The following is a 115,343-nucleotide window of genomic DNA, read 5'->3' on the forward strand; positions in this document are numbered from 1 at the left end:
TCTCTTGAACTGATGAGAATATCTTCAATTTTACGAATAATACGATATGCTGTTGACTCGTTCACTCCCCAAGATTGGCCAATATGAAAGTATGTACGGTACTCCCTCCAATATTCCAATGTCATCAATAATTGGTTTTCCAGACTCAGTTTCCCAGGTCGTCCTGTTTTCAGCTTGATTTTTGAGCGCGGTAAGCGAAGCTATGCCGTTAGGCTTATCGCACTACCTCTGTCATCTGGCTAAAAGTCTCCGGATGCACACCACACAGGCGTTTGAATTCTTCTGGTTTCAGGTTCTTTACCTTTTCGTAGCTCATAGATTTCAAGAAAGCTCTAAGCTACTTTTCCCACGGTCATGGGACTTTTGCAAGAGGTCTACTCTAGTGTAGGTTGGGTTGAGGAACGAAACCCAATATTTTGTGAGGTTTATTGGGTTTTGCAAAGCCTTAACGGGACTTAAACAAAAATTAAGCCCAAATGTAACCCAAACTAGCTTTATAAGCAGCAAACAGGTCACGATTGAGGGTCAACCAATCGAAAAATCGATAAGACATAGCTGTTCTAAACGCCTCTAAAGCTTCGGTAAAAGTGTTTAGAAGCTTGTTAGCCCACCTTCGCCTTAAACCCCCAGTCAACTGATGCCAAAGAATAAAAGTGTAAGTACAAAAAACTAAAATAAAATGTCGAAGTAAACTTCTTTGCTCTCGAACTTGATATTCTTTTAACCCTAACCAACCTTTGGCTTCCCTATAGAAAACTTCGACCCAATTTCTTTTCAAAATTTGGGTCTTGTTTCCCGGATGCTAAAGAATCAGCGTGTTGATATAACTCTATATCTAACGGTAAGCTTTTTCTGCCATCATATAAATGCGTTGTTACCACTACTATTCCTAAATCTATTTTTTGAGCTTTATGAGTAAACACATCATCAAATCTTTCACACCATCTTTCAAAGCACGGGGGCATCGCTGCGGGGGTGGTTTCTTTCATCAGCCATTTTCAACGTGAAAGCTCTGCTGAATAACCATCATAGCCTTTTTTACTCTTCCTTTTGTTTAAGTCCCGTTAACAAACCTACAAATATTCTTAACCGAGCAGTAGTATTGGATCGCATTTATAGTAACTATCACTTACAAAAAACCCCCTTTCCAAGGCAGGGCTAATTCATTGTGATGAGAGAAATTAGGGTAACCAGAAGTTAGCATACACTAAATCTTTTAGCGGCTGATTTGATTGTCCACTTTCGCATTGCCAAGTCTCATTTCCAAGTCGTGTTTGTTTTGCTCGACAGGACGAAAGTGGAACTTGTTGTTTGCGAACACTGTGATTTTTCGGTCTACTGAGTTAAGTAACTTAAGCTTCGCTTGCTAGCTTGCCGATCAGCAGAAAAATCTGCTCAAGGTTATGACCAATCATCCTCACCGCTGTGGTGATCGAAGAATAACCGTTGTAGCGCAAAATAGCGATCGCGCTTACTACGGATAAACGAATCAAAGGTAAAGATAACTCCTTGTAGCTTTAAAGCAGCCAAGAGTGACTGGACAACGGCAATTTCACTACTTTGTTTATTGTGGAACTGTTGCAGGGCGATCGCGACTCCACAACGAGTATTGAAAACGGAAACCACATTGATAAAATCTTGGGTTACCTGGTCATAATTGCTGACAGTAGCTTTGATGCTTTTGCCATCAACTCCTAACCAGTCTTGCTCTTGGGTTGGCATCCAATCATTTGCCCTAGTTTCAGAACACCTTGGCTAAATCAGTAAAATCAATACCCATCATTACCCGTCGAAACGTCGAGTTTGATGGGAAACGAGTTGGAGGTAATTGTAAACTGACAAACTTTGGCTTCATGATGCCGACGAGCAAAATCTTTATTCGGCTCGATAACCCAGACAACCACTCATAGTCCCCATAATCACCACCAGCAGCAGCAACCACAATGGATAACGCTGTCCTCTTGCAGCGCGAAAATCTTGCACTTCGGTTAAGGCTTCCAAGAGATTGGCTTTCATGGGGGAGAGTGGAAAAATCAAATCAGCCGCTAAAAGATTTAGTGTACCCTAATTTCTGACTGCCCTAATTTTCTCTCATCACAATAAATTAGCCCTGCCTACAGGAGGGATGGCAGAGGACGAAGCCTTTTATTCATTGAAGGGTTAGGGGGCGAAGTGCAGTATGCAAGAGGTCGAGCGAGAGATGTGTATACACCGTACCCTTAACAGGGGGGAATTGAGTGTGGTAAGCAGGGGTATTTTTTCTTGCATGGGGATGCACAGTTTAAATCTTCTCAGAAAACAGGTAAATCTAAAACAAATCCTGGCAAGACATCTTCTCCTGAGAAACTCGCAGGTAACTGCACAATCTCAACGGTTTGATTCAGACGATAGATTTCTACTTCTTGTGCTTGGGGATTAATCAACCAACCTAATCGCAAGCCACTGTTAAGATATTCCTGCATTTTTTCTTGAAGCTGTGGCAGAGAATCGGTTCGAGAACGCAATTCGATGACAAAATCAGGACATATTGGGGGAAACTTTTCTTGTTCTTCTGGTGTTAGAGATTCCCAGCGTTCGTTGGCGACCCAAGCGACATCGGGCGAACGATCGCCACCATTGGGTAAACGAAATATGGTAGAAGAACTAAAGACTCTTCCCAGTTGAGTTTGACGATTCCATAGCCAAAGTGGGCCGTTTAAATCGGCTTCTCGATTTCCACTGACTCCACCAACAGGAGGCATAATTACTAATTCTCCTTTGGCAGTTCGTTCGAGTTGCCAATTTTCATTGACTTGGCAGAGTTGGTAAAATTGCTCGTCGCTTAAGTCTACATTTTTTAAATTTAAAATTACCGAAGTGGAAGTCATCATTGCTGAAGATTCCTCATGCCAAGAAAACGCCGTAATTTAAAAACTGGATACTCTCACCATATCACCACCCGTTGCAATAATCACGAGTTTAAGTTAGCTAGGCACGAGTGTCGGGAAGTGTTTCTTTATGCAGTTAAAAAGGTGTTGGATAAATACAAGTTCAAACTCTACGCCATTTGTATCATGTCCAATCACGTTCATTATCTGATCGAACCTGCCCAAGCAAATGAGCTACTCTCTATATTTATCATTAACACTTATCATATTTTACCCTTCAAGATTGTTATCGTTCTCGCAATATTTCTCGATTTTGCGATCGCTAATCTATTCTTTACCTAGTTGTTGCACAAAATCTTGATGCGCTGGACTTGCTAATCCCTGCTGCAATACTTCTAAAACTTTCGCTAAATTTCCTGTTAACAAAGCATCTTTATCTAACCACAATCCTGGAAAAATTTGAGAGCATATTACCCTATCAGTATTGGGTTCCAGTTTAATATATTCCCCAGCGTTTAATCTCAACCAATCAAATTCTCCGTCCAAAACTCGCCACACCAAATACTCTTGTACTTCGTGGCGACAATAAACGTTTAATTTTTGGTGTAGATCGTAAGAAGCACTAGAAGCAGCAATTTCTACAATTAGTTCTGGCGCACCTTCGACATAGCCATCCTGACTAATAGTAGATTGTCCTCCTACTTCAATTCTTAGCAGTGCATCCGGTTGCGGTTCGTTATCTAGATCGAGTCGTACTGTACAATTATCTCCTAATTGTAGGTTGGGGGTAAACGCTTTGTAAAAACTTAACCATCCGATAATGTCTGCATGGGGTTCGCCGTGTTGGGTAATTCTTAGAGCAGATGCTATATAAACTATTCCTTCAATTAATTCTGCCTTCTTCAAATTAGGCATAGCTTCATAGCGACGCTCAAATTCAGCACGGGTGAGTTTGTCGCCATTTTCTAAGGGCAGAATTGTTGCAGGAGTAGAAAAGCTCGTGGAGGTAGTCATGGTTTTTGGATGTTGCCTTGCGAATTGCTAGATGGAGTTGCCGCTCTGGTTCAGTTTCTTCTAATATATTTTGGGAGAAAAGAAAAAGCGAAAAAATGATCTAAAAACGGCGATAGACCTTGCTGATACCAAGGTTTTTCTTCTTGTCCTTGCTGAAGTTGTTGCTTTTCTTCCTCAGTCAACTCTTGCCAAGGGAAAATAACAAGACCCAAGGAATTTCCGGTATCCTTTCTGCAAAATCTCTTGATCCGTTAACAAATGCAACAATTAGTTTTAGATCAGACATAATTTACCTTGTTGACTGCTTGAGCGATCGCCAAGGCAATTCCCAGTCATAGACTGGGAATAAGGGAGACTGGAAACGAGATAACTGACTGTACTTTTAATCTTTTGCAGAATTAATTGGTTTTTGAGCAAAGGGGATATTCTTTTTACCTTCAGGAGAAGCACCTCCAAGGCTACGGAAATACAGTCCTCCAATGGTGAGTAAAAATGCCACATATCCTACTGCTTGCACAAGATAGAGATTGTCTCTGTAACCAAATAAAGATTTGAGGATAATCCCAGGAAACTGTTCGTCAGGCAAGATTGTGGAAGTATTGGAAACCATTGGCCCCAAAATACAGGAGTGGACTTTAGTAAAACGTTCGTAATAGAAACAAAGGCTTTCTGTAGCACGACTGCTAAGAGCAAGGTTGGCCACAGCGTCGTCAAAATGTTTTAAGGCTGAAACTACTAACCCAGCGACAATCAACACTAATAAAACGCCCATTACCTGGAAAAACTGGCGGATGTTAATTTTGACACCCCATTTAAATAGCAGTACTCCAATGGCAGTTGCCCCTACCAAACCACCAATAGCACCTAACGCTGGCATTAATCCCTGTTGAAAATTAGCTGCAACGAAGAGAACAGTTTCAAAGCCTTCGCGGACAACGGCAACTAAAATTAAAGTAAAAACACCCCAGCCAGCATTCGAGTTTTGTGTCAGCGCTTCTGTTACTGCTCCCTCAACTGTAGCTTTCATGAATCTGGCTTGTTTAGTCATCCAGATTAGCATCCAACTGAGCATTGCGATCGCTAATACACTAAATACACCTTCTAGCCCTGGCTCAACTACAGAGGTGTATTGAGGATTAAGTGCTCCCAGTACTTGAATTATCCAACTGAATAGCACACCGATTAAGGCACTGACGACAATGCCAACGCCGACACCAGCATATACCCAAGAGTTGAGCCGGGATTGTTTAGCTTTTTTTAGTAAAGCTAGCACAATACCAACAACAAGAGCAGCTTCCACTCCTTCTCGGAGTGTTATTACAAAAGTAGGTAGAGCAGTACTAAAATCCATCTTTTATCCTTTGTTTTTTGTCCTTAGTCATTTGAATTTGTTTTTGACTAATGACTAAGGACTAATAACTATTAACCAAAATCGCGTAGCATTTTTTTCAGTTCGAGATTATGCATCTCTTCTTGCCCAATCATGCCACGAGCGAATTCTTCAAGGTAAATGCTGGCATCGGTAACAGTGTCGAGCAATTTTTTATACAGATCCAATGCCTTTTTTTCATGGGATAAGCTTTCTGCCAAGATATCCTTGACTTTATGCTGGTAAGTTTCTTCCATTGGGGCGATTTTCAGGGAGGGATGTCCATCTAAACCAGTGAGAATTTCTCCCACTTGTTCGGCATGAAGTAAAGATTCACTTGCCTGTGCTTTGAAAAAAGCCACAATTGGAATGCGGTTAGGGCCAGTTACCATCAAAGAATAATGTGTGTAGCGCACTACCCCTGCTAGTTCAAATTCCATGATGGCATTCAGCAGGTCAATAGTCTTTTTCTGGTCAAGTTCTTGCATCAGTTGTTAGTAAAAGTAACGAATGGAGTGTAATTAGTTAGGAGTTAGAAGTTCGTAATTCGTAATTCGTAACTTCTAATGATTTCCTCATTTTAAACTCCTTAACCTGTACTTCCCATTAAATTAAAGTGTTATCGCAGTGCTTGAGTATTGGATTTGTCAACCACTTTTTGAGAGTTTTCCTCAATGGTTTTCACCAGTTTGGTAACATCATTAGGAACTTTTACTGCTTTTGCTGGTGGGATGGCGGCGGGCCAAACTTTTATTAGTTCGGCAAAACTAGTGTCGATCGCTTTGTGTGCTTCAGCATCTGTTTGAGCTACTTGACTAGAAATTCCTTTGTATAATTCATTGGCGTAAAAGACAAAACCACGGGAGTCCTGATACTCAATTGGCGCGGTTACTTTACCATTTGCGATCGCCGCGCCATATTCGGAGTTAGCTGAATCTAGTAGTTCGTTAATTACCTGTAGCGCAAATCCTGGTTTTGAGCGTTGATCTGCTGGCAAAGCTGCGATCGCGGAATCTACTGCTTGCATTGAAGAAGTAAAATTAGTTTTAACTTTGCTATCTTTCGGACTAGATTTTACTAAATCTTGCAAACTTACCAAAGTTGTCTTAAATTCTTTGACTTTTCGTTCGTTCAATTGATCTTCCACATCAACGTAAATCTCCTCAACTGGATGTCCAATATGAGGTTCTGCCTGTTTCGGCTGATTCTGATCCAGCAGTTCTTGTGCTACCAAAAGATGCCCTTTCATTAAGCCTAATTTAGACATATAGTCAACATCTTTTGCCTCACCTGTGAGTACCACTTCTTGAACACCAACCTGGTCTTTAATTTGGTCGAACTGTTCTTGAGTAATTACTTTTTTAGTAACTAAATCTTCTGGTCTGCCATAGGGACGATTCGCCTGAATTTTGTTGGATAATGCCGGAACCCCTAGCTTGGCTTCAAATTTATCCAATTCTGATAATATAGCAGAGTTGATGTTAATTTTTTCTTTGCCACCGTGACCACTATGACTGTTACTACTTACTGCCTCTGTAGCTTGAGGGCTAGTAACTGGTGCTGAGGGATTTTCTGCGGTTGGTGTACTGCTACAGGAACTTAAGGTAACTATTGCCGCAGCTGCCACTGTTAAACAGATATAGCGAAATTTTATCATTTCTGTTCCTCGCACAATTTAAAAGGTATTGGTTCAAATGCTTCAAACTATTACTCAAAAATAGTTTGTTTGACAAATTGTCATAGATTTTACTTTCGCATATAATGATATTTTTTATCAACTATTTCATTTAAAATTTTATTAATTACCAATTAAGTACCTTGTACTTAGCCTGAATAGAAATTACTATTGATTTTGTCATGAATTGTTAACAGTCTTTTGAGAGCTGCTCTGGGCAAGTACTTCAAATTGACCCATGCAACCGTTTTCGGCGATCGCATCCTGATGGGGATGGAACATATACTTACCTGGATAGCGAAAAGAAAATTCTAATATGTGCCTTTCTGCGATACCCATCGTAATCACATCTGTTTTTTCGCTCTTCTTCATACTCATGCCATAGCGATAGACATCAAAGAAGTTGGCATGGAGATGAAACGTTACTGCCGGATCGTATTCAATGATGTTGAGGATATACAGCCGAATCAACTGATCTTTGTAAATTTGAATGGGATGATGCATGTAATAGTGGGGCGAACCGTTGAAGGCATAATAATCATTATGGCTATCATCATTCACATCATACCCAGCCATCACTAGCACCATCTCATCAGCTGGGGGACGGGGCGTAGGTGGATCGATGATAAACATCCCGTACAGTCCCTTGGCGATGTGACGGGTAACTGGTTCAATATGGCAGTGGTACAAGTGAACGCCATAGGGTTCAGCATCAAATTCATAAATTGTGGCTTTGCCATTGCTGATTGGGCGAACACCATCCATTTCCGCCGGATGAACGCCATGAAAATGCAAGGAGTGAGAATGTCCCGCATTGTTGAGAAAAAGCACTCGCACGCGATCGCCCTGTTTAGCCCGTAGCGTTGGCCCTGGTATGCGACCGTTTAAATCCCAGATGTTGTAAGAGACTGCACTATTAAGTTTTATGATGGAAGTACCCGCAGTTAATTGAAATTCCCGGATAGTCCGCCCATTTTCTTGCTTCACCGTCCCATAATCAAAATCCCTTAACATCTTTATCGGATTAGTACCGTCGTCTGGTGCTTCCATATCGAGTGGTGGCACTTTGACGATTGATTGACTTTGTAGATTTAGCATCTGCCAAAGTCCAGCTGCACCAGTTATGCCAGCACCTGCTAGTCCTAGCTTCAATAATTGACGGCGGCTCCAAGGTTTGACGTTACTACCTAGAGCGAAGTTGTTGGGCATGACATTTAGTTACGGTTAGCGCTAAATAATTGCAAATATTTTGCAATTACTCTTAATATTTTAAATGAATTAGTAATTATTGTCAATAATTTTGAAGTGCTTCAAAACTGCTACTAAAATTATTAGATTTAGGTCAAGCTATAATCTGTCTTGAAAATAGGAAGTGGGGAGTAGGGTATTCCTTTTTCGTTCTTGGTTATGGGATTTTAGCGTGATTAGCTGTCTTGCAAAACTGTAGGCAATTTTTCTTATTTTCATAGTATTTTTACTTAAATTAAAGTATAAAAAGGCTAAAAATGAAATAGTTTTTTGTCTCTATTCCCGATCTGACTAATGCCTTAACAGCAATTTGATTGCAAACAATGCATATCATATTACTTAGGAAATAAATGCCAGCAATAAACTATTAGTAAGGTGTAAAATATTTAATTAGCTTAGAGATAAAATACATTGCATTTCAAGAAAATTTTGATGCTTAACAATATAACTATTTTTAACTTTTAATTAATTTTGTCTATAAGAAATTAAGTTAAAGTCTATAGCAATTTTGTGTTGTCTTTTTCTGATGCGATCTGGCAATCGATTTAAAATGCTTTATTTAAATCCAACTCCAAAGAATTCAACTTCTCATATTTTTCTAAATAGTAATGAACGTCATTACTCATGAAAGCAACAAGTACTGACATAAGTGTTTAGGGAACTGAGGAAAATGTCTATTGACACGGGGGCAGAGGTGGAATCCGGGCGATCGCTCCGGCTCTGAGTAGTTCTGGGCGCTTGGCGTATGGAAGCAAACCATCCGGCTTGGCATGATACTGACTAGCACAGTCAAGTACAGCTGTTGCTGTCTTTTCTACACGTTCAGTATCAGCAGGCAGATCGCCGAATAAGTAGGTGTGTTTGTCAGAACAGACGAAAGCAATTGCACAAGCCTGATCGCAAACACCCATACATTCAACGGGTTGAATTAAGAACTCGTCTTGCAACATCCAATCATGATATAGGCTTTGTAATTTTTCTAGCAGTCGTTCGCCATCGCTTTTAGCAACATGCTGTTTTGTGCGATCGCTACTTCCACAGTTCGTGCAAATGAATATAACGTGTTGATGATTCATAGATAAATTGCTCCCGTTCAATTTCTGATGCTGTGTTTATAAAAATCCATGTCGAATACTTAATGGTATCCGACATGGATTTTGGGCAATTAGTCTGTTTAATTATCGGGCGAACAAACTAAGAGCAAATGTATTTACAACTTTTTGACACTGACTTACGAAACACTACGATTCCAAGTCAACCCGGTACGCGAAGTCCGCCGATGTCGCAGCCACAGTCCCAGCAGTAAACCAATTATCACAATTCCGGTGAAGTAAGTTAGCGAAATCAACCGGACAGACATCGGCGGAGCGACACCTTCGACTGGAATATTCTCTGCAACTTGGAATGGCTGAAATTGCCGGGTTGCATTTGCTTGCGGCCCAACCTCTACAACAATGCTATGCGGGGCACCATCAAAGAACTCTTGCTCCCACGTTAATTTTCCGTTGCTGTCTGGAGTACCCTCATAAGCAAACGCCACCCAATTATTTTCTAGTTGGGTGGTTGTTACCTTCAACACGACATCTGTGACGGGTTGGCTGGTTTTGGCATCGCTGACGCTGACCTGCAATTTGGCAGGTTGACCCACCGTTGCACCCTCGTCACCCGATAGTTGCATATAAAGTCCTTGAGACTGTAATTTAGCGGGCTTACTAGAGGGGGGAACTTCTTCTCCCATGCCTGGCATCGACATCGCATGGTGTGATTCGGCAAGTTCAGCGCTGATGTTGACCCAGAGGAGTGCAGCGATCGCTACTACAATCAATCCACTTAACAACAATCGCACCTGTTGCGGGGCAATTTCTCCCGGTTGAATTGGTTGTCTGCCCCCAATCACCCAACCTCCTAATAGCCCAACAAAGAGCAAAATCACAACCAGGATGCCAAAGTAGCGGAACTTTAAAGAATTTTCAGGCAGCGTCAGCGTCAGCGTTTGCTGAATCGGCTGAAACGCATTGGCAACGAGCGGAGTAACTGCTACTTGGAGTTGATACGTTCCCCGGATCGGCAGGGTTTGTTGTACCTGTAACTGACCTGTTGGTGCATTGCCCTCAATATCCAACAACTTTGTCCCTTCAACGATCGGAAAATCTGTTGTGAACCAGGGGTTCTTAGGACGGGTGAACAATTGCAAGTGGATTTTGGCATCCTTTAAAGATTGCCCTTGAGCATCCACGGCTTGCAGCATCAGCTGCACTGGCGGATTGTAGTGTCCCGAACCCAACACTGTAGTGGCTTCAGCCTCAAGGGGTTGAACCTGATTAATCGGTGGATTGGTTGTTAGGCGCACCGATGGTTGAGGGGATTGTGCAAGTCCGATCAAAGCATACAGAACAATTCCGAGCGTGCAAATTACACCGATCAGCTTAGACCACTTAAATAAAGTCATTTATTTGTGAACTCCTGCTAATCATTGACTCAATCAATTAATGGCAACTCACCATCAGTGTGTGGTGACGCAGAGTATGAGTTGTGTCATGAATAGCAGGGTATGTACTGAAATAAATTGTCCAGAGAGTCAAAGAACACAGTGCAACATAGAGCGCTGATTGTACAGGTACTGATAGTACTTGACGGGTGATTTGTTGCTGAATCGAACTAGAAGATTGAACTGTCATTTTTGTACCTCGTAGATAAAACGATATTGATGATTGATTCGGTGGGTATTCTGACTTCTACAGTTAGCAGTGAACAGTAAATCACTGAAAACAGATGAATTAGACTCTGTATGAGCCGTACCAGCATACTGAGTCAGCTATTTGGTTTTCATTCATGAAGATTACCTATATTAACACTGACGTAAGGTTTAGTAAAACCTATCTAAATGACAGAAGCATTGCAATCTTATGTCCTAAGTGTGACTATTCGTGTCGCTTCCTATTCACAGATAGTGGAGAGCTACCTTATACCTTCTTGGCTATTTTATTAGTTTTACTTATCTTGAATTTCTCAACAAATTTCTAAAAAATGTATTTTTAAATACGGTTTTTTGGACAATAAGTGGGTTGATATAGCAATCCTAAATGAGTTACAAACAAAAAGATCCCCAACCTTTTGAACAAGTCAGATATCTGAGCCTCTCGGTGTCTGCAAATCAAATAGGATTACTATATCTTGGGGAAGATGCATCTAATGGTATTATAATGTGCAATATTGCTTGCAAAAACTTTGCAATTAGAGAGTTATAACTATGGTAGAGTTAACACAATTAAAATTATTAAATAAGGAAAAATTAAAAGTACAGATTGTTGAAAACCTTGAAGAACTCAAGCTCCATGCAGACAGTTGGAATCAGCTTGCTTTTGAATCTACTCAACAGTTACCAATGACATCCTATGCATGGGTATCATCATATTTTGAACATTATGTTGAAGTTGACGAATCATGGTTTTGTGTATTTGCTTATAAAGATTCTGAGTTAGTAGGTGTTCTGCCGCTAATTGTAACTTCACAACGGTTCTTTGGATTCAATTTTTTGTTCTTAGTTACACGTAGAGCTTCGCAATCATGTGCGCTTGATATTGTAGTCGCATTGGGACTTGAAAATATAGTTATTCCAGTCCTTATTGATGCTGCGAGACAATTTTGCCCCCATCATCTGGGAATAGTATTTAACCGTTTACCGGAGAATTCACCTACTATTACTGCTTTAGAAGGGATGTCAGATACTATCCTCATTAAAGAGCTTGATTGGATGATGGGAGCTCACTTAAAAATAACTAGTAGTTTTGATGAATATCGAAAAACCCTCAGTGGTAATTTAAAAAGTACTATCAAAAGGTCGGGAAAGAAACTCTATCAACTAGAAGGGGTAAAAACTATTTTCCTCAAAGGAAGCGATGCCACTGAAAAAGATTTACCTCAATTAATAGAAGTGGAAGCTGCCAGTTGGAAAAGAACTAGAGGAAAATTAATTGCAAGTTCATCCAAAGATGTATCATTTTACACAAATCTGACACGCCGACTATCAGAAGCTGGTTGGCTTGAATGGCAATTACTTGAAGCTGAAGGTAAGACAATTGCGATCAATTTAGCGATTAAGTTGAAGCGTTCAACCATTATTTGGAAGCTGGCTTACGATGAAAGTTATTCTAAATTTTCTCCTGGCAGTATACTTTTTGAACAAGTAGTTAAGTCAGCTTACGAGGATAAAGTTGACGAGATTAATCTAATTAGTGATTTTCCTTGGTACGATAATTGGAAGATGGATAAACGCCCACACTATACTATAAAAGTATATTCGTATCAACCTATTTCTTTGATGTTTGGATTGCTGCCTGCATATATCCTTAAAAAGCTTAAAGTGCTTAAAAGACAATTTACAAAGCGGTATCAAATTTTTAGTAATTAAGAATAATAGAGGTCTTCAATCAGTCGCTACTTTGAATCCCCGACTGATTGATTCTGACGCCTTGGCGGAGCTTTCCTTGCTCCGCTCCTGAATTCTGACGAATGTATTCTTCTTCAAGGTTTAACCACACTATTTTTTATTAATGGGTTATATAAACTATAAAAAGGTAGTGTAATCAGACAAGGTAAGCGATTGCAATAGCTTTCAAGGTAAAACTTATGTTTGAGCTTGGTATTTTCGAGAAATTGGTATATTTATTAAGTAAAATTTGATTATTTACAAGCTCATAAAATTAAGATTTACCGAGAACTTAAGAAAGTAATGCTGACAAAAATTACGTTTGAAACAATTCTGGAACGTGCTTTGATGGGATACGACTTATCTCCCGAAGAGGGAGTGGTATTGTTACAACAAACAGAGCCAGAGGCGATCGCCGCAATACGTACTACATCCGATACACTCCGCCACACTCAAGCAGGCGATACTGTCACCTACATAATTAACCGTAATATCAACTTTACTAACATTTGTGAGCAGCACTGTAGTTTTTGTGCTTTCCGTCGAGATGATGGTAATGCCGATGCATACTGGTTAGATTCGGCGCAAATTTTGGAAAAAGCCACAGATGCAGTACAACGGGGTGCGACAGAAATCTGTATGCAGGGGGGGTTAAATCCACAAGCACAGATAAATGGTAAATCTTTGCCCTACTACCTCAAGGTTATAGAAACCATTAAACAGGAATTTCCCCACATACATTTACACGCTTTCTCCCCCCAAGAAGTGCAATTTATCGCCAGACTTGACGGACTGCAATATGCTGAGGTGATTACTGCTTTGCGCGATGCTGGTGTTGGCTCAATGCCGGGAACAGCAGCAGAAATATTAGACGATGAAGTAAGACGGATATTGTGTCCAGAGAAGATTGACACAGCCACTTGGCTAGAAATTGTCAGCACCGCTCACAAATTAGGCTTGCATACCACTAGCACCATGTTATCTGGGCATATTGAAACCCACGAACAGCAAATCGGGCATTTAGAAAAATTGCGATCGCTCCAAAAAACCGCCATCAATCAGGAATATCCAGCAAGAATTACAGAGTTTATTTTATTACCATTCGTTGGCCAAGAAGCACCCAAATCCTTACGTCGCCGTGTTGGACGCGATCAACCAGTTTTAACCGATGCACTGTTATTAGGGGCTGTAGCGCGGATTTACTTAGGTAATTGGATTTTCAACCATCAGCAGAGTTGGGTAAAACTGGGGCTTGCAGGTGCAACAGAAGCCTTAGCTTGGGGTTGCAACGATATCGGCGGCACCTTGATGGAGGAGCATATTACCACAATGGCAGGTGCTTTAGGCGGTACGTGTATGGAAGTGGAAACCTTACAAACTGCGATCGCTTCTTTAGGAAGACCTTACCAACAACGGGATACTCTTTATCAAAAAGTTATTAATCGTTAGGCATTGGACACTTGTACTGAGTGAACGCGAGTGCTCTCTTAGAGAAGCCGTTGGCGTAGCCTCTCCTAAAGTTGTATTGGGCATTGGGCAAGGTTATTTTCATTGTCCCCCTTCGGGTTCGCCAGTCCCCCAGACGCTCGTTCGCTCTTAGCGTCTCCCCTTGGGAGAAGACTCGCTAACGCTGCGCTATCGTGACGGAGACCGCCAAGACAGGGGCTGGTCTCACCTTGTCCCCCTTGTCCCCCTTGTCCCCCTTGTCCCCACTTCCCATTCCCTACTTACTCAATTGCTCCCCAAGTTACCAATCCAAGATAGGATGGACGTTGATTTAGTATTCTTTTACTTAATGCATATGAAGCGCTATTGGTCGCGTTTGCTTGCGCTGGTTTTGGTTGTAGCTATCGGCTTAATGGGTTGTTCTGGCAGTCCAGATAGTTTGACTGGGGATTATCGTCAAGACACCTTGGCTGTGGTCAATATTATGAGACAAGCTCTGGATCTTTCACAAGATTCACCAGACAAAGCAGCAATTCAAGCACAAGCGCGTCAAAAAATTAATGACTTTTCAGCTCGCTACCAGCGAGTTAACTCTGTTTCTGGTCTTGGTTCGTTTACAACCATACGAACAGCCCTCAATTCCCTAGCTGGACACTACAGCTCTTATCCAAATCGTCCCGTACCTGAAAAACTCAAAAATCGTCTAGAGAAAGAGTTGCAGCAGGTCGAGGCGGCGTTGAAACGTGGCGGTTAGCTATTAACTATTGCTTACTCCATCATCAATAGTCAGGTGTCAAAAGTTTTGACTCCTGACTATTTTGTTTGTCAAGGCAGGAGGCAGGAGGTAGGAAGTAGAAACTTTTTATGTCTGATGCCTAAGTTCTGGATTTTGTAGCTCATCTACTTGAAAACTGCTGTAACAATGCGATCAATGCATTAAGAATGTGAGTTGATGCATTAAGAATGCAAGCCGATGCGTTAACAATGCAAGCCAATGCATTAAGAATGCAAGCCGATGCGTTAACAATGCGGGTGAAGTTTTAATATCTACTTCATGCACTGGAAACCGCTATAAAACAATACGGCAACAGAAATAGACCTTTGAGAGTCTTGAAAAAATAGGTTTTAAAACCCTTGGTATTTAACTATATAATTCGATACACGTTGCCCACAATTATTTGAGTTGGGATCGATTATTATCGCAAATTAAAGGCTTTAAGATCGAACGTCAACACGTAGCTCAGAGTTAGAGCCACTTCGCCTTTGCTCAGTTACCCTGTGGTAAGCAAGTTACAGTCGGAGTTTAAATCTTTGTCTGAAACTTTTTTGAATTTTGAATTTGTTCATCTACTGGTAGGTATGTCTAACTGTCCCTTGAACGTTGCAAGATCAACATTATTTTGGCGGCGCTTATGCGCTGTTGTTTTTACTAGTAGTTTGTTGCTTCCAAACTTGAGAAGCGAACCAGCAAGGGCGCAAGTAACTGAGTATTGTCAGTTATCATCAGCTGCGGCGCAACAAAAAGAAAACTTGCGTTTGTCAGCCCTCAAAGGCAAACAAGATGCTCAAACGCTCTACCAAAGCATAATACAAGAACAGGCACAGAAATTAAAGGAATGTCGCTCTCGAACTTGGCCGCAAACCCAAGCCATTTGGTTACGCTTGTATCCCTGCGACATTCAGCCAGGAATAGTCGATCAGATTATGGATCGGATTGTTAATCGTGGCTATAACCAAGTTTATTTAGAAGTATTTTACGATGGGCAGGTACTTTTACCAGCAAAAGCTAACCCGACGGTTTGGCCTGCTGTGATTCGCACTCCAGGGGCAGAAAATATCGATATACTCGCTACGGCAATTAAAAAAGGTCGGCAACGTGGTTTAAAGGTCTATGCCTGGATGTTTACCACAAATTTCGGCTATACTTACGCCCAGCGCCGAGATAGAGAAAGTGCGATCGCTCGTAATGGCAAAGGTCAAACCAGCCTATATGTGGTAGATAATGGCTCTCAACTATTTATCGACCCCTACAACCTGCAAGCAAAACGCGATTATTACCAATTAGTACAACAAGTTGTGCGCCGTCGTCCAGATGGCTTGCTATTGGATTACGTGCGTTATCCTCGCCAAGCTGGAACTGATTCTATCGCCACCAAAGTTTCAGATTTATGGCTATATACTCCCGCAACCCAAGAAGCTTTATTTAAACGGGCACAGAATTACAAAGGGCTGGACTTAATTCGCCGCTTTTTGAGTAGGGGATTCGTCAGCGTCGGAGATGTAGCGGAAGTTGATAAACTTTATCCCCAGGAAGGGGAACCCCTTTGGCAAGGACGCACTCTCCCACTAGCGCAAAAGTCAATCCTATCTGCAACCGATAGACAACCAATTTTACAATGGGAGTTGTGGCAGCTAGCCGTTGCTCACGCCATGCAAGGAATTCTAGATTTTGTCACCATCGCTAGTTACCCAGCAAAGCAGCAAGGTATTTCCACAGGAGTGGTGTTTTTTCCTTATGGCAACCAAACTGTCGGACAAGGGTATGATTCCCGTTTGCAACCTTGGGATCGGTTCCCCAATACATTAGAGTGGCATCCTATGGCTTATGGGAATTGCGGTAATACCAGTTGTATTGTGGCGCAAGTGCAACGGGTTTTGAGTATGGCAAAACCGGGTACGCAGATAATCCCGGCTTTAGCTGGTCAGTGGGGAAAATCTGTTAGTAATCGTCCATCCCTAGAAGTGCAAATGCAGGCACTCCACCAATTTGCCCCCCAACTGAAGGGAGTTAGCCACTTTGCCTATTCTTGGCAATATCCTCAGAGTGATAGCGATCGCAAATTCTGTCGAGTTAAGTAAACTTCTTACAGAATTAGTGAAAAGGGATTGAATTTCCCTTTCAATTTATAGAATCACACACTTTACAAATTCATACCAAATATAGCGATCGCAGTCATAACTACAGCTTAAGTATAGTGTGCAGCGAGTCGTTGGAATGCCGACGGTGCTGGACTATCTGTGAGGTGCTGGCGTATCACCTCGGCACACGCACCTGGGCTTAACAATGAGGTATCCACTTCAAGGTCATAGATGCCAGGGATGTGAACTTCACGCTGCCATAACTGAACCGGATGTGGTATTGGGGAGTCGGCTGTACTTCCCATGTTCCACCCTGTGTTTTGTCGCCGTTCCATAACGATCTTGATGGGGCAGTGAACGCCTACGAACAAAACCGGCAATCCTTTCAAACGTCGGGCACTATCAGCCAGAATGCCCCGCTCAATTGTATAGGCGTCATGGTGTCCGACATCAACCACGACATTAAGACCCAAGCGGCTGTGGGCGGCGATAGACTCATACATGGCGCTGTACAGAATGGGAACAAAGGGTTCGATGTCCTGGCGTTCTCCCCCTGGCCGCAGACCAATCCCAGGCAGGTATCGTGCGGGAGTCATTTGCATAAACCTATCAACACCCAAGTTCATCCACAGACCATCAAATGTCTCCTGAATCACTGCGACAATGCTCGACTTCCCCGATCGCGGCACACCATTTAGGATGATAATCTGTCCTAGCTTCTGTGTCTGCCCCATGATTCCTCCTCGCATCCTAAAGGAACTCCAAAAAATAAATTATCCCAATTTATGGACTCAACACGACTGTTCTTCCCCCTGCTCCCTGCCCTAAATGCGTTCGCGTAGCGTCCCGTAGGGATGGGATATTTTTTTAGTTGGAAGTTCCTTATATCTGTACTTTAAACTAAGAAGCACAAAATAACTTACGGAAGCTGAATTGAGAAGAAACAATGCAAAAAATGTCAAAGATGAGAAATCAAGCAGATTTCTGCGCTGATTTAGCTGAAGTGGAAGTATGCTTTTTAACAAAAAGATAGCAAATTCTACACATTAAAACAAAAAGCGCTCTCCTTTTACGGAGAGCGCTTTTCGATTTAGCTAAACTTCAGAATTAACCGTTGATAGCAGGAGCAGTTAGAGCTACAGGAGCAAGCTCACCAGCAGCCAAATCGAGAGGGAAGTTGTGAGCGTTACGCTCGTGCATTACTTCCATACCCAGGTTAGCGCGGTTGATTACATCTGCCCAAGTGCTGATGACGCGACCTTCAGAATCGATGATTGATTGGTTGAAGTTGAAACCGTTCAAGTTGAACGCCATTGTGCTCACACCCAAGGCGGTGAACCAGATGCCAACTACAGGCCATGCTGCTAACAAGAAGTGCAAGCTACGGCTGTTGTTAAAGGAAGCGTATTGGAAGATTAGACGACCGAAGTAGCCGTGGGCTGCAACGATGTTGTAGGTTTCTTCTTCTTGACCGAATTTGTAACCGTAGTTAAGGGACTCGGTTTCGGTGGTTTCACGAACTAAGGAAGAAGTTACTAGGCTTCCGTGCATTGCAGAAAACAGCGAACCGCCGAATACACCTGCTACACCTAACTGGTGGAAGGGGTGCATCAAGATGTTGTGTTCTGCTTGGAAGACGATCATGAAGTTGAATGTTCCGCTTATTCCCAAGGGCATACCATCACTGAAGGAACCTTGTCCGATCGGGTATACCAAGAATACTGCACTTGCTGCTGCTACTGGGGCTGAGTATGCTATCGCAATCCAAGGACGCATTCCTAAACGGTAGGATAGTTCCCATTCACGACCCATGTAGCAGAATACGCCAATTAAAAAGTGGAAGATTACCAGTTGGTAAGGACCGCCGTTGTACAACCACTCATCTAGAGATGCTGCTTCCCAAATTGGGTAGAAGTGCAAGCCGATGGCGTTGGAGGAAGGTACTACTGCACCTGAGATGATGTTGTTTCCATAAATCAAGGAACCTGCTACTGGTTCGCGGATACCATCAATGTCTACTGGAGGTGCGGCGATGAAGGCGATTACGAAGCAAGCGGTTGCCGCTAGCAGGGTGGGGATCATTACGACGCCGAACCAACCGATATATATGCGGTTATTGGTGCTGGTGATCCATTCGCAGAATCGATCCCAGACGTTGGCGCTTGAGCGCTGTTGTAAGGTTGCTGTCATGGTTTTATGATTGCGATTATTTATGAATCAGGCGGTTTTGTTTTCGCCTGTGAAATTACTTTACACTGCTTTACAATTTTTAATCAAGTTTTATTACTTCAGTAAACCTGATACTAGTTATCAGGTTTGCTTATTTAAAAGCAAACAACGAGGCAGAAATACGCCGAAACTCTCTTTTCCCGGATTTCTTACTACAATTCTCAAAGCCTTATAAAATCTAGATTCCGGTTTTTCACACAGGATTAAAAAATAACCTGTAAAAAATGCCCGAAACATATTCTGGGTAATGATTATGAAGAGTGCGTAGGCGTAGCCCGTCGCAGACATCGCAGAACTTGTGAGAAATGCGGGTTTTATATGACATCATATATCTGGTTATATGGCTCTTTAGAATCGGTGTCTGATTTACAGCCCAATTCAGGAGTAAAACACGCTTTATATCTGGGTAACAGACGAATCGTTGTTTACCTCACTTTCCTTGAAATCTACTGTATGTCTACGATTGCTCAACGGGAGTAACTCTCTATTCGCGCAGCCTTTTGTAGAAAAAGGAAGAAGAAGTTCTGATTGCAAAGACTGACCCTGTATTACACCAAATTAAAAAGGGCTACAAGTATTATTTGCTTACTTATCTGGGAATAATAGCTTTGTATATTACCGCTATTTGAAAAAATTAACCCTCAGCTTACCACTGAGGGCTTTTTTGTTTGGCAAAATGGCATATCTGTAAACTAAAGGGTTGCTATGGTATTGGAGTAGGATACATTCCATGCGAAAGTACTGACTTGCATTACCCCTGGTAGCTAGCCAGGGGTTTTTATTTAAACTCAGAAACTGAGAGCGATCGCTCTTAAAGATTCTGCTGAAAAATTTATTTTTAGCGATTTTGATATAAGTGATTTTAGAATTCCCTGCTTTTGGGAATTAATTAGCGATCGCGATTTTAATTCAACCAGGAAATTGACAATAAATATAAGCTTATATTAAGTGGAAAAATCAAGTACAACGAATTAACAATGACAGACGCTAAAAATGTAATTGATGGAAACCTAGAGGTTTGCTGTACTTCTCCTATGACTGGGTTTTACCGCGACGGTTTTTGTCGTACGGGTGGTCAAGATTTCGGATCGCACGTTGTATGTGCCCAAGTGACATCAGAATTCCTAGAGTTCACCAAATCGCGGGGAAACGACCTCAGCACAGCTGCTCCTGATTCTAATTTTCCTGGATTGAAGCCTGGCGATCGCTGGTGTTTGTGTGCTTCTCGCTGGCAAGAAGCTTTAGAAGCTGGCGTTGCTCCACCCGTAATACTTTCAGCAACCCATGCTAGAGCTTTGGAAGTGGTTTCTCTAGACGAACTGAAAAAACATGCTCTAACTTCGTCTTGATTGGGAATTGGGGATTGGGCATGGGGCATTGAGAAGAGACAAGGTAGATAAGGAAGAGGGGAAGATAAGGAGAGAAGTCTGAGCGCCGGCTTCCGGCGTTGGCGTAGCCCGCCGTAGGCATCAGAACTTCGGAGAGAAACTTGTTCATTAATTCACCCTTGTCCGCCTTGTCTCCCCTGCTCCTCTGCTTTCCCTACTACCCACTCTCGATTCCAAATCAACTCACTGGAACTTGCAGAGGCAGTTCTAATATGTTGGCAACCGCAGCAATCAATTTATTAGGGTCAATTGGCTTAGATAAATGCTGCTGAAACCCTGCTGAAACAGCTTTCAAACGGTCTTCCTCTCGCGTATATGCTGTTAAAGCGATCGCGGGGATGCGTCCGCCTTTTTCTGGTTTTAAAGAGCGCAGTTTCCTAATCAGTGTGTAACCATCTTGCTCTGACATACCGATGTCGCTAATCAGAATATCTGGTTTTGCTTGTTCAAGTACTACTAGCGCTTCATCAACTGATGCTACCGCAGTGGCAAAAGCCCCATACTCCTCAAACATAAAACTGAGAAAGTTACGGGTATCTGCTTCATCATCTACAACTAAAACTCTTAATCCAGCAAGGGGCGTCGATGCCACAGGGGAAGAAATTTCTCCTGTAGCTTCTCTACTCACCCTACTACCTTTATTGTCTTGTAGAAGTGGTAGTCTAACAGTAAAGGTTGCTCCTTGTCCAGTACCTAAACTTTCGGCAAAGATTGCACCTTTGTGCAGTTCCACTAGATGACGGACGATCGCTAACCCTAGTCCTAATCCATTGTGCGATCGCGTTGTGGTACTGTCTGCTTGCCGGAACCGCTCAAATACTTTGGGTAAAAACTCGGAACTGATACCAATACCTGTATCAATAACTTGAATTTGGGCGTACTGGGATTTTGAATTTTGGATTTTGGATTTGAGATTATTGCTTTCATCAGTATTTGCAGAGTCTAAATTTTCACTATCAGATTCAAATCTCAAATTGTTCGACTGGCTTGTACTGATGGTTGTGGAAGTAGCGCCCACACCAAAATCTGAAATCGAAAATCCAAAATACTTTGACAGTCTGACTTCTACCGTACCACCTTTAGGGGTAAATTTTATTGCATTAGTTAGTAGGTTCCAGACAATTTGCTGTAAACGGGCTGGATCGCCATAGACTGACCCTATCGAAGTATCCAGCAGAGTATTTAATTGAATTTCTTTTGGCTCTGCTAGGGGACGTACTGCCTCTAAAGCTGCCTCCATCACCGAGATTAAATTCACTGCCGATACGTTTAACCGCAACTGACCACGGATAATCCGGGATACATCCAAAATATCCTCAATTAGTTGCATCTGAGATATAGCGTTGCGTTCGATCGCCTCCAAGGCGCGGGAAGTGGCTTTTTCGTCAAGTTTCTTGGTGCGGAGAATTTTTGACCAGCCGAGCATCGAGGTTAGAGGTGTGCGGAGTTCGTGGGAGAGAACAGCTAGAAACTCATCTTTCATTCGATTCGCGGCTTCTGCTTCCTGTCTTGCCGTTTGTTCGCGAATCACTTGAGCGCGGACTTCCTCTGCTTGCTTGCGTTCGGTAATATCTTCAAGAGTGCCTACATAACCCAACAAGTCTCCTTGACTGGAAAGCATCGGTGATGAACGAACTTGAACCCAACGAATGTTACCGTGAGCAGCTTGAAAGCGAAATTCTTCTGAGTATTCCCGACCTTCACAAATGTAAGCAGACCAACTAGCGATCGCTCGTTCTTTGTCTTCTGGATGAACAGATTCCAGCCATCTCTTTTCTAAACTCTCTGACGCTTTCAAGCCACAAATTGCCTGATAGCGGGGATTAGTATATTTACAGTTACCTTCAGTATCAGTTTCAAAAATGCCAACGGGTGAGCAGGTACTTAGCGATCGGAATCGTTCTTCACTTTGCCTGAGTTCGGTATTCACAGCGACTAGTTGTGCTGTTTGTTGCTTGATGGCTTCTGTTTTCTTAAATAGTTCTACAAATACTGTGACTTTAGAAGTCAAGATATTAGGGTCTAGTGGTTTGAGCAGATAATCAACAGCACCCAAGGCATAACCTTTAAACAGCATTTGGTCGCTGGTGCTAAAGGCGGTGAGAAAGATAATTGGAGTATGACGCGATCGCCCCCGATTACGAATTAAGGTAGCAGTTTCAAAACCGTCCATCCCTGGCATTTGCACATCCAGCAAAATCACCGCAAAATCTTGATGCAGCAGACACCTCAAAGCTTCTTCCCCAGAAGTAGCTCTCACAAGATTTTCCCCTAATTTTTCTAGGATTGCCTCTAGTGCCAGCAAATTTTCTAGTTTATCATCTACTAGGAGGATGTTGACTTTGGGTTCCATCTGCATCGGTTTATTTCTGTGATGATTGACAAAGCTTGACCATTTGGGAAGCAATGTTTGAGAGTGTCAAAATCCAGTCTACTGTAATGGCAGAAATTGCTGCCTCTGGCATAATGTCGCTTTCAGCTGTGGCAGGTTCTTGTACAATGGTAATTCCTCCCCGCGCTTTTATTTTTTTAAGACCTTGCACACCATCTTGGTTTGCTCCTGTCAATATTACACCAATAACTTGCTCTGTGTAGACATCGGCTGCCGACTCAAACAGCACATCAATAGATGGTCTAGCATAAGAAACAGGCTCATCAGTCGAAAGGGCAAAGTGACCTGGTTCAACCAGTAAATGATAATCTGCTGGGGCTATGTAAATATGCCCCGGTAGTATTTCCTCCTTGTCTTCAACTTCGCGAATTTTCAACAAACTGGATTCTTGTAATAAATCCTGGAGTGTGTTGCTAGACTCTTTGTGACGGTGTTGCACGATCGCGATCGGTACAGGGAAGTCTGCTGGTAAACTACCCAGGACAATTTTCAATGCTGATAATCCGCCTAAAGAAGTACCAATTACCACAATTTTAAACGACACTTGTTTCGCCCTCACACCAGCGGAATGTGGGTTATGTAAATAGCAAAGGCTATTTCATCCTGAACTAGTCAGTGTTTTCTTGCTTCTTTGCTCTTACCAGTAACCCATGTTTAGGTGCAAAAATCATTGCTATGACAAACAACAAGGTTTGCAACACAACTATGCAACCCCCTGTTGCACCATCGATATGATAGCTGATGTAAGTCCCCATAACACTAGAAAATACTCCAGATGCCATTGCAATTAGTATCATGTGGTCGAAACGGTCTGTTAATAAATAAGCCGTTGCTCCTGGAGTAACTAACATCGCTACAACCAAAATAATTCCCACTGTCTGAAGTCCGGCAACAGCAGTTAACGAGAGTAATGATAGTAAAATATAGTGCAGCGCTCCTGTGTTCAAGCCGATGGAACGTGCATGAGTGGGGTCAAAACAAAATAATAGTAGGTCTTTGCGTAAAATAGCTATTGTTACTAAAGTAATTACGCTAATAATCACCGTTTGGATAATGTCTTCATTAGAAATACCCAAGACATTACCAAATAAAATGTGCGTTAAGTCTATGGTGCTTGGAGTTTTGGAAACTAGTACCAAACCCAGAGCGAAAAATCCTGTAAATACAAGTCCGATGACAGTATCTTCCTTAATTCTCGTTTTCGCTTTAATATAACCGATCGCAATAACTGAACCCACTCCAAAAACAAAAGCGCCCACAGCAAAAGGAATATTTAAAACATAAGCAATTACTACCCCAGGCATTACCGCATGGGAAACAGCATCTCCCATCAATGCCCAACCTTTGAGGGTCATAAAACAAGATAAAACAGAACAGACTACCCCAACTAAGGCACTTACATAAATTGCCTTCACCATGAATTCATGCTGTAGGGGTGTGGTTAACCAATCTAGGAATGCGAGAGTATTCATATTTTTAACAATATTAATTAGTAATTAATCAGATTCATTTTTATTTCCACGGATTATCTGACTTTTGCTGAGAGATAAATCTCCAAGAGAACCGCCAAAAGTGCGTGATAGATTTTCTTCTGTGAAAACTTCTGATGTATTTCCATAAGCTAAAATAGTACGATTGATAAGTACTACTTGGTCGCAGAAAGTAGTGATAGAAGCTAAATCATGAGTAGAAATTAAAATTGTATGACCTTCTTCTCGCAATTCTAGCAATAAGTCAATCATCGCTTTTTCTGTTTTGATATCTACCCCGGTGAAAGGTTCATCTAATAGCAAAACTGTTCCCTGTTGTGCTAAAGCACGGGCAAGAAACGCACGTTTTTTCTGTCCACCAGAGAGTTCTCCTATTTGGCGATCGCGCATTGACCACATTTGCACTCTTTCCAAACTCTCTCTCACCACACTTCGATCTTTCGCCGATGGAATTCGTAATATATTCATGTATCCATAGCGTCCCATCATCACCACATCATGGACACTTACTGGAAAATTCCAGTCCACCTCTTCTGACTGTGGTACATAAGCGACCAAGCTTTTTTTCTGTACAGTTTTTATCGGTAAGCCATTAATCAAAACCCGTCCTGTTACTGGCTTCAAAAAACCCATAATCGCCTTAAATAGGGTTGATTTACCACTACCATTCATCCCCACTAAACCACTAATTGAACCTGCTTGGATTTGCAAATAAGCACCATGTAAAGCAATTTTGCCGTGGTAAGCAACTGTCAAATTTTCGACATCAATACTAATAGATTTCACTAAAAATCACCTCTAAAATTAATCATTATTTTGTAGTGAGTAACTCCAGCCTTTTTTACAAACACGTAACGTTTTCCATAGAATAAAATAGGATTAAAAGTCTTCCCTATAAGCAATTTTAAATAATTAAATTTATTCTTACATACTTGCTTATTTTTCCTCTAATCCCTGAGTTAGAGTATTAATATTACCTTCTAGCAACTTGAGATAAGTTGGTGCTGGGCCATTTGCTGGAGACAAGGAATCAACGTAAAATACTCCACCAAACCTTGCTCCTGATTCTCTAGCTACCTGACGTTGCGCTCCATCGTTTACTGTACTTTCACAGAAAACTACAGGTATTTTATTTTTTTTAACTATATCAATGACTTTTTCTAGCTGTTTAGGAGTAGCTTGCTGTTCAGAGTTGACTGCCCAGAGATAAGCTTCTTTCAAGCCATAATCGCGGGTGAGGTATGAAAAAGCGCCTTCACAGCTTACCATGTAGCGCTTATCTGTTGGAACTACTGACACGGTTTTTCGCAGTTTTTCATCAACTTCTTTAATTTTTTGGCTGTATGCTTTGGCATTGGTATTATAAGTCTCTGCATTCGCTGAGTCTAAATTAACTAATGCCTTGCGAATATTCTCTACGTAAATCAAGGCGTTTTGTGGTGACATCCAAGCATGAGGATTAGGTTTTCCTTTATAAGCATCCTCCGTAATTTCTACAGGCTTAATTCCCTCTGTTAGGGTAACATGAGGTACATTAGGGACGCTGTTATACAATTTCTGTGCCCAACGCTCTAAATTCAGACCATTATTCAAAATTAGGTCTGCTTTTTGCGCCCTCACTAAATCGCTAGGAGTTGGTTCGTAACCATGAATTTCCGCCCCTAGTTTGGTAAGGGATTCAACAATCACCTTATCTCCCGCCACGTTTTGCGCCATATCTGCAATGACTGTAAAGGTGGTAAGAACTACTTTTTTGCCTTTTTTATCTAGATTTGTGGTGGTAGTTGTGGCTGAGTTTGGACTTAACTGTGGTTGAGAATTAGAGGCTGACAGGCTACACCCAGCTAAACATAGCCCCAATAGCAGCCCAGATGCTATAGCCAATTTTTGTCCGTACCGCGGTAGTTGTATCTGAAAGTTATTGATATTATATCTCATTATACTAATTTCATAATCTTCTCACTTTTGTCTCACTTTAGCAGAAGTAAGGTAAAAATGAAAGAATTATGAAAATAATCTTGGAGAAAAAAAGGGAACCTGTTGCAATAAACAGTATTTCTGGGTTCTGACTTAACTTGATTCCTTGCTTTTCTTATTTTAAGGGGCTTTTTGAGTGGTTCAAATATTTTTGTTATTTGCATTACAAACAAATATTTAATTATTGTGAAAAACCTCACAGATAAATTTTGTACTTGAAGTTTTTTAAGTTTAAAATAATGCCAGAGTAAATACATTATGCAAACATTTTTTTGTTAGATAACGAACTTTTAAAAGTTTAATTTGAATTGTTTTGACAATTCATAAAAATTTACTTAAACTAAGAGATAGGTTAAGCAAATCAACAAAAGACAGCGATTTGATTTAGCTACATCAAGAATTGCTGTTGCAGACTATTGATATAAGGAAATGAATCAAAACCAAAATTATTTCATGTAGGCAATTTAACCAAATTTTGCTACAAAAAGCTAAGACATGATTAAGCGTATTGCACCACGCAGATATTGAACAGATTTCGGTCAATTATGGATGGATACTTGTGGTGATGTTAGTGAGTGTCCATCAATTATTGAAGTTTGGCTAGCGATTTTAGATTTTTGATTAGGTCTTCTAGTTTATATCTCGTCTGGGACGAAATAAATCTAAAAGACGCTCGCTAAGACTGTGTGATCGCCAATCCAAAATCCAAAATTTATTGACCAAAGTGCAGTAGATATGTTCAGGAGAAGACGATGCTTGAGTATTTGACATCTTTGAACGACCACAATTTGCCCTATCCAGATACGATTCATCCCATCGTTGTCCACTTCGTAATTGCGATGGTATTGTTTTCCTTCTTCTGTGATGTAATTGGCTATTTTACTGGTAAATCCGGTCTTTTTGAGGTGAGTTGGTGGAATATGTTAGTTGCCACGATCGCCATCTTCGTGGCGATTATTTTTGGTCAGTTTGAAGCGGGATTAGCACAGCCTTACAGCCTCGCTAAATCGGTGCTGAATTTACATACGCTAATTGGTTGGTCGCTTTCAGGAATTATCACAGCGATTACAGCTTGGCGCTATGTAATTCGTGCCCGTAATCCGCAAAAAGTATCGATTTATTATTTGGGAGCTGGACTAGTTTTAACCTTGATAGTTGGCTTGCAGGTATATCTCGGAGATGAACTTGTTTGGGTGTATGGATTGCATACCGTGCCAGTTGTAGAAGCAGTAAAGGATGGTGTGTTGCGATGAACTCAGAATTGATTAACCAATTAACTGACTCTCTAGGCGCAAACGGATTACCTTACACCATTCCCGTTCATCCCAACTTAGTCCATCTGACAATAGGTTTGTTCATCATTGGGATGACCTTTGATATTGTTGGTGTTCTCTTTCCCTTCCAAAAATGGGTCTTCAAATTTTTGGCAATTACCGTGGAACGTCAGAACTTCTTTGATGTTGGCTGGTACAACATATTAGCTGCTAGCATCATCACATTTTTCACAGTGGGAGCAGGCTTTTACGAAATGCTATTGGCAGCACCACCAGCTGATATGAAGAGTGCCTGGGGATTACAGGCGATGGAAACTATGCTTTGGCATGGTGTGGGTGGTGTGTTCTTATTAGCGCTGATTGTTAGCATGACCGTCTGGAGAGGATGGCAGCGCTTCGTTTGGGGCAGACAAGAATATAAACATACAGATAGAGAAGTGCAATGGATCTATCTGTTTGCAGGCATAGCAATCATGTTCATTATGTACATCCACGGCACACTAGGAGCGCAACTAGCCACCGAATTTGGCGTACACAATACAGCAGATAATTTGCTGCGATTAGGTCAAGACCTCAATACAACACTCAAATAGAGTCCTTTGTCATTTGTCATTTGTTATTTATTTAAAGTTAATAACCAATGACCAATGCCCCATGCCCAATACCCAATGCCTAATAACCAATGATGAAAATCCAGAAGATTTTAAATATTTTGACGCTGCTTACAGGCGCGATCGCAGTGACTTCTACCAGTCTGTGGATCGGCAAGCAGACTTACTTTTGGCTTCCTCCCCAAGCAGCAGCCGAATCCCAACTCATTGATGATTTGATTAGCTTCTTAGCAACCCTCGGTGCATTCATCTTCTTAGGAGTAACAAGTACTCTGATGTATTCTGTAATCTTCCATCGGGCAGTCAAAGATGACTTCACTGATGGTCCTCCGATTGAAGGTAATATCACCCTAGAAGTTGTCTGGACAGCAATCCCAATTCTCTTGGTATTTTGGATTGCAGGCTACAGCTACCAAGTTTATGAACAAATGGGAATTCAAGGCCCATCAGAACTAGTTCATCTGCATAATCCGCTGGCAATGGAATCAGCTTATGCAGCACCAGCTAACGCCTTAGCAGAACCTGTTGAAAAAATTGATGTACTAGCAAAACAGTGGGCGTGGGTTTTTCACTACCCAGAAAGAGATATTACTAGTACCGAATTGCATTTACCAAGCGATCGCCGGGTGCGTTTAGCACTAAAATCACAGGATGTTTTGCACGGCTTCTATATTCCTGCATTCCGCCTCAAGCAGGATATTATTCCTAACCATGCGATCGACTTTGAATTTACTCCCATCCGCCCCGGACAATACCGATTGACCGATTCCCAATATAGCGGTACATACTTTGCGACAATGCAAGCGAATGTAGTCGTCGAATCTCCTGAAAATTATCAGCAGTGGCTAGCCCAAGCTGCAACCCAAAAGCCATCCCCAGCAAAGAATCAAGCAGCTTCTGAGTATGCTCAAACATCCAATCAATCAGTCCAAACTGGTTGGGTTACAGTTCCACCTGCTGCATCTCCTCTAGTCAATTCTCCTGGTTAAAAGGAAAATAACCGATGACTAATATTCCTATTGAAGGCATCCTTCTCCCAAATGAGAAGCCCAAGCACGAATCTCCAAGTAACTGGAAAGAATACTTCAGCTTTAGTACCGATCATAAAGTTATTGGTATCCAGTATCTCGTTACCTCATTCTTCTTTTTTCTCGTCGGCGGCATCTTTGCGATGGTGATGCGGGGAGAACTGATGACACCCGAATCAGATTTAGTTGATCGCACCGTCTACAACGGTATGTTCACCATGCACGGCACTGTGATGCTGTTTTTGTGGACATTTCCCTCACTGGTTGGTTTTGCCAACTATCTAGTACCCCTGATGATTGGGGCGCGAGATATGGCATTTCCCCGCCTGAATGCCGTCGCCTTTTGGATGGTGCCAGTAGTTGGGATTTTGATGATGGGTAGCTTCTTTGTCCCTGGTGGCCCAGCCCAAGCCGGTTGGTGGTCTTACCCACCAGTCAGTCTCCAAAACCCTACAGGTAACTTAATTAATGGTCAAGTTATCTGGCTCTTGGCGGTAGCAATATCTGGCGTATCCTCAATTATGGGGGCAGTCAACTTTGTCACCACAATCGTCAAGATGCGCGCCCCAGGAATGGGATTCTTTCGGATGCCGATGTTTGTCTGGGGAGTATTTAGTGCCCAGATTATCCAACTATTCGGACTACCTGCACTGACAGCTGGTGCGGTAATGCTGCTACTCGACCTAACTGCTGGTACGAGCTTTTTCGACCCCGCTAAGGGTGGGAATCCAGTTATGTTCCAGCATTACTTCTGGTTTTACTCCCACCCTGCCGTTTACGTGATTATTTTGCCCGTCTTTGCGATTTTCTCAGAAATCTTCCCAGTTTATTCACGTAAACCCTTATTTGGTTACAAAGTAGTCGCCGTTTCATCGATCTTAATTGCCGTAGTCAGCGCTATCGTTTGGGTACACCACATGTACGTCAGCGGTACAGCAGGTTGGATGCGGTTGATTTTCATGCTGACAACAATGTGTGTATCTGTCCCCACAGGAATTAAAGTATTCGCTTGGGTGGCAACGATTTGGGGCGGTAAACTGCGACTACATACACCGATGCTGTTCGCCCTGGGTGCATTGATCATGTTTGTCTTCGCAGGTATCACAGGCATCATGCTTTCCTCTGTGCCTGTGGATGTCCACGTGAATAACACTTACTTTGTGGTAGGACACTTCCACTACGTTCTCTACGGCACTGTGACGATGGGCTTGTATGCTGCCATCTATCACTGGTTCCCCAAAATGACTGGGCGGATGTACTCCGAAAGCTGGGGTAAAATCCACTTCTGGCTAGCATTCATCGGCACTAACCTCAACTTTTTGCCCATGCACCCATTAGGATTGCAGGGAATGTTACGCCGAGTTGCTTCCTACGCCCCAGAGTATCAATACTGGAATGTCATCGCTAGCCTCGGCGGATTCCTATTGGGAATGTCCACCTTACCCTTCATTTTCAATATAGTGATTTCTTGGATGCAAGGCGAGAAAGCACCTGATAATCCTTGGCGGGCAATTGGACTAGAGTGGTTAGTTTCTTCACCACCCCCAGTAGAAAACTTTGAAGAAACTCCCATCATCATCTCCGAACCCTACGGCTACGGCAAATCAGAACCCTTGACAGCCAACCTCCCAGAATAAACGTAAATAAATTATTGGGAAGACGCAGAAACCCTCTGCGTACCCACTGTACCCCTACGGGGAAGCAAGCTACGCGCAGCGTCTTTGATAGGAGAAGTTCAGATGCCTGCGGCCGGCTGTGCCAACGGCAAAAGCCGCCGCTCCGACTTCTCTGTGCGCTTCCCTTTGCGTTTCAAATTCCCTCCTCAAAAACTAAAATGGACAGCTATATCAATTCCGAAGAATTGCACCATATAAGCGCAGAACACAGCCACGACGAAGAAGGCAATAAAATGTTTGGCTTCATTGTCTTCCTGCTGTCAGAAAGCGTCATTTTCTTGAGTTTTTTCGCCGGATATGCCATCTACAAAACAACAACACCTAATTGGCTACCAGCAGGTGTTTCTGGACTAGAAGTAAAAGAACCGGCAATCAATACAGTAATTCTTGTTGCTAGTAGCTTTGTAATTTACTTTGCAGAACGCGCCCTTCAACGCCATGACTTAGTGAAATTTCGCCTGTTTCTGTTGGCAACAATGGCGATGGGAACTTACTTTTTAGTTGGACAGGCGATTGAATGGAACGGCCTCGCCTTTAATTTTACCTCCGGCGTATTTGGTGGAACGTTCTATCTACTTACAGGCTTCCACGGTTTGCACGTTTTCACAGGTATTTTGTTGCAGTTGATAATTTTGGTACGTTCTTTCCTACCTGGCAATTACGATACAGGTCACTACGGCGTAAATGCAACCTCATTGTTTTGGCACTTCGTCGATGTTATCTGGATTATTTTGTTTATCCTGATCTATGTTTGGCAGTAAAAATTGATAGGAAGGAAAACCCAGATAATTCATCTGGGTTGGTGTATGTGGCATTGTTAATTACTTTTATGCCCCATACACCATTCACTGCAATAACTATACTTGGGTCTTAGTTCAACTTTTCAAATTCAACCTTTCCTCAAACTTGGACCCATCTTGATGAGATAAAAATTTTTCACTACTGTGATAACTTCTTCGCCATTGTTCGAGCTTATCTATAGATATTGATTTAGATGTGACATTCACACCATTTCCTCGCCAAGCAACTTCTGCATCTGTTGTGAAAACCCCGCACTCTAATTGATCTAGCCTCATATTCCAATATTCGCTAAATCGACCTTTTAAGGTAATAACTTGCTCAAATACCTTGTTTCGATGCTTATTTCTTCTTTTTCTTTCTGTTGCTCCAGTTGCTTCTGTATCAATAAACTTAGTTTCAATTAAAAACAGACTACCTTTAAAAGTCAGGAAGACAAAATCACACTTGCCTAAATCTGTGTAATCTGAAATTGGAGACTTTTCAAATAACAGCAATTCAGCGCACGAGGGAAACAATTCTTTAATATTCAGAAATAAATAAGCTTGCAATAGAAGTTCCTTATCATAAGGAAATAATATCACTCCTTCAAAAAATTTTTGAATGTCCTCGTGAGTTTGGGGTTGAATTTTTTTACAGTATGAAACAAATCTATGTAGCTCGTTGACGATCATCAAGTTCTAACTCCTTCCCCCGGTCGCAGCCTTAAGGGTGTTAGCATAAAAAGATACCACTACCTCAAGGAAATTCTCATCCGCGTAAGTAACTAAAAAAACGATTCAAATCCTGAATACTTAAGGCAATTTACTGTTGACAGTTCAATAAAACTAATTCTTAAGCTGCTTTTCAGTATTGGTGGATTTTTCACTGCTGGCGTCAGCTACCAGTCAGGGATTTTATATGAGCAGGAAAACTGGCGTTTTGCAAAGCTTGAACAGTTATTCGAGAATCTTGTACACAAAATTGCCAACCCAAGCGAACAAGTTTACGAGAAGTTTCAGTTTGGATAATTCCAATCACTGGCATTTTTGCCTTTTCTTTGTCTACTGAGTGGTCTTGTAAAATTGTTTTCAAGCGATGTAAATCTTCCATATTACCTGCTTGCTGGGGATTTAATTCCACCATTACCATTTGTACTGTTTCCACTGGTTCTGCATCTTCAAGAATAAATTGAGTTTGCTCGTCACGTCGATCTACTTTTCCCCAAATAATCAATCTAGTATCTACTTGGAGTAGGGAACTAATGCGTTCATAAGTTTTCGGAAAAACTACAGCTTCTGATTGTATAGTTAGGTCTTCTATTTGCAATATTGCCATCTGATCGCCTTTTTTCGTCACCACTTTTTTGACGTTATTCAACATCACAACTGCACAAAGCCTTGTATCTTCTCTTTGTTCTCCCAACTGCGAAAGGTTAATTGGAGTCAAAAGTGGTGCTATTTGCCGTAAGGATTTCAAAGGATGATCTGATACATAAAAGCCTAGTAATTCTTTCTCCATCTGCAACTTTTTCTGTGGGGGTAAATCCGTCACAGGTTTAGATTTGGGAGCAGTTTCAAAGGCATTATTTGCTCTTTTATTCTGAGTCAAAGAAAAGCCGTCGCCCAATAAATCAAATAGATTTCCTTGACCAGTGGCTCTATCTTTCGCACGAGATTGTGCCCAATCATACACTAATTCCGAGTCGTTAACTAACTGTTGGCGATTGGGTTCAATTTTGTCAAAGGCTCCACAGTAAATTAGCGACTCAAGGGTTCGGCGGTTAACAGCACGTAAATCCACGCGATCACAAAAATCAGCGAGTGATTTAAACTCTCCTGTCTCATTTCTCGCTTCCAAAATAGAAGCAATCGCATTTTGTCCCACGTTACGCACCGCCGAAAATCCAAACAGAATCTTGCCTGCCGTTGGTGTAAAATCAACACCAGAACGATTAATATCTGGCGGATCTATAGAAATACCCATATTTGTACAGTTAGTAATGTATCTCTGTACCTTATCGGTATCACCACTGTTAGCTGTTAACAGTGCCGCCATATATTCCAATGGGTAATTAGCTTTTAAATATGCTGTTTGATAAGTTACATAACCATAGGCTGTCGAATGGGATTTATTGAAACAATTAGCAGCTATTAAGCCATTTTTGATTGCAAAATTATGGTCACGCTCAACCCCAATGTCATAAACATTTTGTTTGCCTAAATATTTACGTGTGGTTATTTTTATCATCCTACCTTACCTTGAAAAATTTTGTGGAATTGATAAAATTATGAAGTTTGTAGTATTAATAAGGTGGTAATACAAAATTATATCATTAGAAAACACTGCTATACTCTTACACAAAAGTAGCCAATAGCCAATATATTATGAAAACTTTAGCAAACTATTCAATAGACGGTTGATAGCTATGTATTTGCTGTTTTTCAAAAAGTACTAAACACATTTCAATACATATTAATCCGCTTAGTCAGATGAATGGGGAATGGGGCATGGGGCATGGGGCATGGGAATAAGAAGAAATAACAATCACCAATTCCCAATAGATATATCGGCAAATTAACCTCGAAACCTTATAAATCAAGGATTAAAACCTAATTTTTGGATAAGTTGAATGCCCAATGCCCAAAGCCCAATGCCCAATGCCCAATAACCAATACCCAATTTTGACCAATATGTACTAGAATCAATGATTTGAGTCACAAAGAGAGCAATCATGGCATCCATCCGCGAGTTGCACCAACAGCTGGTTAAAAAAGAACGTTCTGCCGTTGAAATTACCCAAGAAGTTTTAGAGCGCATTCAAGCGTTAGAGCCGAAATTGCACAGCTTTTTATGTGTGACGGCAAATCGGGCCTTAGAGCAGGCAGGTGCTGTGGATGCCAAAATTGCTGCGGGAGAAGAAGTTGGGCTGCTAGCGGGCATTCCCGTGGGTATCAAGGACAATATGTGTACTAAAGGAATTCCTACTACCTGCGCCTCCCGGATTTTGGAAAATTTCGTGCCGCCTTATGAATCAACAGCGACGCAAAAACTGGCAGATACTGGGGCGGTAATGGTAGGCAAAACCAACTTGGATGAGTTTGCAATGGGTAGTTCTACAGAAAACTCTGCCTATCAAGTCACGGCTAATCCTTGGGATGTATCAAGAGTTCCAGGTGGTTCTTCGGGGGGTTCGGCGGCGGCGGTGGCGGCTCAAGAATGTGTAGTTGCTCTCGGTTCTGATACTGGCGGTTCGATTCGCCAACCTGCGTCTTTCTGCGGTGTGGTGGGGATGAAACCCACTTATGGGTTGGTTTCCCGTTATGGTTTGGTGGCTTACGCTTCGTCTTTGGATCAAATCGGGCCATTTGGAAATACAGTGGAAGATGCGGCAATATTATTAGGTGCGATCGCAGGTTACGATCCCAAAGACTCTACTAGCCTGAAGGTTGCCATTCCCAACTATGCTGCTAGCTTAAAACCAAACTTCAAACCCAGAGGTCAGCTAAAAATTGGTATCATTAAAGAAACTTTTGGTGAAGGTTTAGACTCTGTAGTGGAACAAGCTGTTACCAAAGCAGTAGATCAACTACAAAGTCTAGGAGCGGAAATTCAAATAATTTCTTGTCCCCGCTTTCGTTATGGCTTACCCACCTACTACATCATCGCCCCATCAGAAGCATCAGCAAACCTAGCTCGTTACGATGGCGTTAAATATGGGTATCGCGCTCCTGATGCAGATAATCTGCTATCAATGTACACTCGTACCCGTGCAGCCGGTTTCGGTATAGAAGTCAAACGCCGGATTATGATTGGCACTTACGCCCTCTCGGCTGGCTATTATGACGCCTACTACTTGAAAGCGCAAAAAGTCCGCACCTTGATTAAGCAAGACTTTGAAAAAGCTTTTGGTGCAGTTGATGTGTTAGTTTGTCCCACATCTCCCACTACAGCATTCAAAGCAGGGGAAAAAACTACTGACCCCTTAAGTATGTATTTAAATGACTTGATGACTATTCCTGTAAATCTTGCTGGTTTACCCAGTTTAAGTTTGCCATGTGGTTTTGACGAACAGGGTCTACCGATAGGATTACAGCTAATTGGCAATGTGCTGCGAGAAGACCAACTGTTTCAGGTAGCTTATGCTTATGAACAATCTACTACTTGGCATCTGCGTAAACCGCAAATATCTTAATTGAAAATGGGTATGGGGCATGGGGCATGGGGTATTGCGGTATTCTTCTTGTCTCCCTTGTCCCCTTTATCTTTCCCTGCTCCCCACTCCCTCTATGTTTTTGGTCATTTGTTAGTCTGATTACTGACTATTGACTGTTGATTATTGTCTTCTGGAGTCAGGGATTCAGCTGTAAGCTGTGGATTAAGTATATGAAAAAGACCAACAGATGCACCGACCAATAATAAAATATAGGTCAGAACAAGAGGTATGTATGTATTTTGTTTGTTATCTGAATTGTGATGAGCTTTTTTGGAGTCTTGACAGACAACATTGGTTATAAGGCTGTACGATAAAGCATTTCCATCCAGCCCTAAAGCATCTCCATAACGACGGATGAATCCTTGAAGAAAAATTGGCTCAGGCAATTCTTCAAATCGATCTTCTTCTAAAGCTTGCAAAATACCTACTCTAAGCATTGTCTGAGAGGCTATTTCTTCTATGCGGATAGATTTTTCTTGTCTTACTTGTCGCAAGCGTGTGGTTATTTCCTTTAATTGCTCTACTTGAGCTTGATTTAAGAGCGTCACAGTCTTCTCCTGTATGGGCTAATTCTACTTTCATTGAGAAGACTTCAATCCGCATACGTAATTTTACTGAATATTTGATTTTAAGATAAATTTTTTTGAGAATGGCTCAATCCTGTATTTTAAAATGCTATCCCAACCAAAATAAATACGTTTATTGTCATAAATAATACTTTATAAACAAAAAATCCGGACGTTAAAATTAACAAGGCGCAACTTATAATATAAGTATTTTCCTAACGATTACTCTGGGCTGGAATAATTGTAGCGATCGCTAATGTTCTGCTCAATAGTTAAGCCACCACTATAAGCGTTTGATTGGCACTTTGATTACCATTCAGAAAAATTACAGTTACTGTTGCAATTGGCCCGGTAAAATCTAGTGATGTGACAGGCGTCCATGTTCCTGTTGTTAAACTTGTGAGAGTTGACCCAGTTTGATAACTGAATTTCAGCTGTTGCTGCGATGTATTACCGCCATTACGCCATTGCTTACCCGTGTAGCCTACTAGCAACTTAGTAATTAGTACACAAGTACGAACAATCAGTGGCAAGTTTGAATCCCCGACTGATTGATTCAGAATTTTGGATCAATAACAGTTCTGATGCTACTAATCCTTTTTAGATAGCTAAAACTTTGGTCTGGATGCGATCGCGTAGTTCTAGTTTCGTACAAGATAGTATGGGCAGAAACCCGAACTGTTCCAGAAACCTTGATGAAAAAGTATATTTGGCAAGTAGACCTATAAATTTTGCTTGATTACCTTCATAAAGCGGGGTAACTTAGATACTCTCATCTAACACAAAATTTTGTCTATGCGCCTGACTTCACTGGATGTTTTTCGTGGCATTACCATCGCTGGAATGATTCTCGTCAATATGGCGGGTGTTGCAGATGATGTATATCCTCCCTTAGCCCACGCCGATTGGCACGGCTGCACGCCAACGGACTTGGTATTTCCCTTCTTTCTCTTCATTATCGGTGTAGCAATGACTTTCTCGCTGTCAAAGTATACCGAGGGCAATAAACCTACCTCAGCTGTTTACTGGCGGATATTGCGCCGCGCCGCTATTCTCTTTGCCTTGGGATTGCTACTAAATGGCTTTTGGAATCAAGGTATTTGGACTTTTGATTTGAATAGTATCCGGATTATGGGAGTGTTGCAGCGCATCAGCCTTACTTATCTGCTGGCTTCCCTAGCTGTTCTCAACTTTCCGCGCAAAGGTCAATGGATACTAGCAGCAGTGCTACTCATCGGCTACTGGCTAATGATGATGTATGTAGCAGTGCCAGAATATGGTGCGGGAGTTTTGACGCGAGAAGGTAATTTCGGTGCTTATGTTGACCGTCTGATTATTCCCAAAGCACATTTATATAAAGGTGATGGTTTCAACTTTATGGGAGATCCAGAAGGACTTTTCAGTACTATTCCCGCTATAGTAAGCGTCCTCGCTGGCTACTTCACTGGTCAATGGATACGCAGTCTACCTGTACAGTCACGTACAAGTATCGGTTTAGGATTATTTGGAGTCGGTTGCTTAATTATCGGTTGGGCGTGGGGATGGACATTCCCTATTAACAAAAAGCTGTGGACAAGTTCTTATGTAGTATTTACAACAGGTTGGGCGTTACTATTGCTAGCAGCTTGTTATGAACTTATCGAAGTACGGCTGATGCGTCGCTGGAGTAAACCTTTTGAAATTATGGGCTTAAATGCGATCACTCTTTTCGTTGCATCAGTTTTGTTAATTAAAATTTTAGTCAAAACCACTATTGGCACTGGCAAAGACGCTCCCAGTACCTACAATTGGATTTACCAGAATTTTTTCGCATCTTGGGCGGGAGCGCTGAATGGTTCCCTGTTATTTGCCTTAGTCACCGTGTTGTTGTGGTGGGCTGTTGGTTTTCTGATGTATCGGCAACGCTGGTTTCTAAAAGTGTAAAAAAGATTTTTGTTGTTATTTACGTTTTAGTGTTTTTAATGTTACAACAGGTGTTAAGTGATAGCTTGTAACACTTTAGGAACAAAGGCAATCGCAACTTTATCAATATTATTGGCGCGTTAATCTGCGCTTTCTTTAGCGAACTTACTAAAGTCCTGATATCGTTTCTAACGGCAGAAGCGTCTACAGACTGATCTGTGCGTTGAAAATTCTTATTTCTTCTAATTCACTAAATTAATCCATAAAAAAATTGTGAGGTAATCGATGCGTCGCATGAATTTTTGGGTATTTTTGCCAATTACCTTGATATTGGGCTGTTCAAATCAACTACTTCAATCTAACCCGTCTGTAGCCAACTCTAACCCAGCAGTACAAACTAGTCCAACTTTATTAGCAAAGGCGAGTTACCTTTCACCGTTGGAACAACAGATAATTGTAGAAACAAATAAGGTGAGAACAAATCCTAAAGCATACCTTCCAATTCTGGAAAACTATAGAAAGCGCTTTGAAGGGAACCGAGTCATAATTTCTAATAATACTTATCTGCGAACTCAAGAAGGAGTCAAAGCAGTTGATGAAGCGATCGCATTTCTCAAATCAGCACGTCCTATAGGAGCCTTGAGTACATCTAAAGGTATGTCTTTAGGAGCAAAAGACCACGTAAAAGACCAAGGTTCAAAAGGTGCTATAGGTCATGATGGTAGCGATGGTAGCAACCCTTTTACTCGCATCAACCGCTATGGTAAATGGCAAACAACCGCAGGCGAAAATATCAGTTATGGGCTAAACAGCGCTCAAGATATCGTTATGCAGTTAATTATTGATGATGGTGTGCGCGATCGCGGCCATCGAAAAAACATTTTTAACGGTGCTTTTAAAGTCTCTGGTGTTGCTTATGGAACTCACAAATCATATAAAACAATCTGCGTGATTGACTACGCTGGGGGGTATAGTGAAAAATAATTTGAGGAAATAGGGAGGAATAGCTGGCGATTAGAAATCGCGGCTATACAAACCAAGTCCACCTGCCAAAGAATTTAAAACCCGCTTAGGCGGGTTTTGTTTGTGTAGACGCAGTTTCTAACTATCCATTGAGCTATTCCCCGGCAAACCAAGCACCATGAAACCCATAAGGTACTCGTTGCGGAATTATCACCCGCGCTACAGGTTTAGCCGTCACATCTTGGGCATTCACTACTACTAATTCTGAAGTATTTGAATTCTCATCGTGGACAAAAGTCATCAGCCAACCATCATCCTCAGCCGTTGCACCAGGACGCGGCGCAAATACAGTTTCGCCGCTATAGCGCCCCTGTCCAAATTCATGTGTTTGAGATTTCCCATTGCTGAAGTCGTATTTGATGATACCTTCAAATAAAGGTAGGGGACTGTTCGCCATTTTGTTAGTGTAGCCATATCGGTTTTGTTGCCCCAATTGGTTTTCGTTGATGCGGGGAAATTCCGAAGCTACATCATCCAACATCTCTTCACGTACTGTCCCCGTGCTGAGATTAAATCGCCAGCGATATAAACGGGGAATATTTGCGTTTGGATCGGGTTGCGAATCATCAGAACTCAAAACACTTGTAGAACTCATACGACAGGCAATCAGCACTACTTCGTCTCCCTCTTCGTAGGCGTTGAGGGTATGGAAGACATAGCAAGCAGGACTTTCAAACCAGCGGATATTACTGCTGTCACCGTGACGTGGTAAGATACCAAAGCGACTAGAGCGATCGCGCTCAAACATCATTACAGGTTCTCCCCGTTGCGATCGCTCTGGGTTAAAAGTCAGCGGCAAATCCATGAAAATCGTGTAGTTTTCAGTGATGGCGAAATCGTGCATCATCACTCCTATTGGTAGTTCAATTGGCACTGTCTGCAACAGTTCTCCTTTTGCTGAGACTACACTATATTGCACATACGGTGGTGCAAACAGAGAGTAGCCAAAGAAGATCATTTCCCCTGTAACGGGGTCTACTTTGGGATGGGCTGTGAAGGCAGAAATCAGCTTGCCATTGTAGCTATACTCGCCAATTGTTTCTAATTCAGGCAGCTTGATGGCGTGAGGTTTACCCCCCTCATTCAGCGCCAGCATCTGACCAGCGTGCCACACTAACGCAGTATTGGCAGTATTTTTATAGCGACCGTGGGGGTTATCCATTTGTGGTGGTTCTAACAACCCAGTCCAGATAGCTTTACCTGCTTCTCGTTCTTTTTTCCATCCGACTGTCTGCACGTAGCGGTTACGATAAGTGGCTATGCCGTTGCTAATTTGCACACCATGCAACATCCCATCCCCATCAAACCAATGATATTGACCGATAGGCGTCCATTGAGGGTTAGGGCCATTCCGCACAAACATCCCTGATAGGTCAAAGGGTAATTCACCGATGACTGGCAATTTGTCGGTGGTGATTTCTTCATAGACTGGAGCAAAATTGCCATCGAGATAGGGATTGACTGCTATTGTTACCATTGTCTTGATTTCAACATACATTTGTACTATACATTCAGGTCTCTTATCATGCCCAGATGGATGCCAGAAACTACCTGACTAAATGGGGAACGACATTTCGCACCAAGTGTGCAGTCGAAGAAAACAAAACACAACTGAGCAAAAAAATCCGTACGGATCAGCGAGAATTCGATGCCATAGGTGGCGGTGTGCCCCGAACAAGCCGCTTAAAAAAGAAGTCAACAAACATAGTTTAAAAATTGGGCATGGGGCATTGGTTATTCTTCTTGTCTTCCTTGTCCCCTCATCTCTCTGTCCCCCTTTCCCCGCACCCTTATCTTCTCATCAGCTAAGGCTTCTGACTACCAACTTCTTGTGTTTCAGGAGTAATGGGAGCGTCATTGGTTAAGTTAAGAATGCCGGAAACAACAATTTTCTCCCCCGCTTTTAGTCCTTGGATAACTTGATAATTATTCCCCTCAATAACTCCTAATTTCACAGGCTTTTGTTTAGCTACTAAAGAAGATGGCGCTCCAGGTTTAGACTTTTCTGCTGGCGCTTGTTGCGCCACAAATACAAATGTCTCTCCACCCAAGCGAGATACTGCTGTAACTGGAATTAAAATTCCTGGACGTTCGTTCCAGATTACTCTAGTTTGCACTGACTGAAGATTAAGCAGTCGATTTCTCGAATTACCAAAGTTAGCTTTTACCAAAACTGTCTGCGAATCTAAACTAGCGTTTGGGGAGATAAAACTTACCTTACCCCTTGCTATAGGATTGCCTTGGACGTTTAGCATTTGCACTGGTAATCCCAAGCGCAGCTTTTTGGCATCTTCTAGCGGAACGGAAATATTCAGTTGTAAAGAGTCGTTTCTAGTCAGTGTAGTGAGTTGATCGGCTTTTTCCACATAATCTCCCACCTTTGCTGGAATATCACCAACAATGCCAGTGAAAGGTGCTAAAACTTTTGTGTATTGCAATTGGACTTCGGCAGCTTGAACTTGGGCAGCTGCTTGAGTTACTTGCGATTGCGCTTGGGCAATTTCTTCTGGACGAGAACCATTTTCTAGTTGTCTTAAGTTTTGTTTCTGTTGTTCCAAGGCACCAGCTAACTCATTGATACTAGATTTTCTGCCTTGGCGGAGTTGATCTAAGCGTTTCTGGGCAACAACTAAGGCAGCTTCAGCACTTTGCTGTTCTTTAACATATCCCTCTAAGGTATCTTGAGAAACTGCGCCCTCTTTTCTCAATTGTGCGTATCGCTTGGCGCGTGACTGTGTTAATTCCACATCGGATTTAGCTGACTGAATTTGAGCCTCAGCCTGAGCAATTTCTTCTGGTTGCGATCCCGATTGGGCATCTCTATAGCGAGCTTGGGCTTGGGCTAACTGCGCTCTAGCTTGGGCAACTTCTTCTTGTCGCGTACCTGCTTTGAGTTCAGCAAGACGTGCCTGGGCTTGTTGCAGTGAGCCTCTAGCTTGTAACAATTGAGCTTGGACATTATCACTTTGCAGACTGATAATCACTTGTCCTTGTTGAACGCGGTTGCCCTCTTGGATGAAAATCTCAGTAATTCGTCCTTCAACCTGTGGCTTGATGATTACTGAACGTGGAGCCTCCAAAGAGCCAATAAACTCCGAACTTTGCTGCACAGTTTGAGTTTGCACAGTCCTTAGCTTGACCGGAACTGCTCTAGGTTGACCAGCATCTGCCCCAGCTGCTGGTGCTTTGCTAGCATTACTAGTTTGCCACCAGCGCCAACCAAAACCTACACCTGCAATTAATAAGACGATTCCTAATATCAGGGGCCAACGCCGTTTTTGAGGTGGCTTAGGCGATCGCGGTGGCAATTCTTGCGACTCTTGACTAGAATCTGTAACAGCGGGTTGTTCTGTTTCAATGGAAAGGGGAGAGTCAGGGAACTCAGAATGGGGCATCTTCGTTTTCTCGTCTTGTGGATTTAGACTTGGGCAATCTACTTTTCGCTAAAAAAGCATTATTTTGAATAGTTTTTTAGCCTTTCTTTCTCTATGTTGGTGAAAAATATGTCTGGGTATTTGGGCGATCGCTCACGATGTCTAGCACCTAAAATGAACCAATTTTGTTCAGCACATTATGGTTTATTTGTACATTACTTAACTCCGTTCAATTTCTTAAAGTGTAACTTATAGTTTTTTGTTAGTCAGTATAAACACAGTGCTTTAGCTCAGAGAGAAAGCACGGTTCATGTTGTTGTAGCTAAAGCTTCTGCTGGGAAAGCGATCGCTTCGGTAATCAGAGCAAGTTAGTAGTTGCTCTTTAGTTCTGGAAATGACGAAATAAATTTACCTCATTGACCCCAGCAACACGAGCAATTTCTCGCGTTGTCGCTGTGGTTAAACCTGTCGTTTGCAAATACCTTAGTTGCTGACTAGATCAAGGGTGCATAAGTTTGTGCCGTACTTGATGCTAAGTTTTCTATGAGTGTTTGCAAGCGCTTGCTTGCATTATAACCACATAGCAGATGAGATTGGTATTATTTACAAATGAGTTTATCGCTCTTGAGTAGTACTGAATACTGATCTTAAGGAAGAAAAGAGTCTGGAACGATGCCTTCTCTACGAGACACTTGGCGTGGCTTGCTTCCCCGCATGAGTACGGCGGGCTGCGCCTACGCTGATTAATTCAGATTTATAATCATCAAGTTATCCTCACCCAGAACGACATGCAATCAATCAGTATTCTCTAGATTCCTATTTTTGATCAGTCTCAACTTCCTACAGTTAGTTCACCCGATCGGTTGATCTTTAACTCACCCGAATGGGTGATTTAATTTATCCCAATCAAAGTCTTATTTGTGTAGCTAACAAGTGAGAAATCTTCAATCCTGTTCAACCATCCACAACTGATTTCTCAGAATCGAATTTTGGTAAGATACCCACAGTTGATTTTCGGTTGGTAACAATATGAGAAAAAAGCCACTCATATCGATCAAGCGCTTGCTCTAAGGAATAGTTTTCTTCGGCAAATTGTCTTCCTGTGTTACCTAGCTTCGTTCCTAGAGCAGGATTAGCATATAAATCATGCACCGCCGCAGCCATTGCTTGGGGTGATTCTGGTTCAACAACTATCCCACCACCACTAAGTTCGATCGCTTTAGCAGCAGTACCAGTGGCGGGAACTGAACCTACAATTGGGCGACCACTCGCCAATAACAGTGGTATTTTTGAAGGCATATTGAACGAAATCACATTGTGCTTTTGCACAATTAGCCCGACATCAGAAGCTGCTAGCATTTCAGGTAGTTTATCTCGCGGCTGTAACGGTAGTAGCAAAACATTATCTGCTCCATTTGATAGACAATATTCCTGCAACCTTTGTAATGCTCTTGATTCGCCAACAATGACAAAAACAATATCTTTGATATGACGTAAACAAACGGCTGCTTCTATTACTGTCTCTAAACCTTGCGTTAGAGCAATGTTGCCTGAATAAAGTACTATAAATTTCCCATTTAGTTGATGGTTAGATATCCAAGAGTTGCTCTGTTTCGGTAACGGGCGAATGAAATTTACATTTACCCAATTGGGAATACAAATGATCTTATTAACAGGTACTCCTTTATTTACTAAATTCTCACGAAACCCATCAGCGATCACACTAATAGTGTGTGCAGTCCGATATGCAAATTTCTCTAAAGCTGCAAGAGTTCGGATCATCCACTTGTTTTTTAATAACCCGATACGCACAGCAGCTTCTGGTAAAATATCTTGCACATTTAGAACTACTGGGCAGTTGTATAGCCAGCCCAATGTTGTTGCTGGTAACGTACCTAGTAGCGGCGGGACTGTTAAGATAATCACATCTGGTCGCCCACCTTTAAAGGCTTGGGGTAAGCTGGTGAAAACAAAACTCAACTCCAGTAACAGCCGATCCACAAGGTTTGGTTTAGACTTAATTCGTACGTAACTTCGCTGAATAATAACGCCATTTTTTTGTTCTGTAAGATACCATCTATTTTGATACCCATCGTAAATTTCGCGCTGAGGATAGTTTGGCATTCCCGTAATCACTCGCACTTTATAACCTCGCTTTACTAGTCCTTCTGCCAATTCAGTCATTAACGGAGCAATTCCAATTGGCTCTGGATGATAGTTGTAGGAATAAATTAGAATATGCATGAACTATATTGTGAATTTTGTGAAGACAGCATGAAACGATCGGATTACTTACTTAAATAGACAGTGAAAGCTGCTATTTTTATTACTTACAGCGTTTTTTCGCATAAAGTTTATATCTGACTTGTCTCTCTGCATTTTATTACTTCATTTATTTACAAATGCTGTATTTTGACTGGTAAAACTGTTTGATTAAAAAAATGTATTAAACATTGCTTATAAATTTTCTTTGTGGTTTTTAAAAGATAATTTTTGTACTGCATAGAACACTTAAAAACAAAAATATGACTTTGTATAAACGAGTTAGGCTATTGATAAATATAGGTTTTATTTCTGGTGATTATGACAATAGTTGGTCTGTTTATTTCCGAACTAATGCCTAAATTTACACTTGAGAAATTGTAGCATTATATTCAGTATTATGCATATAACCCTCATTCCGCCTTTTAAACTGGCACATAAAGTATTTTTAACCAAATCATTAGTATTGTATTAATTAAAGAGAGTCCCACTTTTTAAGTAGTTTAAAGGCACTGACCAAAACAGTGTTGAGTCACCGAAGTTTGGATCGGAGGAAGCCTCCGCTCCAACTTCTCGCTGAGTAATGAGTGCTGGGATAAAAGTAAAATTAATTGCAATCAGCACTGAGCTTTGTAAAAGTGTTAATGACGAAATATTAGACATCTAGTGAAATTAAATATGCGTTATCCAAAATCCTTGTAGAGACTTAACAATGTTACGTCTATACATTCTTTTTCACTCAATATTTATAATGAGGTTGAAGATAACCCCACCAGTTTACTGAACTAAGTAGGTAGAACGACGTAAATATTTGTAGTTGGGATGAGGCATAAGGCAGGAGGGAAGAAAGTTTTAGCTTAGTTCATTTTTATTAACATAGTTTAGTTTTTTTCTACCGACCTACTTAAGCTTACGATGGAAATATATATCCGTAAATACCGCATAAAACTACGTATGTAATGTAATGAATTTATAAAGATAAGCACTTTTTTTATAAAGTTTTGCATAAAATGCCAAGTTTATAGCGATGTTTTACGACAAGCCGCTCCTTTGTATACAATCCAATTTGACCTAACTTCCATCCCTGATTTATCTTAGGACTCACGCAAAAAACCTCTCTAACTCTTATTCCTCTGTGTTCTCTGCGCCGCGCCAGTTGCTTCAAGTCGGGGAACCCGCGCAACGCAGTGTCTCCCCAACACACTGGCTTCTCTGTGGTTTGATGCAAGCGTGACCTATGCGTAAGTCCTATATCTATGGGGTATTTCGCCTTATCCTCTTCGATGACCAATTTAGCTAAAAATCACGAGCGATCGCTTGAGAATAACTGATAAAGTTGAGCTACGCAAAGTTGAAAACAGTGTCCTATGCCTGGGTTTCTATTAGAAGTTGGTACAGAAGAACTACCTGCAAGTTTTCTCAGTGATGCTTTAGTGCAATGGCAGGAACGCATTCCCCAAAGCCTGGAAGCAAACAGCCTCAAGGGCGAAAGTGTCCAAGTGTACGGTACTCCCCGGCGGCTGGCGGTAGTGATTAGAGGTCTACCATCTCAGCAACCAGACCGAGAAGAAGAAATTAAAGGGCCCCCCGCCCAAGCCGCCTTTAAAGATGGTCAGCCAACAGCAGCAGCAGCAGGCTTTGCCAAAAAGCAAGGTGTGGAACTAGATGCGCTGTCTGTTCGCCCCACTGACAAAGGGGAATTTATATTTGTGCAAAAAAGAATTCCCGGTCGTCCTGTGGCGGAAATTTTAACAGAACTTGTTCCCCAGTGGATTTGGGGTTTAGAAGGTAAGCGGTTGATGCGTTGGGGGAATGGTGATGCCAGGTTTTCCCGACCAATTCGTTGGCTGGTAGCTTTGTTAGATGAGACGGTGCTGCCTCTAGAATTAGTAAATGGTTCTAAAACGATTCAGAGCGATCGCATTTCTCAAGGTCATCGGGTCTTACATCCTGAACCTGTGACAATTGCCCAAGCTACTGATTATGTTACCACCCTCAAGTCTGCATCTGTCACCGTTGACCCAGAAGAACGGGTAAATTTGATCGCAGAGCAAGTAAAGGCAGTAGCCGAGAATTTAAGTGGATATACGGTAATTTACCCCGATTTGTTAGCGGAAGTAACCAACCTTGTAGAATATCCTTCCGCAGTTGTTGGTAAATTTGAACCAGAATTTTTGGAATTACCAACTGAGGTAATTACTGAAGTCATGGTTACTCATCAACGTTATTTTCCTGTATTTAAACCAGGTAGTTTTGAACAAGAATTATTACCTAATTTCATCACAATTTCTAACGGCGATCCGAAAAAATCAGACATTGTTGCCGTCGGCAATGAAAGGGTAATTCGTGCTAGATTAGCTGATGGCAGATTTTTCTATGAAGCTGATTTAACTAAGCCAATAGATAGCTTTTTACCCCAATTAGAAAAAGTCACTTTCCAAGAAGAATTGGGTTCAATGCGTGCCAAGGTAGATAGAGTAGTCAAGATTGCCGAGCAAATTAGCAGTCAATTAGAATTAGGGGAAGACCAGAGCCAAAGAATTCAACGTGCTGCTTTATTATGTAAAGCAGATTTGGTGACACAAATGGTGTATGAATTCCCAGAATTGCAAGGCATTATGGGAGAAAAATATGCTTTAGCTAGTGGGGAAGATGCCGAAGTAGCAAAGGCAATTTATCAACATTATTTACCAAAAGGAGCCGGTGATGTCTTACCTGAAACACTCACGGGTAAAATTGTTGGTTTGGCAGATAGATTAGATACTTTAGTGAGTATCTTTGGTTTAGGCTTAATTCCTTCTGGTTCATCTGATCCCTTCGCCTTACGCCGTGCTGCTAATGCTGTAGTTAAAATTACTTGGTTTGATAATTTGCTGATAAACTTAGATAATTTATTGGCGCAAATAGCAACAGACTTTGCAGCAAAATATCACAAAGATCGAGTATCATTAACCGCAGCATTACAAGAGTTTTTCTTGCAACGCATCCGCACTTTACTACAAGAAGAAAAGCAAATTGATTACGACTTAGTAAATGCAGTTTTGGGAGAAAATGACCCAGAATACACAGAACGGACGTTAAAGGATTTATTGGATGTCCGCGATCGCGCCTTATATTTACAACAAATCCGCAATGACAGTACTTTAGATAACATCTACGAAACTGTTAACCGTTCCACACGATTAGCCGCTCAAGGTGATTTAGATACAAAACAGCTAGAACCAACAACCGTAGTCCGTCCAGAATTATTCCAAAAACCCTCTGAGATAGCCTTGTATAATGCGCTAATTGAATCAGTACCTCAAACTCAAGCAGCACAGCAGACACGAAATTATCAACTGTTAGTAGCAGCATTAGCAAAAATTGCTCCGACAGTTAGTAACTTCTTTGATGGCCCAGATAGCGTTTTAGTTATGGACTTTGATCCAGAAGTCAAGCGTAATCGGTTACATCTGCTCGGATTAGTTCGCAATCATGCCCGTGTTTTAGCTGACTTCGGTGCGATCGTCAAAAATCTGTAGCGTAGGTCAACAAAAACTTGTGTAATTTTTGCCAAGAAACGCTAGTATAGGGAGTGCTTAACCAGGGACACTCTGCTGCAATCTATGTCCAAAGCTACTGTTATTGGATTGGGAAAGTCCGGTGTTGCAGCGGCGAGATTGTTGAAACGGGAAGGTTGGGAGGTAGAGCTGAGTGATCGCAACACCTCCAAAACCCTCCTAGAACAACAACAAGAACTCGCTGCCGAGCAAATAGCCGTTAAACTAGGACAATCCCTAGAATTGAATCGTGCTAATTTACCCCAATTAATAGTCGTTAGTCCTGGCGTGCCTTGGGATATTCCCGTATTAGTTGAGGCACGCCAATTAGGTATTGAAACCATTGGGGAAATGGAACTCGCTTGGCGAAATTTACAATCGCTACCTTGGGTAGGAATTACCGGCACTAACGGCAAAACTACTACCACAGCTTTAATTGCTGCCATTTTCCAAGCAGCAAAATTAGATGCACCCGCCTGCGGTAATATTGGCTACGCCGCTTGTGAAGTTGCCCTCTCTCAGGCGAGCAGAGGTGAAGAAACTGCAATTCAAAATCATATTGATTGGGTGATTGCGGAAATTAGCAGCTATCAAATTGAATCTTCTAGTTCCCTTGCTCCCCGGATCGGTGTTTGGACGACTTTCACGCCGGATCACCTCAGTCGTCATCAGACTTTAGAGAACTATTACAATATCAAAGCCAAGTTATTACGTCAGTCCGAGTTGCAAGTGTTCAATGGTGATGATGCCTACTTGAGCCAGCTAGGTTTAAGTGCTTGGCCTGATGCCTATTGGACAAGTGTCAGAGGAAAAGATTTTCTGATTAGCGAAAAAGGCTTTTACATTGAAGACGGTTGGGTTGTGGAAAAATTGACTGCAACCTCTGCACCAGAACCGATCGTAAAGGTATCTACCTTGCGAATGGTGGGAGAACATAACCAGCAAAATCTTTTGATGGCAGTAGCAACAGCAAGATTAGCGGGAATTAATCGTGATGCGATCGCGCATGCGGTTCGGGAATTTCCTGGTGTTGCCCATCGTTTGGAGCATATCTGCACGTGGGAAGGTATTGATTTCATTAACGATAGCAAAGCCACCAACTATGATGCTGCTGAAGTAGGTTTAGCATCTGTTAACAGTCCAGCGATTTTAATTGCTGGTGGAGAAGCTAAAGCAGGAGATGATATCGGCTGGCTAGCACAAATTCAAACCAAAGCTGCTGCTGTGTTATTGATTGGCTCTGCTGCACCCGCATTTGCCAAACGTCTCCGAGAGATAGGGTATCATACTTACCATATTGTGGAAACTATGGAAAGGGCAGTTCCCAAGTCGGCAGAATTAGCCAAGCACTATCAAGCGCCTGTGGTGTTGCTATCTCCGGCTTGTGCGAGTTTTGACCAGTACCCAAATTTTGAGGTGCGGGGCGATCGTTTCCGTCATCTGTGCCTTGCTTGGGCAGGAGGTTGGAAAACCGCCAGAGTAGAACTTCCAGAACTTGAAAACTCTAGTCAAGAGTCCATAGTTCAAAGTCGATAAGCATTATTATGTCTACAAGTTCGTAGTCAGGACTTTAGTCCTTGTTTTCTAAGTACTAAAGTCCTTACTACAAACTCTCAAAACTAACTTGACAAAATACTAGAAAGATTATTTGGTAATAATTTAGTAGTTTTCTATAATTATATTTTGCTGTGTTTGCAACCGCGTGAACGTTGAAACGCCACAATGTAGGGGCGCATTTGACTCTGAACCATAAAATCCTTGACTGTGCTGCAAGTTGTCAGTGAGGAACTAGAAAAGTTTATAAACTACCTCAAAACCATTGACGCAAAACTGGAACAGCACGAAGCGACATTGCTAACAGCAGTGCTTCTCGAACAACTTCCGACAGTTCTTCAAAGCAGTCCAGACCTACTCAAGTACGTTCAACAGAGCGACTATCGCATCAAGCAAAAAATGCGCCCCTGACCAGGTATGGGCGGTTTTGTTTTTTGCGATCACAGTTGATCGATGACTAATTTACGTAACCTGTACTTGTTTCATTCAGCAGATAATCTTAAAAATAATACGGTTGACATTTTGGTAAAATTACGAAAGAACGCATTTTTTCAAGAGATAGTCCGGTTTGAGTAATCCACGCGCAACTTGAGACTTAGCTGTGGACGACGTTAGATGCTCCATTTGGAAGGAAAGTTTTTATTCATACTTATTTCCTCCAGTGTAAGAAGTAGAACGACGTTAACGATTAAAGGTTTATATTAAGCGGCTCTAGCCCTATTTTGAAGGCTTTAGCCTTCAAAATAGAGAAAAATATATTTTTTACATTACTTAACATACTTTAATTTATTCCTGCCTACTTACTTAAATATTTTTGGGACTTCAGCTAATTTTTAATAAAATGAAAAGTCAGTGTTGACGCGATCGCAGAAACTTTAAACTTTAAGTTCATATCCTAAAATTGCCTTGCTCTTTACCCTGTTAGGATATTAATCAGTGTAGAATATTCGCTTAATTTTTGATTATAAAGGTTGATGATTAATATTACTAAATTAAATAAAATTGACTTTCTAGTTTTGATTGCAATTGTGGCTATTGGTCTTATACATTTGCCTTTTCCATTTGACGGAGATCAAGCATTTTTTAGGCTGGGTGCTTTGGAGATGCAACAAGGAAAGGTACTCTATCGTGATTTTTGGGATGTAAAGCAACCGGGGATTTTTTGCTTTTACTTTTTAGCGGGAACTTTCTTTGGTTTTAATGAGATTGGCATCCATCTCTTTGAACTTATTTATATGGTGTTTCTGTCTATAGTATTGTTGCTGAGTCTAAAAAGCTATTTTCGGCATCCGATAATCGCAAGTCTAGTACCTTTGTTAACGGTTGGCGTTTACTATACTGTTTCACAGCCTTGGCATCTTACTCAAGTTGAAGCACTGGTTGGTTTTCCTTTATTCATTTGTCTTTGGCTAACTTCTCAATCTTTTCAATATGAAGGAAAACAAAGATTTTTTCTACTTTTACTGTCAGGTTTTATTGGTGGAATTGTCCTAATTTTTAAATTAATACTTTTGCTAATATTAATTTCATTTTGGCTAACTATTTTTATATATTCTGTACTAATCAAACGACAGCAAATTCCAAAAGCTTTTTTAGAAATATTTATTCCAATTTTTCTAGGGATTACATTTCCTATTTTGTTTATTGTTAGCTATTTTGCCTGGTTTAATAGTTTACCAATTTTGTATGAAACATTTTTTTTATATCCACCTCGAATTGTTGCTAATTCCCAATTTGATCCAAATGGGCTTTTTGTAGGAATAAAATGGTTCTTAAATAATTTTTATCCTCTACTTTTAGTCGCTACTGTTGCAGTGGATGTATCACTGCGTAAGTCTAAGAATATATTGACTTTGCTACTTGTGATTTGGTGTATTTTTGCTTGGGGTGTCATTGTTCTACAACGTGGAGCATTTTGGGAATACCATTATTTACTATTTTTTGTACCTTTAGGTATTTTAGCAACTAAAGGATTAGATGTTTTATGGGAGTCTTTAAAAAAATTGAGTTCCCCATTTACTACAATCCTGCTGATATTTTTGTTTTTCCTGCCTTTATCAAACACTCTTATGAAAAAGAGTATTGTTCTGGTTAATAATAACTTTGCTTTAACTGAAGATACAAGATTTAAATATCAAACTATTTTTAGAGACAAATATCCATCTCTTCGTTCAGAGGCTGAATTTATCTCCCAACCAGGAAGTCTTCCTGGTAAGATTTATGTAGCTGGCGATCCATCTATTTACTACTTCTCCAATCGGACTCAGGCAACATCAATACGTGGTTGGGCACTTGAATATTTTCTGCCTGAGCAATGGACCAAACTTCTAGAAGAGTTAGATTCATCTAAGCCTCCTTATATCTTTATTGATTATATTCAGCAGCCTACTATCAACAAAAATTTCCCAAGAATGCGAGAATTTATTGAGGGAAGATACCGTATTTTACGTCAAAATGATAATGGGATTTGGTATATTCTTTTGTAGACAAACCACTACAGGAGTTCTGAATCATTCATGAGAAACAAGATCCCTGATAACTTTTACGAAGTCGGGGATTTGCGGGTTGCAATTCTCTTAAAACTAGATAAATGAACTGTTTGTGTTGCTATAACCCTTACCAAAAGAGGGTTATTCATACTTCATAAATAATATAAAAGCTTTTGTTAACCTCTTTCGTAATTGAGATAGTCCAAACTTGGACTTGAGGGATGGTGGTAAGTCTTTAAAATTAACGGATACAAAACCTCTTTTAATGTAAAAATTTACCAATTGATGTTTTAAGCATTTTAAATAAAGCGGTTGACTAGCTTGAGTAATTAAATGCTGCACTAAAACAGTCCCTAAACCACGGTTTCGCCAAGCTGGTGCAACAAATAAACTACCTAGCTCTTGTGCTAAGTGAAAGTTTCGGAGCTGCCCGAAAGCCACTAAATGCCCATCAGATTCAATGACCCAAAATTGCTGCCATCTTAGTTGACTAGGGTCTAGCTTTGCTCTAAACACAAAAAATACTATTAACCACATATCAAAAGGCTTGGCTTTACGAAGAACATACTCAGGTGGCAACGAAAAATTACACTGTATCATCTATCCAGCCATAATTTAGACAATCCCAATTTACCTTGACTGGTTGAATTTTTTTGATCAAAACAGGGTGTGGACTGTAGGGGAAAGACAAAATGGTAAGCTGAAGAAAGTTATGAGGACGCAAATATGACTGACAAAAATCGTTCTCAATGGGACTTAGGCAGGTTTATCGAAACCCTGACTTACTTTGAGGTAATTCCTTTCCTCAACTGGGTACAGCAGTTAATCCAAGGTCGTCCTAAGGATAGTCAATATAGACCCAATGGAGGAAGAAACGTGGGTGTAATATTAGTAGCAGGTGCAACAGGTGGTGTTGGTAAACGAGTCGTGCAGCGATCGCTCCAACGAGGTTATAAAGTTCGCGCCCTAGTTCGAGATATTGACAAAGCGCGGTCAATTCTTGGTAATGATATAGATTTAGTAGTTGCGGATATCACGCAACCAGAAACTTTAATTCCTTTAGTCCTGTCTGATATCCAAGCTGTAATTTGTTGCACAGCAGTACGCGTACAACCAGTTGAGGGAGACACAGCAGATAGAGCTAAATACTATCAAGGTGTTAAATTTTACCAACCAGAAATTGTTGGTGATACTCCCGAAAATGTAGAATATCAAGGAGTCAAAAACTTAGTCAAAGCGGCAGCAAAATATCTACCCCAAGCGAAGGAAAAACTAATATTTGATTTCACTAAGCCATCAGCAGAATTAAAGGATAACTGGGGAGCGTTGGATGATGTCGTCATGGGTGGCGTGAGTGCCAGTAATATCCAATTAGTAGAAAATACAGCTTTATTTGCGGGTAATGTCTCCACTGCTAACTCTGGCGGATTTGCTTCTATCAGAACTAAAAATTTTGATCCACCCTTCAACTTATCTAGTTACGAAGGTGTAGAATTGCGTGTCAAAGGTGACGGTCAGCGTTATAAAATATTTCTACGGACAGATACACAATGGGATGGTATTGGCTATAGCTATTCTTTCGATACCGTAGCTAATACCTGGATAGATATTCACATTCCCTTTGCAGATTTAATTCCCGTATTTCGGGCAAAACTTGTCAAAGATGCACCGCCACTTGAAGAAAGTAAAATTTGCTCATTCCAACTGATGTTAAGCAAATTTGAACATGATGGCGCTTTAAATCCGAAATTTTCCCCAGGTGGTTTTGCTTTGCAGTTGGAATCAATTAAAGCTTATGGAGGGACAAGTTTACCACAATTTATCCTCGTCAGTTCAGCAGGTGTCACTCGTCCCGGCCGCCCTGGCATTAATTTAGATGAAGAACCGCCAGCAGTGAAATTAAATGACCAATTGGGAGGAATTTTAACTTGGAAGTTGAAGGGAGAAGATAGTTTAAGAGAAAGCGGAATTCCTTATACGATTATTAGACCTTGTGCTTTAACTGAAGACATAGGTGGTAAGGAATTAATATTTGAGCAAGGTGACAATATTAGAGGTAAAATCAGCCGTGAGGATGTGGCAGAACTGTGTGTGCAAGCGCTAAAACTAGGAACAGCATCTAACGTCACATTTGAGGTTAAACAGGGAGAAAATACTGTTAAATATATCGATTGGCAGAGTTTATTTTCTAACTTACAACCGGATAAGAGATGAAATATTCACAGATTTTTAGACTGTAACTATCCTAATCAAGTTTGGTTAGATAGACTGTTCTAACAAGTCAGCTATTAATATGAAAAAAATCAAGGTGCTAGTAATCGCCGGGATTTTAGTAACAATTATCTGGGGCAGTTTTTTTTCCAAAACTGCCTCATCACAGCAAGTAGAGTCCCGCATCAATAACTTAGAAGCGGACTTAAATCGTGTTGAGTCGCGGTTAAATCAGCTAGAGTCTCAGCTAGGTAGAACCCGTCAGTCTCCATCCTCAAGAACAAGACTTACCCCACGACAGTCAACTGGTTCCAGAAGGAACTTAGCACAGCAAGATCCAATGTTCAATCGGCTTGCAACTTTGGTAATTGAAGTGAAGCAACAAGTTAATAAATTAGAGGAGCGAGTTGCTAAATTAGAATCACGCTAAATATTTAATCAAATTTTAATTTTTGGAGAAGTTCAGTGCTAATGGGTGATTTAGCCAAAATTGGATGCTTAATACCTCCCCAAATACTTCCAGTATGGATACGATGGGAAACTAATATTTCAGGAATTTTACTAGAGATTAAAACCTGTGGTGGCGTGAGTTGACCGATGGTTCGCGCTCTCTTGTAATGATATGATTCTGATAAAGCCAGATCCAGTTGTTTAGCAATGATTTCTGGGGTTTCTTTTGCCGAATCTAGTAATAGAATATAGTGTGGAGGATCGGCAATCGGCATCAAACTTTTAAAATTAGTTTCTTGCAAGTTCAAGAGAGTCAAAGCATTCTTGACAAAGATTTCTTGCAACTTTTCGCCTACCAAATCGCTAATAGTTTGATGTCGTCCGAGAAATTCTAAACAGGGAGTGCGGCGATAGTAATGAGTTACCCGGATGCGATCGCCAATTCGATAACGATACAAACCTCCTTTCTGCGATAAAATAATCGTGTATTCCTTGCCAATGCTGAGTTGATGTAAACCATACAGGAAACCAGTCTCATCCTCGAACTCGAAAAATACTTCATTTAAAATCGGCACATATCCCCCAGCAACAATCAACGGAATTGTCATTGGTGCTTCCGTTGCTAGTAGTCCTTTACCTTGAATCAATACACCTGGAAATTGTGAACGCAATCCCTGAGCTTGATCTGCTGCATTGGCACTATCCCAGCAAGAAATCAGTTTCAAATTTGGCCAAAGTTGCATCCAGGGAATATTACTTTCACTGAGGAGTTGCAACCGATGATCTGAAATCTGATTGTGTAATTCTGCTCGCAAGAAATTATGATTTTCTTGAATATATTTTAAATGTACTTGCAGAAAACTAGGACTCCAAATAGAAATAATTTCTAGTTTTTCAGCCTGTAATAATGTCAATGCCAGTTGATGTTTAAACAAATTCGCATCATGTAGCAGATTCAGTTTATTTGGCATCACTAACCAAGGACGTAAAAACCAACGCAACCAGCCATCTAAATAATCTAAATCGTTCTGTAAAGCTTGGCTATCCACTACATTTAATTGCGGCGAGATACATGCATAAATCTTCCCTGTGCTAAATTTCGGGCCGTATACAATCAAATCATGCGCCCATACACAGAACATCTGATTAAACGATCGCCGCAAAGATTGAGTATAAGGAATCCATTTTACCGCCCCACTACTACCAGAGGTTTTTTCATAGAACAAAATAGGTTCAGGTGTAAGGGAAATTTGCTGCTGTTTGTGATTTAAGTAGGGTTCGAGTGCATCATAATCTACGATTGGTACACGCTGCCAATCGTCTATAGAATTAATCCCCAAAGTTTTACCATACTCGCTCTTGATTAGGCGATCGCAAATCTCCCTTTTTACAGATGTCTGCATTAACTCTGGGTTATCCAAAGCTTGATGAAATCGCCTCGCCGTTGGTGCGAGGATTTGCCCAAAAAGCTGAATAATCGGACGCATTATTGTACCTTTTGATTAGGATAAAGGTTACTGGCTGCTGGTAAATAAGAACCATCGCCAATAACTACACCAGGAGCAAGATGAGATCCGGCTCCCACAAATACATTGCTGCCAATCTTGACTTTTTTGACATACAACATTAAATTTTGCTTGCGGGGTTTAATGATATGGGAATAGATACCGACACCATGCCCAACAACAACGCGATCGCCAATTTCTAACAAACTGCGATCGGCAATTTCTAAACCTGGTGTCCAGTAAACATCTCGCCCTACTTTAGCACCCCACAATCGCAACCAACAGGAAAACACCCCCGGAATCAACCGCAGCACTGCTTCCAAGGCGGGAATGGTAATATAAATTACCTGGATTTGATGACTACCCCACCAGGGACTATATTCTTTACCTTGTAAATAACTAATACCCTCCTGCACGGGATAAACCCATTCATGCAAGCGGTAAACTAGCACTGGTAGCCCATAAATAGAAAGGAACACCGCCAGAATGCTGAAGATGTTAGGTGAATAGGCAAGGTAGACTATTGCTGCTCCAGTTAGCAATAATATAAAGATGGGAAAAAACGAAATAATTTTACTTATAACTGTCATGAAAATGGGAAGAAAAGTTTTTGGAACAAGTTTAATGAGCTAGGAATTCCGATTATATATGGCAATTTTTTGTTTTGATAATATGTTCCATGTAAATTATCCCAAATTTTCAGATTAGCCCCATAGTTATAATTATGGACTTCACGGCAATGATGCCAAGCATGATCCTGTGGTAAGATTAACCAAGGAGATAAAAATTGATAAAGCCAGCTACTTTCAGGAATTATCAAGTTGCTGTGTCGCCATAAATCTAAGGCAGAAGTTAGACTTACTCCAAATAAATAACCTGTTGGATCGGCTAACAGATACAAAAATAAAGTGTGTATCCATAAATAAACAATTAGTAAACTTGTCCAAAGTGTGTTACGAGAAGTTCCTAATACATCCATCTGAGTAACAGTATGATGGACTTGATGAACTTTCCACAAGAATTTAGTATGTAATAAACGATGATTCCAATAATATAAATAATCAATCATAACAAAACTGATAATAAAAGCCGGAAATAATGATACTTTTAAATATCCTTGTTGACTGGGTAATAAATATTGATAAAACCAATAAACTAAAGTAGCTTGTAGTAAGGGAATTAAAATCCCTTGAATCGTTAATCCTATACCATCTAGCAACCAATCTTCACGACTTTTAACTTGAAGCTGAGTTCGTCCAACCTGATTGGTAATAGTCCAACTAAGTAATCCGATAAAAGAACCAAAAATTAGTAGTTGTGCAAAGTTTTGTATTCCCACTCTGATTACTCACACTGATATTGATTAATTAAGAATTATTCTTAAACCCAAAATGTAACTTTTACCGATTGATTTGGCAATAAACGCGGATCTTCTCCACGAGATATAGCTGCTATAATTGACTCTACAAATATATGAATTGTGTCCGCAGGCGTATTATAAAATTGTGTCCCGTATTTAGCGATCGCTTCTCCCTGAATACCTAAAATTTCCACGTCTTGGCGGATAATGTGTTGAGCAGTCCACCGCACAAAAGGACGTGCTAATTTATTCCAGATACCGTAGTTATAAGTGACATCCGTGTAAACCAGAGTTGAATTATCAGTTTCTGGAATAGATTGACTGGTAATGAACAAATGGCGATTGTGTGCCATTTTATATTCCACAGAGGTAATATTTGGCATATAAAAGCGATCGCTATGTTTAATCTCTGCACCCTGCAAATTCAGAAAACGGCTGTACCATCCCAAATTACTGTTTTCGTTACGATACTCCACCAAAACCGAACCATTCCACCGTTCTACAGTCATCTCTAGCTTTTGTTGGCGGGAGGTACGGAAAACACCAGGATGAACAAAAGCCGTATGGGGAATATCAATAAAGTTTTCCGCACAATTAGTAACATTGTTAGCAAAATGGTTAATTACCCGCACTGTCTCCCATCTTGTTTCTCCGTAGTGAGGCATAGAAAAGGGTTCAAGATCAACACTTGGGGTATCGGCTAACCGCACATAAACATAGCCATCTTGTTCTTTGGTAGCGTAACACTTGGCTCGACGCTGTGGGGAAGGTTTGAAGTCATCTCCTTCGGCTGGAACAGCAATAACGTTCCCAGCACCGTCATATACCCAACCATGATAGGGACATTGTAAAGCACCGTTACAAACTTTACCTGTAGACAGACGGCTATTGCGGTGTAAACAGCGATCGCGCAAAGCTACGGGTTGTCCATCTTCACCGCGAAATATCGCTAACCATTCTCCTAATACGGTGCGTGGTAATACCTTATTAGGTTGTAACTGTTCGCTGAGTGCGACAATGTACCAGAAATCTGCAAATTGCATGGTGGGTGGGAGCGATCGTATTTAGATTATGGCAATGTCTTGAGTAGAACTGCATTGCTGTATCTATCGGATTCCAAAAGAGCTAATTCTGAAAAACATGAATAATGCGAATTTTAATTGATACAAATGCTATTCTTGATTTTTTACAAGCGCGTTTGAATCGTTCTCTATTGAATTTAAGCACGTATGGATGTTGCGGAAGCCAAAGCCCTACTGAGAGATGCTAATGAAGATGAACCAGTTTTTCTTCCTTCAAGTATCTTGGATAAAATAACATTGGTTGATATCCCTAATGAGGTAGCGATTGAGGTTGGCTTACTCAAGGATGGCATAATCCATCATGATTGGAGTGGCAGGTTGTTTAAAGACCAAGACCAGATTAAGGGTGAAGCAGATTACACTTGGACACGAAAGTATTGGTACTCTGCGATTGGATTAGAACACTATCTAGACTTAGTGCGCCGTGCTGTTGAGGTGCGTAATAGAGTACATGGTGATGTGAACATAACACACTATGACGATGATGGTGCTTATATACAAATGACATTTGTTGTAAGCACAGGACAAAATAATCTTGCTAAAGCGTACCAGTATGTAAAATTACTCTGTCAAGAGCTAGAAGAAACAGCCGAAAACGCTGCTGATGAAGCAAGTAAGCGACTTTCTGAAATTGCGAGTCGGTTATCTGGACGGGGTAGCCAAAATCTAGACACACTTGTAGATGCAGTTGAGAAAGCTTCTTCTAATGATGAGCGCGGTAGATCTCTAGAAGAGGTTGTTAGTAGATTGTTTGAGACCATACCAGGCTTTACCGTCAAGGATCGGATCAGGACAGCAACCGAAGAAATAGATATTACTGTGCTTAACGATAGCAATGACCCTCGCTTTAAACGAGAATCGGCTATTTTACTTGCTGAGTGCAAAAATTGGAGTGATAAATGTGGAAAGAACGAGTTTGTTCTGTTCAAAGAAAAAATTGACAACCGAAGCAATCGATGTTCTTTAGGCTTCTTAATTTCATGGAATGGCTTTAAAGACACTGTTACCAAAGAGATGTTACGTGGAAGTCGAGAGCATACACTTGTAGTACCTATAACTGGAAAAGATATTCGTGCTGCCATCCGTAACAACAACTTTGCTGATGTATTAACATCATGTTGGGAAAAAGCAATCACCACATAAGCTCTCTAAAAGTAACCGCTATATAGTTGTTTTTAAATCACCATCTAAATCTTACGAAGTTGAATATTACCTGTAACATCAACCTGACAAGCTAACCGCATATTAGTATGATTATGTGCTAAAGTCTCCAGCATTTCCTGTTCTTCAGGTTGAGGAGGAGGAATATCACCAATCACCTCAACCAAACAAGTGCCACAAATACCAGTCCGACAACCAAACAAAACAGGTGAATTCTGAACCATGAGATGTTCAGACAAACTTTGATGACATTCCAAAGTGATTGGAACAAAATTACTTTCCGGAAACGATATCTTACAGAAGTCAGTCATAATACACAACAATCTTACCTAAACAATACTCTTACATTCCTCTCTACGACTCTGCGTTTCTGCGTAAGTTAAAAACAAATCATCTCGCTGTTCAAAACCTTGAAAAGCCATTTTTTGAGTTGCTAAATATCGAGAAATTGAATTAGTAGCCATCAGTGACATATTCCGATTACGTTGCCAAAGATAATCGAGTTTTTCAACATACACTTGATAAGATTTCATCGCCTCGTGATGAGTTGAAAAACTGCGCTGTAATCCTTCCGACTCCTCAGTAAAACAACAGCGCATCATTTCTTTAGCATCCCTGTCACTCATCTCAAAAATGGGCGATCGCAACACCCGATAAATCTTGCTATACAGCGCCGGATCGTACCAAAAAATCCCATTAATAGCAGCCGAAAAATGAAAGTGATCTCTCTGACATCCCAGCAATCCTAAATTAGCCACCAGTCGCTCAAATGCAGTTGGTGGCTTCAGACAAGTGATAACATCGTGAGATATAATTGTCGAACTGTTGAAGTGAAAACTTTCATCCAGAAAGTGATAATATGAAACTTTAGCCGGAATGGGAGCAGCTTCAGGATGCGGATGTTTTTGATAATAATTGCTGAGTTTGTGCTGTACTAACTTGCCATTTAATGTCCGCACTCCCCGGATCGTGAAATACTGACAAGCTAAAAAAGTATTATTCGCAGAAATCAGCCCAAAGTATTGAAGTTGAATTTTTTTCCACCAAGTTTTTAGGGCATTGGTGTCAGCATAAACCATCGTTTCTGTAAAGGGGCCGCGCATGGGGTAGGTAAAGATCAGTTCCCCAAACAACGCTTGTTCAACCTGTTTAGCAATTGTGCGGAAGGCGTTAATGTGCGATCGCTCTTGGTAGGATTCCAAATCTAATGTATCGCAGATTAAGCGAAAATCTTCTTGAGCGTAAAGTCCGGCTGCACTGGTTTGATTGAAAAAGATAGTGGCAATTTCAGCAGAAACAATTTGTGAGTAGTAAGCTACCCAGTAAAGTTGGTTCAAAATTATACGCTGATGTTGGCTGGACTGTTCCCATAATGGTGTACCATATAGTAGGGAAAATTCCTCTAGGTTCCAATACTCGTTTTGACAATCTTCATAGCGAAAATTGCTAACTGCTTCATCCATTAAAGCAGTATGATCTTGCTGTTTATTGCGGGTGTGGTTAATTTGTAATTTGCGATGAATAGTTTTTTCCATATCCGTTTTTATTTGACGCAGAGATAAGATTGATATTTATTACACACATTGATGGGCGGGGAGTGGTTGAAAAGCTCCGCGTTCTTCTAAATTTTGCAGGATAGACTGGGCTGATTTTCCTCCCATGAGCGATCGCAATATTTGTAATCGTGTTCCACTGTGAGTCTCTGTATTCAACTCTTCTAAAATTTGGATTTTTTGCGATCGGGTCAGATGTCCTTTCACTTGTTCCACTGCTGCTAATACGCTTTGCGGCCCCAGCTGTACCATAAACAAAAACTGTGCCAATACATCAAGAATTGTTGTTTGACTGAATGCTGAAACTGGAATTTGATTAAACAAGGTGGTTCCTGTGGCGTGATGACGGGATTCAGATTGTAAAAAACTGGAAAAAAGTTCTGCTAAAACTGGATAGCGGCATTCCTTCGCTAAACGCCGATAATGACTTAAACCCCATCCTTCTAAAACGACTTGCAGCACAAACAACAAAACTGTTTTATCTGCACTTTCAACCACTTCTGATAATAAGCGCAAAAACGGATCGTCCGTGCTAGTTACTTGCATTTCTGGTAAAAAATGACTAATTTGGTGAAGGTGGGTAGCTTCATCAGCCGTAAACAATCCATAAAGCATTCGTTCTTCAATTGTTTCTGCTAACAGTACCATTTTTGCCATGTAGCCAACGCCTGCTTTCTCAATGAAATATGATTCTTCTAACAAACTGCGGTTGGCAAGTTCCAGAATAGCAGATTGTTCATTAATATTAGATTGTTGAAAAATTTTCACTTGATGTAAGTTGAAAAATTCAGCATCCCAATAATTTAATTGCGGGTAAGGAGCATAATTATTCTGATTGGGTAATGCTGCTGTTAATATCCGTTGCAAACGGTCATGAGAATCGGTGTGTGGTAGATCCAAACCGACAATATTATATTTTAAATCCATTTTTTTCTTGTTCAATTAAAGTCAACTCAGAGTTAGGTGTTGATGGTATTTGACTATTTGAGTAATTAACAGTTTCCCACTTTTCCCAAGTTAAGGCTTTTTGGTGATTAACGTGCTGAATAAATTGCAAAATTGATTTATCTGCTTTAGTAGGAGTCTGCAAATTAAATTGAATAGTTTGGAATACCTGGGTATCCCCCTTTGCAAAATAATTACCAACCTGCTGGGTTAACCATAGCAAACCACGATTTACTACCCATCCTAAAAATCCAGGACGTTTAGGAGTCACTAAAATTGTTTGTCCCTCGGTTTTTCCTCCTTCTATCATTCGCAGCGCAAATATAATGTAGAAGTGTAGAAAATCCGGCCCTAGTGTCACAGTGCCAGTGCTGCCATACCAATAACACATACTATAAGTAACTTCTTTGCGGTATAGAGGACGAATCAGGCGGATTAACCAGGAATCATCACCTCCGCGTGTAGTGTTGCTGAAGGTAATAGCGTTGGGGTTGAGGTCTTGGGAATCAAATACAATCTCTAAGGGCAGATTGTGTACTGTATTAAAGTGATGAGCATCAATCGCATTAATTAGTAGGACATTGGGATGGCAGTTTTTAACAAACCGAGTCCCTAATATATAATCACAGTCTGCCTGTTCTAGTTCTAGTACAAAAGGCAGCGAACTTGGCTTTTCTTCTCCCACCCAAACCCAAATCATGCCGTACTTTTCCGCCGTGTGCCAAGTTTTAATACACACAGGTAGCGGTTTTTCAAGAGAAGGAATATCTACACAAATTCCGCGCTCATTGTATTTCCAATTATGAAAAAAACAGCGAATATTATCACCTTCTACGTTACCTTCTGCTAAATGTGCGCCCATGTGTGGACAATAAGCATCTATAGCTACTACTTGACCACTAACTCCCCGATAAATTGCCAGATTTCTACCTAGCAACGTTATAGCTTTTACCTGGCCAATTTTTAATTTGTTTGATGGTAATGTCCAATACCATCCCTCTATAAATTGTGTTGGATTGTTAAAGTTTAAGTATAAGTTGGTAGATGGCATAAAAATTAAATGAGAACACAATCTTGCACAAATTTTAACGATGATTCTGACTCCCACATCCGTTGTCCAGCACGGGTGAGATTGTCATAACTGATCTCAGTTAAACAAACCAATTCATCTCCTTGTCGATAGCCGGGGTTTTTTTGCTCGAAAAACTGGATATGGGGATTAGTCTGTCTTCCTGATGGAATTTCAATCAACCCTTCCCGTAAAATTTGGGGATGCAGAAACCGGACAATACCAGTTGCTTCTTGGTATAAGCTACCATAGTATTCCCGTGCCAAATTCCCCATTAGATTCTTAAAATCGGCAGGTGTTGTGACATCATAACGGGGGTAGAAATCTTGCCAAAAGGTAGGGAGAAAACGATAAGTGCGAAAACCAGAGCAAATTAGCAGCCAGTAAAGTTTATTTTCTGCATGTAGTTGACGTAGAAAATTGATAGCGGCAATCCAACTACGTGGTAGTGTTGTACTCGACCAAGCACTAGGATCAACAATAGTGTCGCCGGAATATACCACACTAATTTTTTCTCCTAAAAAAGTCTTTTGACATAACATCAAAGTTGAAAATCCTTTGAGTGCATTAGATGTTTCATCTCTCAACAACAAAACCCAGTTTTTACGCTCTAGATCAACTTGAAATCTATCCCAGGTTATACCTTTAAAGTAATTTTGCAGCAGCGCATACATGGCGGTGCGATCGCTTAGTTGCAAATTTTGAACAGGAATCAGCAAACTCTTCATTATTCGGAAATTACCTAAAATCAATTTGTAATATAGTTTTAATTATTACTGTATCGACAAATTTGGTAAATTTACGGTATAATGTGACAGATTCCAAAATGGTTATTTACACTACAATTCTGTATTCATATCTTGCACCTTCTCAATAGGAGTTGGTGGGCATTGCCCACTCTAAAAAATAATTCAGATGTAGGTTAGGTTGAAAAACAAAACATTACCAAAGCTTTTGTTAGGTTACGCTGTCGCTAATCTAACCTATTATTTTACACCTCTATTTTTTGACCATCGAGATGGTTTTAGCTGATTTACATACTCCATATATTGAGCTAATGGTCGATCAATACTAAGGAGCAACTTCGGATTAAAGCGAATATTGTCGTAAATCTTGCCATCTTCATCTTTGAGCATATAGTAAGCCAAGCGAGTACAGAATAGCAAAAACCGACTCAGCAGATATCCCACAATACCTTGACGTTTTTCAGTTACATAAATCGGTTGAATTCTCGTTCTTCCAGGTGCAATTGGAGTATAAGCATATATCATATAGAGTGGGGGAAAAAGCTTAACATTTTTCATCATTGTTAACAAACCAATGCAACCATGAGCATAACGCATTGAATACTGATATGTAGAACCAAGAAATCTTTGACCTAACTTTTCTCTCCAAGTAGTTTGAGGGAATTGTCCCCGCATTGTAAAGTCTATTTGTGTGCCTAATTCGCTACGATGTAGCGACAGATCCATTTTGATGTCTAAATGATGAATTGTTTTTAAATGTTGAGCATCAATTCCATTCATCATACAAATATGATGATGGCAACTTCTGACAAATGCACTATCAGCTTTTACAACAATTTCTTTACCTTTCAATTCATCAAAATCAGCCACTCCCTCTGGTGCTTTAGCATCTGGATAAATCCAGATAAATCCATACTTTTCCTCTGTTGCATAAGCTTGTAATTTAGCTTGAGTAGGAATTTCTGATTGACAGGGAATATTTCGACAAAGCCCTGTTTCATCAAATGCCCAATGATGAAATGTACAACGAATCCAATTACCATCAACCTTCCCAATTCCTAAATCTGTCCCTAAATGAGGGCAGTAAGCATCCAAAGCCCGTATTTGCCCATCTTCACCTCTAAAAATGGCAATTTTCTGACTGCACACTTCTACAGATTTTGCTATTTTTTTAGATATTTTATGACTAGGACAGGCAATATACCAACCCTTAGCAATTATATTCCAATTGTTAAATATTTGCATAATTGTTTGACAGATAATTATTTAATATTTCTTGTCGTTGGCGAATATCATCTTGTTATCTTGCTGGCATAACTCAAGACCTATAGTGCAAGCACTAAACGAAGACCTTCATCAACAAGCACCATTACACGATCGCTTACTTGGCTTACCTGCTCCATCAAAAACGACTTGTCCATAGTAATCACTTGGGAAACATTCACAACTGAGTCTTGGGGTAAACCAGTTTCATCTGTTGTCACCAAAATGTTGCCTGGAGCTTCAGCCAGCCGCAGATTAGTTGTGAGTACAGCAGCAATTACAGTCCGAATTCGGCTACGATTAAACTCATCTGACTGAATGATCAGAACTGGTCTACGATATCCTGGTTCGGAAGCAACAGGCATTGGCAGGTCTGACCACCAAATTTCACCTCGCTGCATCACCAATTTTCCTCAGATATAGTATGCGCTTGTAGCTTTACAAACAATGGATCAAGACTGCTATCTTCATCAGCATATACAGCATCTAACTGTTGAGTAATTTCATCCTGTTTATGCGATCGCAAGTATTCTTTAAGTGCCACAGCATAAAGCTGACTACGGGATAATCCCATGCGTTTTGCAAATTCCTCAGCAGCCTCAAAGAGAGGATCGGGGATGGAAATCGCTGTTTTCATAGATTGGTATAACTTGAGTTATACCCTTATCATACAAGATCGGCGATCGCACTAGTCAAGGTCTAATAAATAACGTAAATAATCAATTGTATTGTTTGAATTACCAGCATTATAAGGTTTAAGAAGTAACTTGCCATCGAGATAATCAACTGCTCCGTAGTATGTCTGTTTATCGCGTTTGTTAACAACTTTGATTGCTATTTTTTGGTCAGTTTTACCCCAAACATAACCAGTTATACCAATTCAAAATTCAAAATTCAAAATTCAAAATTAAGAAAGGCAGACAGAACAAAGGTTTGAGAGTATGTATCTGTCGTATTCTTTTTTCAAATTGGTATTACATCTCCCCATAACAAATGACACTCATCTATTAGTAATACTCTCAGCCTTCGGGCTTCTATGTCCTCTGTGTTGTTTGCCAGCAATGTTTCAATCGCAAGACCTTGCACCCCTACTGCGTGGTCTATTTACTTGAAAATAGCTGTAAACGTCCCACCATTCCTATATCGTTGGTCCAGTTTTTGGTAGCGATCACTTGTGACACTTGCGTAAGTCCTGGCTTTCACGAAGTGGTACGACAGGCTCAGTACATCGCTGGCGGATAGCGTAGTGTTAGCGATTCCGCGATAGCGCAGCGGTAGCGAGTATTCGAGCGTCGCGTCTGAACAAGAGGGTTTTAAACCCTCACTTCATTCGCATAACGTCTCTGAAAGAGAAGATTTAGTGGTTTTCAATCAATGGCGGGTCTGTAGCAAGATCCCGCAGGATATCCCTCACTGATTGTTCTTAGGACTTACGCACACTCTACGATTCTTGGCGTTCTTGGAAGTCTTGGCGGTTCGATAAATTAAGCTTTTTGGCGATTTTTGCGTAAGTCCTAGTTCTGACCGGAGGCGGAGCTTCTCCGGCTCCGCTCCTGAATTCTGAATACTTCTTCAACCAGAATTTGTATAAGGAACAAACAATTAATACATCTGCGTCTTGTCTTTATATCTCTCTGACAACATAGATACTAAACTAATTCCAACTAATAAAGTTCTGGAATTATATACTTTTTTGTCTATTTGTGGCTGGATACTATTTTTTTGTTTTATCTTACTATGAAAATTATGCTGAAAAACTACTTTAACACCAATCAAGCGCGAATTTTCACTGCTTTGATTTTGACTGGTATTTTGTCTGTTGCTAGCGGCTTAACACTTATCAAAGGTGCAACGGGCGCTTCTGCAAATTTATCTTTAGAAACAAGCAATGAAGTTCTTAAAGACAATATTAAACCAAACCGCTTGCCACGTCCAGTAGCTAAGGCAGTACTGCGAGATTTAGCCCGCAGGCAGGGGATTTTTACAAGACAACTGCAAATTATTGACTACAATCAACAGACTTGGCGTAATGCTTGCTTGGAACTGCCTCAAGCTAATGAATTCTGCACCCAAGCGTTAGTTCCTGGTTGGCGGATTGTGGTATCTAATGGCAAAGAAAAGTGGATTTATCATACCAATAACAATGGCCGATCGCTACGTTTAGCTTCGGCAAACAATCCCTCAGAAAATCTGCCAAATCAATTACCTACATCTGTAAAAAATGCAGTTTTACAAACCGCATCTAGACGTTTGCAACAGCCAATTTCTCAGTTAACCATTATTGAGGCTCAACAGCAAACCTGGAGAGATAGCTGTTTAGAATTAGCTAATGCTGATGAATTCTGTACTCAAGCTTTGGTATCAGGCTGGCGGGTTGTTGTCGGTGCAGTTGAGCAAACGTTGGTTTATCATACCAATCAAACAGGTTCTGCACTCAGGCTGAATCAAAAGGCTAACGAAACTACACTGGGGCCTGTGCAAATTCCAGCTAGTGAGTTACCACCACCGTTAGATCGAGATATAGTATTTCGCCAAATCTCCAGTGGGGGTTTTGCTGGCAGAACCTATGAGACTGTTTTACTCAAAGATGGGAGACTGATTCGCGTGCGGATTGGTGATGCTAATGATTCTGAACGTAGTGTTCGCCGTGTTTCAGTGCAACAGGTACAACAATTTGTGCGATCGCTAAAACGTTCTCAGTTTAGTAAATTTCGGAATTTGAGTTACCCAGCTCCCAGTGGTGCTGCTGATTATATCACCCATACCCTCACCAGCCAAGAAGGTACAGTTCAGTACAACGATATTTCTCAAAATAATCTGCCAAAGAATTTACAGACAGCAGTCAAAGCCTGGAATCAAATTGTAGCCAGCGCACAATCATAAACTTCATTAATGGAATTGAAGCATAAGAGAGTGGCAAGAACTTAGTACTGCAAGGCAAAATTCAAAAGTTTTATGGAATAAGCTCTTTAGAGCTTTTCAATGGTCTGTTTATTTACGCCGTGCTGTACTAGCTACAGACTCGCCACTCTCTTATAAAGTGACAGGTTTCAAATTTCCCAGATCCTGGCGATCGCACTATCTTGAAAAATCAACTTTCAAGATAGCGAAACTAATGAAAGGTGTTTACAGCAATATGTTAGTTGGAATATTAATCTAACTTACCGTTTTGTAAAATACCACATAGGATTAAAATTAAAAATATTATTTTAAAGCAAAAATTAGGGCAGCAAGCCAAGAAAGCGAATCTGCTATCAAGTACTTTAATCTCATACAGAAATTACATGGAACAAGTAATTACTTCAATGGCGGATGCTTTGTTAGTAACCAGTAATTCCGGAAAAATTAAGAAAGTAAATCGTGCTGCTCAAAAATTATTTGGTTTTGAGGAAAAAGAATTAATAAATCAACCAATATCACTAATACTTGATGAGGATCAAATTTTAATTAAAGCTATTTATCAAAATTGTTACTTAAAGCGTAATTACCAGAACATAGAAGTAGTTTGTCGAACCAAAAATAGAGAAAAACTGTTGATTGCTTTTTCTTGCTCAGTGATTCCAAAAAAAACAGAAGGGCTAGAAGATATTGTCTACATTGGTCGGGATATTACTGCTTGGCAACGCCGGGAACAGCGTACAAGTGCCCAGTATTCTATTACTCGCATATTATCAGAATCACAGAGCATAAAACAGGGAATTCCACAAATTTTGCAGTCAATTTGTCAAAACTTGGGATGGGATTTAGGCGAACTTTGGACACCAAGCCAATATATTGGCACTTCGGTAAAAGGAGATAGCCTCAATGCAGTACTAAGGTGTGTGGAAATTTGGTCAAGTCGATTAGTTTCTGTCCGAGAGTTTAAAGCAATCACTTGGCAAGCTACTTATATACCCGGTGTTGGCTTACCTGGGCGAATTTGGATCAGACGTTTGCCTTTGTGGATTAAAGATATCACAGTAGATGGAGATAAAATGCGATCGCAACCTGCTGTTGAGGCTGGATTGCACGCAGCTTTTGGCTTCCCCATTTTAGACGATAGCGAAATCTTAGGAGTGATGGTTTTCTTTAGCCGGGATTTACTACCAAAAGATAAAGACTTATTGCAGATGATGGGTTCTATTGGTAGCCAAATTGCCCAATTTATCAAACGCAAACAGGCAGAAGATGCTCTTGTAGAAAGTGAAGAACGATATCGAGATTTATTTGAAAATGCTAATGATTTGATTCAATCCGTCAATCCATCTGGTCGTTTTTTGTACGTCAATCGTGCATGGCGAGAAACTTTGGGATATAGCGAAGCTGAAATTGTGAATATGAGTATTTTCGATATTATACATCCAGAGTTTAAACAAAGCAGTTTGCAAAGATTTTATCGCGTGCTATCAGGAGAAAAGTTTGGGCAAATAACAACTATATTTGTTACTAAAGACGGTCAAACAATCTTTCTAGAAGGTAATATTAATTGTAAATTTGTTGAAGGTCATCCAGTTGCAATTCGCGGCATTTTTCGCAATGTAACCCAACGAGTAGCAGCAGAAGAAGCACTTCGCTATCAGCAGAAAGAAACCGAACGTTTATTGCTAAATATTTTGCCAGTCACAATTTCTAGAGAGGTGAAAGAACAACCAGATAGCATTGCCGAAGACTTTGCTGATGTCACAGTTTTATTTGCAGATATCGTTGGCTTGTCCGAAATTGCTACTTCTATGAGTGCAATTCAACTGCTGAACCTACTCAACTCAATTTTCTCAGTTTTTGATCGCCTCACCGAACGATATAGTTTAGAGCGAATCAGAACCATTAACGATGCTTATGTGGTGGTTGGTGGCTTACCTACACACCGCCAAGCTCGTGCTGAAGCGATCGCTTTGATGGCACTGGATATGCAAACTGCGATCACTCTATTTAATACTGAGAATAACCAAAATTTCAGCATCCGTATCGGCATCCATAGCGGTTCAGTAATGGGGGGAGTCATCGATCTCAATAAGTTTACTTATGAATGTAAAGACACAGTAAATATCGCTAACTGTATGGAATCCCAAGGTATTGCTGGTAAAATCCAGGTTACAGAAAATACTTATAAGTGCTTGTGTGATCAATTTGTATTTGAAAAACGAGGCGAAATTGAAGTTAAAGGCAAAGGGAAGATGACAACTTATTTGTTAATTGGACGGAAGAGATGAGGGCATTAGGAAAGAGGAGGCAGGAGGCAGAAGTTCTTTAATTTTGAATTTTGAATTTTGAATTGATTTCTCCTCCTGCCTATTCCCTTAGTGAGTATTCGGAATCAGCCGACCACAGGGATAAGTCGCTGTTTGCTGTGAAGCACTTTCAGCAACTGCTGCTGGAATCTGATCCAATGGTCGGGTTTTGGCTGCGAGATAGTCTTTTTGCAGTTTCTCTAAAATGGCTTCTCGCCTGTCATACACACGCTTCAGGGGACGAGGCTGGCATTTGTTTAACACATACGCACTCACCAGTGGTAGAGCGATCGTGCTATCGGTATAACAAACGATTGTGTTAGGTAACTCATCTGGGTCAATTTTACCCCAACTGACAGCTTCCGATGGGGTTGCTCCAGATAAACCGCCTGTATCTGGACGTGCATCGGTAAACTGCACAAAGTAATCGTGTCCTCGTTCTTCCAACCCCAAGACTTCGTGAAGTTGCGGTTGAGTTTGTAGCAAAAAGTTTTTAGGACTACCGCCACCAAGAATTACAGCCGCACTTTTACCTCCAGATTCACGGGCATTATATGCGATCGCTGCTGTCTCATTCACGTCAATTGATGGATCTATTACCAACTGCGAACCTTCTAATGCTAAAGCCGCCACGTTCATCCCAATTGAGCTATCTCCTGGAGAAGACGTATAAATCGGTACGCCATATTCATAAGCTGTAGCTAGCAAGCAGGAATGCTGCACACCCAATTGCTTTTCTACTTCTCGGACATATTTACCTAGTAAATGGTGAAATTCAGCCGTTCCCATCCGCTTTTGAAACGCTTCTCCTTGGAGAATCTTGCGGATGAACGCATCAGTTTCTAGCAGTACATCGTAACCAAAGATAATGTCATAAATGCGGATCGTGCCTTCTTGACGAAGTTTCACATCATCCAAAAACGGATTACCAGCAAAGAGTTCAAAACCCAAACCATAGTGCATATCGTGGTAAAGATTTGCACCAGTGCTAATCATCCAGTCAATAAAGCCGTTGCGAATTAAGGGTGCAAGCGCTGAAACCCCAAATCCTGCTGGCGTCATCGCACCAGAAAGGCTAACTCCCACTGTGACACCTTCTGTTAATACATCGCGACTCAGTAGTTGGCAGATTTCCCGCAACCGCGCTGAGTTGTAAGCAGTGAAGTATTGATCGATCAAATCCACTACATTGATATCATTTGATATTGGTGTAGGGGCAATTTTTTGACCCAGCTGTTTAGACATTTTGGCACTCCCGAACAGTAAACACGCCGAATCTAATGGTATCTAGCTTTCAGTCAAAGTGATAGCAATACTTTTTTGCCGCTAATTTGAAAAAGCAAGTGAGGCGTAGGAGAAGAAACCTTTTTCATCCCTTTTGGGATTTTCCGTTATATCAATTCAATTAATGATTGCAACACATCCTTGGGTAAAGACGCGATGAATCGCCTCTCTACAAATAGTCTATTTGTCGCATTTTTTGAAAATTGGTATGACCTCACGGTGACAGCAGTGTTATCAAACTGCTGTCACCAATTTGCTCCCTTTGTTTGAGGAGTAGGGACTAGACGCACTCGGCATTCTTGAAAACGTGGAAATTGATTTGTAACTTTTTTGGGTGGAATATGAGTCAATTTTGCTAAACTTTCAGTTAGCCTGAACTTATAACTCACCACTCAGGACTAATGCAAGATAGGCAAGAACAATTTTCGCAAGTGGTAGTGACTGCTGGGCAGATGCGCGATATTGAAAAGCGGATCTTTGCAGCGGGAATGCCTGTAGTTGCTTTGATGGAAAAGGTGGCGGGATTAATTGCTCGTCGCATTTTAGAGATTCTTTCAAACACCGCTTTGTTAAGGGGATCTCGTGTGGGAATTCTTGTCGGCCCTGGTCATAATGGTGGCGATGCTTTAGTCGTAGCCCGTGAATTACACTTTTGCGGGTATGAGGTTTGGATTTATTCTCCTTTTTCTAAACTTAAGGAATTAACTTCGCAGCACTTGCAGTATGCCGAGAGTTTGGGCATTCCAATTTATCAAACAATTGAGCAACTGCCAGATTCTGATTTGTTGATTGATGGCTTGTTTGGATTTGGTTTAGAAAGAAACCTGACCGATCCCATCGCCTCTGCAATTAATCAGCTAAATGAATTGTCTGTACCGATTTATAGTATCGATTTACCTTCAGGTTTACACACCGACACAGGCGAAGTATTGGGAACTGCCATTCGCGCCACTCACACATTTTGCTTAGGTTTATGGAAACTCGCTTTCTTCCAAGATCAAGCGCTGGAATATCTTGGTAAAGCTGAGTTAATCGATTTTGATATTCCTTTAGCTGATGTAGAAGCCGTTCTCAAAGATGCACCTAAAATTAAACTTATTACACGAGCAAAGGCACTTGCTACTTTACCTTTACCCCGTCCAGCAGTTACTCACAAATATAAGGAAGGACATTTACTGCTGATTTGCGGTTCGCGGCGCTATGCAGGTGGAGCAATTTTAACTGTTTTGGGTGCTAGGGCTAGTGGTATCGGGATGCTTTCGATTGCCGTACCCGAATCCCTGAAATCCCTTTTGGTGTCACACTTGCCAGAAGCGCTAATTGTTGGTTGCCCAGAGACGGAAAGTGGAGCCATCGCCCACCTACAACTACCAGAAAACACCGATCTGAGTTCCTTTAATGCGATCGCCTGTGGTCCCGGTTTAACACGAGATGCTACTCCCATTGTGCAACAAGTCATAGAAAGCGATCGCCCTTTGCTTCTCGATGCCGATGGTTTAAATATCTTGGCACAAATGGGAGCGATCGCCACGCTAAAAAAACGCCAAGCAGTAACCGTACTCACACCCCACACTGGCGAATTTGAGCGATTGTTTCCTGATGTCCCCGATGCCAAACATGACAGAGTGAAAGCAGTACAAGAAGCTGCCGCCCAAAGTGAGGTAGTAGTATTGTTAAAAGGGGCAAGAACTGCGATCGCAAACCCTGAAGGTGCTGTTTGGATTGTTCCTGAAAGCACACCCGCCTTAGCGCGTGGCGGTAGCGGCGATGTGTTAACTGGGCTACTGGGTGGATTGTTGGCGCAAGCAGCAATTAAACAGATTCCCGTAGAAGATATTGTGGCAACTGCTGCATGGTGGCATTCGCAAGCGGGTATTTTAGCAGCCCAGGAGAGTACCGAATTGGGTGTAGATGCGTTTACATTGACACAATATTTGAGAAAAGTTCTAAGTAATTAAACGGCTTTTAACTATGACTCTAAATGTTAAGGTTATCAACTACCAGATGAATCTCGGAGGCTTGTGGACAATAAATGTCTACTAAATTCTTCATTTGGATGGCGAAATCTTTTTTAGTTCTCTGTTGTGTAACTTCAATATGCCGCCAACCAGCTAATGGCTCAAAAATCGCAAACAAGTTGACACTACCGTTACGTTTATACTCGTAATCGTAACGTTCAGGTTGTTTTGGTTCGGCAGGTAATGGTTCTCTAACATCCTCTAATAAAGGATATGGACGTACCCTTCGGGAAGCTTTGCAACATCGAAACAAATTACTGGATATTTAGGGTCATAGGGTTGACTGTATAAATCTAATAAATCTTCCATCCGTAAAACATACTCGGCATCCACTTTGGGGATACACCATTGTTCTTTTAACCAAGGTTTAATTTCATTTTTTTTAAATAGCAGCGAACAGTTTCTTTGGAAACTGAATCTATAATGTTTAAACTAACCATGCGCTCTGCTAATAGTTTCATCGTCCAACGATTTCTTCCTGATGGTGCTTTAGAACAAGCTGTTGCAATCAGAAATGCTTCTTGTTCACCATCTAATTTCCTTTGTTTTGGTGGATGAGGGCGGTCTTGTACAGCTAAAGATATTCCTCCCTCTACGTATCTGGCACGGGTACGCTCTACGGTTGAAACGTGTACTCTGAGACATTCTGCAATCATCTTGTCCGTTTCTCCCTCCGATGCCATCAACAGTATATGAGCGCGAGTAATACTCCTTGCTTTACTTTTACCTGTTTTGATTAGCGATGCCTACGGCGGGCTACGCCTACGCAGTTTTTCTACTTCCTCTTGGATTAAATTTACCGTATATTTCTTTGCCATGATGCTACCCACTACGCTGCTCAAATTAGTTTACCAAAAACCTGTCTCACTCAGCAAAGTTGGCTTGCCAGACCACTAGTACTCTGGCAAGTTAACTTTTTGCTGGCTAAGGAAGTAGGACGAGCAGGAGAGACAAGGGGACAATGGGAATAAGAGGAAATTATTGAACAAATCTCTCCCCGAAGTTCTGATCGCCGGAAGCCGACGCTCAGACTTCTCTCCTTGTCTCTTCTCAATGCCCCATGCCCCAACTAAGTATTTTCCCGGTCTTGCTTCACACAATCTTCATATAAAAACTGGTGACAACCCTCATACGTAAAATGATATGCTGTGGTAAGTAGATGCACCCTGATGATCTGGAGAGCTGCCTAAGTAGCTCTCTTTTTTATTTTATTTTCGTGGTATTTACGGATAAAATTCAAAAAATTTTATAAATAATCTTAATAAATAAGTATTAACCCTTAAAAATTAAATCAGACAGATTAGTAAGTAGATGTATCCTAACGATCTACAGAGCAACCCAAGTGGCTCTCCTTTTTTGTTTTTGTTTTTCGTCATAAGAAAGGTAAAAACAATTATGCCAATCGCCAACTAGTGCATTATTATTGCCATCAGCAAATAAACTCACAATAAAAGGAAGTAGAGAGTAGGGGGAAACTAATAACTCTTAACTCCTAACTCCTGTAAAGAAGCGATTAATCGTGTTTATCCTAATTCAGCACTTTTGTAAAGTACATATTGACCTATCCAACCTGATAGTTTAGGTGAAGAATAATGGCAGATTGGCAAGAAATAACAGGTGGTATCACAGCACCAAGGGGGTATCAGGCAGCGGGAATTACCGCAGGATTAAAACCTTCGGGGTTGCCAGATTTAGCTTTGATATTCTCAGAGGTGGAAGCGATCGCAGCGGGTGTGTTCACCACCAGCCAAGTGAAAGCTGCCTGCGTAGAATATTGTCGCCAACGCTTGCAAGCCAAACAAAGCGCTCGTGCCATCCTCTGCAACGCTGGACAAGCAAACGCCGCTACAGGAACTCAAGGCTACGTTGATACCCTAGAATCTGCTATGGCAATAGCCCAAGCTCTAAACATCTCGTCTGAATCTGTGTTATTGGCTTCCACTGGTGTGATTGGTCAAAGAATTAAGATGGATGCTTTGCGAAGCGGGATTCCCAAGGTAGTAGCAGCACTATCAGAAACAGGATCAGATGCCGCCGCTGGAGCGATTATCACTACAGACTTGGTAACAAAATCTATTGCTTTAGAGACAACTATAGGCGACCGCTCGGTACGAATTGGCGGCATTGCCAAAGGTTCCGGCATGATTCACCCCAATATGGCAACCATGCTGGCATTTGTGACTTGTGATGCTGTGGTTTCGCCTCACCTTTGGCAACAGATGTTAGCAAGGGCAACTGATAGAAGCTTTAATTCCATTACAGTGGATGGTGACACCAGCACCAACGACAGCTTAATTGCCTTGGCAAATGGTCAATCTCGCACCCCAGCAATTATAGAATGGGGTGCAGAAGCAGAGAAATTAGAGGCGATGTTAACAGCAGTTTGCCAGCATTTAGCCAAAGCGATCGCTCGTGATGGTGAAGGCGCAACCTGTCTGATTGAAGTGCAAGTGACAGGGGCCTATGATGAAATCTCAGCCCGACAAATAGCCAAAACCATTGCTGGTTCATCCTTAGTTAAATCTGCAATCTTTGGACGCGATCCAAATTGGGGACGCATCGCTGCCGCCGCCGGACGTGCAGGTGTGCCCTTTGAGCAAGAAAACCTGCAAATTAAGCTAGGGAATTTCTTAATGTTAGAAAATGGACAACCTCTACAATTTGATCGGGCAGCAGCAAGTGCTTATTTGAAAAAAGCAGCGGTGGGTGCTTATCTGCAACAGGATACGGTGTTAATTTCCGTCAATGTTGGCAATGGTTATGGTATAGGTAAAGCTTGGGGTTGTGATTTGAGTTATGACTACGTGAAGATTAACGCTGAATACACTACATGAACTACTCCCAATTGTTTGCGCTGTAGAAACGCAATTCATCGCGTCTTTACCCAAGAGACATAGGAGTGAAAATTAATTCTGCGTTGCCCGAAATCCTTGGTAGTGGGACTTAGGCAAAAAACACCGATAAAATGACCTAAAACGTATATCTCAAAGGGTTTTGACATTGTTTTGCTTGGTTTGTTAATATATCTGGGTTTCAGGGGTTTTTGGGCATTTGGTGTATTTCCCCTACCCCGCAAGGGTTTGAGGTTTATTTATTCCTCAAAAATGTTTAAGTCCTGGTAGGCACAATTCATGAATTGTGCCTACGTCATTTCTGGAGATGTCTAAGGATGTGTTGCAATACGCAGAACTACGACTGCTGCTTAAATAGACGAGGTTTCTTACTACTGCTAGAAACGGCAGATAGTTGCGATCGCTGGATAAGAAATACATCTAACAGTATGGACATCGCACAGTAGAACACCTCAATTCACCCCTTTATTATGCAACGCCAGGATAATATAATAGTTGTTATAAATAAAAACTTATATATGACACTTAAGTTACAAAATAAGTGAAGATAGTCAATCATAAAGCAAACATAATAGTCTTCATAAATAAGAGTTGATATATTAAAAACTCTTCTTATAGTTAAGTAAAATAGATAAATTTTTCTTTATACATCCAATTTAATATTTGTTTAATAATCCCGACTCCAAGTTAACAATTTCGGCTTCAAAGGCTGTAAACTGATTTCAACAAGGTGAATGATACCTCTGCATCACACTAAAAAAGCAGAGCCAATAATTTAACCGAGTTTTTATATAGGTAGCTATTTTATTGATGAAATGGCTGCGATCGCTTGGTCAAATATAGCTTGATTTATCATTAATCATGCAAGAAACATAACGTTTTTTGCCTAAATTGTCATAGCTATAAAAAATAACATTTACGTTTTCAGGAGATATTTATGACAGAATTTTTTAATCAAATTTCTCGCCGCAAATTTATCTTCACAGCCGGAGTATCTGCAAGTGCTGTATTGCTCAAAGGCTGTTTGGGTAATCCTCCTGAAAACCTGACTGGTGGAAGCACTCAAGCACAACCAACTGCTCAATCAGTAGTTAATATTAGTCCCGAACAAACACCAGAAACTACTACAGTCAAGTTAGGATATATTCCTATTGTAGAAGCGGCTCCTTTAATTATTGCTAAAGAAAAAGGATTTTTTGTCAAGTATGGGATGACTAATGTTGACCTTTCCAAACAAGCTTCTTGGGGTGCAGCTAGAGATAATGTAGAAATTGGTTCTGCTGGTGGTGGAATAGATGGCGGTCAATGGCAGATGCCAATGCCACATTTAATTACAGAAGGTTTAATTACCAAGGGTAATCAAAAAATTCCCATGTATGTATTATGTCAATTAATTACGCATGGAAATGGAATTGCGATCGCCAACAAGCACCAAGGCAAAGGTATTACTTTACAACTCGCCAGTTCTAAGTCTTTATTTAAGGAATTAAAATCTTCAACTCCCTTCACAGCTGCATTTACCTTTCCCCACGTCAACCAAGATTTATGGATTCGCTACTGGTTAGCAGCAGGCGGCTTAGATCCAGATGCAGATGTCAAATTGCTCACAGTACCTGCGGCGCAAACTGTAGCCAACATGAAAACAGGAACAATGGATGCTTTTAGTACAGGCGACCCCTGGCCATATCGTCTGGTTCAAGACAAAATTGGCTACCTAGCAGCATTAACCGCAGAAATTTGGAAGAATCATCCTGAAGAATATCTTGCCATCAGAAGCGATTGGGTTGATAAAAATCCCAAGGCTACCAAAGCAATTTTAAAAGGAATTATGGAAGCCCAACAGTGGTTAGATAATTTTGACAATCGCAAAGAAGCGGCTGAAATTTTAGCTGGACGAAATTATTTCAATCTTTCGTCGCCAGAAATTCTGGCTGATCCATACCAAGGCAAATATGACATGGGTGATGGTCGCAAAATTGATGATAAATCGATGGCTGCTTACTACTGGAAAGATGAAAAAGGTAATGTTTCTTATCCATACAAGAGCCACGATTTATGGTTCATAGTTGAAAATGTTCGTTGGGGATTCTTGCCAAAAGATTACATTGCCAATAATGCCACCAAAGCCAAAGAACTTATCAACAAAGTCAATCGCGAAGATATTTGGAAAGAAGCTGCAAAAGAAGCTGGAATTGCTACTGCTGATATTCCCACAAATACATCACGTGGTGTAGAAGAGTTTTTTGATGGCATTAAATTTGACCCCGAAAAGCCAGAAGAATATTTGAAGAGTTTGAAAATCAAAAAGGTCAGTGTTTAGTCATTGGTCATTAGTTATTTGCAAATGATAAATGACAACAGACAAATAAAAAATAAAATTTGAGGAGAATACAATCATTATGACACTTGCCCAAAAACGCCCTGCAAGCCCTAGATTTAATAATAGCTTTATATCTAGTCTGCAAAAGCAATTTCCTGACCTGATACCACCAGCGATCGCGATCGCCATCTTCCTGGTTATCTGGCAACTCTTCGCCTGGACTCCAGGAGCCACATTACCAGGGCCAATACAGGTTATCCAAGACACTTGGGTTTTGATTTTCTGGCCATTTTATGACCGAGGTGGTATTGACAAAGGTCTATTTTGGCAGATTCTCGCCAGTCTGCAACGAGTTGCGATCAGTTATACCCTAGCGGCAATTGTCGGTATTGGTTTAGGTATTTTGATTGGGGTTAATAAAACCATGTCCAAAGCTTTAGACCCGATTTTTCAACTACTGCGGACAGTACCACCTTTAGCTTGGGTTCCCATTTCTTTAGCAGCTTTACGACAAAATGAACCAGCAGCATTATTCGTAATTTTCATCACCGCCATTTGGCCCATCTTAATTAATACTGCTGTCGGCGTTACCCAAATTCCCCAAGATTACAACAACGTCGCCAAAGTTCTGCAACTTAGCCGCAAAGAATATTTCACTAATATTTTGATTCCGGCAGCATTACCCTACATCTTTACCGGCTTGAGAATTGCGATCGGTTTAGCATGGTTAGCGATTATCGCTGCTGAAATCGTCATGTCCGGTATAGTGGGAATTGGTTTCTTTATCTGGGATGCCTATCAAAATAACAACGTCAGCGAAGTGATTTTAGCTCTAGTTTATATCGGTGTCGTTGGTTTGCTGCTAGATAAAGCGATGGTTTGGCTGCAAAACAAGATTTTACCAGCAGAACAAAAGTAATAATGCAGTAGAATTCAGAATTTAGAATTTTGAATTGGCAAGTAAAGCAGTCTTGACACCAGGATAGCAGACTGAAGTCGGTGTTCCAAGAAACTGCAATCTGCTGCAAGTTTGTCGCTCCTCCTTAATTAATACGCTTGGGTTAAAGCTTGATTTTCGCTAAGTTTCTTGAAAAAGCAGGCAATTAATTCCCATTTTTAAAGCAAGTTAGAGAAATCTTCTCAGGCTAAATATCACTAACCTAAGCGTATTTTTCTTTGATAAATTTTATTTTTATTACTGATGATAATCATTGGTTTATTCCAATGATAAATATAGGCAGACGAACAATAATTTTTTTTAATAGTTAGCTTTAGAAATTGGCATTTTACTAATTAAACATTTCAAGTAAATATAAGAAGTAACCGCACTTGCTCTAGATAATCTCTTGATTGGAGAAAACTAATGGTCGCACTCACACAGCCTACTCAAATTATTTCTCATCCCGGACGTTTAACAATTGAAACTGTTGAAATCGCTTCTCAAACGACTGCTATCCGTTGCCTCGATTGGGATAGAGAACGTTTTGATGTGGAGTTTGGTTTACGGAATGGCACGACCTATAATTCTTTTTTAATTCAGGGAGAAAAAGTAGCTTTAGTTGATACTTCTCATGGCAAGTTTGAGGAGTTATATCCAGAGATAGTAACAGGATTAATCGACCCAACCAAGATAGATTATTTGATTATTAGTCACACCGAACCAGACCATAGTGGCTTAGTAAAAAATATTTTACAACTAGCTCCTGACATTACTATTGTTGGTGCGAAGATAGGTATTCAATTTTTGCAGGATATGATTCACCAGCCTTTTAAATCAAAGCTGGTGAAAAATGGAGAGTTATTAGATTTAGGCAACGGTCATCAATTAGAATTTGTCTCGGCTCCTAACTTACATTGGCCTGATACCATCTTGACTTATGATCACAAAACCAGCACTCTTTACACCTGTGATGTGTTTGGAATGCACTACTGTGACGATCATACTTATGATGAAAATATCACCATTATCGAAGAAGATTTTAAATATTACTATGAGTGTTTGATGGCTCCTAATGCTCGGTCAGTATTAGCAGCTTTAAAGAAAATCGAAAAGTTAGAAATAAAAACAGTCGCCACAGGACACGGCCCTTTATTAAAAGAATATATTCCAGAATGGCTAGGACGGTATCAAAATTGGAGTTTAGAGCAAGCCAAAACAGAGACATTAGTGGCTTTATTTTATGTTGAAGATTACGGATATAGTGAGAATTTAGTCAGGGCGATCGCACATGGAATTGCCAAAACAGGCGTAGCGGTAGAATTAGTAGCTTTGAATAACACTGAGCCTCAAGAAGTCCGAGAATTAGTTGACCAAGCTGCTGGTTTAGTTATTGGAATGCCTCCGCAATCATTAGATATTGCTCAAGCAGGTTTAAAAATTATCTTGGCTGCTGCTCACAATAAACAAGCAATTGGTTTATTAGAGTCTGGAGGAGGAGAAGATGAACCTGTTTTTCCCCTACGCAATAAGTTTCAAGAACTGGGATTAATTCAAGCCTTTACACCAATTTTAGTTAAAGAAGCTCCCTCTAATGTATTAGAACAACTGTGTGATGAAGCGGGGACAGATATGGGTCAATGGTTAACCCGCGATCACACAATTAAACAAATCAAATCCATTAATAGCGAATTAGAGAAATCTTTGGGACGAATTAGCACAGGATTGTATATTATCACCGCCAAAAAAGCAGAAGTTCAAAGCGCAATGCTTGCTTCTTGGGTAACACAAGCAAGTTTGAATCCTTTGGGTGTAGCCATCGCTGTTGCCAAAGACCGAGCGATAGAATCATTGATGCACGTTGGCGATCGCTTTGTTTTAAATATTTTAGAAGAAGGCAGATATCAAGGATTAATGAAACATTTCCTCAAGCGTTTTGCTCCCGGTGCAGACCGCTTTGCTGGCATCAAAACATATCCTGCTGCTACCAATGAATCTCCAATTTTAGCTGAAGCTTTGGCTTACCTTGAATGTGAAATTACCAGTCGTATGGATTGCGGAGACCATTGGGTTATTTATAGCACTATCCAAACTGGGCGAGTTGCCAAAGTCAACGGATTCACCGCCGTTCATCACCGCAAAATGGGCAATCATTACTAAATTTATCATTTGTCATTTGTTATTTTTTCCTTTGTTTCTCTCTCCACTCTTCACTTCTAAAAAGCCATGTATAAGACTGTTGAAGATAGCCCGATTTCCAAGTATGAAATTTCTCGAAAACGCATCGTACAAACCTTGGAATTGATTCAAGATTTGATTGTGATTTCTCTGTGCATGGGTTTGTTTACCTTCATGGTAATCCAGGTGAGAGATATGTTTTTCTCCCTGCTTCCCCCATTAAATTTTCATACTGTTACTGCTGATATTCTGTTTTTGCTCATTTTAGTTGAGTTATTTCGATTGCTGATTATTTATTTGCAAGAACAACGAATATCCATTGGCGTAGCTGTAGAAGTCTCCATTGTTTCCGCCTTGCGAGAAGTAATTGTAAAAGGAGTTTTAGAAACTAATTGGAGTCAAATTTTAGCAACTTGTGCCTTTTTATTAGTTTTAGGAATAATACTCGTTGTTCGAGTTTGGCTACCCCCAACCTTTGAAGGCATCGATCCCGAACAAACAATATCTAAACGCTTTAAAAATCGAGTCAAATCAGAATTAGCTGAAAGCAATGGGAATTAGAGAGACGCGATTAATCGCGTCTGTACGAGAGAGACGCGATTAATCGCGTCTGTACAAAAGTTTTATCTTCCCTATGCCCCATGCCCAATGCCCAATGTCCACCAAAGAGATTACTATGTCTGCTAATACTTTAATTACCAGTCGCCCCAGAGATGTGCAGGTTGCTGAAATTGGTCAAGATACGTTGGTTTTGCGATCGCGCACTTGGGAACGACTAAAATTTGAGGTTGAGTATTCCCGCCAACGAGGAACTACAGCAAATTCTTATCTGATTCAAGCTGATAAAAAGGCTTTAATCGATCCTCCCGGCGAATCTTTTACGGAAATTTACCTCGAACAACTAGCACAATATCTAGATTTCACTACCCTAGATTACATTGTTCTCGGTCATGTCAACCCGAACCGCAGAACCACCCTACAAGTATTGCTTTCCCAAGCTACTCAAGCTACTTTAATTTGTTCTCGTCCTGCTGCTAATGCCCTAAAAACTGCTTTTCCTGAATGGAAGTCACGCATTCAAGCTGTGCGCTCGGAGGATACTCTGGATTTAGGAAAAGGACATCATCTCACATTTATTACTGTACCGACTCCTCGCTGGGCAGATGGATTGTGTACTTATGATTCTGCTACCAAAATTCTCTATACAGACAAATTTTTTGGCGCTCATATTTGCGAAGATACCCTCTTTGATGAAGACTGGGAAAGTTTAGATGCAGAACGTCATTATTATTTTGACTGTCTCCACGCACCCCAAGCTAAACAAGTCGAAGTTGCTTTAGAAAAGCTTTCGATTTTCCCAGCAAAATCTTACGCTCCTGCTCACGGCCCTGTTGTTCGTTATAGTCTTAGCCGATTTACTTTTGATTATCGTCAATGGTGTCAAGGACAAAAATTACAAGAATTGAGTGTTGCTTTACTTTACGCCTCTGCTTACGGAAATACAGCAATTGTAGCTAATGCGATCGCTCAAGGTTTAATTAAAAATGGCGTTAATGTACAGTCCATCAATTGCGAACTTGCAGAACCAGCAGAAATTACCCGCATTGTGGAAGCTTGCGACGGATTTATTATTGGCTCACCCACTTTAGGCGGCCATGCACCAACTCAAATTCAAGCAGCTTTAGGAATAGTTCTGGCTACAGCAGCAAAAACAAAATTAGCCGGAGTATTTGGTTCTTATGGCTGGAGTGGAGAGGCAATTGATTTACTCGAAAGTAAGTTTAAAGATGCCAATTATCGTTTAGGATTTGAAACAATTCGAGTCCGTTTCACTCCTACAAATGAAATTCTTCAACAGTGTCAACAAGCGGGTGCTGCCTTTGCCCAAAACTTGAAAAAAACTAAAAAATTGCGGACTGCGCGTCAAGTTGTCACAGAAACTCACGTAGATCGTACCGAACAAGCTGTAGGACGGATTATTGGTTCCTTGTGTGTTTTAACAACTTGTGATGAAGAAAGCCACAAAGGAGTTTTAACTTCTTGGGTATCTCAAGCAACTTTTAATCCGCCAGGAATTATGATTGCTGTTGGTGACGAACAAAATGCAGATTTAATGTGTCATCCCGGCGATAAATTTGTATTAAATATTCTCAAAGAAGGTAGAAATGTCCGCCGCTATTTTTCCTGTAATAGTGTTTTAGGAAATAATCCCTTTGTTAATCTTTCTTGTCAAACTGCTGAGAATGGCTGTCTGATTCTTACCGAAGCATTGTCCTATTTAGAATGTACCGTACAAAATCAAATGAAATGTGGTGACAGGTGGTTAATTTATGCCGGAATTGATAAAGGTGAAGTCTTAGCAACCGATGGTTTAACAGCCCTCGAACACCGTAAATCTGGCAGTTATTATTAATTGGTCATTAGTCATTTGTCATTTGTCATTTGTTTTTCTTTGTGTTCCCGCGTCTCCTCCATTTTGTAACCAAATTATCAATACCAAGTTACTATGTCTACATTTGTTGCTGTTGATCGCATTGATAAAATTTTTGAATTAACCGGTGGTGGTCAATATATTGCCCTGAAAGGAATTGACCTGGAAATTAAAAAAGGAGAATTTGTTTCTTTGATTGGTCACTCCGGTTGCGGCAAGTCCACCTTATTAAATATGATTGCAGGTTTGGATTTGCCCAGTGAAGGTCTTGTCACCTTAGAAGGGCAAAAAATCAGCAGACCAGGCCCGGACAGGATGGTAGTTTTTCAAAATTATTCGCTATTACCTTGGCGGACAGTTAGAGAAAATATTGCCCTCGCCGTAGACTCAGTAATGAAGGGCGTACCCGCAGCCGAACGCCAAGCCATTGTCGAAAAACATATAGATATGGTGGGTTTGCGTCCCCATGCTGACAAACAGCCGGGAATGTTATCTGGCGGACAAAAGCAGCGAGTTGCGATCGCCCGCGCTTTAGCAATTCGTCCCAAGTTACTATTATTAGATGAACCCTTTGGTGCTTTGGATGCACTCACACGCGGCAATTTGCAAGAACAACTGATGCAAATTTGCGAAGAAAATCAAGTTACTGCGGTGATGGTGACGCATGATGTCGATGAAGCAGTGCTGTTATCTGACAGAATCGTAATGCTAACCAACGGCCCCGAATCTAAAATTGGCGACATTTTAGAAGTGGATATTCCCAGACCCCGCAAGCGCATGGAAGTAGTAGAACATCCCAGCTACTACAGTTTGCGGAGTGAGATGATTTACTTCCTCAATCAGCAAAAACGGATTAAGAAAATTCGGGCGCGGAAAACTGCGGACATTGCCCGTCATGGATTGGAAAAAGTTAACCTAGAAATTGGCTTTTTACCTTTGACAGCTTGCGCCCCCTTAGCAGTTGCTAAAGAAAAAGGTTTTTTTATCAAGCATGGTTTAGATGAAGTTCATCTGGTGCGGGAAAGTAGCTGGCGGGGTATAGAAGATGGCATTAGTGGCGGTTATTTGGATGCGGCTCAAATGCCTTCAGGAATGCCGATGTGGCTTTCTTTGGGAGGACATAATAACCAACCTCTGCCCGTTGTTACTGCCCTGACCATGACTCGCAACGGTAACGCCATCACCTTAGCAAAACGCTTTTACGACCAAGGCGTGCAAACCTTATCAGATTTCAGAAATCACCTGATTCTCACCCAGGAACAAAGGCATACAATGGGGGTAGTACATCCCGCATCTATGCACAACTTGCTGCTGCGTTACTGGCTAGCAGCTGGAGGAATTGACCCCGATGGCGATGTAGATATGAAGACCATTCCCCCAGCGCAGATGGTAGCCGACTTAAAAGCTGGAAGCATTGATGGTTACTGCGTCGGTGAACCTTGGAACTACCGCGCGGCTGTGGAAGGTGTCGGCTTTACCATCGCCACCGACTTAGAAGTTTGGCTGGGACACCCTGGAAAAGTTCTTGGTGTGCGGGAAGATTGGGCAGAAAATTATCCAAATACGCATATCGCCTTAACCAAAGCTTTGTTAGAAGCTTGCCAGTATTGTGCAAATCCCGACAATTCCCAAGAGATTCGCCAAATTTTAGCAGGGCGAGAGTATGTCAGCACTGATTTAGAATACATTCAACTCGAAGATCCAAATAGTCTTACCTGTGACTTAGACCATCCATTGCGGGACTATGCCCATCACCAGTTTTATTCTGACTCTGCCATTAACCGCCCCAGCCGCACCGAACAAATTTGGATTATGAGTCAATTGGCGCGTTGGGGTGACACTCCCTTCCCCAGAAATTGGGTAGAAGTCGTTGAACGCGTGTGTCGAGTCCGTGTTTTCAGCACCGCCGCACGAGAATTAGGTTTGGATATTAGCTATATTCGCCAACCGATTAAACTGTTCGATGGTACTCCCTTTAACGCCGACGATCCGATCGCTTATCTCAACAGTTTGCAGATTAAACGTGATTTTTCAGTCGCAGAAGTTGTTCTTGATGCACCTAGAAGAAGACTGGCTTCATAAAAAAGTTGTGAGAGAAAGAGGAAGTGGAAGAAGTAGTACATCACGCGCGAGGCTTTGAACTCCGTTAATGAACCTCTGAACTCCATTAATGAGGCTTTGAACTCCGTTAATGAACCTCTGAACTCCATTAATGAGGCTTTGAACTCCGTTAATGAACCTCTGAACTCCATTAATGAACCTCTGAACTTCGTTAATGAGGCTTTGAACTCCGTTAATGAACTTCTGAACTCCGTTAATGAGGCTTTGAACTCCATTAATGAACCTCTGAACTCCGTTAACGATCTGACTTTTTACGTCATCTGTAAAAACCAACAAAAGACCTAACCCCATCTCTACAAGCGAAGCTACGGTGTGTACACACAAGTCAAATTACCCCCCTTAATCCCCCCTTATAAAGGCAGGAAATAAGAAATCTTGTTCCCTCCCCTTTATAAGGGGAGGGTTAGGGTGGGGTAAAACTGACGCGAAAAACCAGGAGAGTAAGCTATTTTAGACTTGTGTATACACCTAGACAAGCGAAGGAAAGAGGTCAGAATATCAAATTGCACTTTGTTAATCCCCAAATACCATGCCAAACCCTAACTTTCCAGCTACAAACACATTAGGAAAACCATTAGCTTCTGCAACCACCAGCCGCAGACCTTTCCTAGAAATTAAAGACGTTACCAAAGTTTATCCTACAAAGAAAGGCCCCTTCACCGTACTCGACGGCGTTAACCTCAACGTCGAACAGGGCGAGTTTATTTGCGTCATCGGTCACTCTGGCTGTGGCAAATCGACGCTGTTAAATATGGTATCCGGTTTTAACTTTCCCACCTCCGGGCAAGTATTACTAGAAGGAGAACCCATTACCAAACCAGGGCCAGACAGGATGGTTGTCTTCCAAAACTATGCCCTGTTACCGTGGCGGACTGCTTTTGAAAACATTTATTTAGCTGTTAACGCCGTTTATCCTAACAAACCACAAGCCGAAAAAAGAGCGATCGTCCGCGATCATTTGGCAATGGTGGGACTGGCTGATGCAATGGAAAAGAAACCAATGCAAATGTCTGGTGGGATGAGACAAAGAGTTTCTATCGCCCGTGCTTTGGCGATTCGTCCGAAAGTCTTGATTTTAGATGAACCTTTTGGGGCGCTGGATGCGATTACCAAAGAAGAATTACAAGAAGAATTGCTCAAAATATGGGGTGATAACCGTTGTACAGTGCTGATGATTACCCACGACATCGACGAGGCACTATTTTTAGCAGATAAATTGGTGATGATGACCAATGGCCCCCATGCAAAAATTGGTGAAGTTATGGAAATTCCTTTTAGTCGTCCTCGCGATCGCAGCCGTATTATGGAAGATCCACAATACTACCAACTGCGTAACTATGCCTTAGACTTTCTCTTTAACCGCTTTGCCCATGATGACGTAGGTTGAGCTAATCGTCATTCATTTTTGCAAAATAGTAAGCTGTCGCGCATTTAATTTGCACAAATAGGGCGGGCAAGATGCCCACCCCACAAGAGATTTATTTTTTGGAGGATGCAAATTAAAATATTTTTAGCTTACCAGATGGTAGCGAGAAGAACCCTGCAATCAGTAGGGGCAATTCATGGATTGCCCCTACAACTATGTCTACAAGTTATAAAGTATGTGTAGAACGAGTATGTTGAGAAAAAATCTGTATGACGAGCTACCCAGAAACCCTAACTAATAACGAATCCGTTAATGCTTTAATCGGCGAGACGACGAGCATTAACCATCTTGAGGTAATTGAAAATGTCATCGACTCTTTGGAACAAGATGATAGTGCGATGGTTAGCCAGACTCCAGAGGGTGGTTATCTCTGGAAGTTTAAATATGGAAGTGTGGAAATATTTGTCCAACTCAACGGGACAAGCGATGAAGACACCATAACGGTTTGGTCTGCGGTGCTAAATTTACCTGCCAAAGATGAACCCAAGTTGATGCGGTATCTTTTGGAGTTAAACTGCTCTAGTACTTTTGAAGCGCGTTTTGGTATTATTGAAAACCGGGTGGTTGTAATATCGACACGCACTTTAGCAGAGTTATCTCCCGGCGAAGTGTCTCGGTTAATTACCATTGTGGCAACGATCGCTGATAATAACGATGAAGCTTTACAAACTGAATTTGGTGAGGCTTAAGGAATTTTAGATTTTAGATTGCGCTATTGCTACATCCGATGTATGGCAATCCGGTTTGGGCGAATCTGCAAAGACTTTTTTCTGTATACCAATTAAAAGCGCCTGGGAGTGTTGCCGTGTTTCCACCCCAGGCGCTTTTTATTTTTAACTTGCTCCTCACACAAATAAATAGTATCACTGCTTCAATCAAAAAGCGAGTCTGGTAAGTGACACTTTTAAAACTGCACCGTCAATTGAATTTAGGTTTATATTACCTTGACTTGACCACATCTGCATTTTGGGTGCGATCGCTCCAGAAAGGCGGTTTGCTTGACAGACTCGATTGCCATCCAGGATATGTGTTGGACTGCTGATTTCATTACACAACCGCTTTATTTGTAATCACCAGCCTTAAAAAGGTGAGTTAGGGAGGAGCTAGTCTTTACAAGTCGTAACGTAACTAATTAAATAATTATTAAAGATATATGCATCGCTTAATTAAGGTCTGAAACTCTTTAGTAATCAATCAAACTATTAAATAAATATTAGCACTCACAAGCATTGAGTGCTAATTTATCGCTGAAGTTTAACGCCTATGATATAGACCAAAACTGCACTTTTTGTAGATGCTTTAGTTCCTTTTAAGATATTATTTTCTAAATAGAAAAAACTAAATATTTCCTATAAGTAATATAAAATTGGGAGTAATGGCATGAAATATACTTTTGATATTGTCGGAATATCTCCACTTTTGCAGTTTTTTAATCACCAACAGCAAAATAGGCAAAAACCACCCCAACCAGGTGTGGAATACTTGGGAATGCATACGTGTACGCTAGATACGTTTTTAGAATCGGTAGAATCAGTTCCAGCAAAGTGGGATTGGAATTTGGATCAAGTGGTAGATACCGTGATTAAGTTTTGGTTGAATAATTCAGACAGTATTCGTTATTGGAAAGTGCGTTTAAATGATGCTGGTAAGGATAATTTACTAGTCACAAGGTTGGCGGATATGACCGCCTTACAAGCTGAACTTGAATCTCTACTAGATCGGAAGTGGTAAAGAGATAGATAAAATTGAAAAAGAATTCAAGAGCGGAGCAATTCCTGCTCCGCCTCCAGTCAAAATCTGAAGGAAAATTCATTTTTGAATATTTTAAAAAACTCTGAAACTTTAATTATTTTCAATTAACTATAAAAAATGTAAATGCCCGCATGCAGCTTTACTAGTCACACTATAGAAAGTACGTGCTGATTAATTCTACGCATGTTATTATTCATTTTCTCTTCAGATTATACTAGTATATTTTTAGACAATGTATTTGGTTTACCATTGATGCGGACTTTACTCGTGTGTATGCATACAAATCACGCAAACCCAATAATTGCCAAACTTTCTGCTTGAACATTGTTATGTCCTGGAAACAATTGCAAGTTAAGGCTTTGAGATTCATTGCACCTGAAAATTCCAACTTAATTGGTTTAAAATATAGCGCTCAGTGTTGACAACTTATAAATAATCGAATAACAAGGTGGCAGTAGCATTAAAAAAAGCGTTGGTGCATTCCTACCTAGAAACTAATTAACGCCCTTCATTAAACTTCATACGGTTAGCATAATTATGCCAGAAAATACGGATAACAAAACTTCCCAATCAGACAATCAAACTATTGCGTATAAAGAACGCCTTAATTCTTGGGCGATCGCTCGTCAACTTCCTAATACGCAACGGGAGATTGTTGCTCGCTTCCGCAGCCGTTCTGATGCCGATGGCTATATGCGACACCTTCCTCAAGAAATACCAAATGCTTCCTACATGGTTGTTTTTGATTGTCAACGCCAAGAAGCTGTAATTTAAAGTACAAGCATAGGCATTAACCCTTGTTTTTATCCAATACGCTTGGGTTAAAGGTTATTGGTGTAGATAATCGGTCTTTCAAGATAAATCAAGACGCAATAAATCGCATTTCTACAATCTAGGTTTTGTTGTTGATTCCGGACTGTATTGGTTTTGAATCTCCATTACCCTTTTCTTGCGATCGCGGATGTAACCTACATAAAATTTGCAGGAACCACTATATTCAACTTGCTCTCCAGCGAGAGGCTTAAATCCCCAACTTCCTTCAAGAAGTCGGGGATCTTTTGGTTTGTAGTACCTTCTACCATCTCAATTAACCAGACAAATTGCTTTGAGCAACTTGTTAGAGGTAAGCAAACTTCCGCCACACTGTACTACAGAAAATTTGCAGTTCTCATACTAATTCTCAGTGAAGCTGCACATATTTTGACCCCTGCCAACCTCCTCCACAGGCGGTAGGGTTCCAACACTTTTCGGTTAAAGGGGAAAGGGGAATGGGATTGCGGTTTGAATTTACCTTTACCCCAAGCCCAGCAACCTTTCCCTAGACCAAAAAAGAGATTGTTGGGTTTATCCGAAAAGTATTGGGTAGGGTTCTTTCTATGGGTCTTTATAAAAAATTGGTATCAAAAGAAGTGTAACTATAATCAGAAATGATTAATTTTTTCTGGCAATATATAAACATTTTGATATATTAACTCCAAATAAATTCCGTAATTGTCCCCTTACTACTGATATTTTAGATTACATAAAAGTAAAAGTTAGTGCAATAACCCCTGAAAGTGCTAGAGAGTTAAGAAGTGGTAAAACAGCACCGATATGACTTGTTCAATGTGATATTTTTCCGTCAACGAGAATTACTCGCCCTGTTGCTGGGAATTTTCTTCTCAATCTCTGTATTCTTACTCTGGCAAAGACCTTTAATCCAAAATGCGGGGTTATTAACACAAGTAGAATTGATTGCAGGGTTATTAGTTGTTGTCACGTTGACATTGTCAATCTATTTTGCCCTGGCAATGAATGCAAGAAACCAACAAATAACAGCAATCAATCAGGAGTTAACTCACAGGATTTTTGAACAGAAACAAGTAGAAATTGCCCTGATCGCCAGTGAAAATCGTTTGCGACAGCTGCTGGAAACTGTCAAAGTCATCCCTTGGGAATTGGACTTAAAAACTTGGCGATTTATTTACGTTGGGCCGCAAGCGGTAGATTTGCTAAATTATCCGATCGCAGAGTGGTACGAGGAAAATTTTTGGGTCAATCATCTGCATCCAGATGACAAGGAAAAATCTGTTCGTTTTTGTCAAGAAGCAACTGCTAGGTGCGAAAATCACGAATTGGAATACCGGATGTTAGCTGCTGATGGGCGAGTTGTTTGGCTGCGAGACATTGTTAGTGTCGTTGAGGAAGTCGGAACTGCGATCAGGCTAAGGGGGTTTATGTTTGACATTACCGATTTGAAACTGGTTGAAGAAACCTTGAGACTCAGGGAAAGGGCACTTGCCGCGACCAGTAATGGAATTATGATTGCTGATGCCAAACTGCCCTACAATCCAGTTATTTACGTCAACCCTGCCTTTGAGCAAATAACAGGCTACAGTGCTACTGATGTAATTGGGCAAAACTGTCGATTTTTGCAACGCACAGATACCCAGCAACCAGCACTTAATAAATTGCGCTCATCTATTCAAACTGGAATAAGTTGCAAAGTTGTTCTCCGCAACTATCGCAAAGATGGTACTTTGTTTTGGAATGAATTGAGTATTTCTCCTATTCATAACGACAATGGTGAGTTAAGCCACTTTATTGGCATTCAGAGAGATATTAGCGATGTCTACAACGAGCTTTGCTTACGCAAGCAAGCTGAAGCTAGTCTGCGTCGCCAAGCCCTCACCTTTGAAAATATACATGATGGTGTAATTATCACAGATTTAACCGGAAGTATTATTGACTGGAATCCTGCTGCCGAAAGTATGTTTGGCTATACCAAAGCCGAGATTTTGGCTAAACATCCCAGTATTTTGCATCAGCCGGAAGTAGCCGCAACATTAAGCACCAACATTTTGTCAACAGTTAATCAGCAAGGACGCTGGTCAGGAGAAATACACTTTATTCGCAAAGATGGCAGTGAGGGAATTTGCGAAACAACCGTAGTCGCTCTACAGGATGAACAGGGGGAAACTGTTGCGACTGTTGGCATCAATCACGACATTACCGAACACAAACGAGCTAAAGAGGCACTGCAAAGGCAATTACATCGCACCCTACTACTTGAACAAATTACTCAGGAAATTCGTCAAAGTCTTGATACCAGCAAAATTTTTGAGACGGCTGCTACCCAAATTGGACAAACATTTGCAGCCGATCGCTGTCTGATCCACTCTTACATTAGTCACCCCACACCTCGAATTCCCTTAGTAGCAGAGTATAATACAATCCCTGGTCACTGCTCCATGTTGAAATTGGAAGTTCCCATGACTAACAATCCCCATGCCGAGCAGATGATGACCCAAGAAAGTGCGATCGCTTCTCCAGATGTGTACGTTGAGCCTTTACTGCAAATAGTTCAACCTATCTGCCGAGAAATTGGGCTGAAGTCTATGCTGTCAATCCGCACTTCCTATCAAGGAGAACCCAATGGTGCGATCGGCTTACATCAGTGCAGCTATTTTCGCCAATGGACACAAGATGAAATTGAATTATTAGAAGCTGTGGCGGCTCAACTAGGTATTGCTCTAGCACAAGCTCACTTACTGGAACAAGAAACGCGCCAACGTGAAGAACTTACCTTGAAAAACTTTGCTTTGGAGCAGGCAAAACGTCAAGCAGAAGCTGCAAATCGGGCAAAAAGTGAGTTTTTGGCGATGATGAGCCATGAAATTCGGACTCCAATGAATGCTGTTATTGCCATAACAGGTCTACTGCTGGACACCGATCTCACACCTCAACAGCAAGACTTTGTGGAAATAGTTCACAGTAGCGGAGATACTTTACTCACCATTATCAACGATATTCTAGATTTCTCTAAAATTGAGTCGGGCAAACTGGAATTAGAAGAACAGCCTTTTGATTTGAGAGCTTGTGTGGAAGAGGCTATTTCCTTTTTAGCTCCGAAAGCTGCCCAAAAGGATATCGAACTAGTTTATCTGATCCAGCCCCAAGTTCCCATTCAGATCGTCGGTGATTTGACTCGTCTGCGCCAAGTCTTGATGAATCTTCTCAACAACGCGATTAAGTTTACCGAAACCGGAGAAGTAGTACTCTCTGTTGAACTGGGAAGAGACAAGGTACACAAGGGAGACGAGGGAGATCACAGAGAGACTTGTTCAATAATTCACCCTTGTCCCCCTTGTCTTTCCGGCTCCCCGGCTCCCCTGCTCCCCAATTCCCAGTTCCCAATACCTGTTGAAAAAGAGCAGCTTCTCTACGAAATTCAATTTGCAATCAAAGATACAGGTATTGGCATCTTACCAGAGAAAATAGAGCGGTTATTTCAACCCTTCACTCAGGCTGATGTCTCCATGACTCGACGATATGGTGGCACAGGGCTAGGACTAGCGATTAGTGAGCGGCTCAGTAAGATGATGGGCGGCACTCTTTGGGTAGAAAGCCAGGGGTTTGTTGGTGGCAATCCTAGCCCTAGATGGGATAATGAAAAATTATTATCATTTCCTGACTCTTCAGTAGGTTCAACATTTTACTTCACCATTATTACCAAAGTCGCTGCTAAGTCAGTACAAGCTGAATTAAGCACCTCGCGATCGCTGCTTGCCTCCAAGCGACTATTAATTGTGGATGACAATCTGACCAATCGCCAAATTCTCAGCTTACAAGCAGAGTCTTGGAAGATGGAAACTTATGCTGCCAAATCTGGTAAAGAAGCTTTAGTTAAACTTGCTCAGGGAACGCAGTTTGATATTGCTATTTTAGATATGCAGATGCCGGAAATGGATGGCATAACCCTAGCTCGTCAAATCCGCAAGCAATCTGGTTGTCAAAATCTGCCTTTGGTGATTATGACCTCTTTGGCTAAACTAGAAACTTCTTCTGACTTTAATGATGTCCAATTTGCTGCTTGTTTGAGTAAACCGATCAAACATTCTCAACTCTACGATGTTATTACTCGTGTTTTGGGAAATCAGCCGATCCTAGCCAGTATTTCTCATTTTTCCTTAATCGATCGGCATTTGGGTCATCGACTACCACTGCGGATTCTTCTAGCAGAGGACACGGTTGTTAATCAGAAAGTTGCCCTACTGATGCTACAGAAAATAGGTTATGGCGCAGATGTTGTCAGCAATGGGCTAGAAGCGATTGAAGCTCTGCAAAAACAGCGATTTGACGTAGTGTTGATGGATGTCCACATGCCTAAAATGGATGGGTTAGAAGCAACTCGAAGAATCTGTCAAGAATGGGAGGTGGGTTTTCGTCCCCATATCATCGCCATAACTGCCAATGCCATGCGGGGCGATCGCCAAGTTTGTCTTACTGCTGGTATGGATGACTACATTAGCAAACCCATTCAGTTGCAAGAGTTAGCTCAGGCACTCAGCAAATGTCTACCCCAAAGAAATTTTGAATTCACTTCCATCGAACAACAAAAGGAAGTGATGCACCCAGAATTGCAACCTTTATTAAAAAGCGCCAAAATTGATGCCAAAATTCTCCAATCCTTGCAGAATATGGTCGGAGGAGATCGTGTAGCATTTGCGGAACTAATTGAGTGTTATCTTACAGAAACAGCCAAATTAGTGCAACATATCAGCACAGCGATCGCAAGTCAGGATATGCAGACTATATGGAACACAGCGCACAAACTCAAGTCCAGCAGTGGTTCTATTGGAGCGATCGCCTTGGCGCAGCTTTGCAAGGTGTTAGAATCACAGGCACGCAGCAGTAAATTAGAAAACAATTTAGAATTACTTTCACTACTGTATCAGGAATATGAACAAGTTAAAACTGCCTTAGAAAAAGAACTTGCGAAGGAAGCACCATGAAAGCCACTGCTCAAGAAAGCGAATCTTTAGTTTTAATTGTTGATGACGAACCTTTTATTCGCATGATATTGCGGCATTTCTTAGAAGGGGAAGGCTATCAAATAGCGGAAGCTGAAAATGGCATAGAGGCAATAAATGTTTTTTACCAATTGCACCCTGATATAGTACTCCTTGATGCCATGATGCCGGATATGGATGGATTTGAGTGTTGCACTCAGTTGGAGCTTTTAGATTGTAACAAGCACACTCCAGTTTTAATGATTACAGGACTTGAAGATCAAGAGTCAGTTGACCGTGCATTTGCAGTGGGGGCAATAGATTTTGTTACCAAACCGATTCACTGGCCAGTTTTACGACAACGGGTAAAACGCTTGATTCAGCAATCTCAGTTACAGCAAAAACTGGAAACCGTGAATCTGGAATTGCAGCGATTAGTTACTATCGATGGATTAACTCAAGTAGCTAATCGCCGACGATTTGAAGAGTATGTTTCCCAAGAGTGGCAGCGCCTAAAACGCGAGCAACGTCCGCTTTCTCTAATTCTTTGCGATGTTGATTTCTTCAAATTATATAATGATACCTATGGTCATCGGGTAGGCGATCGCTGTCTTCAGAAAATTGCTCAAGCTTTCAAAGATATTATTAAACGTCCCGGAGATTTAGTTGCCCGTTATGGTGGGGAAGAATTTGCTGTGATTTTACCTAACACAGACACCAAGGGGGTGACTTATGTTGCCGACATAATTTGTCGTGCTGTCCGAGCACTAGCAATTCCTCATCAAAATTCCCAAGTTAGTTCTTACGTAACTATTAGTGTCGGCTTTACGACAAAAATTCCTCAGCCAGATTCTGACTTAGAGGAAATGATTGCCGCAGCGGATCGGGCGTTATATGAAGCAAAGGCAGCAGGACGCGATCGCTTTGTGCGAAATATTTTACTACCTGAAAGTACAAATTCCCGCTAATGTGCCAACATTCAGTTATCTGCCCAATGCCCATCCCCCATGCCCAATGCCCAATGCCCCATGCCCCATGCCCCATTTAAAAATCTACACCTCGTTTAAGTTCTACACCTTGATTAGCATAGTGTTTGTGGCAATAAACCTCTGAGTGGACGCTAGCCAAATCAAAGTACGCGGGTGGATTTTGGCAACGGCCAGTGATAATAATTTCGGTATCGCGGGGTTTGCGGAGTAAAGCTTGGACAATGGGTTCAATGGGGAGTAGTTCTAAGTCAACAGTGGGGTTGAGTTCATCGAGAATAATAGTTTTATACAATCCAGAAGCGATCGCAACTTTTGCAATTTCCCAACCTCGTTCGGCTTCTACGTAGTCTAATTCTTGTCGGGAATTTCGCCAGACGATTGCATCTCCACCGCAACGCTGATGATCCACCACTTCTGGATATGACTGTTGCAAAGCGGCGATCGCTGCGTCTTCTGTGTAGCCACTACCACCTTTAAGCCATTGCATAATCAATACACGGGTAGACCCTGGATGATTAATTCCTCTACCAATCGCCTGTAAGGCTTTGCCCAAAGCGCTGGTAGACTTGCCTTTACCAGCACCAGTATAAATTTCAATCCCTTCTAAGAAGAGGGCTTTGGCTGTTGGGTGGTGATGAGGTTTCATTTCTGAGTGTAAATCTGCAATATCGAGCAATTTTTGGGGTGCAGCGCGTCCGGTAGCAATGATTTCCAACTCTTGGGGTTTGGATTTTAATGTCTTTACTACTTCATCCACTGGTAGCAAACCTAAATCCAGAACGGGGTTAATTTCATCCAAGACGACGACTGAATATAAACCACTAGCGATCGCACCTTTAGCGACATCCCAACCCCGCATTGCTTCATTTCGGTCAAAAGTGGTAATTTCTTCATGCCCAAAAAATTCCGCTCTCCCAGTGCGAACCTGGTCAATTAAATGGGGAAACCCGCGTTGTAAAGCTGCGATCGCGCCATCTTCGTCATAATCACGTTCTGGTCCTTTTAAAAACCGCAGCAGTAAAACACGATTAGAATTGCTAGGCGTATTTATTCCCAAGCCAATGGAGCGCAAAACCACCCCCAAAGCCGCTTGAGATTTACCTTTACCCAGACCATCGTAGACGTGAATTTGACCAATAAGCCGTTCTTGACGCACTTGCGCCGTCCGAATACCAATACCGTTCCTTGTCATCTCTCAAAAAGCTATAACTATGGCAGTCTTTAATCTTACCTAACCTCTTGTACTCTCATCTTAGAAACTGCCCCTTTAGAGCGTCTATACAAGGATCAGTTCGATCTATTAACAATATCAACAGAGAAATACTGGCACACCCGCATAGTAAAGGACAAGAACAATGGGATAATTTCCCCCATCACCCTTACTATCCCAGTTATACTCACTACAGTTAACCCTTACCCTTAACCATTTATGCCTGACAATTGGATGCTTCCCAGGATTTTTCCCATTGGTGGATTTTTGTTTGACTTTTTATTTGTACTGATTGCCATCCCCATCGAAGCTTATGTTTTGCATTATCGACTAAAATTCGACAAGAAAACCAGTATTTTTTATGCAATTTCTATCAATCTGTTTTCGAGTGTAATTGGTTGGTTCATATTTTTTGTATCAGAACCACTGTTACCGATACAGCTAAAATCAGAATTAATTAATTATATATTTTTTAATAATTTTAAATCGGCGAATACACAAACTTTAATTATTTTAACTGCTTGTATATTTTTTTTTACTACCTTTTTAATGAAATTTTTTATTTTAAGGGTTTTATTATTCTCATTAAATGCATCATTTACTAAAAAAGAAGAGGATCCTCAAACATCTCAACGATTGCAACGGCGTCGTTTTACCACCCTTAATTTCCAAAGTACTAATTTAGTTACTACTGTACTAATAGCAAATTCTCTGAGCTATACTGCAATAACTATTATTTTATTATTCCGTTCAAAATAACAAGATTTACTTGTTGATTTGAAAGCAAAATTATTGATTGATCAGGTTGACGGAGGAATATGAATACGCTACTAAAAGATTTCTTTGGGGCTTTTAAATTTGTTGAAGGACTTTATGCAGGAATTAGAAAAATATTAGTTCCACCCAAAGCTTATTCTTGGCAGACATTTATTTATTTGAGTATTTTTTCTTGGGTACTTTCATATTGTGCCACAGGTTATATTAAAGATATAATTGCCTTTTTTGGTTGGTTATTTTTAATTGCTGGTACAGCTTGGTATACAACTGAAGATCCTTTGAGGGTTCCTGGTACTTTTATGCCAGTCGGGGCAGTAATCACCGGATTTTTAGTAAGTGTTTTTGCATTTGGAGATCAACGAGATGTGATTACACCCAGAACAATCGTTTTTTGGCCGACAATATCAGCACTAATCACGGCAATACCAGAGTTTATTGAAGGAAATGACACCGATGCAAAAGCTCGCATTCCTAAGCCAGAAGACCGCCAAAGAATTATAATTTTAGTTGCTAGTAGTATGCTGCTAAGTTGCTGGATTCAGTTTCACTTTGTAATGGATAATTGGTTACGACAATATCCCAGTTTACAGGCAGATACTTTTAAATATAGTACCTTTGTTCCCAGAACAGAAGAGATAGTAAAAATTCCCAAAAACGGCGTTGTAATTCTGGAAAAACTTCAACCAATGGTAGTAGAACAAATAGCCAAAAGACCTTGGTCAGAAGTAGAAAGATGGTTGCTAGATGCGAGACAACGGGTAGGAAATATGGGTAGGGAAATAATTCAAAAAAATCTGAGTCAATATGAAGAAAAGGAACTATGGCGCGTTGAACCGCGTGTAACTAATACAAAGTCTGGATATATATTAGATTTATTAAGTATTTGGATAGGCCCCAGTTCTAACCCACGAGGCTATTACTTAAAAAAATCTTGTCGCATTGAACCAGTTGCAGCAGCCAATAATTCTGAGAATAAGATTACAGTTGCAGAAATTGAATGCGATCGCGCCAGTAAATTAATTTCTGGTTCACCGCCTCCGCAGCAGTGAGGAGAAATCAATTCAAAATTCAAAATGACGCTCTCTACGAGACGCTAAAAGCGAACGCGGACTCGCTAACGCTGCGCTAACAAAATTCAAAATTAAAGAACTTCTGCTTTCTGCCTCCTCTTTCCCAATGACAAATGACAAATGACTATTAACAGAATTTTGGTATTAGCAAAGAATGTGTTTCAGGAAGTGCTACGCGATCGCATCCTATATATTATTGGTTTTTATGCGCTAATACTCGCCACTGCTTTCCGCGTCCTTCCTGAATTTGCAGCTACGGCTGAAGATAAAATGTTTTTAGACTTTGGGATGGCAGCGATGAATGCCATCGGGTTAATTATTACGATATTTATTGGTACGGGACTAATTAATAAAGAAATTGAAAAACGCACTATTTTAGTATTAATTGCTAAACCTGTTAGTCGCAGCGAAATTATCGTCGGCAAATACTTGGGTTTATCCGCAGTCCTAGCTGTGCTTGTCACCACGATGACAGTAATTTATCTGCTATTTCTGCAATTTGGTAATATTCCTCATCCTACAGCAAGCATTCTAATTGCTGCAATTTTCTTATTTTTGCAGTTGTCATTAATTACTGCCGTAGCTATTACCTTCGGTGTTTTTACTGCTTCTTTGCTAGCGACTGTTTTAACCTTTGCGGTATATTTAATCGGAAATATTACTCAAGATTTAGTACAACTTGGTCGTCTGAGCCATAACCCTGGTATGGAACGTCTAACTCAAGCTTTGTTTCTTTTCTTGCCAGATTTATCTCGATTAGATTTGAAAAATGATGCCGTTTATGGTCTGCAAGCATTACCTGACAACATTACACTAATTATGAATGCTGGTTACGCCTTAGTTTATAGTACCATGTTGTTAGCGATCGCTATTCTGATCTTTTCACAACGCGAATTTTAGGCATTGGGCATGGGGAAAAGGACAAGGGGGAGAAGCAGGCAAAGTTAATATTGGTAATTGCTTTACTATCGCTGCTAATTGGCTAGTGACACCGACCATGTTGCAACAATTACTTGTCAAGTATAACGAAGATGGGGCTTTTGCTATGCTAACGCTGGAACTAGGAGAAAAACCAGATTCCTAGTTCTACTGCAATATGTTTAATCACCAAAGGGAATTACGAATTGCGAATTGTCAGCCCACGAGAAGCGTCTAGTGAGCGTGTACAATGACTACGAACTGGATAAGCTCGACAAGCAGCAGTGGGAAATCAGATATCAATAATCGGCTGTCCGCTCATGTCGAATTGTGAATGTTTGAAATTCTATATTTTTATCTTTCAACTTCCATTATTTGAACCTCGATAAATTCGCTCCATCTGCTCTGGAGAAAGGCGTCTCATTGGAAACCACTCAAATGCAGAAATAGACTGTTTCTCATAAGGTTGAACATCATCTTGCTGATTCCGAGGGGGACGTACTACTAAATTGGTATTTGGCACCTCATCCCTGAACGACTCATCTATTTCTAATTCTGAAAACTGACTTTGAGGCAAAACATAAGCGTGCTTCTGGGGATCGTATGCGAAAACTTCTCCTGTTTCAATGTGATAAACCCAAGCATAAATGCTGAGTTCTCCCTGATAAAGCTTAGAGTGAATCACTGGATATGTCCGTAAATTCTCAATTTGAGTCAGAACATTTTCAGCAATCATAATCTCTAGCAATTCTTCTCCGTCGTAGTGACTGTAGTGGTCTATAACTAGCCTTCGAGTTGCCTCTGCATATTTAAGCCAATCATGTACAAGCGGCATTTCATCGCTGAGATTGTGTAACTTCATTAATCCTTTCATTGCACCGCAATGAGAATGACCACAAATAATAATTTGGCGAACATCTAAAGCTTGAACAGCATATTCAATTGTCGCACCTTCACCGCCATTACTTGCCCCATAGGGTGGGATGATGTTACCTGCATTGCGAATCACAAATAATTCACCAACTTGGGCTTGTGTAATTAGATTTGGATCGAGACGCGAATCAGAACAGGTAATAAATAAGACCCTGGGCTTTTGACCGTGTGAAAGTTGCTCAAACAGTTGTTGATGTGTCGAAAAATAGCTAGATTTAAATTCGCGCAGACCTTTAATTAATCTTTTCATTACTAAGTTCTACAAATATTTAAGGGTTAAGAATCCAATCACAGACAGCAGATCGAGGTAGTAAAGAGGACTTTCTTTCTACGTTTTTTTAATTGTAAAGATTACTATATTATAAATTCATTTGGTGCTTTTAATATCCTCTACCATTTGGTTAAGTTACTTTTTCCCTTGCTGCCCTCTGTTTCTTAGCAGGTCACATTACGGTGTAAGAATGCGTTGAGCCTATTTCAAACTAGTTATATACTAAGATAAAAATGCGATGCTTCGTTGTCACAATCAACCGAGAACGACAGATACAGAATAGATGATTAAAACTATACCAACTGGTTATCCTTCGCACTTAAACTTTCCTAAGATCGTGTCCGGTTGAATAGTTGTAATTAGGATTGAGGCAAAGAATACACAAACGCAGAGATTTTTGAACTACAAGTAATTTAGTCAGACATGATATCATCTGCTCTGGGAAAATTTTGATGGTGAGTTTGCAATATCAAAGTTTTTGCCATACACTGAGCGATCGCCTGCGGTAAGCCTTTTGGGTGAGCTTGCAGGCTCATCGCAACGCGTCTACAATAATCCCCAATACTCCCTCCTACCCTCTTGCGAATTCTTAATTAGTTGATACACTTGTTCTTCATTAGCTCAGGGAACCAGCGCCTATGGTGCACATCAAGCGCGTGGAACTTACGAACTTCAAATCCTTCGGTGGCACTACTTCTGTCCCTTTGCTACCGGGGTGTACTGTCATATCTGGGCCAAATGGTTCGGGTAAGTCTAATATCCTAGATGCACTGCTCTTTTGCCTGGGACTCTCTAGTTCTAAGGGAATGCGAGCCGAACGCTTACCGGATTTGGTAAATAACACTCAAACGGCTAAAGGACGTGCTTCGATTGAGGCTAGCGTCACCGTGACATTTGATTTGTCGGATGAAATCTCACATAAAGACGCAAAGGTACAAAGGGAGGAAGTAGGGGAAGCAGGGGAAGTAGGGGAAGTAGGGGAAGCAGGGGAAGAAAATCCAAAATCCAAAATCGTTCGACTGAGCGAAGCCGAAGTCCAAAATCAAAAATCGGCAGAATGGAGTGTTACTAGAAGGCTACGAGTCACTCACCAAGGGACTTACACATCGAATTACTATATCAATGGTGTACCTTGCACGTTGACAGAGTTGCATGGGGAACTAAGTAATCTACGGGTTTATCCTGAAGGCTACAATGTGGTGCTGCAAGGGGATGTCACCAGCATTATCTCAATGAATGGGCGGGAACGGCGGGAAATTATTGATGAATTGGCTGGGGTGGCGGCGTTTGATCGCAAAATTATCCAAGCCAAATCAACTTTAGATGAGGTGAAGGAAAAGGAAGATAGCTGTCGGATTATTGAAACGGAATTAACTGCACAACGCGATCGCCTTTCCCAAGATCGGGCGAAAGCTGAGAAATATCAAAAACTCCGCACAGAATTTCTCGCTAAACAATCCTGGGAAGCTGTTTTATCATGGCGATCGCTACAAGCACAACAAGAAAAGTTAGTTCACGAAATTCAAACAGGCGATCGCAATTTTAGCGAACTCACTACCCAACTCACAAACCTAAATTCCCAAATCGTTCAAAAAACTGCTGAACTGGAACAACTCAATGCCCACGTGAAAGCATTGGGAGAAGAGGAACTATTGGCGGTACAATCTACCCTCGCCACCCAAGAAGCAGAACGTAAACAACTCCAGCGTCAGCTAACAGAATTACAAACAGCAACGCAGGAAACTGCCAAACGTCTGGCTCAAACTCAGCAAGAGATTCAAAAACACCGTCATTCCCTAGAAGAAATTGCCAAAACACAGATTGTAGAGGGGCAATCTATTGTCTATTGTCAGCAACAAAGAGATGAAACACAGCAAGCTTTAGAAACTTCCCGCGAAGCAGCAGCAGAAATCGCCTCGGCTTCAGAAGCGTGGGTGCAGCAACAAACAGCATTCAACCGTCAAATTGAAGCTTTGCTGCACACTCTAGAACCGCAACGCACGGAACAAGCACAACTTAGAGAACGCAATAATCAGTTACAGCAGCTGATCCAAGAGCAAACCCAGTTAATTGAACGCGATGAACCGTTATTAGCAGAAAAACAAACTCAGTGTAGTGGAGTTGAAACGGAATTTAACGCCTCTAGCGAACCGATCCAAAATTTAGCCCAAAATCTCTCAGCCACAGAGCAAGAACTGCAAATTCAACAGGAAACCCAAAAGCGGTTACTTTCCGAACAACGAGAAAAACAACGCCAGCTGGATAAAATAGAGGCGCAGGCGCAGGCACAGCAAGAAGTCCAAGGAACCCAAGCTAGTAAAGTCATTTTACAATCGGGAATGCCTGGACTTTGTGGCTTAGTTGTGCAGTTAGGAAAGGTAGAACCCCGCCATCAGCTTGCTTTAGAAATGGCTGCTGGGGGACGCTTGGGACATATTGTGGTGGAAGATGATGGTGTAGCCGCAGCAGGGATTGAATTGCTCAAACAGAAGCGGGCAGGGAGGGCGACTTTTTTACCGCTGAATAAAATTCACGCTCCCAAATTTACTCAAGATGCAACGCTGCGTTTTGCTAGTGGTTTCGTTAACTATGCTGTTAACTTAGTCGATTGCGATCGCCGTTACAAAGATGTATTTAGCTATGTTTTTGGCAACACGGTAGTATTTGCCAACCTGGAGGCGGCGCGGAAAAATTTAGGACTGTATCGCATCGTCACCTTAGACGGGGAACTTCTGGAAACCAGCGGTGCAATGACTGGTGGTAGCAACAACCAGCGTTCGTCCTTGCGGTTTGGCAATGCGGAAGCGGTGGAACCCGATGAAGTGATCGCTTTAAAAACTCGCTTAGTTGACATTGAACGAATTTTAGAGCGTTCTACTGAAGCAATCGCTACTTTGTCAACCAAAACCAAAAAACTCACCCAGGAACTCACTGAAGCGCGTCAAGCACGGCGCGAACAGCAGTTGCAATTGGAGCAGTTGCAAAAAGACATTAAGAGTTTAACAATGCAGTTGCAGGGGACGCGATCGCAACTTGCACAAAACAGCGAAAAATTAGCCACTGCTCAATCTCGTCTGGAAATTTTAGAGCGGGAATTACCTGGTCAAGAAAATGAATTGCAACAATTGCGACATGCATTAGCAGAGTTAGAAGCATCCCAAACACCCAGTGAATGGCAACAAATCCAAGCAACCATAAAAATCCAAGAGCAACAATTGCAACAACGGGAGACGGCATTAAGAGAAGCTGAACAAAGATTAAAAAATTTAGAAAATCAGCAACAACGTTTGCAAGAAAAAATCCAAGAAGGGGAGACGCGAATCACCGAATACGAAACCCAACAAATCTCTTGTAGAGACGCGATTCATCGCGTCTGCACACAAATCACAGCGATAGACGATCAAATCACCCAAACCCGTTTATTGTTGAGTCGAATGGAGCAAAATTTGGGTGAAGAGAAACAAAAACGCGACGCCACAGAACAGGAAGTGCGATCGCATCTTTTACGCCAACAACAATTGGAATGGGAAATCCAAAAACTCCAAGAAACCCAAGAAAAGCGACGAGAAGAATTAATTGCATTGCAAAGTCAGTTGCAGGATGTAGGAGCAGAATTACCAAATCCCTTACCGGAAGTTCCAGATAAAGTAGATTTAGAGGAATTGCAAAAAGAATTGCGATCGCTTACCAAACGCTTACAAGCAATGGAACCTGTGAATATGCTGGCGTTGGAAGAATACGAACGCACTCAAAACCGTCTCCAAGAACTCACGCAAAAATTAGAGACACTGGAAGGAGAACGCACCGAATTACTTTTGCGGATTGAAAACTTTACCACATTGCGGCAACTTGCTTTTAAAGAAGCTTTCGATGCTGTCAACGAAAACTTTCAATCAATTTTTGCTATCCTGTCCGACGGCGACGGCTACCTGCAACTCGAAAATCCCGAAGATCCCTTTAGCAGCGGATTGAATTTAGTCGCTCACCCCAAAGGCAAACCAGTACAACGCCTAGCTTCTATGTCTGGGGGAGAAAAATCACTTACAGCCTTGAGCTTTATCTTTGCCCTGCAACGCTACCGCCCATCGCCATTTTACGCCTTTGACGAAGTAGATATGTTTCTAGATGGGGCAAACGTAGAGCGATTAGCTAAAATGATTAAACAACAGTCACAACAAGCGCAATTTATAGTTGTGAGTTTGCGTCGTCCGATGATAGAATCAGCCGAACGCACAATTGGCGTTACTCAAGCACGAGGAGCTTACACTCAAGTTTTGGGGATTAAGTTACAATCATCCAATACATCTGCTTGAGTTTTTGTTAATAATAGTGTATAGACAAACCGGATTCGAGATCAGGACTCGGTATAGAATGACCTCCGAACAGATAATTAGGCGTTCCGACATATTAAATACCCAGGTGATTACCCGCGATAACGGCAAGCGGCTAGGCATCATCAGTCAAGTCTGGGTTGATATCGATCAAAGAGAGGTTGTGGCTCTTGGTTTGCGAGACAGCCTGATCTCTATTTCGGGCATACCGCGCTATATGTACCTCAACAACATCAGCCAGATTGGTGATGTCATCCTGGTTGATAACGAAGATGTCATTGAAGATATCGATGTTGAAGCTCTCAGTAATTTGATTAACTGGGAAGTAATTACAGAAACAGGTGAAGTCTTAGGCAAAGTTCGCGGCTTCAAGTTCAACGGCGAAAGTGGGAAGCTTGAATCTATAGTCATTGCTTCTTTAGGATTGCCCCAAATTCCCGATCAATTTCTGAGTACTTACGAGTTCTCAGTGGATGAAATTGTCAGCACTGGCCCCAATCGGTTGATTGTGTTTGAGGGAGCCGAAGAACGAGTAAACCAGTTGACAGTTGGTTTACTAGAGCGCCTGGGTATCGGCAAAGCACCGTGGGAGCGAGATATAGAAGAAGAATACGGCTATACTCCACCGCGCCAAGTTGCACCAGGTAATCAACTGCCTAGTGGAGTGCCATTGCAGCCACCCAGGCAAAAAGTTCGCGCCCCCGAACCAGTAGCGCAAGAAGAGGAATGGACAGAAGACTATGTGGAAGAAGAAAGACCACAGCGTCAGGTAATGAAAGCGCGGCCGTATGAATCTATTCAATACGAAGAAGATGAAGAAGAAGATAACTGGAGCGAGGCAACCGGCAGCGACAGGTATCAACAACCGCAGCCACTAAAATATGAAGCCCAGCCCTACAACAAGCCTTATGTTGACGAATACGATGATTATGACGACGTAGAGGGCGATGCTTGGGAAGATGCGCCGAAGCCAGTGAATATTCCTAAGAAAGTCAAGGAAAGACAGCCAGAATACGAAGAAGAAGGCGGATATTAAGTAATTCGTAATTCGTAGTTCGTAATTAAATTTTAAGATTAATTTAGCTCTTTCCTTAGAAGTTAGGAGGGGGCTAATTTTTTAGAACGCACTAGCGATAGCATAACGCATCAGGGGTAATACCAATTCAAAATTCAAAATGACGCTCGTGGATTCGCTAACGCTGCGCTAACAAAATTCATGCATTAAGAAAGCCAGACAGAACAAAGGTTTGAGAGTATGTATCTGTAGCATTCTTTTTTTAAATTGGTATAATTTAAGTAAAATTATAGCCGTAGTCACATAGGTTAGGACAGTGTTGAACGCTCAAAGCCTTGACAAAACTAGGTTTTTACTCAGCACGGGCTAAACGCCCCGCTACCGCTAACAGCACTTTGCTATATCTTGTTGCTTAATATGTACTGATATCTTAGTTGGGAAGGGCGTGAAAAACTGGAGTGAAAAAGTGAACAATGCGCTATTGGCTCAGGGGTAGATATTCAATTCGATCCTAGTATTCATTTTCAAACGAAGCTTCCACAATGATGATTAATTCTTCAACAGTTTGTCCAATACTTTGGTTTACATCGATGGTGAAAATTCCAGGAATATGGCGACCTGAAGCTAAATGATCAGCTAAATGTCCGGGCATGGACTTACGGTTGTTAGTCACTAAAATAAATCCATTGGTTTCGGGAACTCCAAAAAATAAATTATCCAATTTGTCTATTCAACTAGACTTCTTTGTTCCTTGTCCCCCTTGTCTTCCTTGTCCCTCTGCGATTGAATATTTTTTTACTTGGAAGTCCCTTCGCACCAAATCAAAATTTCTGGATCTGGAGTACCTTTGGGTGGCACATCTAAATCCCCAATGATTCGCACGACTAATTCAGGGTTGCGCCGCACAAGTTGGGAACGATATGTAGGATTAAGATGTTCATCCAACAGATACCGGATTGCCATTAGCTTTCGTGTAACTGCTTTGGAGCGTTTTCTGACTGCATCCGCCAAAATCTCATCCTGGCAGAAGACGGATTTCGCTGTTGTTCTTCGCGCATGGTTCGGGAAAATTCCAACCAATCTACCAAATACGCATCAACCTCTGAACGATGATGCAAGTAATACAAAATCGTGGCGTAAACCTGTTCCAACTTCACCGTATGAAATTGTTCAGCAATTTCTTCTGGTGTTTTGCAGCGATAAATATACTCGTAAAGAATGCTCTCAATACCAATGCGGGTTCCTTTGAGTCGGATGTCATCTGGTGCAAGTGCGTTGAAATACTCTTCCAGTTTCATAAAGCAAGACCCCTTGATGAACATTTCACTTCAATCATAAAAGAACATCGAGAAACTCTACGATGAACGCTAAAACAGTTTTTAACTTAGGATTTACGCAACACCGATATTGTCATTGCAACCGAAACGGAGTGTAGGGAAGCAATAAGAGCGTCAATTATTTCTTAGATATAGCAAGCGAATTAAAGGTTAGGACATAATGACAAGCGTGGATGTTAGGAATAGTAATGTTTTACCTCCTGCCTCCTGCCTTTTGCCTCCTGCTATAAGTTTAGCCTCCTGCTTGCAAGCAAGGGGCTAATTTTTTGTCTGCCAAAATCTCATCCTGGTAGGAGACAAATTTCGGTGTTGCTCTTGGCGCATCACCACTGAGGATTTGTCATAATTAATGCCGTCGCCTGAGAGCTATCTAATGGATAGGAGAAAAAATATCCCTGCCCATATTCACAATTCAACTTTCTCAACATTGCTAGTTGTTTTTCTGTCTCCACTCCTTCGGCGGTCACATCCACACCTAATTTGTGTGCCAATGTAATAATTGTCTCAACAATATCTAAATTTCCATCATCAAAAATGTTTTCGTTAACGAAGGAGCGGTCTATCTTCAACTGATTAATTGGAAAGTGGTGGAGACGACCTAATGAGGAATAGCCCGTACCGAAGTCGTCAATTGCCAACTTAATTCCTAAATTTCTCAGTTGCTTTAGCCTAATGATGGCTTTATCGTTGTTTTCCATAATTACGCTTTCTGTAATCTCCAGCGTCAAACTCGGTGCGGTGAGTCCAGTGTCTTGTAGAACTTTATTGATGTGCGGCAGCAACTTTTCTTCACTGAACCTAGTACTACAAAGATTGATATTAATGCTCAAGGGAGACTTAGGCAGATCCTTAGAATTAGAGGATAATTGCTCTTGCCACTGCTGTATCTGACCACATGCCTCATATAAGACCCACTGTTCAATAAGGATTATTAGCCCAGTTTCTTGGGCAGTTGACATGAAATACTCTGGCAAAACAATGCCATGTTTTGGATGTAGCCATCGCACAAGCGCTTCAAAACCAGTTATCCTGCCGCTACTGAGTGATACTATCGGTTGATAATAAACCTGAAACTCTTGAAGCTCAATGGCTCGGCGCAGCTCGTTAACCAACTCCAAGTGTGCCATTGCTTGAATATGCATATCAGTGTTAAAAATCTCATAGCGCCCCCTGCCTTGTGTCTTAGCTCGGTACATGGCAATATCGGCGTCACGCAAGAAGTCTTCTGGTTCTTGACAACCTGTTATGCTTAAGGCAATGCCAATACTTGCTGTAGTAGAAACTTCCTGCCTGCCTAAAACCACAGGAAGTGCCAGTTTCTTTTGTATTCGCTCAACAACCGCTACCACTTCTAGTACATCTTTAATTCCCACCAGTAAGATGATAAACTCGTCTCCTCCCAGCCGTGCAGCTATATCTACAGAGCGCAAGCATTCTTGAAGCCTTTGAGCTACGGTAAGCAGTAATTGATCTCCCAATGCGTGTCCCAAGCTGTCATTGATCAACTTGAAGCGATCTAAGTCTAGAAACAAGACAGCAAATAAATAATCTGAATGCCGTTTAGAATAATTGACCGCATCTTCTAAACGGTTCATAAATAAAGCGCGGTTTGGCAGGCCCGTTAGTACATCGTGAAACGCAAGGTGCAGCAGTTGTGACTCGGCTCGTTTACGCTCTGCAATCTCACCCAGTAATTGCTGATTTACTTTTGCCAGTTCCACTGTGCGTTTTGCCACTCGTTCTTGTGCTTGTTTAGCTTCGCTGATATTATGCAGCAACCAACGCCAGCCTACCAACTTTTGTTGTGAGTCATACACTGGAGATGCCCTGAGACTAACAGGAAAGGGTGTACCCAAGCGTGGATTTATGTCAATTATGCAGTCTTGTATCTGCTGCGAATTATTTATCAGGGAGCTAAATATCTGTCGGTCTTGTTGAGCAATAAACAGAACTAATGGTTTACCTATGAGATATTGTTGGCGCACAGAGAGCATAATTGCTGCTGCATAGTTAGCCTCTAGGATCTTCCCTACGGTATTAGTTACTAAGTAACCATCTGGCGCAAAATCGAATAATTCTTGGTAACGCTGACGTTCTTTCTCTGCTTGTGCTCTTGTTACCTCTAACTCCTCAGAGGCAACCAATAGTTCTTCTACTGCTATTTGGAGTTCCTCGAAAGCTTCTATCATTAGCTCTTGTTGTGAGTTCGGTTGAGTTGCAGTGCGCTGCCATATTCCCCTTACCCGTGATCGCAATTCATTTATTTCCTGGCTAAAGTTATCTACATCCATGTTGCTAGAGCTGCAAAACTATGAAGCGTGGGTGTAAGCAATAGTCAAATCTGAATATAAGTATTAATAAATACTAAAAAACAGGCATCTATACAAGGATATACTTTTAGTACTAATACTAATTCTTTGTGTATAGATTATTTGAACTTGAACGCTACAACAGTTTGTAACTAATTAGTGAACTATTCAGAAACTCGCCAAAAACTGCTAGCGTCAAACAATATTGATTGTTGTGGATCTTCGAGCTTGAAAACCCGTTCTAATTACTGGCAACTACTGCCTTATATCCGACTCCAATGGCAAACCATTACCAAAGGACTTATTGGTATCTTGGGATACGTGCTGGCGACTTTAATATTAATTAATCTCGCTGGGAAATTGGCAATTCCCTTTGCCCAAGGTAATGTAGTCGCGATCGCTCAAATAACTGGCAGTTGTGCTTTAGTATTTCTGGTGAGAGGCTTATTTCAGTCTATACAAGATATGTATATGGCAAAAGCTGCTTTAAGAGTTGCTTTTCATCTCCGCCAGCAAGTCTACGCCCACCTCCAAAAGCTTAATCTCAGCTATTTTGAAACGGCAAAAGCAGGTGATTTATCTTACCGCCTTACCGAAGATGTTGACCGCGTTGGCGAAGTCGTAAATAAAGTATTTCACGACTTTATCCCCTGTATTTTGCAGTTGCTAGCAATTCCGATTTACATGATTTACTTGAATTGGCAACTGACACTTGCAACAGTAATAGTTGCCCCACTGATGGGTATTTTAGTTAGTTGGTTTGGTGAACGATTACGCAAGTATTCCTTGAAAAGTCAAAATCGCGTGTCGGGTTTATCAGCCATCCTCGCGGAAGTTTTCAACGGTATTCGTTTGGTACAGGCTTTTGCTGCCGAAAATTACGAAATTGCTCGCTTTGGCCATGAAGCAGAACGCAGTCTCAAAGCAAAATACTCAGCCGAACGTCTGAAAGCGATTCAGATTCCGATTATCGGATTTTTTGAAGCCTTAAGTGCCTTATTGTTACTAATTGTGGGAGCGTGGCAAATTTCCCAAGGTCACTTGACAGTGGCGAATTTTTTCAGTTATCTAGCGGCGGCGGCGCTGTTAATTGATCCCATTGGTCACACTACTAATAATTACAATGAATTTAAGCAGGGTGAAGCATCTGTTGACCGCGTTTTTGAATTGATGGCAATTCAGCCAACAGTGATCGAAAAAATAAATGCGATCGCTCTTTCTCCAGTCAATGGCAAAGTAGAATATCGTCATATTTCCTTCGCTTATAAACCAGGCGAACCTGTCTTAAAAGATATCAGTTTATTGGTATCACCAGGTGAAGCGATCGCTCTTGTGGGTGCTTCTGGTGCTGGTAAAACCACATTTGTGAATCTTCTTCCCCGTTTTTACGATCCTGAAGTTGGTCAAATCTTCATTGACGGGGTTGATATTCGAGATGTGAAGTTGCATAGTCTGCGGCGACAAATTGGGATTGTTCCTCAAGAAACCATCATGTTTTCAGGGACAATTGCTCAAAATATCGCTTTTGGACAAGATATTTTTAACATAAAAGCAGTTAAAGAGGCGGCAAAAATTGCTAATGCCCATCAGTTTATTAGCCAACTACCAGAAGGTTATAAGACTTGGGTAGGCGAACGTGGGGTAAACTTATCAGGTGGACAAAGACAAAGAATTGCGATCGCTCGTGCTGTTCTGCTCAATCCCCAAATCTTGATTCTTGATGAAGCGACATCAGCATTAGATTCCGAATCAGAAGCACTGGTACAGGAAGCGCTGGAAAGATTGATGGAAAAACGGACGGTATTTATTATTGCTCACCGTTTATCGACAGTTAGGAGGTGCGATCGTATTTTAGTTCTTGAACAGGGTCAAATTGTCGAATCAGGAACTCATGAAGAATTATTAGCCCTAAAGCGTCGCTATGCGCGGTTTTATGCCCAGCAGTTTAGTTAGCCAAAAGAGGGATAAGTCCTATTACAGTTGGGGTTAAATCCCCGACTGAAACCGTGATAACTATTCTTTAATATCGCTCACCTCTATCGCTTGCGGTGATTTCCCAGCAGTGTAGATATCCCACATAGCACGGTAAGCTTGTTCTAGATTGTGGGTAAAGCGTGGTGTATCAAACAGTGGGTAAGTGGTACGATTTTGTGCTAACTTCTGTTTGAGTTCCTGCAATGCTGAAGGGGAATGGCCTAAATGTATTGCCAATTGCTCATATTGCTCTAAGTTCTTAATAATTAAGTCTGGTAAACCAACTGCTGTCAGCAAACTAGCAGCAACACGAGAAGCAAAGGTTTTTCCTAGACAGGTAATAATTGGTAAACCTGCCCATAGAGCATCACTAGCAGTAGTGTGAGAATTATAGTATAGAGTATCTAGAAATAAGTCTGCTAATTGATGGCGGGCTAAATGTTCTGCTTTGGGGTGATATTGGGCAAAAATTAAACGCTCGCTATTAATTCCCCGCGCTTGGGCTTCTTTTTTGAGGTTATCCTCAGCAGCAGGAAATCTCACAAGTAACCACAGCACACTTCCTGGAACTGCGGCGAGAATTCTCATCCAAATATCGAAAATCTGCGGTTCAATTTTATAGTTGTTATTGAAGCAGCAAAAGACAAAACTCGACTCAGGTAAACCATACTGAGAACGAGTCACAGGGGTAGAAGCGATCGCTTGTTGATGATCGTTGACTTGATAACTGTGAGGTAAGGTGACTAGCTTTTCGCTGAAACCATCAGCAAATTCTGGTGGTGTGAGTATTGGATCGCTAATAATATAATCGATAAAGTCAGCACCCATCGTTCCCGGATAGCCCAAATAGCTAACCTGAATGGGAACAGGTCGCAAAGCCAAAATCGCACTGCGAGATCCAGCTGTGTAACCCTTGAGATCGATTAATATATGAATGCCATCATTATAAATCTGACGGGCGCTTTCTTCTATCGATAAAGTAGTAATATCTTGGAAGTGTTCGCAATTAACAGCGATGTGTTGACGGTATTCGCTATTGTCATCTGCACTCAAAGAGTAAACAAATATCTCAAAATTAGCTCGATCGTGCAAGTTAAATAAGCTTTTCGTCAAATGACTAATAGCATGGTTGTGGGAATCATTAGATAAATAGCCAATGCGTAGCCGCCCATTCAAAGAACGGGAATGAGTAAAATTCAGAGATTGTTTTTGACTTGCCCATTGTGTTTTAATATTTTCCCCATGAGTCCGAGCTATTTTGAGCAAAAAAGTCCTGTCCCAAGGCTTGTATAAGCTATCGAAGGGGCTGATTGTTGTCAGTTTTGCTTTCTCAACCTCCCAAAGAGTTTGCTCCCAGATGCGGGTTAAATCAGACTGACGCATCTGCCAATCGCAACTCATTTCTTTGAGGTAAAACAAGTAATTGAATGCTTCAGCCGAGTCTGGTTGTAGTTGTAAAACTTTTTCAAATGCTACCCTGGCTTCATCTACTTGACCTTGAGTAACCATCGCTAAAGATAACAGTGCTGATCCTAAGCGGATATAAGCTTTAATATAGTCTGGCTTGTGGCGAACAGCTGAACGATAACAAGCGATCGCACTTTGTAAATTCTCTTGTGCCTCTAATACAATGCCCAAATTCAAATAAGCTTCTGCATACTCAGGATTTTTCTGTAAAGCCTCCTGAAACTTAGCTGCTGCTGCTGATAGCTTACCTTGCATTTGCCAAACTAGACCAAGATTATTGTGAGCAAAAGCATAGTTAGGGTTGCTGACAATTGCAGATTCAAAACAAGCGATCGCTTTTTCTAAATTTTTCTCGGCTACTTCCACAATACCTAAATTATTATGTGCTTGTGCATATTTTGGGTTAATTGTCAATGCCTGTTGATA

97 protein-coding genes and 2 pseudogenes (1 of these 99 running past the window's edge) are annotated in these 115,343 nt (G+C 41.2%); 44 read left to right on the top strand and 55 right to left on the bottom strand.

The features are described 5' to 3' along the window. From V7K56_RS07120 to V7K56_RS07140, 5 genes and pseudogenes are all read right to left on the bottom strand, one after another. Positions 1-179, bottom strand: a 179-nt coding sequence (locus V7K56_RS07120) for a helix-turn-helix domain-containing protein (RefSeq protein ID WP_442939941.1), incomplete at its 3' end; no start/stop codon positions are given. A gap of 287 nt (positions 180-466) precedes the next feature. Then, positions 467-989 (bottom strand): annotated as a pseudogene (locus tag V7K56_RS07125) (hypothetical protein). A gap of 412 nt (positions 990-1,401) precedes the next feature. After that, entirely contained in the window at positions 1,402-1,722 is a 321-nt protein-coding gene (locus V7K56_RS07130) for a hypothetical protein (RefSeq protein WP_334908947.1), read from the bottom strand. Positions 1,723-1,875: 153 nt separating this feature from the next. Further along, positions 1,876-2,016 carry a transposase family protein gene (locus tag V7K56_RS07135; protein WP_334908949.1) on the bottom strand — a complete coding sequence of 47 codons (141 nt, stop codon included), beginning with the start codon at positions 2,014-2,016 and terminating at the stop codon, positions 1,876-1,878. A 275-nt stretch (positions 2,017-2,291) separates the two neighbouring features. Then, on the bottom strand, positions 2,292-2,870 hold the full coding sequence (locus tag V7K56_RS07140) for a Uma2 family endonuclease (RefSeq protein ID WP_442939937.1): 579 nt from the start codon (positions 2,868-2,870) through the stop codon (positions 2,292-2,294). Positions 2,871-2,885: 15 nt separating this feature from the next. On the opposite strand from V7K56_RS07140, the gene V7K56_RS07145 reads away from it, so the two are divergent. Further along, the gene (locus V7K56_RS07145; RefSeq protein WP_334908951.1) at positions 2,886-3,209 is read left to right on the top strand and encodes a transposase; all 324 of its coding nucleotides are present in this window, start codon (positions 2,886-2,888) and stop codon (positions 3,207-3,209) included. On the opposite strand, the gene V7K56_RS07150 is transcribed toward V7K56_RS07145, so the two are convergent. The 9 genes from V7K56_RS07150 to V7K56_RS07190 all read right to left on the bottom strand — a co-directional run bounded on the left by V7K56_RS07150 (position 3,195) and on the right by V7K56_RS07190 (position 10,851). Beyond that, a complete protein-coding gene (locus V7K56_RS07150) occupies positions 3,195-3,881 on the bottom strand; it encodes a Uma2 family endonuclease (protein ID WP_334908953.1) in 687 nt (228 codons plus the stop codon). The genes V7K56_RS07145 and V7K56_RS07150 overlap by 15 nt on opposite strands. Positions 3,882-3,931: 50 nt before the next feature. Then, complete coding sequence (locus tag V7K56_RS07155) at positions 3,932-4,093, bottom strand: hypothetical protein (protein ID WP_334908955.1); 162 nt, start codon at positions 4,091-4,093, stop codon at positions 3,932-3,934. Between the two features lie 170 nt (positions 4,094-4,263). Then, the gene (locus V7K56_RS07160) at positions 4,264-5,232 is read right to left on the bottom strand and encodes an FTR1 family iron permease (protein WP_334908957.1); all 969 of its coding nucleotides are present in this window, start codon (positions 5,230-5,232) and stop codon (positions 4,264-4,266) included. Between the two features lie 71 nt (positions 5,233-5,303). Continuing rightward, positions 5,304-5,738, bottom strand: coding sequence for a ferritin-like domain-containing protein (locus tag V7K56_RS07165; protein ID WP_292860509.1), 435 nt, complete (start codon positions 5,736-5,738; stop codon positions 5,304-5,306). 131 nt (positions 5,739-5,869) lie between these two features. Next, positions 5,870-6,907 (bottom strand): helix-hairpin-helix domain-containing protein, encoded by a 1,038-nt coding sequence (locus tag V7K56_RS07170; protein ID WP_334908959.1) that lies wholly within the window; start codon positions 6,905-6,907, stop codon positions 5,870-5,872. Positions 6,908-7,105: 198 nt separating this feature from the next. After that, a complete protein-coding gene (locus tag V7K56_RS07175) occupies positions 7,106-8,134 on the bottom strand; it encodes a multicopper oxidase domain-containing protein (protein WP_334908961.1) in 1,029 nt (342 codons plus the stop codon). Between the two features lie 713 nt (positions 8,135-8,847). Then, positions 8,848-9,249 (bottom strand): DUF1636 domain-containing protein, encoded by a 402-nt coding sequence (locus tag V7K56_RS07180; RefSeq protein ID WP_334908963.1) that lies wholly within the window; start codon positions 9,247-9,249, stop codon positions 8,848-8,850. Positions 9,250-9,404: 155 nt separating this feature from the next. Then, positions 9,405-10,622: a hypothetical protein gene (locus V7K56_RS07185; RefSeq protein WP_334908965.1), complete on the bottom strand. Its 1,218-nt coding sequence runs from the start codon at positions 10,620-10,622 to the stop codon at positions 9,405-9,407. Between the two features lie 37 nt (positions 10,623-10,659). After that, positions 10,660-10,851, bottom strand: a complete 192-nt coding sequence (locus V7K56_RS07190; protein ID WP_334908967.1) for a CbtB-domain containing protein — start codon at positions 10,849-10,851, stop codon at positions 10,660-10,662. A gap of 572 nt (positions 10,852-11,423) precedes the next feature. Here V7K56_RS07190 and V7K56_RS07195 point away from each other — a divergent pair. The 4 genes from V7K56_RS07195 to V7K56_RS07210 all read left to right on the top strand — a co-directional run bounded on the left by V7K56_RS07195 (position 11,424) and on the right by V7K56_RS07210 (position 16,907). Then, the gene (locus tag V7K56_RS07195) at positions 11,424-12,584 is read left to right on the top strand and encodes a GNAT family N-acetyltransferase (protein WP_334908969.1); all 1,161 of its coding nucleotides are present in this window, start codon (positions 11,424-11,426) and stop codon (positions 12,582-12,584) included. A gap of 321 nt (positions 12,585-12,905) precedes the next feature. Next, positions 12,906-14,051 (top strand): 7,8-didemethyl-8-hydroxy-5-deazariboflavin synthase subunit CofH, encoded by a 1,146-nt coding sequence (gene cofH, locus V7K56_RS07200; RefSeq protein ID WP_334908971.1) that lies wholly within the window; start codon positions 12,906-12,908, stop codon positions 14,049-14,051. 346 nt (positions 14,052-14,397) lie between these two features. After that, positions 14,398-14,802: a photosystem II protein Psb27 gene (gene psb27 / locus V7K56_RS07205; protein WP_334909146.1), complete on the top strand. Its 405-nt coding sequence runs from the start codon at positions 14,398-14,400 to the stop codon at positions 14,800-14,802. 605 nt (positions 14,803-15,407) lie between these two features. Continuing rightward, entirely contained in the window at positions 15,408-16,907 is a 1,500-nt protein-coding gene (locus V7K56_RS07210) for a family 10 glycosylhydrolase (protein WP_334909148.1), read from the top strand. Between the two features lie 107 nt (positions 16,908-17,014). On the opposite strand, the gene V7K56_RS07215 is transcribed toward V7K56_RS07210, so the two are convergent. Together V7K56_RS07215 and psbA are read right to left on the bottom strand one after the other, a co-directional pair. Further along, positions 17,015-17,656, bottom strand: a complete 642-nt coding sequence (locus V7K56_RS07215; protein ID WP_334908973.1) for a chloramphenicol phosphotransferase CPT family protein — start codon at positions 17,654-17,656, stop codon at positions 17,015-17,017. A 358-nt stretch (positions 17,657-18,014) separates the two neighbouring features. Beyond that, positions 18,015-19,097 (bottom strand): photosystem II q(b) protein, encoded by a 1,083-nt coding sequence (gene psbA / locus V7K56_RS07220; protein ID WP_334908975.1) that lies wholly within the window; start codon positions 19,095-19,097, stop codon positions 18,015-18,017. Positions 19,098-20,113: 1,016 nt separating this feature from the next. On the opposite strand from psbA, the gene V7K56_RS07225 reads away from it, so the two are divergent. Further along, positions 20,114-20,485 (top strand): DUF2237 family protein, encoded by a 372-nt coding sequence (locus V7K56_RS07225; protein ID WP_334908977.1) that lies wholly within the window; start codon positions 20,114-20,116, stop codon positions 20,483-20,485. A gap of 217 nt (positions 20,486-20,702) precedes the next feature. Here V7K56_RS07225 and V7K56_RS07230 read toward each other — a convergent pair whose 3' ends face one another. The 5 genes from V7K56_RS07230 to V7K56_RS07250 form a co-directional block, all read right to left on the bottom strand. Then, positions 20,703-22,883: a hybrid sensor histidine kinase/response regulator gene (locus V7K56_RS07230; RefSeq protein ID WP_334908979.1), complete on the bottom strand. Its 2,181-nt coding sequence runs from the start codon at positions 22,881-22,883 to the stop codon at positions 20,703-20,705. 4 nt (positions 22,884-22,887) lie between these two features. Then, complete coding sequence (locus tag V7K56_RS07235) at positions 22,888-23,460, bottom strand: chemotaxis protein CheB (protein WP_334908981.1); 573 nt, start codon at positions 23,458-23,460, stop codon at positions 22,888-22,890. 64 nt (positions 23,461-23,524) lie between these two features. Further along, a complete protein-coding gene (locus tag V7K56_RS07240; RefSeq protein ID WP_334908983.1) occupies positions 23,525-24,388 on the bottom strand; it encodes a metal ABC transporter permease in 864 nt (287 codons plus the stop codon). Positions 24,389-24,412: 24 nt separating this feature from the next. Then, the gene (locus tag V7K56_RS07245; protein WP_334908984.1) at positions 24,413-25,192 is read right to left on the bottom strand and encodes a metal ABC transporter ATP-binding protein; all 780 of its coding nucleotides are present in this window, start codon (positions 25,190-25,192) and stop codon (positions 24,413-24,415) included. 150 nt (positions 25,193-25,342) lie between these two features. Next, positions 25,343-26,344, bottom strand: a complete 1,002-nt coding sequence (locus V7K56_RS07250; RefSeq protein ID WP_334908986.1) for a metal ABC transporter substrate-binding protein — start codon at positions 26,342-26,344, stop codon at positions 25,343-25,345. A 791-nt stretch (positions 26,345-27,135) separates the two neighbouring features. Here V7K56_RS07250 and V7K56_RS07255 point away from each other — a divergent pair. From V7K56_RS07255 to V7K56_RS07275, 5 genes are all read left to right on the top strand, one after another. Then, positions 27,136-27,636 (top strand): DUF2231 domain-containing protein, encoded by a 501-nt coding sequence (locus V7K56_RS07255; protein WP_334908988.1) that lies wholly within the window; start codon positions 27,136-27,138, stop codon positions 27,634-27,636. Next, positions 27,633-28,250, top strand: a complete 618-nt coding sequence (locus V7K56_RS07260; protein WP_334908990.1) for a DUF2231 domain-containing protein — start codon at positions 27,633-27,635, stop codon at positions 28,248-28,250. Before V7K56_RS07255 ends, V7K56_RS07260 begins: the two co-directional genes overlap by 4 nt. A gap of 92 nt (positions 28,251-28,342) precedes the next feature. Next, positions 28,343-29,257, top strand: a complete 915-nt coding sequence (locus tag V7K56_RS07265; protein ID WP_334909150.1) for a cytochrome c oxidase subunit II — start codon at positions 28,343-28,345, stop codon at positions 29,255-29,257. A 14-nt stretch (positions 29,258-29,271) separates the two neighbouring features. Then, entirely contained in the window at positions 29,272-30,933 is a 1,662-nt protein-coding gene (gene ctaD / locus V7K56_RS07270; protein ID WP_334908992.1) for a cytochrome c oxidase subunit I, read from the top strand. 197 nt (positions 30,934-31,130) lie between these two features. After that, entirely contained in the window at positions 31,131-31,733 is a 603-nt protein-coding gene (locus tag V7K56_RS07275) for a cytochrome c oxidase subunit 3 (RefSeq protein ID WP_334908994.1), read from the top strand. Positions 31,734-31,847: 114 nt separating this feature from the next. On the opposite strand, the gene V7K56_RS07280 is transcribed toward V7K56_RS07275, so the two are convergent. From V7K56_RS07280 to V7K56_RS07290, 3 genes are all read right to left on the bottom strand, one after another. Beyond that, positions 31,848-32,444, bottom strand: coding sequence for a hypothetical protein (locus V7K56_RS07280; RefSeq protein WP_334908996.1), 597 nt, complete (start codon positions 32,442-32,444; stop codon positions 31,848-31,850). Between the two features lie 202 nt (positions 32,445-32,646). Further along, positions 32,647-33,999: a helix-hairpin-helix domain-containing protein gene (locus V7K56_RS07285; RefSeq protein ID WP_334908998.1), complete on the bottom strand. Its 1,353-nt coding sequence runs from the start codon at positions 33,997-33,999 to the stop codon at positions 32,647-32,649. 348 nt (positions 34,000-34,347) lie between these two features. Beyond that, entirely contained in the window at positions 34,348-34,485 is a 138-nt protein-coding gene (locus V7K56_RS07290; protein ID WP_334909000.1) for a hypothetical protein, read from the bottom strand. Between V7K56_RS07290 and gatA the strand changes: the two genes are divergently transcribed. Beyond that, entirely contained in the window at positions 34,484-35,944 is a 1,461-nt protein-coding gene (gene gatA / locus V7K56_RS07295) for an Asp-tRNA(Asn)/Glu-tRNA(Gln) amidotransferase subunit GatA (RefSeq protein WP_334909002.1), read from the top strand. The genes V7K56_RS07290 and gatA overlap by 2 nt on opposite strands. A 104-nt stretch (positions 35,945-36,048) precedes the next feature. On the opposite strand, the gene V7K56_RS07300 is transcribed toward gatA, so the two are convergent. Together V7K56_RS07300 and V7K56_RS07305 are read right to left on the bottom strand one after the other, a co-directional pair. Further along, complete coding sequence (locus V7K56_RS07300) at positions 36,049-36,513, bottom strand: helix-turn-helix domain-containing protein (protein WP_334909004.1); 465 nt, start codon at positions 36,511-36,513, stop codon at positions 36,049-36,051. A 290-nt stretch (positions 36,514-36,803) separates the two neighbouring features. Continuing rightward, positions 36,804-37,064, bottom strand: a complete 261-nt coding sequence (locus tag V7K56_RS07305; RefSeq protein WP_334909005.1) for a hypothetical protein — start codon at positions 37,062-37,064, stop codon at positions 36,804-36,806. 262 nt (positions 37,065-37,326) lie between these two features. Here V7K56_RS07305 and V7K56_RS07310 point away from each other — a divergent pair, with 262 nt between their 5' ends. Beyond that, complete coding sequence (locus V7K56_RS07310) at positions 37,327-38,454, top strand: acyltransferase family protein (RefSeq protein ID WP_334909007.1); 1,128 nt, start codon at positions 37,327-37,329, stop codon at positions 38,452-38,454. A 264-nt stretch (positions 38,455-38,718) separates the two neighbouring features. After that, a complete protein-coding gene (locus V7K56_RS07315) occupies positions 38,719-39,417 on the top strand; it encodes a CAP domain-containing protein (RefSeq protein WP_334909009.1) in 699 nt (232 codons plus the stop codon). Positions 39,418-39,550: 133 nt separating this feature from the next. Here V7K56_RS07315 and V7K56_RS07320 read toward each other — a convergent pair whose 3' ends face one another. The 4 genes from V7K56_RS07320 to V7K56_RS07330 form a co-directional block, all read right to left on the bottom strand. Beyond that, positions 39,551-40,933 (bottom strand): carotenoid oxygenase family protein, encoded by a 1,383-nt coding sequence (locus V7K56_RS07320; RefSeq protein ID WP_334909010.1) that lies wholly within the window; start codon positions 40,931-40,933, stop codon positions 39,551-39,553. A 328-nt stretch (positions 40,934-41,261) separates the two neighbouring features. After that, positions 41,262-42,851, bottom strand: a complete 1,590-nt coding sequence (locus tag V7K56_RS07325) for an efflux RND transporter periplasmic adaptor subunit (RefSeq protein WP_334909012.1) — start codon at positions 42,849-42,851, stop codon at positions 41,262-41,264. Between the two features lie 361 nt (positions 42,852-43,212). Then, positions 43,213-43,308, bottom strand: a complete 96-nt coding sequence (locus tag V7K56_RS36990) for a TetR family transcriptional regulator (protein WP_442939940.1) — start codon at positions 43,306-43,308, stop codon at positions 43,213-43,215. Between the two features lie 476 nt (positions 43,309-43,784). Then, positions 43,785-45,074, bottom strand: coding sequence for a glycosyltransferase family 4 protein (locus V7K56_RS07330; RefSeq protein ID WP_334909014.1), 1,290 nt, complete (start codon positions 45,072-45,074; stop codon positions 43,785-43,787). Between the two features lie 1,385 nt (positions 45,075-46,459). On the opposite strand from V7K56_RS07330, the gene glyS reads away from it, so the two are divergent. The 4 genes from glyS to V7K56_RS07350 all read left to right on the top strand — a co-directional run bounded on the left by glyS (position 46,460) and on the right by V7K56_RS07350 (position 52,671). Beyond that, the gene (gene glyS, locus V7K56_RS07335; protein WP_334909016.1) at positions 46,460-48,613 is read left to right on the top strand and encodes a glycine--tRNA ligase subunit beta; all 2,154 of its coding nucleotides are present in this window, start codon (positions 46,460-46,462) and stop codon (positions 48,611-48,613) included. 84 nt (positions 48,614-48,697) lie between these two features. Further along, complete coding sequence (gene murD / locus V7K56_RS07340; RefSeq protein WP_334909018.1) at positions 48,698-50,167, top strand: UDP-N-acetylmuramoyl-L-alanine--D-glutamate ligase; 1,470 nt, start codon at positions 48,698-48,700, stop codon at positions 50,165-50,167. A 228-nt stretch (positions 50,168-50,395) separates the two neighbouring features. Then, complete coding sequence (locus V7K56_RS07345; RefSeq protein WP_334909019.1) at positions 50,396-50,596, top strand: hypothetical protein; 201 nt, start codon at positions 50,396-50,398, stop codon at positions 50,594-50,596. A gap of 563 nt (positions 50,597-51,159) precedes the next feature. Further along, complete coding sequence (locus tag V7K56_RS07350; protein WP_334909021.1) at positions 51,160-52,671, top strand: hypothetical protein; 1,512 nt, start codon at positions 51,160-51,162, stop codon at positions 52,669-52,671. 144 nt (positions 52,672-52,815) lie between these two features. Here V7K56_RS07350 and V7K56_RS07355 read toward each other — a convergent pair whose 3' ends face one another. Then, the gene (locus V7K56_RS07355; RefSeq protein ID WP_334909023.1) at positions 52,816-53,274 is read right to left on the bottom strand and encodes a GNAT family N-acetyltransferase; all 459 of its coding nucleotides are present in this window, start codon (positions 53,272-53,274) and stop codon (positions 52,816-52,818) included. 126 nt (positions 53,275-53,400) lie between these two features. Here V7K56_RS07355 and V7K56_RS07360 point away from each other — a divergent pair, with 126 nt between their 5' ends. Next, the gene (locus V7K56_RS07360) at positions 53,401-54,888 is read left to right on the top strand and encodes a CIA30 family protein (protein WP_334909025.1); all 1,488 of its coding nucleotides are present in this window, start codon (positions 53,401-53,403) and stop codon (positions 54,886-54,888) included. A 79-nt stretch (positions 54,889-54,967) separates the two neighbouring features. Next, complete coding sequence (locus tag V7K56_RS07365) at positions 54,968-55,315, top strand: hypothetical protein (protein ID WP_334909027.1); 348 nt, start codon at positions 54,968-54,970, stop codon at positions 55,313-55,315. Positions 55,316-55,319: 4 nt separating this feature from the next. Here V7K56_RS07365 and V7K56_RS07370 read toward each other — a convergent pair whose 3' ends face one another. Genes V7K56_RS07370 through V7K56_RS07385 form a run of 4 tightly spaced genes read right to left on the bottom strand, consistent with a single transcriptional unit; the run spans position 55,320 to position 59,243 of the window. Beyond that, complete coding sequence (locus V7K56_RS07370) at positions 55,320-56,822, bottom strand: GH3 family domain-containing protein (protein ID WP_334909029.1); 1,503 nt, start codon at positions 56,820-56,822, stop codon at positions 55,320-55,322. Then, positions 56,822-57,430 carry a DapH/DapD/GlmU-related protein gene (locus V7K56_RS07375; RefSeq protein ID WP_334909031.1) on the bottom strand — a complete coding sequence of 203 codons (609 nt, stop codon included), beginning with the start codon at positions 57,428-57,430 and terminating at the stop codon, positions 56,822-56,824. The genes V7K56_RS07370 and V7K56_RS07375 overlap by 1 nt, the downstream gene beginning before the upstream one ends. Continuing rightward, positions 57,427-58,179 carry a sterol desaturase family protein gene (locus tag V7K56_RS07380; protein ID WP_334909033.1) on the bottom strand — a complete coding sequence of 251 codons (753 nt, stop codon included), beginning with the start codon at positions 58,177-58,179 and terminating at the stop codon, positions 57,427-57,429. The genes V7K56_RS07375 and V7K56_RS07380 overlap by 4 nt, the downstream gene beginning before the upstream one ends. Positions 58,180-58,220: 41 nt before the next feature. After that, the gene (locus V7K56_RS07385; RefSeq protein ID WP_334909035.1) at positions 58,221-59,243 is read right to left on the bottom strand and encodes an aromatic ring-hydroxylating dioxygenase subunit alpha; all 1,023 of its coding nucleotides are present in this window, start codon (positions 59,241-59,243) and stop codon (positions 58,221-58,223) included. 186 nt (positions 59,244-59,429) lie between these two features. Here V7K56_RS07385 and V7K56_RS07390 point away from each other — a divergent pair, with 186 nt between their 5' ends. After that, positions 59,430-60,425 (top strand): hypothetical protein, encoded by a 996-nt coding sequence (locus V7K56_RS07390; RefSeq protein WP_334909037.1) that lies wholly within the window; start codon positions 59,430-59,432, stop codon positions 60,423-60,425. 44 nt (positions 60,426-60,469) lie between these two features. On the opposite strand, the gene V7K56_RS07395 is transcribed toward V7K56_RS07390, so the two are convergent. The 9 genes and pseudogenes from V7K56_RS07395 to V7K56_RS07435 all read right to left on the bottom strand — a co-directional run. Beyond that, complete coding sequence (locus tag V7K56_RS07395) at positions 60,470-60,754, bottom strand: 2Fe-2S iron-sulfur cluster-binding protein (protein ID WP_334909039.1); 285 nt, start codon at positions 60,752-60,754, stop codon at positions 60,470-60,472. 18 nt (positions 60,755-60,772) lie between these two features. Next, positions 60,773-61,978, bottom strand: a complete 1,206-nt coding sequence (locus V7K56_RS07400) for a P-aminobenzoate N-oxygenase AurF (protein ID WP_334909041.1) — start codon at positions 61,976-61,978, stop codon at positions 60,773-60,775. A gap of 39 nt (positions 61,979-62,017) precedes the next feature. Next, positions 62,018-62,923 carry a ferritin-like domain-containing protein gene (locus V7K56_RS07405; RefSeq protein ID WP_334909043.1) on the bottom strand — a complete coding sequence of 302 codons (906 nt, stop codon included), beginning with the start codon at positions 62,921-62,923 and terminating at the stop codon, positions 62,018-62,020. After that, positions 62,907-63,992, bottom strand: coding sequence for an aromatic ring-hydroxylating dioxygenase subunit alpha (locus tag V7K56_RS07410; RefSeq protein ID WP_334909045.1), 1,086 nt, complete (start codon positions 63,990-63,992; stop codon positions 62,907-62,909). The genes V7K56_RS07405 and V7K56_RS07410 overlap by 17 nt, the downstream gene beginning before the upstream one ends. 5 nt (positions 63,993-63,997) lie before the next feature. Beyond that, positions 63,998-64,738: a hypothetical protein gene (locus V7K56_RS07415; protein WP_334909047.1), complete on the bottom strand. Its 741-nt coding sequence runs from the start codon at positions 64,736-64,738 to the stop codon at positions 63,998-64,000. Positions 64,739-64,996: 258 nt separating this feature from the next. Then, complete coding sequence (locus tag V7K56_RS07420; protein WP_334909049.1) at positions 64,997-66,001, bottom strand: aromatic ring-hydroxylating dioxygenase subunit alpha; 1,005 nt, start codon at positions 65,999-66,001, stop codon at positions 64,997-64,999. 80 nt (positions 66,002-66,081) lie between these two features. Next, a complete protein-coding gene (locus V7K56_RS07425; RefSeq protein ID WP_334909051.1) occupies positions 66,082-66,420 on the bottom strand; it encodes a type II toxin-antitoxin system PemK/MazF family toxin in 339 nt (112 codons plus the stop codon). Further along, positions 66,420-66,656 (bottom strand): ChpI protein, encoded by a 237-nt coding sequence (locus V7K56_RS07430; protein ID WP_334909053.1) that lies wholly within the window; start codon positions 66,654-66,656, stop codon positions 66,420-66,422. The genes V7K56_RS07425 and V7K56_RS07430 overlap by 1 nt, the downstream gene beginning before the upstream one ends. A gap of 63 nt (positions 66,657-66,719) precedes the next feature. Beyond that, positions 66,720-66,893 (bottom strand): annotated as a pseudogene (locus V7K56_RS07435) (IS630 family transposase); the annotation flags it as partial. Between the two features lie 863 nt (positions 66,894-67,756). On the opposite strand from V7K56_RS07435, the gene V7K56_RS07445 reads away from it, so the two are divergent. Both V7K56_RS07445 and V7K56_RS07450 read left to right on the top strand, forming a co-directional pair. After that, positions 67,757-68,902, top strand: a complete 1,146-nt coding sequence (locus tag V7K56_RS07445) for a hypothetical protein (RefSeq protein ID WP_334909152.1) — start codon at positions 67,757-67,759, stop codon at positions 68,900-68,902. 401 nt (positions 68,903-69,303) lie between these two features. Further along, positions 69,304-71,208, top strand: coding sequence for an adenylate/guanylate cyclase domain-containing protein (locus V7K56_RS07450; RefSeq protein WP_334909055.1), 1,905 nt, complete (start codon positions 69,304-69,306; stop codon positions 71,206-71,208). An 87-nt stretch (positions 71,209-71,295) separates the two neighbouring features. On the opposite strand, the gene V7K56_RS07455 is transcribed toward V7K56_RS07450, so the two are convergent. Then, positions 71,296-72,471, bottom strand: a complete 1,176-nt coding sequence (locus tag V7K56_RS07455; protein ID WP_334909057.1) for a homospermidine biosynthesis protein — start codon at positions 72,469-72,471, stop codon at positions 71,296-71,298. A 440-nt stretch (positions 72,472-72,911) separates the two neighbouring features. On the opposite strand from V7K56_RS07455, the gene V7K56_RS07460 reads away from it, so the two are divergent. Beyond that, complete coding sequence (locus tag V7K56_RS07460) at positions 72,912-74,468, top strand: NAD(P)H-hydrate dehydratase (RefSeq protein ID WP_334909059.1); 1,557 nt, start codon at positions 72,912-72,914, stop codon at positions 74,466-74,468. A 19-nt stretch (positions 74,469-74,487) separates the two neighbouring features. Here V7K56_RS07460 and V7K56_RS07465 read toward each other — a convergent pair whose 3' ends face one another. Together V7K56_RS07465 and V7K56_RS07470 are read right to left on the bottom strand one after the other, a co-directional pair. Then, positions 74,488-74,781, bottom strand: coding sequence for a transposase (locus tag V7K56_RS07465; RefSeq protein WP_334909061.1), 294 nt, complete (start codon positions 74,779-74,781; stop codon positions 74,488-74,490). Between the two features lie 103 nt (positions 74,782-74,884). Further along, entirely contained in the window at positions 74,885-75,265 is a 381-nt protein-coding gene (locus V7K56_RS07470) for a helix-turn-helix domain-containing protein (protein ID WP_334909154.1), read from the bottom strand. Positions 75,266-76,120: 855 nt separating this feature from the next. Here V7K56_RS07470 and argJ point away from each other — a divergent pair. From argJ to V7K56_RS07540, 14 genes are all read left to right on the top strand, one after another. Beyond that, positions 76,121-77,362 carry a bifunctional ornithine acetyltransferase/N-acetylglutamate synthase gene (gene argJ / locus V7K56_RS07475; RefSeq protein WP_334909063.1) on the top strand — a complete coding sequence of 414 codons (1,242 nt, stop codon included), beginning with the start codon at positions 76,121-76,123 and terminating at the stop codon, positions 77,360-77,362. A gap of 955 nt (positions 77,363-78,317) precedes the next feature. Further along, positions 78,318-79,700, top strand: coding sequence for a CmpA/NrtA family ABC transporter substrate-binding protein (locus V7K56_RS07480; RefSeq protein WP_334909065.1), 1,383 nt, complete (start codon positions 78,318-78,320; stop codon positions 79,698-79,700). Positions 79,701-79,779: 79 nt separating this feature from the next. Beyond that, entirely contained in the window at positions 79,780-80,619 is an 840-nt protein-coding gene (gene ntrB, locus V7K56_RS07485) for a nitrate ABC transporter permease (protein ID WP_334909067.1), read from the top strand. Between the two features lie 444 nt (positions 80,620-81,063). Beyond that, positions 81,064-82,797 carry a diflavin flavoprotein gene (locus tag V7K56_RS07490; RefSeq protein ID WP_334909069.1) on the top strand — a complete coding sequence of 578 codons (1,734 nt, stop codon included), beginning with the start codon at positions 81,064-81,066 and terminating at the stop codon, positions 82,795-82,797. 66 nt (positions 82,798-82,863) lie between these two features. Beyond that, entirely contained in the window at positions 82,864-83,376 is a 513-nt protein-coding gene (locus V7K56_RS07495; RefSeq protein WP_334909071.1) for a phosphate-starvation-inducible PsiE family protein, read from the top strand. Positions 83,377-83,491: 115 nt separating this feature from the next. Further along, positions 83,492-85,228: a diflavin flavoprotein gene (locus tag V7K56_RS07500; RefSeq protein WP_334909073.1), complete on the top strand. Its 1,737-nt coding sequence runs from the start codon at positions 83,492-83,494 to the stop codon at positions 85,226-85,228. A gap of 93 nt (positions 85,229-85,321) precedes the next feature. Further along, positions 85,322-87,328: an ABC transporter ATP-binding/substrate-binding protein gene (locus tag V7K56_RS07505; protein ID WP_334909075.1), complete on the top strand. Its 2,007-nt coding sequence runs from the start codon at positions 85,322-85,324 to the stop codon at positions 87,326-87,328. Positions 87,329-87,896: 568 nt separating this feature from the next. Continuing rightward, positions 87,897-88,754 carry a nitrate ABC transporter ATP-binding protein gene (locus V7K56_RS07510; RefSeq protein ID WP_334909077.1) on the top strand — a complete coding sequence of 286 codons (858 nt, stop codon included), beginning with the start codon at positions 87,897-87,899 and terminating at the stop codon, positions 88,752-88,754. 248 nt (positions 88,755-89,002) lie between these two features. Continuing rightward, on the top strand, positions 89,003-89,482 hold the full coding sequence (locus V7K56_RS07515; RefSeq protein ID WP_334909079.1) for a YbjN domain-containing protein: 480 nt from the start codon (positions 89,003-89,005) through the stop codon (positions 89,480-89,482). Between the two features lie 206 nt (positions 89,483-89,688). After that, entirely contained in the window at positions 89,689-89,835 is a 147-nt protein-coding gene (locus V7K56_RS07520; RefSeq protein ID WP_334909081.1) for a hypothetical protein, read from the top strand. Positions 89,836-90,173: 338 nt separating this feature from the next. Further along, positions 90,174-90,524: a hypothetical protein gene (locus tag V7K56_RS07525; protein ID WP_334909083.1), complete on the top strand. Its 351-nt coding sequence runs from the start codon at positions 90,174-90,176 to the stop codon at positions 90,522-90,524. A 558-nt stretch (positions 90,525-91,082) separates the two neighbouring features. Next, positions 91,083-91,319 carry a hypothetical protein gene (locus V7K56_RS07530; RefSeq protein ID WP_104908728.1) on the top strand — a complete coding sequence of 79 codons (237 nt, stop codon included), beginning with the start codon at positions 91,083-91,085 and terminating at the stop codon, positions 91,317-91,319. A gap of 800 nt (positions 91,320-92,119) precedes the next feature. After that, complete coding sequence (locus V7K56_RS07535; protein WP_334909085.1) at positions 92,120-96,319, top strand: PAS domain S-box protein; 4,200 nt, start codon at positions 92,120-92,122, stop codon at positions 96,317-96,319. Continuing rightward, positions 96,316-97,284, top strand: coding sequence for a PleD family two-component system response regulator (locus tag V7K56_RS07540; RefSeq protein WP_334909087.1), 969 nt, complete (start codon positions 96,316-96,318; stop codon positions 97,282-97,284). The genes V7K56_RS07535 and V7K56_RS07540 overlap by 4 nt, the downstream gene beginning before the upstream one ends. A gap of 76 nt (positions 97,285-97,360) precedes the next feature. Here the strand turns inward: V7K56_RS07540 and V7K56_RS07545 are convergent, their stop codons facing one another. Beyond that, complete coding sequence (locus tag V7K56_RS07545; RefSeq protein ID WP_334909089.1) at positions 97,361-98,497, bottom strand: cob(I)yrinic acid a,c-diamide adenosyltransferase; 1,137 nt, start codon at positions 98,495-98,497, stop codon at positions 97,361-97,363. A 237-nt stretch (positions 98,498-98,734) separates the two neighbouring features. On the opposite strand from V7K56_RS07545, the gene fraC reads away from it, so the two are divergent. The 3 genes from fraC to V7K56_RS07560 all read left to right on the top strand — a co-directional run bounded on the left by fraC (position 98,735) and on the right by V7K56_RS07560 (position 101,262). Then, the gene (fraC, locus tag V7K56_RS07550) at positions 98,735-99,274 is read left to right on the top strand and encodes a filament integrity protein FraC (protein WP_334909091.1); all 540 of its coding nucleotides are present in this window, start codon (positions 98,735-98,737) and stop codon (positions 99,272-99,274) included. Positions 99,275-99,333: 59 nt separating this feature from the next. Beyond that, on the top strand, positions 99,334-100,341 hold the full coding sequence (fraD, locus tag V7K56_RS07555) for a septal junction protein FraD (RefSeq protein WP_334909093.1): 1,008 nt from the start codon (positions 99,334-99,336) through the stop codon (positions 100,339-100,341). A gap of 141 nt (positions 100,342-100,482) precedes the next feature. Further along, positions 100,483-101,262, top strand: coding sequence for an ABC transporter permease (locus V7K56_RS07560; protein WP_334909095.1), 780 nt, complete (start codon positions 100,483-100,485; stop codon positions 101,260-101,262). 379 nt (positions 101,263-101,641) lie between these two features. Here the strand turns inward: V7K56_RS07560 and V7K56_RS07565 are convergent, their stop codons facing one another. Then, positions 101,642-102,463 (bottom strand): carbonic anhydrase, encoded by an 822-nt coding sequence (locus V7K56_RS07565; protein WP_334909097.1) that lies wholly within the window; start codon positions 102,461-102,463, stop codon positions 101,642-101,644. 434 nt (positions 102,464-102,897) lie between these two features. Beyond that, complete coding sequence (locus V7K56_RS07570; protein ID WP_334909099.1) at positions 102,898-103,020, bottom strand: hypothetical protein; 123 nt, start codon at positions 103,018-103,020, stop codon at positions 102,898-102,900. Positions 103,021-103,122: 102 nt separating this feature from the next. Between V7K56_RS07570 and smc the strand changes: the two genes are divergently transcribed. Together smc and V7K56_RS07580 are read left to right on the top strand one after the other, a co-directional pair. Beyond that, positions 103,123-106,797: a chromosome segregation protein SMC gene (smc, locus tag V7K56_RS07575; RefSeq protein WP_334909101.1), complete on the top strand. Its 3,675-nt coding sequence runs from the start codon at positions 103,123-103,125 to the stop codon at positions 106,795-106,797. Positions 106,798-106,855: 58 nt separating this feature from the next. Beyond that, on the top strand, positions 106,856-107,851 hold the full coding sequence (locus V7K56_RS07580; protein ID WP_334909103.1) for a PRC-barrel domain-containing protein: 996 nt from the start codon (positions 106,856-106,858) through the stop codon (positions 107,849-107,851). Positions 107,852-108,341: 490 nt separating this feature from the next. Here V7K56_RS07580 and V7K56_RS07585 read toward each other — a convergent pair whose 3' ends face one another. The 4 genes from V7K56_RS07585 to V7K56_RS07600 all read right to left on the bottom strand — a co-directional run bounded on the left by V7K56_RS07585 (position 108,342) and on the right by V7K56_RS07600 (position 111,458). Continuing rightward, on the bottom strand, positions 108,342-108,551 hold the full coding sequence (locus tag V7K56_RS07585; RefSeq protein ID WP_334909105.1) for a hypothetical protein: 210 nt from the start codon (positions 108,549-108,551) through the stop codon (positions 108,342-108,344). 74 nt (positions 108,552-108,625) lie between these two features. Continuing rightward, positions 108,626-108,793 (bottom strand): hypothetical protein, encoded by a 168-nt coding sequence (locus V7K56_RS07590; RefSeq protein WP_334909106.1) that lies wholly within the window; start codon positions 108,791-108,793, stop codon positions 108,626-108,628. Further along, on the bottom strand, positions 108,793-109,128 hold the full coding sequence (locus V7K56_RS07595; RefSeq protein ID WP_334909108.1) for a DUF433 domain-containing protein: 336 nt from the start codon (positions 109,126-109,128) through the stop codon (positions 108,793-108,795). The genes V7K56_RS07590 and V7K56_RS07595 overlap by 1 nt, the downstream gene beginning before the upstream one ends. 362 nt (positions 109,129-109,490) lie before the next feature. Continuing rightward, positions 109,491-111,458, bottom strand: a complete 1,968-nt coding sequence (locus V7K56_RS07600) for a sensor domain-containing protein (RefSeq protein WP_334909110.1) — start codon at positions 111,456-111,458, stop codon at positions 109,491-109,493. A gap of 246 nt (positions 111,459-111,704) precedes the next feature. Here V7K56_RS07600 and V7K56_RS07605 point away from each other — a divergent pair, with 246 nt between their 5' ends. After that, positions 111,705-113,429 (top strand): ABC transporter ATP-binding protein, encoded by a 1,725-nt coding sequence (locus V7K56_RS07605; protein WP_334909112.1) that lies wholly within the window; start codon positions 111,705-111,707, stop codon positions 113,427-113,429. A gap of 60 nt (positions 113,430-113,489) precedes the next feature. On the opposite strand, the gene V7K56_RS07610 is transcribed toward V7K56_RS07605, so the two are convergent. Beyond that, positions 113,490-115,343: the 3' portion of a TIGR03032 family protein gene (locus tag V7K56_RS07610; protein WP_334909114.1), read on the bottom strand. The gene runs 1,353 nt beyond the window's last position; the window shows 1,854 of its 3,207 coding nt (coding positions 1,354-3,207); its start codon lies beyond the right edge, outside the window; its stop codon occupies positions 113,490-113,492.

Source organism: Nostoc sp., assembly GCF_036917535.1.
GTDB lineage: Bacteria > Cyanobacteriota > Cyanobacteriia > Cyanobacteriales > Nostocaceae > Nostoc.

Bases quoted from the DNA above. Each gene is read 5' to 3' on its own strand.
- psb27 (WP_334909146.1), top strand. From the start codon at position 14,398: ATGCATATGAAGCGCTATTGGTCGCGTTTGCTTGCGCTGGTTTTGGTT.
- V7K56_RS07315 (WP_334909009.1), top strand. From the start codon at position 38,719: ATGCGTCGCATGAATTTTTGGGTATTTTTGCCAATTACCTTGATATTG.
- V7K56_RS07355 (WP_334909023.1), bottom strand. From the start codon at position 53,274: ATGATACAGTGTAATTTTTCGTTGCCACCTGAGTATGTTCTTCGTAAA.
- V7K56_RS07565 (WP_334909097.1), bottom strand. From the start codon at position 102,463: ATGAAAAGATTAATTAAAGGTCTGCGCGAATTTAAATCTAGCTATTTT.
- V7K56_RS07385 (WP_334909035.1), bottom strand. From the start codon at position 59,243: ATGCAATTTGCAGATTTCTGGTACATTGTCGCACTCAGCGAACAGTTA.
- ntrB (WP_334909067.1), top strand. From the start codon at position 79,780: ATGACACTTGCCCAAAAACGCCCTGCAAGCCCTAGATTTAATAATAGC.
- V7K56_RS07225 (WP_334908977.1), top strand. From the start codon at position 20,114: ATGACAGACGCTAAAAATGTAATTGATGGAAACCTAGAGGTTTGCTGT.
- V7K56_RS07430 (WP_334909053.1), bottom strand. From the start codon at position 66,656: ATGAAAACAGCGATTTCCATCCCCGATCCTCTCTTTGAGGCTGCTGAG.
- V7K56_RS07290 (WP_334909000.1), bottom strand. From the start codon at position 34,485: ATGATTGCTCTCTTTGTGACTCAAATCATTGATTCTAGTACATATTGG.
- V7K56_RS07350 (WP_334909021.1), top strand. From the start codon at position 51,160: ATGATTAATATTACTAAATTAAATAAAATTGACTTTCTAGTTTTGATT.
- V7K56_RS07180 (WP_334908963.1), bottom strand. From the start codon at position 9,249: ATGAATCATCAACACGTTATATTCATTTGCACGAACTGTGGAAGTAGC.
- V7K56_RS07170 (WP_334908959.1), bottom strand. From the start codon at position 6,907: ATGATAAAATTTCGCTATATCTGTTTAACAGTGGCAGCTGCGGCAATA.
- V7K56_RS07320 (WP_334909010.1), bottom strand. From the start codon at position 40,933: ATGGTAACAATAGCAGTCAATCCCTATCTCGATGGCAATTTTGCTCCA.
- V7K56_RS07415 (WP_334909047.1), bottom strand. From the start codon at position 64,738: ATGAAGAGTTTGCTGATTCCTGTTCAAAATTTGCAACTAAGCGATCGC.
- V7K56_RS07165 (WP_292860509.1), bottom strand. From the start codon at position 5,738: ATGCAAGAACTTGACCAGAAAAAGACTATTGACCTGCTGAATGCCATC.
- V7K56_RS07540 (WP_334909087.1), top strand. From the start codon at position 96,316: ATGAAAGCCACTGCTCAAGAAAGCGAATCTTTAGTTTTAATTGTTGAT.
- V7K56_RS07590 (WP_334909106.1), bottom strand. From the start codon at position 108,793: ATGGCAATCCGGTATCTGTTGGATGAACATCTTAATCCTACATATCGT.
- V7K56_RS07600 (WP_334909110.1), bottom strand. From the start codon at position 111,458: ATGGATGTAGATAACTTTAGCCAGGAAATAAATGAATTGCGATCACGG.
- V7K56_RS07450 (WP_334909055.1), top strand. From the start codon at position 69,304: ATGGAACAAGTAATTACTTCAATGGCGGATGCTTTGTTAGTAACCAGT.
- V7K56_RS07545 (WP_334909089.1), bottom strand. From the start codon at position 98,497: ATGACAAGGAACGGTATTGGTATTCGGACGGCGCAAGTGCGTCAAGAA.
- V7K56_RS07255 (WP_334908988.1), top strand. From the start codon at position 27,136: ATGCTTGAGTATTTGACATCTTTGAACGACCACAATTTGCCCTATCCA.
- V7K56_RS07570 (WP_334909099.1), bottom strand. From the start codon at position 103,020: ATGAGCCTGCAAGCTCACCCAAAAGGCTTACCGCAGGCGATCGCTCAG.
- V7K56_RS07175 (WP_334908961.1), bottom strand. From the start codon at position 8,134: ATGCCCAACAACTTCGCTCTAGGTAGTAACGTCAAACCTTGGAGCCGC.
- V7K56_RS07185 (WP_334908965.1), bottom strand. From the start codon at position 10,622: ATGACTTTATTTAAGTGGTCTAAGCTGATCGGTGTAATTTGCACGCTC.
- V7K56_RS07190 (WP_334908967.1), bottom strand. From the start codon at position 10,851: ATGACAGTTCAATCTTCTAGTTCGATTCAGCAACAAATCACCCGTCAA.
- V7K56_RS07445 (WP_334909152.1), top strand. From the start codon at position 67,757: ATGAAAATTATGCTGAAAAACTACTTTAACACCAATCAAGCGCGAATT.
- V7K56_RS07495 (WP_334909071.1), top strand. From the start codon at position 82,864: ATGTATAAGACTGTTGAAGATAGCCCGATTTCCAAGTATGAAATTTCT.
- V7K56_RS07145 (WP_334908951.1), top strand. From the start codon at position 2,886: ATGCCAAGAAAACGCCGTAATTTAAAAACTGGATACTCTCACCATATC.
- V7K56_RS07265 (WP_334909150.1), top strand. From the start codon at position 28,343: ATGAAAATCCAGAAGATTTTAAATATTTTGACGCTGCTTACAGGCGCG.
- V7K56_RS07130 (WP_334908947.1), bottom strand. From the start codon at position 1,722: ATGCCAACCCAAGAGCAAGACTGGTTAGGAGTTGATGGCAAAAGCATC.
- V7K56_RS07510 (WP_334909077.1), top strand. From the start codon at position 87,897: ATGCCAAACCCTAACTTTCCAGCTACAAACACATTAGGAAAACCATTA.
- V7K56_RS07215 (WP_334908973.1), bottom strand. From the start codon at position 17,656: ATGCGAGGAGGAATCATGGGGCAGACACAGAAGCTAGGACAGATTATC.
- V7K56_RS07595 (WP_334909108.1), bottom strand. From the start codon at position 109,128: ATGAAACTGGAAGAGTATTTCAACGCACTTGCACCAGATGACATCCGA.
- argJ (WP_334909063.1), top strand. From the start codon at position 76,121: ATGGCAGATTGGCAAGAAATAACAGGTGGTATCACAGCACCAAGGGGG.
- V7K56_RS07140 (WP_442939937.1), bottom strand. From the start codon at position 2,870: ATGATGACTTCCACTTCGGTAATTTTAAATTTAAAAAATGTAGACTTA.
- V7K56_RS07455 (WP_334909057.1), bottom strand. From the start codon at position 72,471: ATGTCTAAACAGCTGGGTCAAAAAATTGCCCCTACACCAATATCAAAT.
- V7K56_RS07425 (WP_334909051.1), bottom strand. From the start codon at position 66,420: ATGCAGCGAGGTGAAATTTGGTGGTCAGACCTGCCAATGCCTGTTGCT.
- V7K56_RS07500 (WP_334909073.1), top strand. From the start codon at position 83,492: ATGTCTGCTAATACTTTAATTACCAGTCGCCCCAGAGATGTGCAGGTT.
- V7K56_RS07490 (WP_334909069.1), top strand. From the start codon at position 81,064: ATGGTCGCACTCACACAGCCTACTCAAATTATTTCTCATCCCGGACGT.
- V7K56_RS07280 (WP_334908996.1), bottom strand. From the start codon at position 32,444: ATGATCGTCAACGAGCTACATAGATTTGTTTCATACTGTAAAAAAATT.
- V7K56_RS07580 (WP_334909103.1), top strand. From the start codon at position 106,856: ATGACCTCCGAACAGATAATTAGGCGTTCCGACATATTAAATACCCAG.
- V7K56_RS07360 (WP_334909025.1), top strand. From the start codon at position 53,401: ATGACTGACAAAAATCGTTCTCAATGGGACTTAGGCAGGTTTATCGAA.
- V7K56_RS07410 (WP_334909045.1), bottom strand. From the start codon at position 63,992: ATGCCATCTACCAACTTATACTTAAACTTTAACAATCCAACACAATTT.
- V7K56_RS07480 (WP_334909065.1), top strand. From the start codon at position 78,318: ATGACAGAATTTTTTAATCAAATTTCTCGCCGCAAATTTATCTTCACA.
- V7K56_RS07250 (WP_334908986.1), bottom strand. From the start codon at position 26,344: ATGAGATATAATATCAATAACTTTCAGATACAACTACCGCGGTACGGA.
- V7K56_RS07210 (WP_334909148.1), top strand. From the start codon at position 15,408: ATGTCTAACTGTCCCTTGAACGTTGCAAGATCAACATTATTTTGGCGG.
- V7K56_RS07460 (WP_334909059.1), top strand. From the start codon at position 72,912: ATGCAAGATAGGCAAGAACAATTTTCGCAAGTGGTAGTGACTGCTGGG.
- V7K56_RS07400 (WP_334909041.1), bottom strand. From the start codon at position 61,978: ATGGAAAAAACTATTCATCGCAAATTACAAATTAACCACACCCGCAAT.
- V7K56_RS07150 (WP_334908953.1), bottom strand. From the start codon at position 3,881: ATGACTACCTCCACGAGCTTTTCTACTCCTGCAACAATTCTGCCCTTA.
- V7K56_RS07530 (WP_104908728.1), top strand. From the start codon at position 91,083: ATGCCAGAAAATACGGATAACAAAACTTCCCAATCAGACAATCAAACT.
- gatA (WP_334909002.1), top strand. From the start codon at position 34,484: ATGGCATCCATCCGCGAGTTGCACCAACAGCTGGTTAAAAAAGAACGT.
- murD (WP_334909018.1), top strand. From the start codon at position 48,698: ATGTCCAAAGCTACTGTTATTGGATTGGGAAAGTCCGGTGTTGCAGCG.
- V7K56_RS07260 (WP_334908990.1), top strand. From the start codon at position 27,633: ATGAACTCAGAATTGATTAACCAATTAACTGACTCTCTAGGCGCAAAC.
- V7K56_RS07285 (WP_334908998.1), bottom strand. From the start codon at position 33,999: ATGATAAAAATAACCACACGTAAATATTTAGGCAAACAAAATGTTTAT.
- V7K56_RS07375 (WP_334909031.1), bottom strand. From the start codon at position 57,430: ATGACAGTTATAAGTAAAATTATTTCGTTTTTTCCCATCTTTATATTA.
- V7K56_RS07240 (WP_334908983.1), bottom strand. From the start codon at position 24,388: ATGAATACTCTCGCATTCCTAGATTGGTTAACCACACCCCTACAGCAT.
- V7K56_RS07405 (WP_334909043.1), bottom strand. From the start codon at position 62,923: ATGGATTTAAAATATAATATTGTCGGTTTGGATCTACCACACACCGAT.
- V7K56_RS07420 (WP_334909049.1), bottom strand. From the start codon at position 66,001: ATGCAAATATTTAACAATTGGAATATAATTGCTAAGGGTTGGTATATT.
- V7K56_RS07195 (WP_334908969.1), top strand. From the start codon at position 11,424: ATGGTAGAGTTAACACAATTAAAATTATTAAATAAGGAAAAATTAAAA.
- V7K56_RS07505 (WP_334909075.1), top strand. From the start codon at position 85,322: ATGTCTACATTTGTTGCTGTTGATCGCATTGATAAAATTTTTGAATTA.
- V7K56_RS07135 (WP_334908949.1), bottom strand. From the start codon at position 2,016: ATGAAAGCCAATCTCTTGGAAGCCTTAACCGAAGTGCAAGATTTTCGC.
- V7K56_RS07525 (WP_334909083.1), top strand. From the start codon at position 90,174: ATGAAATATACTTTTGATATTGTCGGAATATCTCCACTTTTGCAGTTT.
- V7K56_RS07275 (WP_334908994.1), top strand. From the start codon at position 31,131: ATGGACAGCTATATCAATTCCGAAGAATTGCACCATATAAGCGCAGAA.
- V7K56_RS07310 (WP_334909007.1), top strand. From the start codon at position 37,327: ATGCGCCTGACTTCACTGGATGTTTTTCGTGGCATTACCATCGCTGGA.
- V7K56_RS07230 (WP_334908979.1), bottom strand. From the start codon at position 22,883: ATGCAGATGGAACCCAAAGTCAACATCCTCCTAGTAGATGATAAACTA.
- V7K56_RS07560 (WP_334909095.1), top strand. From the start codon at position 100,483: ATGACTATTAACAGAATTTTGGTATTAGCAAAGAATGTGTTTCAGGAA.
- fraC (WP_334909091.1), top strand. From the start codon at position 98,735: ATGCCTGACAATTGGATGCTTCCCAGGATTTTTCCCATTGGTGGATTT.
- V7K56_RS07330 (WP_334909014.1), bottom strand. From the start codon at position 45,074: ATGCATATTCTAATTTATTCCTACAACTATCATCCAGAGCCAATTGGA.
- V7K56_RS07370 (WP_334909029.1), bottom strand. From the start codon at position 56,822: ATGCGTCCGATTATTCAGCTTTTTGGGCAAATCCTCGCACCAACGGCG.
- V7K56_RS07395 (WP_334909039.1), bottom strand. From the start codon at position 60,754: ATGACTGACTTCTGTAAGATATCGTTTCCGGAAAGTAATTTTGTTCCA.
- V7K56_RS07365 (WP_334909027.1), top strand. From the start codon at position 54,968: ATGAAAAAAATCAAGGTGCTAGTAATCGCCGGGATTTTAGTAACAATT.
- V7K56_RS07160 (WP_334908957.1), bottom strand. From the start codon at position 5,232: ATGGATTTTAGTACTGCTCTACCTACTTTTGTAATAACACTCCGAGAA.
- smc (WP_334909101.1), top strand. From the start codon at position 103,123: ATGGTGCACATCAAGCGCGTGGAACTTACGAACTTCAAATCCTTCGGT.
- psbA (WP_334908975.1), bottom strand. From the start codon at position 19,097: ATGACAGCAACCTTACAACAGCGCTCAAGCGCCAACGTCTGGGATCGA.
- cofH (WP_334908971.1), top strand. From the start codon at position 12,906: ATGCTGACAAAAATTACGTTTGAAACAATTCTGGAACGTGCTTTGATG.
- V7K56_RS07390 (WP_334909037.1), top strand. From the start codon at position 59,430: ATGGATGTTGCGGAAGCCAAAGCCCTACTGAGAGATGCTAATGAAGAT.
- V7K56_RS07515 (WP_334909079.1), top strand. From the start codon at position 89,003: ATGACGAGCTACCCAGAAACCCTAACTAATAACGAATCCGTTAATGCT.
- ctaD (WP_334908992.1), top strand. From the start codon at position 29,272: ATGACTAATATTCCTATTGAAGGCATCCTTCTCCCAAATGAGAAGCCC.
- V7K56_RS07325 (WP_334909012.1), bottom strand. From the start codon at position 42,851: ATGCCCCATTCTGAGTTCCCTGACTCTCCCCTTTCCATTGAAACAGAA.
- fraD (WP_334909093.1), top strand. From the start codon at position 99,334: ATGAATACGCTACTAAAAGATTTCTTTGGGGCTTTTAAATTTGTTGAA.
- glyS (WP_334909016.1), top strand. From the start codon at position 46,460: ATGCCTGGGTTTCTATTAGAAGTTGGTACAGAAGAACTACCTGCAAGT.